129 protein-coding genes and 3 tRNA genes (1 of these 132 running past the window's edge) are annotated in these 115343 nt (G+C 36.1%); 57 read left to right on the forward strand and 75 right to left on the reverse strand.

Features of this window, described 5'->3' with window-relative positions; genetic code table 11:
* The first annotated feature begins 383 nt into the window (after nt 1–383).
* The 9 genes from ACJRPK_RS10625 to ACJRPK_RS10665 all read left to right on the forward strand — a co-directional run bounded on the left by ACJRPK_RS10625 (nt 384) and on the right by ACJRPK_RS10665 (nt 6503).
* A complete protein-coding gene (locus ACJRPK_RS10625; RefSeq protein WP_407139884.1) occupies nt 384–1214 on the forward strand; it encodes a DUF6597 domain-containing transcriptional factor in 831 nt (276 codons plus the stop codon).
* A gap of 75 nt (nt 1215–1289) precedes the next feature.
* Complete coding sequence (locus ACJRPK_RS10630) at nt 1290–1784, forward strand: VOC family protein (RefSeq protein WP_407139885.1); 495 nt, start codon at nt 1290–1292, stop codon at nt 1782–1784.
* 209 nt (nt 1785–1993) lie between these two features.
* Nucleotides 1994–2788, forward strand: a complete 795-nt coding sequence (locus ACJRPK_RS10635; protein WP_407139886.1) for a cation transporter — start codon at nt 1994–1996, stop codon at nt 2786–2788.
* Nucleotides 2789–2800: 12 nt separating this feature from the next.
* Nucleotides 2801–3925, forward strand: a complete 1125-nt coding sequence (locus ACJRPK_RS10640) for a serine hydrolase domain-containing protein (RefSeq protein ID WP_407139887.1) — start codon at nt 2801–2803, stop codon at nt 3923–3925.
* A gap of 89 nt (nt 3926–4014) precedes the next feature.
* Nucleotides 4015–4515, forward strand: coding sequence for a thioredoxin family protein (locus ACJRPK_RS10645; RefSeq protein ID WP_407139888.1), 501 nt, complete (start codon nt 4015–4017; stop codon nt 4513–4515).
* Nucleotides 4516–4873: 358 nt separating this feature from the next.
* Nucleotides 4874–5398 carry a hypothetical protein gene (locus ACJRPK_RS10650; protein ID WP_407139889.1) on the forward strand — a complete coding sequence of 175 codons (525 nt, stop codon included), beginning with the start codon at nt 4874–4876 and terminating at the stop codon, nt 5396–5398.
* Between the two features lie 195 nt (nt 5399–5593).
* Nucleotides 5594–6016: an SRPBCC domain-containing protein gene (locus tag ACJRPK_RS10655; RefSeq protein ID WP_407139890.1), complete on the forward strand. Its 423-nt coding sequence runs from the start codon at nt 5594–5596 to the stop codon at nt 6014–6016.
* The gene (locus ACJRPK_RS10660) at nt 6003–6209 is read left to right on the forward strand and encodes a DUF2200 family protein (protein WP_407139891.1); all 207 of its coding nucleotides are present in this window, start codon (nt 6003–6005) and stop codon (nt 6207–6209) included. Before ACJRPK_RS10655 ends, ACJRPK_RS10660 begins: the two co-directional genes overlap by 14 nt.
* Before the next feature lie 57 nt (nt 6210–6266).
* A complete protein-coding gene (locus ACJRPK_RS10665; protein WP_407139892.1) occupies nt 6267–6503 on the forward strand; it encodes a DUF1059 domain-containing protein in 237 nt (78 codons plus the stop codon).
* An 86-nt stretch (nt 6504–6589) separates the two neighbouring features.
* On the opposite strand, the gene pfkA is transcribed toward ACJRPK_RS10665, so the two are convergent.
* Nucleotides 6590–7576 carry a 6-phosphofructokinase gene (gene pfkA / locus ACJRPK_RS10670; protein ID WP_407139893.1) on the reverse strand — a complete coding sequence of 329 codons (987 nt, stop codon included), beginning with the start codon at nt 7574–7576 and terminating at the stop codon, nt 6590–6592.
* Between the two features lie 14 nt (nt 7577–7590).
* Nucleotides 7591–12018, reverse strand: coding sequence for a translocation/assembly module TamB domain-containing protein (locus ACJRPK_RS10675; protein WP_407139894.1), 4428 nt, complete (start codon nt 12016–12018; stop codon nt 7591–7593).
* An 81-nt stretch (nt 12019–12099) separates the two neighbouring features.
* Between ACJRPK_RS10675 and tsaD the strand changes: the two genes are divergently transcribed.
* From tsaD to ACJRPK_RS10705, 6 genes are all read left to right on the forward strand, one after another.
* Complete coding sequence (tsaD, locus tag ACJRPK_RS10680) at nt 12100–13122, forward strand: tRNA (adenosine(37)-N6)-threonylcarbamoyltransferase complex transferase subunit TsaD (RefSeq protein WP_407139895.1); 1023 nt, start codon at nt 12100–12102, stop codon at nt 13120–13122.
* Between the two features lie 15 nt (nt 13123–13137).
* On the forward strand, nt 13138–13842 hold the full coding sequence (locus ACJRPK_RS10685) for a 16S rRNA (uracil(1498)-N(3))-methyltransferase (RefSeq protein ID WP_407139896.1): 705 nt from the start codon (nt 13138–13140) through the stop codon (nt 13840–13842).
* 156 nt (nt 13843–13998) lie between these two features.
* Nucleotides 13999–14637, forward strand: coding sequence for a DUF4159 domain-containing protein (locus ACJRPK_RS10690; protein WP_407139897.1), 639 nt, complete (start codon nt 13999–14001; stop codon nt 14635–14637).
* On the forward strand, nt 14637–15152 hold the full coding sequence (locus tag ACJRPK_RS10695) for a TrmH family RNA methyltransferase (RefSeq protein WP_407139898.1): 516 nt from the start codon (nt 14637–14639) through the stop codon (nt 15150–15152). Before ACJRPK_RS10690 ends, ACJRPK_RS10695 begins: the two co-directional genes overlap by 1 nt.
* Nucleotides 15145–16254, forward strand: coding sequence for an AI-2E family transporter (locus tag ACJRPK_RS10700; protein WP_407139899.1), 1110 nt, complete (start codon nt 15145–15147; stop codon nt 16252–16254). The genes ACJRPK_RS10695 and ACJRPK_RS10700 overlap by 8 nt, the downstream gene beginning before the upstream one ends.
* The gene (locus tag ACJRPK_RS10705; RefSeq protein WP_407139900.1) at nt 16255–17448 is read left to right on the forward strand and encodes a THUMP-like domain-containing protein; all 1194 of its coding nucleotides are present in this window, start codon (nt 16255–16257) and stop codon (nt 17446–17448) included. It abuts the gene before it with no gap.
* A gap of 36 nt (nt 17449–17484) precedes the next feature.
* Here ACJRPK_RS10705 and ACJRPK_RS10710 read toward each other — a convergent pair whose 3' ends face one another.
* Both ACJRPK_RS10710 and ACJRPK_RS10715 read right to left on the reverse strand, forming a co-directional pair.
* Nucleotides 17485–17964: a hypothetical protein gene (locus tag ACJRPK_RS10710; RefSeq protein WP_407139901.1), complete on the reverse strand. Its 480-nt coding sequence runs from the start codon at nt 17962–17964 to the stop codon at nt 17485–17487.
* Between the two features lie 75 nt (nt 17965–18039).
* Complete coding sequence (locus ACJRPK_RS10715) at nt 18040–18369, reverse strand: YtxH domain-containing protein (RefSeq protein WP_407139902.1); 330 nt, start codon at nt 18367–18369, stop codon at nt 18040–18042.
* Between the two features lie 971 nt (nt 18370–19340).
* On the opposite strand from ACJRPK_RS10715, the gene ACJRPK_RS10720 reads away from it, so the two are divergent.
* From ACJRPK_RS10720 to ACJRPK_RS10735, 4 genes are all read left to right on the forward strand, one after another.
* The gene (locus ACJRPK_RS10720; protein WP_407139903.1) at nt 19341–19985 is read left to right on the forward strand and encodes a hypothetical protein; all 645 of its coding nucleotides are present in this window, start codon (nt 19341–19343) and stop codon (nt 19983–19985) included.
* Between the two features lie 78 nt (nt 19986–20063).
* Nucleotides 20064–20450 (forward strand): hypothetical protein, encoded by a 387-nt coding sequence (locus ACJRPK_RS10725; RefSeq protein WP_407139904.1) that lies wholly within the window; start codon nt 20064–20066, stop codon nt 20448–20450.
* Nucleotides 20451–20486: 36 nt separating this feature from the next.
* The gene (locus tag ACJRPK_RS10730) at nt 20487–21347 is read left to right on the forward strand and encodes a hypothetical protein (RefSeq protein ID WP_407139905.1); all 861 of its coding nucleotides are present in this window, start codon (nt 20487–20489) and stop codon (nt 21345–21347) included.
* 192 nt (nt 21348–21539) lie between these two features.
* Entirely contained in the window at nt 21540–22481 is a 942-nt protein-coding gene (locus tag ACJRPK_RS10735; RefSeq protein ID WP_407139906.1) for a tRNA dihydrouridine synthase, read from the forward strand.
* Nucleotides 22482–22485: 4 nt separating this feature from the next.
* On the opposite strand, the gene ACJRPK_RS10740 is transcribed toward ACJRPK_RS10735, so the two are convergent.
* From ACJRPK_RS10740 to hutH, 23 genes are all read right to left on the reverse strand, one after another.
* The gene (locus ACJRPK_RS10740; protein WP_407139907.1) at nt 22486–22962 is read right to left on the reverse strand and encodes a hypothetical protein; all 477 of its coding nucleotides are present in this window, start codon (nt 22960–22962) and stop codon (nt 22486–22488) included.
* A gap of 2 nt (nt 22963–22964) precedes the next feature.
* Nucleotides 22965–23330, reverse strand: a complete 366-nt coding sequence (locus ACJRPK_RS10745; protein WP_407139908.1) for a 3-hydroxyacyl-ACP dehydratase — start codon at nt 23328–23330, stop codon at nt 22965–22967.
* Between the two features lie 2 nt (nt 23331–23332).
* Nucleotides 23333–23953 (reverse strand): hypothetical protein, encoded by a 621-nt coding sequence (locus ACJRPK_RS10750; RefSeq protein ID WP_407139909.1) that lies wholly within the window; start codon nt 23951–23953, stop codon nt 23333–23335.
* Complete coding sequence (locus ACJRPK_RS10755) at nt 23934–24560, reverse strand: outer membrane lipoprotein carrier protein LolA (protein ID WP_407139910.1); 627 nt, start codon at nt 24558–24560, stop codon at nt 23934–23936. The genes ACJRPK_RS10750 and ACJRPK_RS10755 overlap by 20 nt, the downstream gene beginning before the upstream one ends.
* Complete coding sequence (locus ACJRPK_RS10760) at nt 24553–25320, reverse strand: polysaccharide deacetylase family protein (protein ID WP_407139911.1); 768 nt, start codon at nt 25318–25320, stop codon at nt 24553–24555. The genes ACJRPK_RS10755 and ACJRPK_RS10760 overlap by 8 nt, the downstream gene beginning before the upstream one ends.
* A complete protein-coding gene (locus ACJRPK_RS10765; protein ID WP_407139912.1) occupies nt 25320–26387 on the reverse strand; it encodes a beta-ketoacyl synthase N-terminal-like domain-containing protein in 1068 nt (355 codons plus the stop codon). Before ACJRPK_RS10765 ends, ACJRPK_RS10760 begins: the two co-directional genes overlap by 1 nt.
* Entirely contained in the window at nt 26387–27580 is a 1194-nt protein-coding gene (locus tag ACJRPK_RS10770) for a beta-ketoacyl-[acyl-carrier-protein] synthase family protein (RefSeq protein WP_407139913.1), read from the reverse strand. Before ACJRPK_RS10770 ends, ACJRPK_RS10765 begins: the two co-directional genes overlap by 1 nt.
* 1 nt (nt 27581) lies before the next feature.
* Complete coding sequence (locus ACJRPK_RS10775) at nt 27582–27839, reverse strand: phosphopantetheine-binding protein (protein ID WP_148782337.1); 258 nt, start codon at nt 27837–27839, stop codon at nt 27582–27584.
* Nucleotides 27840–27841: 2 nt separating this feature from the next.
* A complete protein-coding gene (locus ACJRPK_RS10780; protein ID WP_407139914.1) occupies nt 27842–28456 on the reverse strand; it encodes a 3-oxoacyl-ACP synthase in 615 nt (204 codons plus the stop codon).
* Nucleotides 28453–29595 (reverse strand): beta-ketoacyl-[acyl-carrier-protein] synthase family protein, encoded by a 1143-nt coding sequence (locus ACJRPK_RS10785; RefSeq protein WP_407139915.1) that lies wholly within the window; start codon nt 29593–29595, stop codon nt 28453–28455. The genes ACJRPK_RS10780 and ACJRPK_RS10785 overlap by 4 nt, the downstream gene beginning before the upstream one ends.
* 31 nt (nt 29596–29626) lie before the next feature.
* Nucleotides 29627–30076: an acyl-CoA thioesterase gene (locus ACJRPK_RS10790; RefSeq protein ID WP_407139916.1), complete on the reverse strand. Its 450-nt coding sequence runs from the start codon at nt 30074–30076 to the stop codon at nt 29627–29629.
* Nucleotides 30054–31343 carry an ABC transporter permease gene (locus ACJRPK_RS10795; RefSeq protein ID WP_407139917.1) on the reverse strand — a complete coding sequence of 430 codons (1290 nt, stop codon included), beginning with the start codon at nt 31341–31343 and terminating at the stop codon, nt 30054–30056. The genes ACJRPK_RS10790 and ACJRPK_RS10795 overlap by 23 nt, the downstream gene beginning before the upstream one ends.
* Nucleotides 31336–32091 carry an ABC transporter ATP-binding protein gene (locus ACJRPK_RS10800; protein WP_407139918.1) on the reverse strand — a complete coding sequence of 252 codons (756 nt, stop codon included), beginning with the start codon at nt 32089–32091 and terminating at the stop codon, nt 31336–31338. The genes ACJRPK_RS10795 and ACJRPK_RS10800 overlap by 8 nt, the downstream gene beginning before the upstream one ends.
* Nucleotide 32092: 1 nt before the next feature.
* Nucleotides 32093–33097: a BtrH N-terminal domain-containing protein gene (locus tag ACJRPK_RS10805; RefSeq protein ID WP_407139919.1), complete on the reverse strand. Its 1005-nt coding sequence runs from the start codon at nt 33095–33097 to the stop codon at nt 32093–32095.
* Entirely contained in the window at nt 33094–33495 is a 402-nt protein-coding gene (locus tag ACJRPK_RS10810) for a hypothetical protein (RefSeq protein WP_407139920.1), read from the reverse strand. The genes ACJRPK_RS10805 and ACJRPK_RS10810 overlap by 4 nt, the downstream gene beginning before the upstream one ends.
* Nucleotides 33496–33504: 9 nt before the next feature.
* Nucleotides 33505–33954 (reverse strand): hypothetical protein, encoded by a 450-nt coding sequence (locus ACJRPK_RS10815; protein WP_407139921.1) that lies wholly within the window; start codon nt 33952–33954, stop codon nt 33505–33507.
* A gap of 8 nt (nt 33955–33962) precedes the next feature.
* Nucleotides 33963–35096, reverse strand: coding sequence for a beta-ketoacyl-ACP synthase III (locus tag ACJRPK_RS10820; protein ID WP_407139922.1), 1134 nt, complete (start codon nt 35094–35096; stop codon nt 33963–33965).
* A gap of 10 nt (nt 35097–35106) precedes the next feature.
* Nucleotides 35107–36030 carry a flavodoxin gene (locus ACJRPK_RS10825; protein ID WP_407139923.1) on the reverse strand — a complete coding sequence of 308 codons (924 nt, stop codon included), beginning with the start codon at nt 36028–36030 and terminating at the stop codon, nt 35107–35109.
* Nucleotides 36031–36924, reverse strand: a complete 894-nt coding sequence (locus ACJRPK_RS10830; RefSeq protein ID WP_407139924.1) for a lipid A biosynthesis acyltransferase — start codon at nt 36922–36924, stop codon at nt 36031–36033. It abuts the gene before it with no gap.
* A 2-nt stretch (nt 36925–36926) separates the two neighbouring features.
* Nucleotides 36927–37172: a phosphopantetheine-binding protein gene (locus ACJRPK_RS10835; RefSeq protein WP_407140253.1), complete on the reverse strand. Its 246-nt coding sequence runs from the start codon at nt 37170–37172 to the stop codon at nt 36927–36929.
* 24 nt (nt 37173–37196) lie between these two features.
* Nucleotides 37197–38414: a beta-ketoacyl-[acyl-carrier-protein] synthase family protein gene (locus ACJRPK_RS10840; protein WP_407139925.1), complete on the reverse strand. Its 1218-nt coding sequence runs from the start codon at nt 38412–38414 to the stop codon at nt 37197–37199.
* Between the two features lie 3 nt (nt 38415–38417).
* A complete protein-coding gene (gene fabG, locus ACJRPK_RS10845; protein ID WP_407139926.1) occupies nt 38418–39149 on the reverse strand; it encodes a 3-oxoacyl-ACP reductase FabG in 732 nt (243 codons plus the stop codon).
* Between the two features lie 177 nt (nt 39150–39326).
* Entirely contained in the window at nt 39327–40856 is a 1530-nt protein-coding gene (gene hutH / locus ACJRPK_RS10850; RefSeq protein ID WP_407139927.1) for a histidine ammonia-lyase, read from the reverse strand.
* Nucleotides 40857–40956: 100 nt separating this feature from the next.
* Between hutH and ACJRPK_RS10855 the strand changes: the two genes are divergently transcribed.
* Nucleotides 40957–42198, forward strand: coding sequence for an NAD(P)/FAD-dependent oxidoreductase (locus tag ACJRPK_RS10855; RefSeq protein ID WP_407139928.1), 1242 nt, complete (start codon nt 40957–40959; stop codon nt 42196–42198).
* A gap of 107 nt (nt 42199–42305) precedes the next feature.
* Here the strand turns inward: ACJRPK_RS10855 and ACJRPK_RS10860 are convergent, their stop codons facing one another.
* Nucleotides 42306–43787 (reverse strand): hypothetical protein, encoded by a 1482-nt coding sequence (locus tag ACJRPK_RS10860; RefSeq protein ID WP_407139929.1) that lies wholly within the window; start codon nt 43785–43787, stop codon nt 42306–42308.
* A gap of 405 nt (nt 43788–44192) precedes the next feature.
* Here ACJRPK_RS10860 and ACJRPK_RS10865 point away from each other — a divergent pair.
* The 3 genes from ACJRPK_RS10865 to ACJRPK_RS10875 all read left to right on the forward strand — a co-directional run bounded on the left by ACJRPK_RS10865 (nt 44193) and on the right by ACJRPK_RS10875 (nt 44467).
* Nucleotides 44193–44276 (forward strand) — tRNA-Ser (locus tag ACJRPK_RS10865).
* Nucleotides 44277–44301: 25 nt separating this feature from the next.
* Nucleotides 44302–44376, forward strand: a tRNA-Pro gene (locus ACJRPK_RS10870).
* Nucleotides 44377–44393: 17 nt separating this feature from the next.
* Nucleotides 44394–44467 (forward strand) — tRNA-Arg (locus ACJRPK_RS10875).
* A gap of 143 nt (nt 44468–44610) precedes the next feature.
* On the opposite strand, the gene ACJRPK_RS10880 is transcribed toward ACJRPK_RS10875, so the two are convergent.
* The 3 genes from ACJRPK_RS10880 to ACJRPK_RS10890 form a co-directional block, all read right to left on the reverse strand.
* Nucleotides 44611–45192: a fasciclin domain-containing protein gene (locus tag ACJRPK_RS10880; protein WP_407139930.1), complete on the reverse strand. Its 582-nt coding sequence runs from the start codon at nt 45190–45192 to the stop codon at nt 44611–44613.
* A 223-nt stretch (nt 45193–45415) separates the two neighbouring features.
* A complete protein-coding gene (locus ACJRPK_RS10885) occupies nt 45416–45847 on the reverse strand; it encodes a hypothetical protein (protein ID WP_407139931.1) in 432 nt (143 codons plus the stop codon).
* A 90-nt stretch (nt 45848–45937) separates the two neighbouring features.
* Nucleotides 45938–46159, reverse strand: coding sequence for a hypothetical protein (locus ACJRPK_RS10890; RefSeq protein WP_148782355.1), 222 nt, complete (start codon nt 46157–46159; stop codon nt 45938–45940).
* A gap of 315 nt (nt 46160–46474) precedes the next feature.
* Here ACJRPK_RS10890 and ACJRPK_RS10895 point away from each other — a divergent pair, with 315 nt between their 5' ends.
* Nucleotides 46475–46648, forward strand: coding sequence for a hypothetical protein (locus ACJRPK_RS10895; RefSeq protein ID WP_407139932.1), 174 nt, complete (start codon nt 46475–46477; stop codon nt 46646–46648).
* 3 nt (nt 46649–46651) lie between these two features.
* Here the strand turns inward: ACJRPK_RS10895 and ACJRPK_RS10900 are convergent, their stop codons facing one another.
* Nucleotides 46652–46900 carry a hypothetical protein gene (locus ACJRPK_RS10900; RefSeq protein WP_407139933.1) on the reverse strand — a complete coding sequence of 83 codons (249 nt, stop codon included), beginning with the start codon at nt 46898–46900 and terminating at the stop codon, nt 46652–46654.
* Between the two features lie 2 nt (nt 46901–46902).
* Entirely contained in the window at nt 46903–47499 is a 597-nt protein-coding gene (locus ACJRPK_RS10905; protein ID WP_407139934.1) for a hypothetical protein, read from the reverse strand.
* An 885-nt stretch (nt 47500–48384) separates the two neighbouring features.
* Here ACJRPK_RS10905 and ACJRPK_RS10910 point away from each other — a divergent pair.
* The 6 genes from ACJRPK_RS10910 to ACJRPK_RS10935 all read left to right on the forward strand — a co-directional run bounded on the left by ACJRPK_RS10910 (nt 48385) and on the right by ACJRPK_RS10935 (nt 53893).
* Nucleotides 48385–49224, forward strand: a complete 840-nt coding sequence (locus ACJRPK_RS10910) for a universal stress protein (protein ID WP_407139935.1) — start codon at nt 48385–48387, stop codon at nt 49222–49224.
* Nucleotides 49225–49235: 11 nt separating this feature from the next.
* Nucleotides 49236–50657: a cardiolipin synthase gene (cls, locus tag ACJRPK_RS10915; RefSeq protein ID WP_407139936.1), complete on the forward strand. Its 1422-nt coding sequence runs from the start codon at nt 49236–49238 to the stop codon at nt 50655–50657.
* Between the two features lie 187 nt (nt 50658–50844).
* Nucleotides 50845–52260 carry a rhodanese-like domain-containing protein gene (locus ACJRPK_RS10920; protein WP_407139937.1) on the forward strand — a complete coding sequence of 472 codons (1416 nt, stop codon included), beginning with the start codon at nt 50845–50847 and terminating at the stop codon, nt 52258–52260.
* Between the two features lie 5 nt (nt 52261–52265).
* Nucleotides 52266–52907: a class I SAM-dependent methyltransferase gene (locus tag ACJRPK_RS10925; protein ID WP_407139938.1), complete on the forward strand. Its 642-nt coding sequence runs from the start codon at nt 52266–52268 to the stop codon at nt 52905–52907.
* Between the two features lie 10 nt (nt 52908–52917).
* Nucleotides 52918–53475, forward strand: coding sequence for a YeeE/YedE family protein (locus tag ACJRPK_RS10930; protein WP_407139939.1), 558 nt, complete (start codon nt 52918–52920; stop codon nt 53473–53475).
* A 4-nt stretch (nt 53476–53479) separates the two neighbouring features.
* Nucleotides 53480–53893, forward strand: coding sequence for a DUF6691 family protein (locus ACJRPK_RS10935; RefSeq protein WP_407139940.1), 414 nt, complete (start codon nt 53480–53482; stop codon nt 53891–53893).
* A gap of 3 nt (nt 53894–53896) precedes the next feature.
* Here ACJRPK_RS10935 and ACJRPK_RS10940 read toward each other — a convergent pair whose 3' ends face one another.
* From ACJRPK_RS10940 to ACJRPK_RS11005, 14 genes are all read right to left on the reverse strand, one after another.
* A complete protein-coding gene (locus tag ACJRPK_RS10940) occupies nt 53897–54904 on the reverse strand; it encodes a 2-hydroxyacid dehydrogenase (RefSeq protein WP_407139941.1) in 1008 nt (335 codons plus the stop codon).
* Between the two features lie 35 nt (nt 54905–54939).
* The gene (locus ACJRPK_RS10945) at nt 54940–55620 is read right to left on the reverse strand and encodes a hypothetical protein (RefSeq protein WP_407139942.1); all 681 of its coding nucleotides are present in this window, start codon (nt 55618–55620) and stop codon (nt 54940–54942) included.
* Nucleotides 55613–56137: a hypothetical protein gene (locus ACJRPK_RS10950; RefSeq protein ID WP_407139943.1), complete on the reverse strand. Its 525-nt coding sequence runs from the start codon at nt 56135–56137 to the stop codon at nt 55613–55615. Before ACJRPK_RS10950 ends, ACJRPK_RS10945 begins: the two co-directional genes overlap by 8 nt.
* 31 nt (nt 56138–56168) lie before the next feature.
* A complete protein-coding gene (locus tag ACJRPK_RS10955) occupies nt 56169–56612 on the reverse strand; it encodes a hypothetical protein (protein WP_407139944.1) in 444 nt (147 codons plus the stop codon).
* Nucleotides 56613–56723: 111 nt separating this feature from the next.
* Nucleotides 56724–57167 carry an Hsp20/alpha crystallin family protein gene (locus ACJRPK_RS10960; protein ID WP_148782368.1) on the reverse strand — a complete coding sequence of 148 codons (444 nt, stop codon included), beginning with the start codon at nt 57165–57167 and terminating at the stop codon, nt 56724–56726.
* Between the two features lie 110 nt (nt 57168–57277).
* Nucleotides 57278–57682 (reverse strand): hypothetical protein, encoded by a 405-nt coding sequence (locus tag ACJRPK_RS10965; RefSeq protein ID WP_407139945.1) that lies wholly within the window; start codon nt 57680–57682, stop codon nt 57278–57280.
* Between the two features lie 144 nt (nt 57683–57826).
* Nucleotides 57827–59191 carry an MBL fold metallo-hydrolase RNA specificity domain-containing protein gene (locus ACJRPK_RS10970; RefSeq protein WP_407139946.1) on the reverse strand — a complete coding sequence of 455 codons (1365 nt, stop codon included), beginning with the start codon at nt 59189–59191 and terminating at the stop codon, nt 57827–57829.
* Nucleotides 59188–60042 carry an ATP cone domain-containing protein gene (locus ACJRPK_RS10975; protein ID WP_407139947.1) on the reverse strand — a complete coding sequence of 285 codons (855 nt, stop codon included), beginning with the start codon at nt 60040–60042 and terminating at the stop codon, nt 59188–59190. Before ACJRPK_RS10975 ends, ACJRPK_RS10970 begins: the two co-directional genes overlap by 4 nt.
* A 25-nt stretch (nt 60043–60067) precedes the next feature.
* On the reverse strand, nt 60068–60466 hold the full coding sequence (locus ACJRPK_RS10980; RefSeq protein ID WP_407139948.1) for a hypothetical protein: 399 nt from the start codon (nt 60464–60466) through the stop codon (nt 60068–60070).
* Nucleotides 60467–60491: 25 nt separating this feature from the next.
* Nucleotides 60492–61343, reverse strand: a complete 852-nt coding sequence (locus tag ACJRPK_RS10985) for a universal stress protein (protein WP_407139949.1) — start codon at nt 61341–61343, stop codon at nt 60492–60494.
* A gap of 108 nt (nt 61344–61451) precedes the next feature.
* Nucleotides 61452–62300, reverse strand: coding sequence for a universal stress protein (locus tag ACJRPK_RS10990; protein WP_407139950.1), 849 nt, complete (start codon nt 62298–62300; stop codon nt 61452–61454).
* Nucleotides 62301–62368: 68 nt separating this feature from the next.
* Complete coding sequence (locus ACJRPK_RS10995; protein ID WP_407139951.1) at nt 62369–63226, reverse strand: universal stress protein; 858 nt, start codon at nt 63224–63226, stop codon at nt 62369–62371.
* Nucleotides 63227–63231: 5 nt separating this feature from the next.
* Nucleotides 63232–64089: a universal stress protein gene (locus ACJRPK_RS11000; RefSeq protein WP_407139952.1), complete on the reverse strand. Its 858-nt coding sequence runs from the start codon at nt 64087–64089 to the stop codon at nt 63232–63234.
* Between the two features lie 24 nt (nt 64090–64113).
* Complete coding sequence (locus tag ACJRPK_RS11005; RefSeq protein WP_407139953.1) at nt 64114–64959, reverse strand: universal stress protein; 846 nt, start codon at nt 64957–64959, stop codon at nt 64114–64116.
* A gap of 172 nt (nt 64960–65131) precedes the next feature.
* Here ACJRPK_RS11005 and ACJRPK_RS11010 point away from each other — a divergent pair, with 172 nt between their 5' ends.
* The 9 genes from ACJRPK_RS11010 to ACJRPK_RS11050 all read left to right on the forward strand — a co-directional run bounded on the left by ACJRPK_RS11010 (nt 65132) and on the right by ACJRPK_RS11050 (nt 74405).
* On the forward strand, nt 65132–65356 hold the full coding sequence (locus ACJRPK_RS11010) for a hypothetical protein (RefSeq protein WP_407139954.1): 225 nt from the start codon (nt 65132–65134) through the stop codon (nt 65354–65356).
* Nucleotides 65357–65430: 74 nt separating this feature from the next.
* Nucleotides 65431–67869: a heavy metal translocating P-type ATPase gene (locus tag ACJRPK_RS11015; RefSeq protein WP_407139955.1), complete on the forward strand. Its 2439-nt coding sequence runs from the start codon at nt 65431–65433 to the stop codon at nt 67867–67869.
* Nucleotides 67870–67927: 58 nt separating this feature from the next.
* On the forward strand, nt 67928–68116 hold the full coding sequence (gene ccoS, locus ACJRPK_RS11020; protein ID WP_148782380.1) for a cbb3-type cytochrome oxidase assembly protein CcoS: 189 nt from the start codon (nt 67928–67930) through the stop codon (nt 68114–68116).
* Nucleotides 68117–68120: 4 nt separating this feature from the next.
* Complete coding sequence (gene ccoN, locus ACJRPK_RS11025; RefSeq protein WP_407139956.1) at nt 68121–70325, forward strand: cytochrome-c oxidase, cbb3-type subunit I; 2205 nt, start codon at nt 68121–68123, stop codon at nt 70323–70325.
* Between the two features lie 2 nt (nt 70326–70327).
* The gene (locus ACJRPK_RS11030) at nt 70328–70513 is read left to right on the forward strand and encodes a CcoQ/FixQ family Cbb3-type cytochrome c oxidase assembly chaperone (RefSeq protein ID WP_407139957.1); all 186 of its coding nucleotides are present in this window, start codon (nt 70328–70330) and stop codon (nt 70511–70513) included.
* A complete protein-coding gene (locus tag ACJRPK_RS11035; RefSeq protein WP_407139958.1) occupies nt 70510–71397 on the forward strand; it encodes a cbb3-type cytochrome c oxidase N-terminal domain-containing protein in 888 nt (295 codons plus the stop codon). The genes ACJRPK_RS11030 and ACJRPK_RS11035 overlap by 4 nt, the downstream gene beginning before the upstream one ends.
* Before the next feature lie 202 nt (nt 71398–71599).
* A complete protein-coding gene (gene ccoG, locus ACJRPK_RS11040; protein ID WP_407139959.1) occupies nt 71600–73024 on the forward strand; it encodes a cytochrome c oxidase accessory protein CcoG in 1425 nt (474 codons plus the stop codon).
* Between the two features lie 229 nt (nt 73025–73253).
* Complete coding sequence (locus ACJRPK_RS11045) at nt 73254–73700, forward strand: FixH family protein (RefSeq protein ID WP_407139960.1); 447 nt, start codon at nt 73254–73256, stop codon at nt 73698–73700.
* A 3-nt stretch (nt 73701–73703) separates the two neighbouring features.
* Nucleotides 73704–74405: a sulfite exporter TauE/SafE family protein gene (locus ACJRPK_RS11050; RefSeq protein WP_407139961.1), complete on the forward strand. Its 702-nt coding sequence runs from the start codon at nt 73704–73706 to the stop codon at nt 74403–74405.
* Between the two features lie 399 nt (nt 74406–74804).
* Here the strand turns inward: ACJRPK_RS11050 and ACJRPK_RS11055 are convergent, their stop codons facing one another.
* Entirely contained in the window at nt 74805–75287 is a 483-nt protein-coding gene (locus ACJRPK_RS11055) for a hypothetical protein (RefSeq protein ID WP_407139962.1), read from the reverse strand.
* Nucleotides 75288–75448: 161 nt separating this feature from the next.
* Nucleotides 75449–75907, reverse strand: coding sequence for a hypothetical protein (locus ACJRPK_RS11060; RefSeq protein WP_407139963.1), 459 nt, complete (start codon nt 75905–75907; stop codon nt 75449–75451).
* A 354-nt stretch (nt 75908–76261) separates the two neighbouring features.
* Between ACJRPK_RS11060 and ACJRPK_RS11065 the strand changes: the two genes are divergently transcribed.
* Nucleotides 76262–76639, forward strand: coding sequence for a hypothetical protein (locus ACJRPK_RS11065; RefSeq protein ID WP_407139964.1), 378 nt, complete (start codon nt 76262–76264; stop codon nt 76637–76639).
* 341 nt (nt 76640–76980) lie between these two features.
* On the opposite strand, the gene ACJRPK_RS11070 is transcribed toward ACJRPK_RS11065, so the two are convergent.
* The 10 genes from ACJRPK_RS11070 to ACJRPK_RS11115 form a co-directional block, all read right to left on the reverse strand.
* On the reverse strand, nt 76981–78249 hold the full coding sequence (locus ACJRPK_RS11070) for a pentapeptide repeat-containing protein (RefSeq protein WP_407139965.1): 1269 nt from the start codon (nt 78247–78249) through the stop codon (nt 76981–76983).
* Nucleotides 78250–78488: 239 nt separating this feature from the next.
* Nucleotides 78489–78803 (reverse strand): type II toxin-antitoxin system RelE/ParE family toxin, encoded by a 315-nt coding sequence (locus ACJRPK_RS11075; RefSeq protein ID WP_407139966.1) that lies wholly within the window; start codon nt 78801–78803, stop codon nt 78489–78491.
* Nucleotides 78803–79036 (reverse strand): hypothetical protein, encoded by a 234-nt coding sequence (locus ACJRPK_RS11080; protein WP_407139967.1) that lies wholly within the window; start codon nt 79034–79036, stop codon nt 78803–78805. Before ACJRPK_RS11080 ends, ACJRPK_RS11075 begins: the two co-directional genes overlap by 1 nt.
* A gap of 109 nt (nt 79037–79145) precedes the next feature.
* Nucleotides 79146–79376 (reverse strand): hypothetical protein, encoded by a 231-nt coding sequence (locus ACJRPK_RS11085; protein WP_407139968.1) that lies wholly within the window; start codon nt 79374–79376, stop codon nt 79146–79148.
* 99 nt (nt 79377–79475) lie between these two features.
* Nucleotides 79476–79724, reverse strand: a complete 249-nt coding sequence (locus ACJRPK_RS11090; protein WP_407139969.1) for a hypothetical protein — start codon at nt 79722–79724, stop codon at nt 79476–79478.
* Nucleotides 79724–79969, reverse strand: coding sequence for a hypothetical protein (locus ACJRPK_RS11095; protein WP_407139970.1), 246 nt, complete (start codon nt 79967–79969; stop codon nt 79724–79726). Before ACJRPK_RS11095 ends, ACJRPK_RS11090 begins: the two co-directional genes overlap by 1 nt.
* 88 nt (nt 79970–80057) lie before the next feature.
* Entirely contained in the window at nt 80058–81422 is a 1365-nt protein-coding gene (gene hemN / locus ACJRPK_RS11100) for an oxygen-independent coproporphyrinogen III oxidase (RefSeq protein ID WP_407139971.1), read from the reverse strand.
* Nucleotides 81423–81475: 53 nt separating this feature from the next.
* Nucleotides 81476–82327, reverse strand: a complete 852-nt coding sequence (locus ACJRPK_RS11105; protein WP_407139972.1) for a universal stress protein — start codon at nt 82325–82327, stop codon at nt 81476–81478.
* Nucleotides 82328–82411: 84 nt separating this feature from the next.
* Nucleotides 82412–83467: a response regulator gene (locus ACJRPK_RS11110; RefSeq protein WP_407139973.1), complete on the reverse strand. Its 1056-nt coding sequence runs from the start codon at nt 83465–83467 to the stop codon at nt 82412–82414.
* Nucleotides 83468–83477: 10 nt separating this feature from the next.
* Entirely contained in the window at nt 83478–84713 is a 1236-nt protein-coding gene (locus ACJRPK_RS11115; RefSeq protein WP_407139974.1) for an ATP-binding protein, read from the reverse strand.
* A gap of 106 nt (nt 84714–84819) precedes the next feature.
* Between ACJRPK_RS11115 and ACJRPK_RS11120 the strand changes: the two genes are divergently transcribed.
* From ACJRPK_RS11120 to deoD, 5 genes are all read left to right on the forward strand, one after another.
* Entirely contained in the window at nt 84820–85215 is a 396-nt protein-coding gene (locus ACJRPK_RS11120; RefSeq protein WP_407139975.1) for a hypothetical protein, read from the forward strand.
* A gap of 70 nt (nt 85216–85285) precedes the next feature.
* Nucleotides 85286–86167 (forward strand): RsiV family protein, encoded by an 882-nt coding sequence (locus tag ACJRPK_RS11125; protein WP_407139976.1) that lies wholly within the window; start codon nt 85286–85288, stop codon nt 86165–86167.
* Nucleotides 86168–86245: 78 nt separating this feature from the next.
* Nucleotides 86246–86545, forward strand: coding sequence for a thioredoxin (gene trxA / locus ACJRPK_RS11130; protein ID WP_148782400.1), 300 nt, complete (start codon nt 86246–86248; stop codon nt 86543–86545).
* A gap of 5 nt (nt 86546–86550) precedes the next feature.
* The gene (gene deoC, locus ACJRPK_RS11135; RefSeq protein WP_407139977.1) at nt 86551–87201 is read left to right on the forward strand and encodes a deoxyribose-phosphate aldolase; all 651 of its coding nucleotides are present in this window, start codon (nt 86551–86553) and stop codon (nt 87199–87201) included.
* A 3-nt stretch (nt 87202–87204) separates the two neighbouring features.
* A complete protein-coding gene (gene deoD / locus ACJRPK_RS11140; RefSeq protein WP_407139978.1) occupies nt 87205–87903 on the forward strand; it encodes a purine-nucleoside phosphorylase in 699 nt (232 codons plus the stop codon).
* Between the two features lie 55 nt (nt 87904–87958).
* On the opposite strand, the gene ACJRPK_RS11145 is transcribed toward deoD, so the two are convergent.
* Nucleotides 87959–88795 (reverse strand): universal stress protein, encoded by an 837-nt coding sequence (locus tag ACJRPK_RS11145; RefSeq protein ID WP_407139979.1) that lies wholly within the window; start codon nt 88793–88795, stop codon nt 87959–87961.
* Between the two features lie 163 nt (nt 88796–88958).
* On the opposite strand from ACJRPK_RS11145, the gene ACJRPK_RS11150 reads away from it, so the two are divergent.
* The 4 genes from ACJRPK_RS11150 (at nt 88959) to ACJRPK_RS11165 (ending at nt 92946) form a co-directional block, all read left to right on the forward strand.
* Nucleotides 88959–89624 (forward strand): peroxiredoxin, encoded by a 666-nt coding sequence (locus ACJRPK_RS11150; RefSeq protein WP_407139980.1) that lies wholly within the window; start codon nt 88959–88961, stop codon nt 89622–89624.
* Nucleotides 89625–89912: 288 nt separating this feature from the next.
* Nucleotides 89913–90998, forward strand: a complete 1086-nt coding sequence (locus ACJRPK_RS11155; protein WP_407139981.1) for an efflux RND transporter periplasmic adaptor subunit — start codon at nt 89913–89915, stop codon at nt 90996–90998.
* Nucleotide 90999: 1 nt separating this feature from the next.
* Nucleotides 91000–92259: an ABC transporter permease gene (locus ACJRPK_RS11160; RefSeq protein WP_407139982.1), complete on the forward strand. Its 1260-nt coding sequence runs from the start codon at nt 91000–91002 to the stop codon at nt 92257–92259.
* A gap of 9 nt (nt 92260–92268) precedes the next feature.
* Complete coding sequence (locus ACJRPK_RS11165) at nt 92269–92946, forward strand: ABC transporter ATP-binding protein (RefSeq protein ID WP_407139983.1); 678 nt, start codon at nt 92269–92271, stop codon at nt 92944–92946.
* Between the two features lie 3 nt (nt 92947–92949).
* Here ACJRPK_RS11165 and ACJRPK_RS11170 read toward each other — a convergent pair whose 3' ends face one another.
* Genes ACJRPK_RS11170 through ACJRPK_RS11185 form a run of 4 tightly spaced genes read right to left on the reverse strand, consistent with a single transcriptional unit; the run spans nt 92950 to nt 96008 of the window.
* Nucleotides 92950–93438, reverse strand: coding sequence for a hypothetical protein (locus tag ACJRPK_RS11170; RefSeq protein WP_407139984.1), 489 nt, complete (start codon nt 93436–93438; stop codon nt 92950–92952).
* A gap of 49 nt (nt 93439–93487) precedes the next feature.
* Nucleotides 93488–94471 carry an MlaD family protein gene (locus ACJRPK_RS11175; RefSeq protein WP_407139985.1) on the reverse strand — a complete coding sequence of 328 codons (984 nt, stop codon included), beginning with the start codon at nt 94469–94471 and terminating at the stop codon, nt 93488–93490.
* Nucleotides 94472–94479: 8 nt separating this feature from the next.
* The gene (locus ACJRPK_RS11180) at nt 94480–95229 is read right to left on the reverse strand and encodes an ABC transporter ATP-binding protein (protein ID WP_407139986.1); all 750 of its coding nucleotides are present in this window, start codon (nt 95227–95229) and stop codon (nt 94480–94482) included.
* A complete protein-coding gene (locus tag ACJRPK_RS11185) occupies nt 95226–96008 on the reverse strand; it encodes an MlaE family ABC transporter permease (protein ID WP_407139987.1) in 783 nt (260 codons plus the stop codon). Before ACJRPK_RS11185 ends, ACJRPK_RS11180 begins: the two co-directional genes overlap by 4 nt.
* A gap of 239 nt (nt 96009–96247) precedes the next feature.
* Between ACJRPK_RS11185 and ACJRPK_RS11190 the strand changes: the two genes are divergently transcribed.
* The gene (locus tag ACJRPK_RS11190; protein ID WP_407139988.1) at nt 96248–96850 is read left to right on the forward strand and encodes a hypothetical protein; all 603 of its coding nucleotides are present in this window, start codon (nt 96248–96250) and stop codon (nt 96848–96850) included.
* A gap of 70 nt (nt 96851–96920) precedes the next feature.
* Here ACJRPK_RS11190 and ccsA read toward each other — a convergent pair whose 3' ends face one another.
* On the reverse strand, nt 96921–100079 hold the full coding sequence (gene ccsA, locus ACJRPK_RS11195; protein ID WP_407139989.1) for a cytochrome c biogenesis protein CcsA: 3159 nt from the start codon (nt 100077–100079) through the stop codon (nt 96921–96923).
* Nucleotides 100080–100217: 138 nt separating this feature from the next.
* Here ccsA and ACJRPK_RS11200 point away from each other — a divergent pair, with 138 nt between their 5' ends.
* From ACJRPK_RS11200 to nhaC, 4 genes are all read left to right on the forward strand, one after another.
* Nucleotides 100218–100982: a Rossmann-like and DUF2520 domain-containing protein gene (locus ACJRPK_RS11200; protein ID WP_407139990.1), complete on the forward strand. Its 765-nt coding sequence runs from the start codon at nt 100218–100220 to the stop codon at nt 100980–100982.
* Nucleotides 100966–101493, forward strand: coding sequence for an HAD family hydrolase (locus tag ACJRPK_RS11205; protein ID WP_148782415.1), 528 nt, complete (start codon nt 100966–100968; stop codon nt 101491–101493). The genes ACJRPK_RS11200 and ACJRPK_RS11205 overlap by 17 nt, the downstream gene beginning before the upstream one ends.
* A 30-nt stretch (nt 101494–101523) precedes the next feature.
* Nucleotides 101524–102105, forward strand: a complete 582-nt coding sequence (locus ACJRPK_RS11210) for a non-canonical purine NTP diphosphatase (RefSeq protein ID WP_407139991.1) — start codon at nt 101524–101526, stop codon at nt 102103–102105.
* Between the two features lie 358 nt (nt 102106–102463).
* A complete protein-coding gene (gene nhaC, locus ACJRPK_RS11215; protein WP_407139992.1) occupies nt 102464–103951 on the forward strand; it encodes a Na+/H+ antiporter NhaC in 1488 nt (495 codons plus the stop codon).
* A gap of 71 nt (nt 103952–104022) precedes the next feature.
* On the opposite strand, the gene ACJRPK_RS11220 is transcribed toward nhaC, so the two are convergent.
* Entirely contained in the window at nt 104023–104412 is a 390-nt protein-coding gene (locus tag ACJRPK_RS11220; protein ID WP_407140255.1) for an acyl-CoA thioesterase, read from the reverse strand.
* 88 nt (nt 104413–104500) lie between these two features.
* On the opposite strand from ACJRPK_RS11220, the gene ACJRPK_RS11225 reads away from it, so the two are divergent.
* Both ACJRPK_RS11225 and ACJRPK_RS11230 read left to right on the forward strand, forming a co-directional pair.
* Complete coding sequence (locus ACJRPK_RS11225; protein WP_407139993.1) at nt 104501–105142, forward strand: NAD(P)H-dependent oxidoreductase; 642 nt, start codon at nt 104501–104503, stop codon at nt 105140–105142.
* Nucleotides 105143–105269: 127 nt separating this feature from the next.
* Nucleotides 105270–106460 carry a DegT/DnrJ/EryC1/StrS family aminotransferase gene (locus ACJRPK_RS11230; protein WP_407139994.1) on the forward strand — a complete coding sequence of 397 codons (1191 nt, stop codon included), beginning with the start codon at nt 105270–105272 and terminating at the stop codon, nt 106458–106460.
* A gap of 79 nt (nt 106461–106539) precedes the next feature.
* On the opposite strand, the gene ribB is transcribed toward ACJRPK_RS11230, so the two are convergent.
* The 9 genes from ribB to ACJRPK_RS11275 form a co-directional block, all read right to left on the reverse strand.
* On the reverse strand, nt 106540–107691 hold the full coding sequence (gene ribB, locus ACJRPK_RS11235) for a 3,4-dihydroxy-2-butanone-4-phosphate synthase (RefSeq protein ID WP_407139995.1): 1152 nt from the start codon (nt 107689–107691) through the stop codon (nt 106540–106542).
* Between the two features lie 46 nt (nt 107692–107737).
* Nucleotides 107738–109177 carry an LptF/LptG family permease gene (locus tag ACJRPK_RS11240; protein WP_407139996.1) on the reverse strand — a complete coding sequence of 480 codons (1440 nt, stop codon included), beginning with the start codon at nt 109175–109177 and terminating at the stop codon, nt 107738–107740.
* 9 nt (nt 109178–109186) lie between these two features.
* Entirely contained in the window at nt 109187–109822 is a 636-nt protein-coding gene (locus ACJRPK_RS11245; protein ID WP_407139997.1) for a LolA family protein, read from the reverse strand.
* A 32-nt stretch (nt 109823–109854) separates the two neighbouring features.
* A complete protein-coding gene (locus tag ACJRPK_RS11250) occupies nt 109855–112320 on the reverse strand; it encodes a DNA translocase FtsK 4TM domain-containing protein (RefSeq protein WP_407139998.1) in 2466 nt (821 codons plus the stop codon).
* Between the two features lie 67 nt (nt 112321–112387).
* A complete protein-coding gene (locus ACJRPK_RS11255; protein ID WP_407139999.1) occupies nt 112388–112756 on the reverse strand; it encodes a diacylglycerol kinase in 369 nt (122 codons plus the stop codon).
* Nucleotides 112757–112763: 7 nt separating this feature from the next.
* Nucleotides 112764–113264, reverse strand: coding sequence for a thiol peroxidase (gene tpx, locus ACJRPK_RS11260; protein ID WP_407140000.1), 501 nt, complete (start codon nt 113262–113264; stop codon nt 112764–112766).
* Between the two features lie 107 nt (nt 113265–113371).
* Nucleotides 113372–113629 carry a DUF6952 family protein gene (locus ACJRPK_RS11265; RefSeq protein ID WP_148782426.1) on the reverse strand — a complete coding sequence of 86 codons (258 nt, stop codon included), beginning with the start codon at nt 113627–113629 and terminating at the stop codon, nt 113372–113374.
* The gene (locus ACJRPK_RS11270; protein ID WP_407140001.1) at nt 113610–113924 is read right to left on the reverse strand and encodes a thioredoxin family protein; all 315 of its coding nucleotides are present in this window, start codon (nt 113922–113924) and stop codon (nt 113610–113612) included. Before ACJRPK_RS11270 ends, ACJRPK_RS11265 begins: the two co-directional genes overlap by 20 nt.
* 62 nt (nt 113925–113986) lie before the next feature.
* The gene (locus tag ACJRPK_RS11275) at nt 113987–114625 is read right to left on the reverse strand and encodes a peroxiredoxin (RefSeq protein WP_407140002.1); all 639 of its coding nucleotides are present in this window, start codon (nt 114623–114625) and stop codon (nt 113987–113989) included.
* Between the two features lie 265 nt (nt 114626–114890).
* Here ACJRPK_RS11275 and ACJRPK_RS11280 point away from each other — a divergent pair, with 265 nt between their 5' ends.
* A protein-coding gene (locus ACJRPK_RS11280; protein WP_407140003.1) for a response regulator crosses the window boundary here: on the forward strand, nt 114891–115343 show its start. The gene runs 1782 nt beyond the window's last position; 453 of the gene's 2235 nt are visible here — the first part of the coding sequence; it begins with the start codon at nt 114891–114893; the stop codon falls past the right edge of the window.

Consider the following 115343-nt stretch of genomic DNA (forward strand, 5'->3'; position numbering starts at 1 on the left):
AACACCTGAATCGCTTAGCTTTGAATCAAAATGGATTATCCAAAAATAAAAACTAACCACAACAACTAAGCATTTATACAGTCGGTACGACCGAGCAAGAATGTGGTGTTGACTAAATCGGGTCAATAAATGTTATTATGGGAGGTTGCGAAGTGTTTCTATAGATCTTAAGCATATATCTTGATTCATATCTCCCTTCTTAAATTTTTACCTTCTGCCTAGTCACTTTTGCTTGCTATTGGCTTATGTATAATAAATTATGTAGTTTAGACCACGTTAAACCCGCTACCTACCCTGCTTAGTTACCTAAGGATAGTGAATAGTAAAAGAACTGTATAGTTACTTTATGTGATTATATATCATTGTTTGCAAACATTTAGAAAATGATCGAACAAGAAATGGACTATCAAACATACAATCCACATACTGACTTAAAATCACTTATCAGTTGCTATTGGACTTTGAAAGTACCAATGCAAACCGAACCACAAAAACAACGAATTGTACCAGATGGCTGTATTGAAGTGGCGTTTATTCTTGGAGACGACATAAGGAGGTACACTTCAGATAATGAATTTATACTACAACCTCGTGCAATGGTGCTCGGACAAACAATTGAACCTTTTTTCATTGAACCAACAGGGTTTGTGAATACATTTGCTGTCCGATTTTATCCTTATGGATTTGCAAACTTTGTTTCTGAACCAATCAAAAACTTGGTAAATAAAGAAACGCCAATACAACAACTTTTTGGAATGCAGACCGCAGATGATTTAGAACAAAAAATGATCAAAGCGGTAAACACCGAACAACGGATAAGGATTATCGAAAAATTTCTTTTAGACAGACTTAATGACGAAAAAACTATTAATTCAATTGTAAAAGACACTGTTGACTCCCTTTTATCTACCAATGGTAGTGCTTCAATAGCTTCAATTTTTAAAGATAAACCTTCAAAACGGAGACAACTTGAAAGAAACTTCAGAAAGCAAATTGGTGTTAGCCCTAAACAATTGGGAAAGGTAATTCGACTCCAAACCGCTTTAAAAATGTTGCTTGACCCAAAGTCAGAAAACTTAACAGATATTGCTTATAAAAGTGACTACTTTGACCAAGCACACTTCATAAAGGATTTTAGAGAATTTACAGGAATAAATCCTAAAGAGTTTATCGCTAACGAAGGCTTGGCCCTTTCTGCTCTTTTTTACAAATAACTCATAGTGTCGCATTTTTACAATTTCAAGCAACTTTCTACTGCTAAATTTGTTCTGTAAACAACACGTCAAAAAATGAAAGATATTATACCTATTACAATTATTGCCTTGACCTTGGGCATTGTATCCTGTAAAAATAAAGAGACTTCTGCTTCCCAACCAAACCCAACCAAAGAGACAAAAATCAAAAATGATACGAATATGAACAGTTTTATATCAATAGTTGAGATTCCGGCAACGGACATTTCACGAGCCATTAATTTTTATAAAGAAATTTTAGGTATAGAAATTGAAAAATTGAGTTTCCCAGAAATGGAAATGGGCTTATTCCCATACCAAGACCAAATGGTAACAGGAGTTATTATGAAAGGAGAAGGTTACGAACCTTCTGCCAGCGGAGTTACCATTTATCTCAATGGCGGAGATAACCTGCAAACTATTCTTGATAAAGTAGAAAAGAATGGTGGAAAAATCATTATTCCAAAATCACCTCATGCAGATGAGATTGGATTTTTTGCTATTTTCCACGATTCAGAGGGAAATAAAATCGGACTTCATTCGCCAAATTGAAAAAAGAGCAAACACACAACAATGTGTCTAAAGTCAGAGCAAATAGGTGCTGAGTTGAAAGGTCATTTTCTTTTTGTAAAGGCGTCAGATTTTAATAAATTAAACAAGATATATAAATATGCTGATAGATTTATTGATTCAAGTGTGTTCACCCTTGTTACAATTTATACATTTGGTGTTGTGGTTACTATCTGAAAACGTAAAACTAAATGAATAAAACAATATTTGAGATTAGTAAAATGGATTGTCCTTCAGAGGAAAATCTTATCCGAATGAAATTGGACGGAATTTCAAGTATTGCGAATTTGGACTTTGATATTCCAAACCGAAAACTAACTGTTTTTCACAGGGGAGAATCTGACCAAATCGAAAAGTCAGTTATCGAACTGAAATTAGGTGGAAAGAAAATCTCGACTGAGCAGACTGACACAACCGAATTTAAAGAAAGTACAAACCAAAAAAAGCTACTCTGGTCTGTTCTCGCTATCAATTTTGCCTTTTTCCTAATTGAAATGACAACAGGAATAATCTCAAAATCAATGGGACTTGTTGCGGATAGTTTGGATATGCTTGCTGACAGTTTTGTTTATGGAATTAGTTTGTTTGCTGTTGGCGGAACTTTAATTAAGAAGAAGCGGATTGCTAAACTTGCCGGATATTTTCAAATAACATTAGCGGTTATCGGATTTGGGGAAGTTTTAAGGAGATTTTTTGGAGATGAGAAACTCCCCGATTTTTCAACCATGATTATTGTGTCGATTTTTGCACTTATCGCAAATGGAATTTGTCTATATATTTTACAAAAGTCGAAGAGCAAAGAAGAAGCTCACATGAAAGCAAGCGTGATCTTCACTTCGAATGACGTGATTATTAATTTAGGAGTAATAATCGCAGGAATTTTGGTAAATTGGTTGCACTCGAATAAACCTGATTTAATCATCGGAACAATCGTTTTTGTGTTGGTAGTTCAAGGAGCGTTCAGGATTTTAAAATTAAGTAAATAAAAAAGCAAATAATTGAAACAAAAATATATAGCTCTATTCTTTCTCTCCTTTTTAATCTTTTATTCATGTTTGGCGCAGACTAAAAAGGATAGCATCAAATTCAAAATAGATACACTGTTAGAATCTGAAATTGAACCATCAGGACCTGGTGGTTCAATACTTTTAAAAAAAGGTAATGAGATAATGTATCTAAAAAACTACGGACTGGCTAATCTCGAAACAAAAGAAAAAATAACAGAAAATACTCCTTTTAATACAGGTTCTATTTCCAAAACCTTTGTTTCTAATGGAATTCTAATTTTAAAAGAAAGAGGGTTACTCTCTTTAGAAGATAGTCTTTCAATGTATTTTAATGACTTTAGCAATAAAGAAATAGCGAATAAAGTCCAAATAAAACATTTATTGTCTCACACGTCGGGACTCCCGGATAATAGGAAAATTAAAGAAAATGTTGAATTTTATTTGACAGCAAAGGATAGTGGAAATTTCGCGTCATTAAAGTTAGCGGAAACTCTTGAATTTCAATCAGGTGAAAAATATAAATATTCTAATCCAGCATTTAATGGCTTAGCTTTAATAATAGAGAAAATTACAAAAGATAAATGGCAAAAGTTTATTATCAAAAATATTCTAGAACCATCTAATATGACACATAGTAAAATTACAGATGGTGATTATCCTCAACAAGGTGTTGCCCATGCTTACAAATTTAAAAATGGACGTTATGTAGAGGATGATTATGGAGAAGTTCCAACATTCGCAGCATCTGGAAACAGCGGAATTTGGAGTTCGGTAATTGATCTGGCAAATTATGAGCATTCGATAAAAGAAAATAAGTTTTTAAGTAAGGAGCTTTTAAATAAATCAAGAACTATTTATAGACCTAAAAATTGGAAAGACTCAATTAATCCGAGAATTGGATATAGTTGGTTCATAACACCTAAGACCAAATCTAGATATAAAATGGATATGATTTATCATACCGGAGAGGTTGGTGGGTTCAATTCATTCTATTTTTATTTTCCTAGTACAGATGTTTTGTTCGTTGGGTTATTTAATAAACCTTTGAAAAATTACGCTAAATTAATCAATGAAACTTTAGATACTTGTAATGACCTAAATTGGTTTGATGAATAATTTGATTTTAATCTCAAATTAAATCTAAAAAGTGTAAACGATGTCCCTTTAACTTGTGCAAACAGTGTCCTTTAACGAAAATTAAAAAAATGATTGAAACGCTTATTAAATACCAAAATGACTCTGAAAGAAACTTTCAGGAAAAGAAAAATTTTTTAACCATTATAAACTATGCTTTTGCCCTTATAATTTTCTTTTTTTCAACCATAGTTTCAGCATTTACTTTTCCTTTAAGATTTTTATATAAAAAAATATTTTTGAAAAAAAATGAATCTGAAATCATACATCTTAATGATAAAAATATAACCTCAGTTTTGAAAAATGAGGAATTAGTATTAATCGATTTTTGGGCTGAATGGTGTGGTCCTTGCCTAATGATGAATTCTACCTTAGAAAAATTCGCGAATGAATCAAAAAATATACAAATCGCTAAAGTCAATGCGGACCTAAATAGAAAATTGATAAATAGATTCCAAATTAAAGGTTTGCCTCAATTCATTCTATTAAAAAATGGAAAAGAAATTAAAAGATATGCTGGTGCAATGACGGTTTTTGATTTGAATAAATTTTGCTATGAAACTGACTCATAAAATACGTCCAACAACTAACCACTCCTACGCTCGTCACTGCCGAGCGTACATACGATGTTGACTCATCCGGACCAATATTTGTTTGTATGGAGATTGCTACCAGTTTCTATAGATCTTTTTCATGCATCTTGATTCTGGTCTCCTTACTTGAACTTTTACCTTCTGGCTAGTCCCTCATGCCTGATATTGGCTTATCTCAAATAAAATCTGTAGCTTAGGCTCAATTATAACCCACTTCCTACCTTACTTAGTTACGAAAGAATAGTGAATAGTGAATAGTAAAAGAACTGTATAGTTGCCGTAGGTAATTATATATTATTGTTGTGGTGCATTTGAGAAAAACATCAAGAATTTATAAATGGCAGGATTAGGCTTTATTTTTATTGTATTACCGATTTCAATAATTCTGTCACTATTGTGGTTTTATACTAAAAAAAACTTTTTCGGAGTTGCGCTTATTGGAATGTGGGGCGGAATGATATTATTGTGGATTTTGTCCGCTGTGCTTCATCCATTTTACACGAAAAAAGTACTTGAGAAATCGGATTTTCATGGGGAATACGTAATCGACCGAAATTATTTTTCTGGAAGACAAGCGGATTGGCAATACAATAATTTCCGATTTGAAATAAAAGAAAATGACTCAATATATTTTTATGTCACGGATGGAAAAATTATTAACGAAACTTATAAAGGAAAAATATCGACTCTTGCACCATATAAATCTGCAAGACTTGTAATTGAAATGGAAAAACCAACTCATCATATATTGGCAACTAATCCAACAATTTATCGTGAAGTTTGGGACTTTTTTATGGTGTTTAATTCACCAAAATTTCATAATATGTATTTCCGAAAAGGAGAATGGAAAGAAATTGAATAGAATAAAACGAAAATAAAAACGACACCACAACAACTTATACTATCCACTGCTAGTAGTTGCGTACTTACGAAAAGTCCAGCCTACCGAAAGCAATCGCACGGATTTTCTATTTGGTTTGTTTTGGCTAATTTAGTGGTAGATCAGCGTAACTAATCTTATACAACAACGTTGTATACATTGATTATTAATTGTACGATGAAAACAATTATATGGAAATTAAATCTAAAATCTAGTCCTAAAACAGTCTTTGATTTACTAAATAAGGCTGAAGGAAGATCAAAATTTTGGTCTGAAAAAGCTTCGGAGACAAACGGGTTCATACATTTTATCTTTCCAAATGGTCTAACATATAATAGTCAGATAATAAAAGTGATCCCGGATAGAGAGTTCCATTTAGACTACTTTGGTAGCTTAGTTAAGTTTCAGTTAGATCCTTCTGAAGAAGGTGGCACTAACCTTACCTTAATCAGTGAGAATGTAACTGAAAGTGACTTTTCAGAAGTTAACGCAGGGTGGGTTTCTGTACTTATGAATCTCAAAGCCGTAGTGGACTTCCAATGTGATTTGAGAAATCATGACTCGAAAAAAACATGGGATCAAGGTTATGCAGATAATTGATACTAAAGCTACATTCAATTCATTTTTTAAATCCGCTACCCTACCTCGCTATATTATCTGTGTTATTTGTGGCTATCGAGTTGAAACCATTGAAAAGGCCTTAACTCAACAGCTGCAGTATTTGAATAAGCTCTTGGATGAATTGGCCAAAGGTCGAAAAATGGAACAGATTTTACGAATTGCATCCAACTAAATAAAATAATGGGTAAAAGTTATTATCTTAATAATCAAAATTATTAAACCGATACTTATGAAAACAATGACGTGTAAACAATTAGGAGGTGCATGTGACCAAAAATTTCAAGCTGCTACCTTTGAGGAGATGGCTGCATTGAGTAAAGCACATGGTATGGCCATGTGGCAGAAAAATGATCAGGCTCATATACGTGCTATGAACGAAATGCAAAGATTAATGAAATCACCCGAAGCAATGAATCACTGGATGGAGAATAAAAGAAAAATTTTTGAAGCGCTTGAAAACGATTAATACATCTTAAGCTTTGTAACTCTTCAACTAACAACTACGTAATAATCTTTTAGTATGTATTATGATAGTTTAAATGTCTACTAGCATCAGGTAGATAAAATATCTGAGATTCTAAGTAACTCCTTGTTAATACTATGATCCTCTCGTAAGCCTTTATCAAAATCGGTCGTGGTTATAACGTTGTTTAGTAAGCCTACCATCACATTTTTTTCACCGTCCAATAGCAATTCAACTGCACGAACGCACAAGCGACTTGCCAAGGTTCGGTCAAAGCAAGAAGGAGAACCTCCACGTTGCATATGTCCCAACACGGTTACACGAACGTCATAATTGGGTAAGTTTTCGGTAACATAATCTGCTAACTCATAAACGTTTTTTCCTATCCTATCGCCTTCACTTACTACTACAATACTGGATGATTTTCCCGAACGTCGGCTTCGTTTTAAGGATTCCAGCAAGCGCTCTAACCCTAAATCTTCTTCTGGGATTAGAATTTCTTCGGCACCCGCTCCTACTCCGCTGTTTAAGGCTATAAATCCTGCGTCGCGTCCCATGACTTCCACAAAGAATAGCCGATCATGAGAACTGGCAGTATCTCTGATTTTATCAATAGCTTCAACCACTGTATTAAGCGCAGTATCATAACCAATTGTAAAGTTTGTACCTGCAATATCATTATCAATAGTACCCGGAACTCCAATAATCGGAATATTATATTCTTCATTAAAGATCTTCCCGCCTTTGAATGTACCATCTCCTCCAATTAAGACCATTGCATCTACCCCAATTTCCTTAAGGTTTTCTGCAGCTTTTTGGCGACCTTCTTTGGTCCTAAAAGCTTCTGATCGGGCCGATTTCAGAATGGTTCCACCTCGGCTTATGATGTTACGTACAGAACGCGCGGTCATCACCGTATAATCTCCTTCGATCATTCCTTGATACCCTCGATAAAAACCAATACACCGCACATCATAATACGCACAAGCTCTCGCTACAGCACGAATAGCTGCGTTCATTCCCGGAGAGTCGCCTCCGGATGTCATTACGCCAATGGTTTTAATCGGTTTTGCCATAAATTGCTAATCTTTTAGTTGGTAGTTTTTTTAGTAGTAAAATTAATATACTTCGGACGTTTTTCAACGGCTACGCTATCTTTTTTTACTAAAGATTCTTTTTCTTCCCGGGTAGCAAAAATCTTCTTCCACAATTCATTAAAGTTATCAAAATCTACCGAATAAGAAAGTCCCACCCCTTGTGTGTAACCGTTATTTTCTCCAATATATTGAATATCGTTTTCACGATTAAAAATTTTGCCTCGCAGGGTCCCTTGTTCATTAAACAAATACTCAACTTCTACGTTACCTACAACCACCGATTCACTCACGCCGCCTACGGGAACACCCACCTGTCCGTTAATCAAAATACGGTTGTTTATCCTGGTGGATAGGGTAACTCCAAATTGATCTGAGGTTTCTTCGTCCAAGACACGGTCTCCCTGAGTATAATTAAGACCAACCTGAAACTTATCATCTTCACCGGAAAAAATTCCATTAACTAAACTGGAAGCACGTTCAACCAAATTTCCGGTTATTGCATTCTGTCCCAACGTAAAGTCATTATAAAACTGTCCTTGTGTAACTAAGGATAAGGCTTGTAATTCTCTTGCCGACTCACTCTCCAAACGATACTCTAATTCGCTTTTGACAATAGAATTTAAGAACGGGAATTCAATATTAAAATCCAGATCCGGTTGTACCAGTTCCCCTTTCAGATCCACCACTACTTCTACCGGAATCTTTTTATTAAAGGTTGCATTTTCTAACAAAACTGCCGGATTAGCTTCTGTTCTGTAGACAGCACTTAGGTTTAACACTGCCCGTGTCGGGCTGCCATCCCAGTTAATACTTCCCCCGGATCGTACATTAAATACCTTCTCTACAAAAGCTCCGTATCTAAAGTTGTACACCCCTTCATAGGCATAAAAATCCCCCCACATGTTGAATTTTCCATTGGTATTGATTTCTATCAAAAGGGTTCCGGCACCTCTTCCTTTTAACGAACTGCCTGTATTTTTATCGATTACGATTTCAACTTCTGCATTACGATTAACATCGAGATCAAAGTTCAGTTCGAGCCCCTTTACCTCTTCTATAATAATCTCTTCTCCTGCCAATCTTGCTTTTTTCTCTTCCGGACTTAAAAAATGGATATAACTACTCTCTCCCAGAGATTCTGATTCGTTCAACGGAATTTTGAAAACTGTTCCCTTCTCGGTAGTTGCATTAACATCAATTACCAATTCGTCACTGGGACCGTGAATTTTTGCGTCTCCACTGATAAAAGCGGTCCCATAATACAATGAAAATTCATCCTCTTCGGTATCGAGCACTAATAGTCGATCTGCGTCCAGTTCTAATCCCAAATACCATTTTGAAAATCTCTTATGACGAATAAAACCACCCAGCGTACCTTTAGAATTATATTTGGTATCGGTTATAGCGATATCTTCAAAAATAAAGTTTTGCTTATTGAGCGAAATACGTGCATTATCCTCCAGCGCCAGATCTACGTTTAAATACGGAATGCGCAATCCGGCATTATTTAACACCAAATTTCCATTGATATTAGGATTCACGTAATCTCCTGTTACCGATGCACCGCCCGAAGCTGTACCTCTTAAATCATCCAGTACAATTCCGCCCAAGGCACTAAAGCCAGACATATCAAGACCATTAAGTCCAATGTCCAAATTGATATTAGAGCTATCTTCACCAACATCAATCCCCCCAATAGCTGAAAACGTTTTCACACCCGTACTATCAGTCAACTTGGTATTGATACTATATTGGGTCAAAGATTCATTACCTGCAACATTGAGTTTAAGTTCACCTAACTTGGAAGCGTTTATCTGAAAATCATCAATACTTATGGTTGAACTTGGGAAATAAACCCCTTCTTCCTGAAAGATTCTTAAATTTCCATCAACCACGCCCTTGAACCTCAAGCTGTCAAGACTTGGTGTTATTTTATATAGATCTACATCACTGAATACAGCTTTGATATCTTTGAAATCGCTTCCTTTTGTAACACCACTTACCTCAATTTTCTCATTTTTGTGAGTAAGGGAAATAGGTCGAATCCGCACGGTTTCAAATCGATTATCAAAGATGATCTTATTATCAGATTTACTTTTGTTGTGATTGGCGTACCAAGTATACCCTTTAAAAGTAAAGTCCGACTTTCTAAGTCCGATTACTGATTTATTGTCCTCATTAATCGTGTGATAAAACTCTAAATTAAAAGTGTCCTCGTTATTGGTACCACCCTTAAATTCTGAACGCATAAACAATGTATCCTTAAGAGTCACGTTAATTAAACTAAACTCTGAAGCATCATAAAAATTAGAGTCAATACTATCAATGGCTACATAGGTGTTGAAAATCGGATTCTTATTATCTACCTGTATATCTACTTTTTCAAAAAGATTATCAAATGCCTTGATCGAGGGTGATTTAAACGTCAGTTTAAACTCTGAGTCGTTGCTTTCTACCCGCCCTTTGATAAACGTATTAGGTGCAAACTGAATTTCGGGTAGAAAAACATCCACAATTTTATTGTAGATATTAAAGTTGAATTCCATAAACTCATCATCGGTAATGGCTACAGGTTCAAAATTGGTATATAAGCTGGCAATGGAGTTTCTGAATAAATCATATACATTCTCAAACCTGAACTTACCACGTACACTCCCCTGAATGATATCCGGACTGTTTATGCTGATCGTACGTACATTATCGGTGTCAAAACTGGATACTACTTCAAAATCTTCAAAATAATAATCAGATTTTTGATTTTTGTATAAGGTTTCCTGAAAGCTGATGGTTCCAACCACATCATTAATACCCGAACCTTTCATATCCATGATAACATCTCCCTTAAAGATGGATAAGCTATCACGAGTAAATAAATTAAGTGTATTGAGATCTATATACTCAACATTGGCAACAAAATCGTAGTTGTTTATGGTTTTATCCATATCTACAACTCCGTTAAAAATCAACTGAATATTTGGATCATCAATGACTAAACGTCCATCAAAGACAGGATCCTTTAATCCACCTACTACCGAGATGTTATTATATGTATAGCCATTAAATTCTAAAGCGCTTATATCTCCTTCAATTTTGGTATCCAGATTCGCCAAAGTAAATCCGTTCCCATCCACATCAATATTAAATGCCGCTTTGCCCAACGATTCTTTTCCTAATAACTGTCCGAGATTAAAACTTTCGGAAATGATATTTCCATTATACGTTGCGTTTTTGGCATTTTCCAGCTCTCCTAACAATACAAAAGCATAGATTTTACCTAACTGCGAGTAAAAATCCATGTCCAAATCCACTGCATTAGGGGTAACCATGATGTTTCCCGTTCCACGAATACTACCAAACTGATAGAGTTGTTTGGGTAACGAAGAGCCTAGAATGTTTGGCAAGAGGTTGACTAAATCGTAATAATTGGTCGTCAGGTTATCAAACTTACCATTGAGTTTAAAGTTCTTGGGGTCCGAGACCGCATTTTGTATATGCAAATCTCCGCGAATAATGGTTCGGTCGAGTCCAAGAATATTCGCATCAATTAATTTAAAATCATTTAATGTCCCCCGTAAAACGGTATTGTCAAATGTGATAGTATGGTCTTTCCCAAATTCCTTATAAAAAGGAATAAGATCGTTTGTAGACATATCAGCTTCGGTAAAAGCAGCTGTGATATCTACTTTATTTTCAAAATCGGAAAAATTCTCTTTAGTATAGGATAACGCAATCTCTCCCATTATTTTAGAATCCTGAGTTTCCAGATTAAAATCTCTGAATAACATCTGCGTTTCCGTCAATGAGAACTTTGTTTGCAGATTACTTACATCCAAGCCTCTGGCTTCTTTTAAAGATAAGGTATTTGTGGTGATATAAAAATCCGGTCCGTCTACCTTCAGATCCTCTGCATCGATAAAGATATTTGTAAAATCCAGTACTTCGGGATTAGATATATTTTCATTCACATAACTAAACGCTCCGTTTTCAACAGTAACATCTTCTGCCGTCAGAACAAAACTCGAACGTTCCCGTTTCTTTTCGGTATTAAATTTTCTTACAAAAATCATGAGATTATCACTGGACTCACCCTCGTAGATTTTCATATTAAAATCCAGACTGTCAATTGCTACAGCTCCCAATTCAGGCTGCCCCTTTGTAATTTCCTTTAGATTGAGAATAGAGCCTTCAATAGCTTTAGCATAGATAAGTGTATCCTTGTGATGATCTTTTATAAAAACTTCCTGCAAATCAAGGTTACCTGAATAGGTCAAACCAATTCTGCCAATACTTAGATCGACATCGTATGTTTCATTGAGATAATTCGTGAGTTTTTTACCAAAGAAAGTTTGTATTCCGGGAATCGAAAACAGAATCACCAGAATAGCAAAAATGGCAATTAGAACGGTAAGCGTTCTAATCAATATCTTCCCGAATTTTTTGATACGTATTATTGTTTTAACTTTGCTGACAATATTAACAATTTCTATGCCCTTTTCCTCATAATGAGTTCACAAAATATATACATCCTGGCAATTGAGTCATCTTGTGATGATACCTCTGCGGCTGTACTATGCAACGATAAAGTATTGTCAAATGTTGTGGCAACACAAAAAATTCATGAACAATATGGTGGTGTAGTTCCAGAACTTGCATCACGTGCGCACCAGCAACACATTGTACCTGTGATAGATCAGGCAATTAAGCAAGCAGGAATTACCAAAAAAGATCTGCATGCTATTGCGTTTACTAAAGGTCCGGGTCTTATGGGTTCCTTATTGGTGGGAACCTCTTTTGCCAAGTCCCTGGCGCTCGCTTTAAATATTCCGTTAATCGCGGTCAACCACATGCAAGCCCATATTTTAGCTCATTTTATCAAAGAAGACGGGTATAAAACACCACAATTTCCGTTTTTGGCGATGACCATCAGTGGCGGACATACACAAATTATAGAAGTCCGGGATTATTTTGATATGAAAGTAATCGGCGAAACGATTGATGATGCCGTGGGCGAAGCTTTTGATAAAAGTGCCAAGATTCTCGGTTTTCCCTATCCGGGAGGTCCTTTAATTGATAAGTATGCTAAACTCGGAAATCCAAAGGCATTTCCCTTTACCAAACCTAAGGTTGACGAACTCAATTTTAGTTTTAGCGGACTTAAAACAGGGGTTCTCTATTTTATTCAAAAGAAAGTAAAAGAAGATCCAGATTTTATTACAACCAATCGTGATGATATCTGTGCTTCCATTCAATATACTATTGTTAACATCCTGACTGATAAGCTGAAAAAAGCAGTCAAGCAGACGGGCATTACTCAAATTGCTATTGGGGGTGGCGTATCTGCCAACTCCGGTATTCGAGAAGCTTTACAAAAAGCCGAACAACATTGGGGATGGACTACATTCGTGCCAAAATTTGAATATACCACCGATAATGCAGCGATGATTGGTATTGTAGGGTATTTAAAATATCTCAACAAGGATTTTACCGATATGAGTGTGGTTGCCAAAGCCCGAATGAAATTTTAAAACAATCCTGAGACCATGCAATTATTTTACAGCACAGATCTTACAGAACAGGCTTCGACCTATTCATTTTCGAAGGAAGAAAGTAAACATATACATAAAGTCCTCCGTAAATCTGAAGGGGATCGTTTGCATGTTACAAACGGTAAAGGCTTGTTATGCAAAGGAAGCATCACATTTGCCAATGCGCAACGTTGTGATATCTTAATTGAGGAAACCCACCTCACTCCGCCCAAACCTTACCGGTTGCACATGGTGGTGGCTCCTGTAAAAATGAATGATCGCTTTGAATGGTTTCTGGAGAAAGCTACAGAGATTGGCGTTGACGAAATTACGCCGATTCTTTGTGATCATAGCGAACGTAAAGTTATTAAACCTGAGCGCTATGAAAAAATTCTGCAAAGCGCTATGAAACAATCACAGCAAACCTTTCTTCCTAAATTAAATAAGTTGATTCCGTTTTCTGAGTTTCTTAAGCAAGAGCAAAAAGGTATCTTATGTCTTGCACATTGTGAAGATGGTCAAAAGCAAAACTTAAAAACCTTAGTTGATCCTGAACAGGAGGTTACCATACTGATCGGACCCGAAGGTGACTTTTCGCCTGACGAAATCCAAAAGGCACTGGATCATAAATTTCAACCGATAACACTTGGAGCAACACGCTTGCGAACAGAAACGGCCGCTATAGCAGCTGTTCACAGTGTTGCGTTTATTAATTCGTAAGGAATTAAACATGTAGTTTTAAAAATTTTTCATGGAATTCAGACATATTTTTATCTGTATCATTTATAAAATATCGCTTCGTTAATAGTATCTAAACGTTAGCTTCCCTGATTAAATTTTTAGTACTTTTAACATCTAATTAGAGTTTGTAAGTGTATGAAAATTCTTTGTAGTCTCTTATTCATAGTTAGCATCGCCATACAGGCACAGGAAATTGCAGTACTACATTATAAAGGGGGTGGGGATTGGTACAGTAACCCTACTGCACTCCCCAACTTAATTACCTTTTGCAACAACACTATCGGTACAGTCATTGACACAAAACCTGAGGTGGTAACACCGGATAGCTCTGATCTTTATAATTATCCTTATATACACATGACTGGCCATGGCAATGTCTATTTTAGTGAATCGGAAGCTCAAAATCTACGTGCGTACCTTATGAGTGGTGGTTTTTTACATATTGATGATAATTATGGTATGGAACCGTTTATAAGAAAAGAACTGATAAAGGTATTTCCTGATAAAGAATTAGTAAACTTGTCTCCCTCACATCCTATCTTTTCGACTGCTTTTCCGTTTAAAGACGGATTGCCTAAAATTCATGAACATGACGGTAGAGCTCCGCAAGCGTTGGCAATTATGGAGAATAACCGTGTTGTTTTACTATTTACTTTTGAAAGTGATCTTGGTGACGGATGGGAAAGTCCTGAAGTACATAATGACCCGGAAGACGTTCGCCTAAAAGCCTTGCAAATGGGAGCGAATATTATTAAATACGCATTTAACTACTAATGGCCCAACAATTACATCATACCTCTGATGCTTTTCAGAAAAGAGCGCATCCTATCGTTTTAATCTGTGATCATATAGGTTCTCCCGCTAATATTGGGAGTCTTTTTAGAATTGCTGACAGTTTTGGTGTCTCTCATATTTATTTTATTGGAGAACATATCGCTATAGAGAGTAAACGTATGGAACGTACCGCCAGAGCAACACATAAAATAGTTTCGTATGATGTGCTTCCTGATGCTACCTCCCTGGTATCTGAATTGAAGGATAAAGGATATGCAGTAGTAGCGTTAGAGATTACCGATACCAGTACACCAATCCATAACTATAAAATAAATCAGGATCAACCCATTGCGTTGATTCTGGGAGAAGAAAATACGGGCGTATCTCAACAGTTATTAGCGCAGGCTGATACGTCGGTGCATATTAATATGTATGGCAATAATAGTAGCATGAATGTAGCAATGGCTACAGGCATCGCTTTATATGAATTAACAACACAACTTAACCATGTCTAGCTCACCAAACCGTATTCATTCGAAAGCCATTACCCTTGGGATACTCAAAGCTGTAGGGGTACTTGTAGCAGTTGCTGCCGTACTTTGGTTTTTATACAAAATTCAGTCTGTATTGGTGTATATAGCTTTTGCAGCAGTCATCTCCCTTATGGGTCGACCATTAGTAGTCTTTTTTAAACGTCGATTGCATTTTAGAAATACCATTGCAGTCATCTGTACCCTGTTTATAATTACCATTCTCTTTCTAAGTATATTCACGCTGTTTATTCCAATAGTGATCGAACAGGCTCAATTGATAGGTGAAATAAATATTGAAAATGTAGGTGATGACCTGGATCAGCTTAACAATCAAATTAGTGAATTCTTCGGGATTAATCGTCTTAGTTTTGTCGAATTAGTAAAGCGATCAGACCTGGTTAACTTTATAAACTTCAGGTCAATACCAGATATGGTCAACTCTTTTCTTAACATCTTTGGTTCTGTGATGTTGGGCATCTTTTCTATCCTCTTTATCTCTTTCTTTTTCCTAAAAGACAGTCAGATTCTGGAAGGTAGTTTGCTTGCCTTTGCACAACCGGGTGACGAGGGAAAATTTAGAACCGCCTTTAACAAGATTAAAGACCTGTTATCAAGATATTTTGTTGGCCTTCTCTTACAGATCACCATCATATTTGTACTTTATACCATCTTACTTTTAGTCTTTGGTATCAACAATGCCATCGCCATAGCATTAATTGCGGCTATCTTTAATATTATTCCCTATATCGGACCCTTAGTCGGCGGAGTGTTTATTATTGTACTGGCAACAACCAGTAATTTGGGAATGGATTTTTCTACAGTAATCTTCCCAAAACTTGTCTATATCGTCATTGGCTATATGATCGTTCAATTGGTGGATAATTTCTTTAATCAACCTATAATTTTCGGAAACAGTGTAAAGTCGCATCCATTAGAGATCTTTTTGGTCATTATTATCGGTGGTTTACTTTTTGGAATTGGAGGCATGATCGTAGCGATACCTGCTTATACTTCGTTAAAAGTAATTGCAAAAGAATTTTGGTCAGAATATAAGATCGTTGCTAAACTCACAAAAGATTTGTAAGTGAATACCAAGCTATTGCTCCCAGAAGTACAGGATTTTATTTTTAAAACCTCTAACGAGTCCGTAGATCTTACCAAACTGATCTTGGCAGGAAGTCCGTTTGAAGGTATTACCATACAAGAACTGGCGCAACAAATTGCGGGTCGACAAAAAGCTTTACAAAAACTAAACTCCTGGGCCTCGTGTCGCGATATTATTTATCCGCCTACCCTTAATCTGGAACAAACATCGTCTGATACCACTGCAACTTATAAAAGTGCATTGGTAAGTGGAGACTCATTGATCGATCTTACGGGAGGTTGGGGTGTTGACGCGTTTGCTTTTAGCCAACAAATACATCAGGTGCTTCATTGTGAGCTTAATCCAACGCTCAGTGAACTTGCCACTCACAATTTTGAGATTCGTAAGGCAAACAATATTGAAACAAAATGCGGAGATGGATTAGCGGTGCTTAAAACAAGCGAAAAGCTCGATTGGATCTACGTAGATCCCTCACGACGATCAGATACAAAGGGAAAAGTTTTCTTTTTACAAGATTGTCTGCCGGATGTTACTGTGCATCAGGAGCTTTTTTTTGAAAAAGCAGATAATATCCTTATTAAAACCTCTCCGCTACTAGATCTGCAACACGGTATCGAAACTTTAAAGCATGTAGTTAAGATTCACGTCGTGGCTGTAAACAATGAGGTAAAAGAATTACTTTGGGTACTAAAGAAGGATCACACAGGGTCTGTCAAAATCACGACTGCTAACATCCATAAACAAGGAACTGATATATTCACGTTCAAATACGGGAGCCGTACCTTACAGCAAGTATCGTATGGATTACCTTCAGACTATTTGTATGAACCAAATGCCGCAATTTTAAAAAGTGGTGGTTTTGCTAACGTAGGAGAAACATATGAGCTTGATAAATTGCATTCCAATAGTCATCTGTATACATCCCACACCCGCGTTACCTTCCCCGGAAGGCTTTTTAAAATCATAGAGGTCATACCGTTTTCAAAAAAAGAAGTAAAGCGACTGGGCATCACCAAGGCTAATATAACGATCCGTAATTTTCCTGATACCGTTGCTACTCTGCGTAAACGGCTTAAGATAAAGGACGGCGGAGAGGATTATTTGTTTTTTACCACAGATCTTAATGAGAGAAAAATTGTAATCCATGCAAAAAAAAATAGCGACGCGATCTAAGACCACGCCACTACTTTCACTAAATATATCTAACTATTAAAATGAGCTTACTGCTTTTTCAACTTTAAAAAAGTCTTCATCTTCTTTCTCAATCATGTAATCCTTATCCTCTACAGAGTAATTAAACTCTCTACCTTTAACTCGGATCAAGAAACCATCTTTAGCAGGAAAGATATTAAAGTCCTTGTCTGCTTCCTTAATGTACGATAGCTCAATTACATTATCAAATGCATCGTTATTATCATCATTAATTGAGATTACCTTAGTCACCATTTCTGGGGTTTCTACACGATCCTGATTTACTTTATCCTTATCATTTTCGTCCAGTTTCACCGGGCTCATCTCTTTATTTTTGATCTTTACGACATAGGGCATCTTTTTATCCCCTTTATCGATCTCGTACGTCTTTTCGATCGTTTCTTTTGTTAGCTCTATACTTTGATCCTGTGCACTTGCTATCGAAATTAGATTCAATGTAAAGGCAAAGGCCATCATTTTTAATGCTGTAATATTCATAAGTATGTGGTATTTAAATTAATAATTGGTATGCTTCTTCACTAATTCCAGTAAAGGATGGTTAGTCCTCAGTAATTAGTTAGAAGATATAACTTCGTTACGTTTCTTCAACGTTTCTAATTTCTTTTCGAGAGAAGTAATTACGTCATCAGCTTTTACGCTCATGTTACTTACCAGTCCATCTAATTCATTTTCAAACTCAGCCTTTTTAGAGGTAAATCGTGAGTTGATTTCTGTTGAAAAAGCGTTGGCTTTGTCCATGATATCACCTTTAGCATCTACAGCTTTTTTCTGTATTTTGGTTCTGGTGTTTTTACCCTTGTCCGGAGCAAATAAAATTCCGATTGCGGTACCTACTGCTGCTGCTGCTAATACTCCAAAAATAGTGTTGTTTCTGTCTGACATGTTTTTTTATTTTAAGTTAATAGTCTACTTTATTAATTGAGTTGCTTTTTGATCGGTATATCATGTATTTCCAGCAATTCAACAGTGTAAAGATACTATCAAACAGCCTTGGTATAATGGAGTTTAACGCTGTTTAACCCTTATTAATACTAGTTAACAGAAGTAAATGTTAAAATGGAAACGGAGTGTTAAAGGCTTTAAGTATTGTTTTGCTTTCGCGAAAGAAAATGCGGTTGTTATTCCGATTTTGAGACCATACTATTCATGTGTATTTATTCTGAAATTAATTAAATAATCAGTACATACTTATATAGTAGTTATAACAAATTAGAAAATTTAGAACACATTTATCCTTCAAAGGAAGCTATAAAGTCTCCCTTTGAAGGGAGATTTAGAGGGATGTGATGTGCATCTATGGTTTTGATCTTATAAGCACTATCAGTAACGCTTTATATTCTAGAAAACTATTGTCTCTAACACGTTATTTACTGGGTCATCCTAATATCCAAAATACTTTAAAGCAGAAAAGACCATACCTGTAGCAACAATCACTTCAAGTCTAACAATTAAGACTTAGAGGGAAGCAAAGACGCCTTAACCTGAAACAATGTCATCTTTTATCAAAGCAATTGAGACTTCAACCGCAACAATAACGTCTTCACCTGTAACAATGTCATCTTTGGGGATAACAATTCCATCTTAAAGTGTAGCAATAGCATCTTTATCTATAGCAAGGCGATCTTGAAGCACAACAATTTAGTTTATTCTCCGACTTATCTATATTCTAAACTGAAAAAAGCTGCAAATTTGCCTGTTTACTATAGATCAACACGAAAGTGTTTTATTTTTTAACATAAAATTTTACTTTTTTGTAAATAATTGCTACTTTGCTCTCGCTTAACGAGCAAACACCCACCCCACTTAGTTACGTTGTACGTACACTGTATTGTAACCAATTTATTTACATATATATGACTAAACAACAGATCAACAAGTTGGACATGTACCAGGCGGTACAAACTTATCTGGACACTAACACCAAAAAATGGAGTGGAATTCCTAAACTGTTGGAATTTAAGAATGAATTAGATCAACTCCTTATTCACTTACAAGAGGACAGTAAAAATCAGGAAGGGGCTAAACTCTATCTGGGCAGTAACAAAATTGCACAAAAACGTATCGTTGCCGAAAAAGCAGATATTTTAAATGACATTCTTGAAGCCTACGCTGCGATTGAAGAAAAGAAGGGACTGGAACAAAAAGCTGGCAAATCATTTACTGAATTATTCCGTTTGCGCAATCAGGACTTTATTCTGGTCATTAATGAAACGATAAGCTTGTTAGAAGAACATCTTAAAGCCTTAGCAGTATATGGTGTGACTGCAGAACAAATTACAGATCTAAAAACAAGTTTTGACGGGTTTTTGGAGTTACACGGTCAGCCGAGACAATATCGTATTGAGAGTAAGCAAGCGACCATGAGCTTGTCAGAGTTATTTGATCAGCTAACAGAATTGCTAACGAATAAGTTAGACAAAATCTTAAAGAGTTATAAACGTACGGACAGTAACTTTTATAATGGTTACGAAGCTGCGAGAATAATCGTAAACGTATAATTGAATCAAAGCCGAATCCTAACCCGATTCGGCTTTTTTTATTAAAAAAACCAATCACACTTTCTAAATTACCACAGCATGCAAACACTCACTAAAATTATCATCCTAGTCATTAAAGCAACACTGGCACTTTTCTTATTGGCTTGTAATACTACAGAAGATCAACTAACCAATGATTGGAAAGTACGCAAAATGGAACGAATGGTTTCTGTAACGGCAGATACACAAGCTCCTATTGAGATTGAAGTACACAAAAAAGCTGCATACAAGCTGGAGTCTACTAAAATGGCAAAGATTATCACGCAAACAGGTTCAAAGATTACCGGTTCATGGCAAGTAGAGGATTCAATTCTAACCATTAAAACCAAAGAGGAACGTAAACGCCTTACCATCGACACCCTTGCCGCTGATACGCTTATCTTAACCTCAGATCGATTTAAGTTTTATCTGGGGCTTGATGAGTAGAAATATTAATATTTTAGCAAAAACTATTTAAACTGTATGAAAAAAATCATATTTGCCATACTTTTTGTTCCAACTCTGGTCTTAGGACAAGATTTTTTATTGGAATTTGACAGGTATAATTCGGTTTATACTTTTAAATGGGAAGGTTATGAAGTTCCCAACGAGAATGATGTTAAACTTAAATTCATTGAATTTATTGATTCAAACCAGATTCTTAAAGAAGAAAAGCAGGCTTTGAAGATGATAGGTATACAACTGAAACATGAGATTCGAGCTGTTGACTTAAATAATGATAAACTCGCTGATGTAATTTATCAAGGTCCGACTATGGGCGAAGGTTTAGTTCTTTATATATTCTTTCAAACTGAATCTGGATTTCAGAAGGTATTTACTTCACAACAAGGCATTGTGAAGGTAGACTGGAACGCAGAGTATCTTGATAAATTATATATTAGAAATTGGGGATGTTGTGCTGATCCTAACTTAACTAATTTAGTGTATCAAGTTTCCTATTCAGAAAATATTCCAACCTTTAAGTTAATCTGGGAATCAATAGAAATACGATCGTTTATAACAAAACCTAAACATACTTTTACTTCTAAAAAATTTGAAGTTATTAATGAAAAATACAAGCTTCGAGCTAACCCATGGATTGACGATAAAACAGCTAACGATTTTTTGGGAATTACGGGAAACACAATTGGTGTTCTCAAAAAAGGATATAGAGGAACTGCATATGCGTCTCACACAGACAACACTGGCAGAATTTGGTGGTATGTCTCAATTGATAATGATTATAAGCTTGAAAATGCTTATATCAATTATGACCATCATGGATCCAAACCACATCTGGTCGGCTGGCTTAGTAGTAGATTTGTTAAAGAAATTAAGGACTGAACTGAATAACTTATAAATGAGAGGTAAGTCAAAACTTTGAAACGCTAGAAATTAACTTTAGTGACAACAGTCACTCTGATGATTATGACGCAGATTTTGATTGATGCTTTTGAAATCCAAATGAAATAACGCCTTCTTTAAGCACCCCAATTATTAAACACTTTACACTATATTTGCCGCTTATTAAAATACATGGCTACTACCCTACTTTCTTCCCCATTACAAGGTTTTACTGATTTTAGATTTCGTAATGCGTTTCAACAATATTTTGGCGGTATTGATACTTTTTATGCACCGTACATTCGGCTTAATGGTAAATTAGTTATCAAGTCCTCGTATCAGCGTGATCTGCAACCTGAAAACAATACAACACTCGAAGTGATACCGCAGGTAATGACCAACGATGCCGATGAGTTCTTATTCGTCATCAAATACATACAGGAACTGGGGTATAAAGAACTTAATTGGAATTTGGGTTGTCCGTATCCCATGGTAACCAAACGTGGTATGGGGTCAGGTTTGATCTGTGAACCTCAAAAAATAAATCATATCCTGGAGCGTGCACATAATGAAACCGATGTCGTGATTTCTATGAAAATGCGCATGGGATATGAGCATAGTGAAGAGATACTGGACACCTTTCCCATTCTCGATAACTATCCGCTTAAAAACATTGCGATTCATGCTCGAATCGGTAAACAGTTATATAAAGGTGGTGTGGATCTGGATGCTTTTGCACGCTGTATAGATGCTACAAAGCATACCTTATATTATAATGGTGATATTACTTCTGTGACGGGTTTTAAGGCTATGCAAGAACGTTTTCCTATGATTGATCACTGGATGATTGGTCGCGGACTTATTGCAGATCCGTTTTTACCACAAATGATTAAGAACAATACTACAGAGTATCCCAAGGATCGATTCAAAATTTTTAAAGCTTTTCACGATACCATCTATCAAGAATATGATGCCGCTTTATCAGGACCTACTCCAATTAAAATGAAAATGCAGGGTTTTTGGGAATATTTTGCGCAAGCTTTTCCTAATCCACAGAAAACTTTTAAGAAGATAAAGAAGGCAGGAAATCCACGGGCCTATCAAAGTGCAGTGGCAGAGATCTTAAAAGAGTAAGTTATTATTTTGAAAAGGCACCGGAGTTTTTAATAAATCCATTGAGTAACTTCTTAAGAGCAGGATCGGTAACAGTCGATATATTTTTTTGAATATATGCTTTATCTTCCTCTATATTTCTACGATATCCCACTATTCTAGGCACATTGGATTGAACACTCAAGCGTATCATACGAAGCTCTATATTCGCAGGGGCCTCGCTAATCGCAGTTTCGATTAACTTTTTTCCTTCCTTAAAATAGCTTAGCTTGTCTTTGATACTCCCCGCAACAGATGCTTTTAGGGTAAGTGCGGCCCCGTGATACCCTCTATACACAGGTTTTGAAGAAGGCATAGTTTCTTGGGTTAGCTTATAAAATTCTTCGATTGTTTCTTCGTTAGCACTGATCTCACGATAGGCTTCTCTGATGACATTGAGTTCTTCGGTTGTATTAAATGAAGCAACCACGCAAAACAAACTTATAAGAATTTTAATACCCATCGCTATAGTCTTTCAAAAACAACCACCACTTTTAAAGCGATCGTCTCATTATACATAATTGTACTTTTAACTTTAATTTCCTCTTCTGTGTCGGTAAAGGTATTCGCAATCACTAAGTCCGGATGCTTATCAGGATTTATGACCGCCATAAACTTTACGTTTGAAGCTTTTTTCATAAACAAGGGCACACCGACACGCTCTTCTGTTAGTTCCTTAATAATCTGAAGCATACATACGCCCGGAGTTACCGGATTGTTGGGGAAATGACCTTTAAACAGTTCACTGTCCGCATTAAGATGAACCTTAGCTGTTTGAACAGTATCTTCTATTGTAATCTCTTGAGTGGTATATAAATCTGCTATAAGCATGCTTAGTTTTTAATAAGTTCCAGCGCCATTGCCAAGGCAATATCGTGATGATTAATTGTTATTGCAGTCGCTTTGTTAGTATCAACAGCATCAAAGTTAATGGTGATTTGCTTCCCTAACATTCCGCTGCGAATAATATGCGATAACTGTTCGGCATCACCTGTGTAAAAATAAAAATTCTTTTGGCTTCTTCCTGCAGTTTTGAGAACTTTATAAGTGACACCTTGATAGGCTTTCTTAATTTCAGCTTTCGGTTGTATCAAGGTAGTAAAATCTCTTAGCAAGGTATTAATAATAAACTTCTTATCCATTGCTTCGATAACCGTATGAACCTTATTTTCTTTCGGACTTAATTCAAAATCAAAAAAAGTAGTTCCAAACTGCGAAGTACATACCACGCGATGTGCGTCTTCCCCTATTCTTTTGATAATTAGCAACCCGCTCATTTCGTTAGAATACACCTCGATATTAATTTTGTATACATAATCGTATTCTAGATCCGTAAAATAAGGATTAACCGTTGGTTGTTGTACTACTGCAAGTGATTTATAGGTATCCTTGGGTACCACAGACTTACACTGCACAAAAACGAATGCGAGAAGACTAATGACTAAAAACCGCATCGGGAATAGGTGTGTTAACAGACTGGTTTGTAAATGTAATGGCTGTATAATCTCCGGAAGGCTCTATTAACTTCACTGCAGATACCAACAAGGTACTTGCATCAAAGGTAAGTTCAATTTGCTTAAATAAAGATCCTAAGGCCTTATCAAGCGGTACAAGGTCTACGCGATACGCTGTATCAATTTTGTAGAACTTCATATCGAACTCTTCTTTATTAAGCATATCACCACTTACACTTCTTGAAACTAAGGCGTTAAGTTTGTTAAAAACCTTACTTGATGATAGATTTACATCACTCTTCTTGCCTTCGTCATTAATATACAGTGTATTCTCTTTGAAAATAACGCTGTACACATACGGATTATCATACGACCACTTAATAATATCGGGTGCCGTAAAGTACAAAGTACCATCACTCGCTATCGGATTTGATAAAAACGCAATATGTTTTGACTGTACAAAAGAATTAACCAACGAAGTCGTGGTTTTGGCTGACTGATGCACCTGCTTTTTGAAGTTTAGAATCTCATCATGTGTTAGCTCATTTTCCTGTGCAATAGCGGTTACAGAGAGTAAGAGTAGTAAAGCAGTTAATACATTACGCATAAGCGGGAATTTCGAATAGTTCATCAATAGTAACCGGTGTAAGATTGTTAGATTGTACAACTAGCAATAACTGTTCCAATACAGTTACTGTTATTTCTTTTGTATCGTGTAATAAAATAACATCTCCGGAAGTCAGGTTTTTAGTAATTCGTTTAAGGATAAGTTGCGCTGACGGAATCGTAGTGTCAAACGATCTTTTATTCCATCCAATAACCTGATGCTTTGTCTCCTTTATGGCTCTCGCGATATTAGGGTTGGTTACGCCGTAAGGAGGTCTAAAAAGTAATGGGCGCTTTCCTGTATATTTTTCAATAGAGTAATCTGCTGTTTTAATCTCTTCGGTAAAACGATTTGTACCATACAAATCAATCCACTGCGCATGTGTTTGGGTATGATTGGCAATGACATGTCCGTCTTCAATAATCTTTTGTGCAATATCCGGATGCTTTTCTACCTGCTGACCAATACAAAAAAAAGTAGCCTTGACATTAAATTTGCGAAGCACTTCGAGAATAGCCAGCGTATTGATATCGGGACCGTCATCAAAAGTAATCGCTATGGTACCTGTTTTATTTGTTTTAGCAGCGCTTAGCGCTTTTAAGAAGTATCCCGAACGAATAGTAATCACACCGTAGCCGGTGATTAAGAACCAAGAAAATGCTATAATAAGGAGTACCCACCAGGAAATCTTATTATAAAATAAACCGATCAAGGTGGTAATCGCCAGAACAGAAAATAAAATATTTACAAATAACCGCATTAGCATTGCTGTAACAACGCAAAGCTATGATTTTTACCTCGATATTGATTATACAAGAGTATAGTTTTAAAAGAGGTTGTTTCTTTTTTGTTCATTTTAACTATCTCCGGCAGCTGTTGCTTGTCAAAAATCTTGCATCCTAACCAGTAGGCAAAGGCAGAAGCAGTATGGTGTTCACCAATAAGATGTTTATATCCTATTTGCTGTACATCAGCTAAGATTCCTTGCTGCAGCTTATGATAATATAAATCAAAATCTCCGTCTCCGTTAGCACCTAAAATGACAGCATCCAGATCTGATATCTCAACCGAGTTTCGCTGCATAAATTCTTTGAGTTCGACCTCGACTTCTTCAGGAGTCGCTTGATTAAAGATAGTAACATCCAGAATTTCAGCAATATTTTTATCGGAACTGTCATTAGTTACCGTCATAAAGGTAGCACCTTCACTGGTGACTGTTCCCGAACTGGTAGAAGAAAGTAAATCAATAACGGCTAAGGGTTCTGATTTAATATGACCATCCAGCGTATGCAAACGCGAAGAATTTTTGGCAATTTCATCAATTCCACCAACCAAAATATGTTGGTTCTCTTTTTCTAAGAGTTTTAGTTTGGCATCCATCAAAGCAACTTCAAAAGAAGCCGCCGCTTGTACATAGGTTACATTATAGGCTTTGCAGTTAAGTCCCAAAGCTATTTGTCCTCCCACTGTATTATGGGTAGACTGTATAAATAAAGTAGGCGTAAGAAACTGTTCGTCGTTATGTAAGATATTTTCAAGAAACTTTTCAGAGTCCTGTTTGCATCCCATACCGGTTCCGGTAATAATAGCATCCGGCATTTCAATACCCGCTTGGTCCAGTGCCATTTGAGAAGCCGTAACCCCCATCTTAACTGATTTGGACATACGACGCATAGCGGCAGGTTTGATGTATTTTTTATAATCAGGATCTATCGCTCTGAATATAAGCTCTGTGTGCTCCACAACTTCATCAAAGAAAGCATCGCCATCTGTAGTATGTTGCGCAGAAATCCCTGCAATACCATTGATAAAACATTTACCGCTCATTATTTTCTAAAAATTAAGGTGGAACAGTTGCCTCCAAAGCCAAAGGAATTGGAAAGTACCGTTTTAACAGCTTGAGAGCTAAGTTTTGTCTGAGGTGTAATCGGGCACGCCTCCATTTTAGTTTCAAAATTCAAATTCGGAAAAATAACTTCTTCCTGCATGGATAGGATTGAAAAGACAGCTTCAACTGAACCCGCAGCAGCCAAGGTGTGACCAGTGTAGGCTTTAGTAGAACTAAAAACAGGTACTTGATCCCCAAAAATACGTGTAAGTGCAATACCCTCGGATAAATCATTGTTTGGTGTAGCGGTACCATGCGCGTTTACATAATCAATCTGACTATGATCCAATTGTGCTACCTCGAGCGCCTCTTTCATCGCAAGATAGGCACCTTCGCCATTAGACGAGGAAGCTGTTTGATGAAAGGCATCATTTGTGTTGGCCCATCCATTTACTCTCGCCAATACTTTTTTATTTTCCTGAGCAACCATCTGATCGCTTTCTAATACTAAATATGCTGCAGCCTCGCCTAGGTTTAATCCCTTACGATGTTCATCAAATGGTGTACACACATCATCAGATAAGATCATCAGCGTACCAAAACCGTTTATTGTGAACTTTGATAAAGCATCGGTTCCCCCAACAATCACGCGATCCAGTTGCCCTGCTTCAATCATTCTGGCGCCCAGCATAATAGCATTGGCAGCCGAAGAACAAGCGGTGCTTATGGTAGAAACATACCCTCGGATACCTAAATACTTAGAAATAGATTGGGTAGTAAAACCTGCATGTTGGGCTTCAATATAGCGATGATTCGTATCAGTGTTGGTATAGTCCAAATAATGCTTTTCGGTAGTATCCATACCCCCAACACTCGTTCCTGATATAAAACCGGTTCTTGAGGTAATGGCATCTGTGATACCAGCATTGTGAATCGCCTCCTTTGCCGCGATCGCTCCCAGCATGGCTGTTCGAGAAAAACTATTTATCGTATCCAGCCCTAACATATTAATAAGCTCATCATTGGTCTTTTTAATTTCACCAACCATAATCTCATCCCGTTTTCTGGTATCGACATGTTCTATTCTAGAAATACCGCCGATCTCTGAACGTAAGGCGTGCAAATTCTCTTCAACGGTGTCACCGATTGAAGAAATAATACCCATACCTGTGATGGCTACGCCATTTTTCATATTATTTGGTACGGTTGTTTTCAATATACGCTGCCATTACACCAATAGATTCAAAAATAGCTTTTCCTTCTTTTGGATCTTTTAATTTAATACCATAATCCTTTTCTAGCAATACAATAAGTTCAAGAGCATCAATTGAATCTAGTCCCAGTCCGTCACCAAACAGCGGATCATTATCATCAATATCACTTACTTCGATATCCTCTAAACTTAGTTGTTCTATTATTTTCTCTTTTAATTCTAATTGTAAATCTGCCATGTTTAGGTATGATAAAGTTTATTTAATTGTTCTTCGGTTAAAATGGTATTCCCTTTTCGGGAAATGATTGCCAAAAATACGTCATATTTATTACTATCCAAATTCACCCATCCGCAAATTACATTGCTCGCTTTATTAGTATCTAAAAGCAATCGGGAATAGTCGGTTAAGAGCTTTGCATCAAATTGCTCTGAAACAAAAAACGCATTTTCCCCTTTAAATTGGTGCCGTATACTAATCTCTCCCAACACGATATTGGGTAACGTATATACAAATACTGCAGGCGAAGGAAAATAATCTTCTTTATCCTTAATACTTTCTTGATGAATTCTATCGGTAGATAAACTTGATGAGCGATTGGATAACACCAAAGCAGTCCTATCGTCCAACTCATTTCCTTTTTGTAACAAAGCTTCGGTGGCCAAAAAACCTAGTTTGCATAAGGTATCCATTTTATAAAACTTAGGGTATTTGATTCCTAAACTTTTATAGATTGCTTTAGTAAATTCTTTTACAGTTCCTTGCGCCTCATGAACGTACAATACTTTATTATCTACAATAACCTTATTGTCTTTTATGCTACAAAAAGAAGTTATCTTATAATCTTCAACCATCATATAGAAACTTTTTTAAGTACTAGGGCTACATTACATCCGCCAAAACCAGAGGCTGTTTTTAGAACATGCTTCATAGCTATTGCTTTGTTTTTCTTGATCACATCGATGGGATAAGAAACCCCAAGTTCATCAAATCCCAACGAACAAACTACTTCATTGGCCAGAAGATGATGTTTTGCTATAATAGTTTCCAATAATGCTGATGCTCCCAACGTATGACCATAATATCCTTTAAGACTATTTACCGGGATATCTTCTAATCCCGAACGACTAAAAGCTATGGATTCCATCTCATCGTTAAAGGGAGTGGCGGTACCATGCGCAGAAATGTAATCAATGTCGGTTGCAGACACTTTTGCTTCATCAAGCGCACGTTGTATACTTAAATACAAGCCTTCTCCTGTTCTGGATGGGCCTGATATATGATTAGCGTCGTTTGCTGAGGCTTCTCCCACTACTTCTACAACCTCACTAATATTTGTGTTCTTGATTGAACCACTAATCCAAGTAGCTGCAGCTGCTTCTCCCAAACTAATACCGGTTCTATTTTTGCTAAAAGGCTTGCAGGGTTTTGGGCTTACGGCCTGAAAAGAGAAAAAACCGGATAAGGTAAATTCTGATAATAAATCTCCCCCAACCACAATAACATCCTCATAATGTCCCGCCTGAATCATCCTTTTGGCAATTGCAATAGCTAAACCACCGGAAATACAGGCATTGGAGATAATCGTTGGCGAATTGCCTAACTTATAAAATTGCTGTATTGCAGATGCAAGGGTATCAAGGTACGCACGATCTGTATTATTTTCTTTTAACTGATCAATATTTCCTTTAGTTGTTGAAATCAGAACTCCGCATCGTGTAATATCCAATTGCGGATTCTTATCGAGCAAACGTTGCATGGCGAGCAACATCATTTTTTCAAGCTTAGTATATGAAGCGATCTTAGAAAGAGCGTCCCATGCATTAGTTAAGCGTTTTTCATTAATCAGACCTCCATAAAAGCTATCAGTATGAATCGACGTATCCTTTACTTCTACTATTCCGGTTGTATTATTTTTTAGATTTTGTAAATTTTCCTCTACAGAAAACCCCAAAGGAGAAATAATACTATCATCAACTATATATACCGACTTCATCTAATCTTCTTTTATACTTTTCTCAAGTTGCTTAGTCAACCAATCCAACTTTACGTTTCCATTCCATAAAAAAATCAGGAATTGTTAGCGACATATTTCCGTCCATGTCCAAAAAAACTTGAGTAGTTTCTCCACTACACACTAGCTCTTCCCGTTGATTGTAAACGTTGTATTTAAAAATCATTTTGGCCGCAGGACTATCCACAAAAATGGTCTCGATCGTTGCAACATCACCGTACGTAAGCGGTAATTTATGATCACAATTAAAATTCACAATCGGTGTTACAAAATTATTCGATTTTACATCCAAATATGATATGTTTTCATTGCGACCAAAAGCTTCTCTTCCCTCTTCAAAATACGTTACATAAATCCCATGCCAAACGATATTTAAGGGATCACAATCATTAAAACGAACACGAACCTGGTGCCTGTTTTTAAGGTTTGTAACACGTTCTTTAGATCGATTTTTTCTTTTCATAATAAAATATAGCAATTGCGATAGTACTAATAAAAAAACCAATTAACAAACCTAGCTCGGGTAGAATCTCAAAAAAGCCTCCTTTTCGCAGGAAACAATCATAAAACGCTTCAAGGCCCCAATTCATGGGAGATATTTTTGCTATCACTTGCATAGCATCGGGCATAGCAAAAACAGGAACCCATACTCCTCCTATTGCCGCCAAGATGACGACTAAAACTGCTCCAAAAGGTGCCGCTTGTTCATGACTATTAAATAGTGTGCCAAGAAGAATTCCTAATCCGATAGCCGCCAAACCAGCTGCAAATGCAACGAGATAAAGTAATCCTAGATTTGAACCTACCTGTAACTCAGGTAATCCCATTTGTGGAAAAACAACTATCCCTAAAATTAAGATGAGCGTAAATTGTAAAAGACTAACTAAAAGATATACCGCTGCCTTACCTCCAATAATCGTATGGTAGGCTACCGGAGTTGTACGTAGGCGTACAAAGGTACCCTGCCCTTTTTCATGCACCAAGTTTAGTGATATCGGCAGAATCATAAAGAAGATAGCAAATAATGTCCAAGCAGGAATATTATGCTGTACAGAATTAGGTAATTCTATCGCGCCCTTCAAAGACGGATTAATTTGTTCGTAGGCAACAAAACTCTCTCGCTTAAAAGATCCTATGCTTTGGGTAGTACCCAAAGCCTCTTCAAACGCTTTATAAATAGTTTTGGTTTCAATGGTGGCTATCAGCTTATCAATCGAAAACATTACAGAGCTGCGAAAGGTTTCTTGTGTGATGGGATCAAAATAAATACGGACTGTTTTTTTTGAAAGCTTTTGAGGAACTTCAATAGTATCCGCTGTTAATTCTTCACCCTGCAGTTCTGCCAGAATCTTATCGATATTATCTTTGATCTGTACATTCAGGTCTGTACTTAAGCCTTCGGGAATCACAATAGCCAGTTGATAGTCTCCTGAAGCAACTAATGCTTCTGCCTTTGCTTCTGACAATGCTTCTTGATTATAACTAGTAATCGGATTGAGAAAGGGTAAACTATCAAAACGCCTATTGATTTCTGTAGAAAGTTCACCTTTATCATGATCAACTAGTAGAATATCCATCGTACTTCCGGAAACGGACTTAAAGGTAGCATCCTGAATTAACGTGATGGTGATAACCAGTACAATAGGCATCAGAAACAAAATAATTAACCCTCCAGGATCCCTTAGTAATAAAAGTGTTTCCTTATATATGGAAGCGATCAGTTTACGCATAATCTCTAAGTTCTTTTCCTGTTAAGGTTATAAAAACGTCTTCCAGATTTCTAGCATCCTTCGTAGAGTTTATCAACTTTTCAGGAGTGTCATCTGCTATGACACGACCCATGTCTATAATACCTACCCGAGTACATAATTCTTGTGCTTCTCTCAAGTGATGAGAGGTGTAAATTATCGTAGTGCCCTCAGCATTCAGAATTCTCAACTGTTCTGTGATTGCTTTTTTTGACTGAACATCTACTCCAACGGTGGGCTCATCCAAGAAAAGTAATTGCGGATTATGAAGGATACCGGCAATAAGATTGATTCGTCTTTTCATTCCGCCAGAAAAAGTTTTGATTTTTTTATTAGCAAAAGACAGTAAGCCCATTGTCTCAAGGAGAGATCCAATTCGTGATTGTAGTTCAGCTTTTGAGAGTCCGTACATACTCCCAAAATATTGTAAATTCTCTTTTGCAGTAAGCGATGGATACAAGGCATATTCTTGTGGTACGACCCCAATTAAATTTTTTACCTCCTGTAAGTTTTCATTTAGTGGATCTCCATTTATATAGACCGTTCCCGAAGAAGGATGTAATAAACCGCATAAAATTGATATCAAGGTAGTTTTACCGGCGCCGTTAGGTCCTAACAATCCAAAAACTTCATTTTTGTAAATCTTGAGATTGACAGTGTCTAATGATTTGAAATCTGCACCACGATATTGTTTTGAAATACCCTCTATATGTACTATCGGATCCGGCATATTATAGCGTACTAACAGCTTTTTTTAATTCCTGATAGAAGGCCTTTTCCTTTAAAGCAATAGTTTCAAGCTTATCTGCAACCTTGTTATAGGCATCAGTCTCTTTGCTTCTATTTTTATATAATCTGGAAGCATCAATAGCAAAATCTCTCCATAAGTCCCCAATAGCTGTCATTTCTCGGGACAGTTCGTTAAGTCTTGGCAGTGCCAATATTTGTGAAGCTTCTTGTAAAAAAGCCGCATAAATAAATCGAAAACCGCCGCCACCGGTGCCAATTTCCTCTTGCATTCGTACCAATTGACCTAAGTAATGATTGGTTTTTTTGACTCCTATTTTGTCAGGCCAAGTTCTTATTTTTTTGGAAACGTAAAGTATCCCCTTAACACCAACCACAGGAACCGGTGCTAACATATGTTTGCAAGTTTGCTTGATACCTTTGACAATTGCCTTTTCCAACTTGAACTCCTTAGGAAGTGCAGTTGGGTAGTAAATATGTCCTTTAGGAGCAAAGGCACCTTTTGCGAATCGTACTTTCTCTAATTCCTTTACTGTAAGCGTAGTTACTTCGGGCATTACGGGATCACTAATCAAATAAGTGCCCTCTTCTTTACCATAAACCACTAAGTTATGTGCGTTGAAGTGAAAGCGATATTCATCAGGAAAATAGGTGAGATTATAAACGCCTACCTGTAACCCTACCGGATTGTTTTGCGCCAGTTCCCGATCAAGAACCTGCTGCGCTTTACTTTTAGATTTGAATTTAATACGTTTTATTTTAAACCCAAGACGTTTACTAACTCTTGAAAAAATAAAACCTGGTACAGGCCTAAAACTAAATGCCGGTGCAAAGTTTACTTTTATAAACGGTAAGTAGATGAAAAAAGCGCCCGATCCAATGCCGAATATCATTGGCTCACTTAATTCTAATCCATTATGATGCAATAAATTAGACACCACTCCATTCTCACAATGTGCAGATTGATTATGCTGAAAATCTATTTTCAAACTTTTGGGTTTTTTAATTCTGATACAGAAATATCAAAAACTTCTGCATATTTCTTTAACGTACGTTTTTTTAGTCGGGCAAATACTTTAGGCCGTAAATGTCTTTTGACTTTGAATTTCCAAAACCCAACATAACTAGCCAAAATGGTAACATCCATTCTGTGCAGCTCCATAAAATAGGCGATTGGACTTGCGGTTCCAGCCAAAAGAGCCTCTTTGGTTTCCTTAAGTCGTTCTTCGATAAGCTCCAAGGATTCGTTTAACACCTTATTCTTAGTTTCCCAACCGGAACTGAGTGTTTTGTCATAATTTCCTTGGTCATCAACCGCATACACCACTTCTTTAATATTTACTTTGGACAAGCAACTTTCGTCTTGTGGGACCTCATTCTTTTTCATACGTACGATTTATTGATCAACAATAATAGTTTTCATTTCTGATGAAGCTAATAAAACCTCATTTTTGTCACGTACTTCAATAGTAACCAGTGTAACTTGCATAATCTCCGCTACTATCGTTACTGTAGTTATAATTTCATCTCCTATTTTAGGAAGTTTAAAAATAGTCGCATGTTTTATTGATCCTATAAAACCTGTTTTGGGCTTTTCGTTTTTACCTTTATTCAAGAAACCTCGATACCCACGATGCAACGCTATGGACTGTGCCATATTTTCGACCAAGCCGCCTTCTGTAAAATGTGATCCATTACAGAGAATATTATCTGAAGTTATGGTGAAGCCTGATACCACGCTATCTTCACTATAATCTAACATTTTGTCAATCATAACAAAGGGATCCTTTTGAGGAATTAATTTTTTGATTAACTCTCGATCGGCACTATGGGATGTATTGGTCATATTTTTCATTAGCAAACAGTCAGTAAACTATAAAAATACGAAAAACGGCCGCTTTCAGGCACTGCAACAAGCAAACGATCTCCTTTCTTTAACTTTCCGGAAGTAACCAGCGCATCAATAATCAAATAAATTGAAGCAGAACCGATGTTACCCACATCTGCTAAGTTCGTGAACCATTTTTCATTCGGAATGTTGATACCTGCATTCTGCATTGCTTCTTGTAGCTTATCTCCAAAGTAGAACGAAGAAATATGCGGAAGAAAATAATCTATAGTTGAAACATCAACCTGTTTTTTTTCTAATACATCTTTAAGACTTTCAACCCCTTTTTTTGAAACGAATTCATCAAGAATTTTCACATCTTGTTTTAATGAAAATATAGATTCATTAAGCCAGCTCTCAGGCTCATATTCACTCCAGGGCTTGAGTGATCCGTCTTCCATTTTATCTCCACCGGCATACATACACGCTTCTAATTCATTTGCATACGAATATGCGTGCATCCATTCAATTCGCAACGGAAATTCACCCTTAGGCTCATTTTCTAATAAAAAAGCACCAGCACCATCTGAAAGCATCCATCTTAGAAAGTCTTTCTTAAAACCCACTACCGGTTGCTCTTCAAGGCTTTTTAAATTCTCAACTTCTTTATCAAATTTATGTCCTTGCATCCAAGTAGATACGCGCTCTGACCCGGTACAAATCGCATTGTTCTTATCATCAGCTTTAATAGCCAAATACCCATATTTAAGCGCGCTCATACCCGAACAACACACTCCTGATGCCGTGTTTAATTCAATATTTTCTGCATCCATCAAACCGTGCACCATTGAAGCGTGGGCTGGCAATAAATTATCCGGAGTCGATGTACCACAGGATAACAATTCAATTGAATTGGGAGCTACTGTTTCGTCAAGTAGATTTTGAATCGCAGCAACCGTGATATCGGCATTATTATGTGTACTGTTCCCTTCTTCATCTAAGGCATAGTAGCGAGTCACAATTCCATTATTGCGCAACACAATTCTTCTAGCCCGTGATGTCTGTCCGTCAACATAACCTAACTTAGATTCCATCTCATCATTAGTCACAGGTTTATTGGGTAAAAAATGTGCTGTTTTGGTAATATAAACTTCTTTCATAAATGTATTCCTATCTTAACCTTACCGATTGATAGTATTTTTTATCTCTTTTTATTTTTCCGTAAAGCGGTAAATAAGTCAACAAAAATATAATAAAAACGATAGGTACTACTATCCAAATGGCAAATAACAAGTAATAATTAAAAACTTTCAGCAAACGAGCTCTGCGGATTTCTGATTTTTGTCCGGCATTATAAATAATCTTCGACCATTTATCAAAAACTCTATTTCCTCCTTGATCCGATCGAATTAAAAAAGGTTTGACCACTACACCCCCAACACTTACGATATCTTCTTGCAAAGTGGCGAACTCTGCTTTCTCTATGTATTTTTTTAAAATTTCTCCAAATTTATCAGCGGATTTGATATCTTTCTCAGAGACTCCAGGTTTTGGGAAAATGCCCAGATATTTTGTTTTCTTTCCTCCCATCATCCAGTGTACAATAGTAATGACACTGATATGATTTACATGTCTATCTACAAAAGCTATGTTGCCGACCAACTTAGCATTTATTTTAAACAAAAGCTTTTTTATTTTTTCCTGAGCTAAGATCCACATATTACGGGACCCATTGACAGTAACTACCGGGGTGTTTTCGAGAAGTACTCTGGCTTCTTCGCTTTTTAGGAAAGAATTTATGGGAATAGATGGAGATAGATACCAAACAGTGTATCCAAGAATTATTAAATCAAATTTTGTATCTTTTATATGCTGAGGAAGTGGTTTATTAGGTTTGGTTTTTTGTAAAAAGGTTTCTGGAAATACCTGAAAAAAATCTTCTTTTTTCCATGGAAACTTATAGGGTTGCTCAGGTTCAATTGCATGAAAAACCACGTTCATGTCTGCGCTCTCAACTAATGGTTTTGCCAAGTTAGATAAGATTTCTCTGAGCTGACCACTTTGACTATAATAAAGTACTAATATGTTTTTCATTTACTTGTTGGATATATCATCCCAATAGTCATAATAATTAAACCATTGGAGTGGATATTTTTGAAGCATTACCTCAAGATTTCTTAAATATTCTTTTAGAACGTGCCTGGGGCGAATGGGTGTTTCTTTAAAAACTGGAGTTCTGGCGTATAAGTTGTAATTCTTACCCCTTCCTTTCATTATATACATAAAAAGAATTGGTATTTTCTTTCTAGCTGCCAACTTAAAGGGTCCTGAAGGAAATTTAGCCGACTTCCCTAATAACTCTTCTTCCAAATACTGAACACCTTCTACATAGCGATCTGAAGCAAAAATGATCACTTCATTATTTGATAATGCATCATTCATTTCAAAGATATGTGACATATCAGGTTTAATCACAATAAAATTCATCTCTGTATCCTGAGAGACCGCCCCTACATATTGTTTTATTTGCTCATTTTCCTGATCAGTAACTATCAAATTAATTGTAGTTTCATTCAAGTCAAACTCATCAAAAAAATAACGCGCTATATTAAAACTGCCTATATGGGCACTGAAAATAATTCCTCCATTGCCCTCCTTAAGTAATTGCTCCATCCTTTCTTTACCATCATAATTAAAAGAGAATTTATCTTTTAACCCAAATGAAATAGCCGTACGATCAATTAAGGTTTGACCAAAAACAAAGTAATTTTTATAGATACTAACAATAGACTTAAAGAATGTATAGTTAAGCCTTTGTCTAAAATAATAATAACTGGTGCGGGTTGACGTGTAAGAGAAAAGCACGTAATAAGCAGCTACGAATATAAGAACGGAATACGCAGCCTTAAGACCAAAATTCTTGATTAATGCAATAAAAATTTTATACCCTAAGGGCGTTCCCTTCGCTTTACCCTGCCATTGCGCCATAATTAAGCATTCACTTTTCTCTCTATAAGTTTGTAAAAGTCCTGAAAACTCTCTATACCTACGAAATCTTCACCAACTAATTTTACTCCGAACGTTGCTTCGATTGCAACCACCAAATCTACATAATCAAGACTATCCAGATCCAATGTTTCTTTCAGATTTGCTTCTGGAGAAATTTCATCAGATTCTACCTCGAATTCTTCTATCAAAAATTCATCTACTTTCTCAACAATAATACTTGTTTCCATCATCCTTAGTAATTTTTTCCTATCCTAAACTTTTTTTATAACAATTGCCGAATTTGTTCCCCCAAATCCAAATGAATTCGACAAAAATACATTTATTTCTTTATCTAACGTTTTGTTTGTAAGATTTAACTTAGCAGAATCCTCGTCGGGATGTTCCAAATTTATGTTAGGTGCTATAAAAGAATTGTTCATCATTATTAAAGAATAAACAATTTCACTGGCACCTGCCATCCAACATTCATGCCCTGTCATTGACTTAGTAGAACTCACATAAGGTTTTGACTTACCAAACACTTCATCAATTGCCTTTGCCTCATTAGCGTCACCAATGGGTGTTGACGTAGCATGCGCATTCACATAATCTACCGCTGCCGGATCCATTGCTGCTTGCTCAACAGCTCTCTTCATAGCTCTGGCCGGACCTTCTTGGTTAGGCGTCGAAATATGATCTCCATTTGAAGAAAAACCATAGCCTACAATCTCTCCTAAAATAGTTGCTCCCCGAGCTATTGCACTCTCATAACTTTCTAAAAAAAGTGAAGCACCACCGCCGCTTGGAACTAAACCGTCACGCTTAGTATCAAATGGACGAGATGCTTGTTGAGGCTGCTCTTCATTAACCGAAAAAACACCTAAGCCATCAAAACTACCAAAGGCATATTCATTTATTTCTTGTGCGCCCCCACAAATGACATAATCCTGAAGTCCTTGTTTAATCAAAAGATACCCCATTCCTACCGAATGTGATCCACTGGCACAGGCCGCGCTAATTGTGAAGTTTATACCTTTCAGTTTAAATACGGTAGACAAATTCATGGTCACCGTAGAATTCATCGATTTAAAAACACCTCCTGATCCGACCAGGGTCGTATCTTTTTTAACTCGTATTTTGTCTATCGCTTCCATCACAGACTCCGCCGTACTGTCATTTCCAAACAAAATACCAATTTCTTTAGTGTCCAAAAATTCCTGGTCAACACCTGCTTGATCAAAAGCTTGTTTTGTGGCTATATAAGCATATTCTGACTCAGACCCAAAACTTATTCGTTGTCGTCTACTTAGCTCTTTCTTTAGATCCGGTTTTGGCACAGTACCCGTTAAAGCTGAACGGTATCCAAAATCCTTACGTGCCTGATCATAGACAATTCCGGATTTCCCTTTATACAGAGACTCCTTTACTTCGTCGACATTTTTACCAATGCACGAATAAATCCCCATACCTGTGATTACAACTCTGCGCATACCTTAAGAATAGATTCCACCATTTATATTTACTATTTCGCCTGTGATATATGACGCTTTTTTTGAAGCTAAAAAAGACACTAAATCCGCCACTTCTTCTGCTTCTCCAAAACGATTTGCAGGTATCATACGTTTTAAATCTTTCTCATCCATCTCGGCGGTCATATCCGTTTTAATAAAACCCGGAGCTACTGCATTCACAGTAATTTTACGTTTTGCAACTTCTTGAGCCAATGCTTTTGTTGCGCCTACTAATGCGCCTTTTGCAGCAGAATAATTGGTCTGTCCGGGTGTGCCCTTTACTCCTGAAACAGATACAACATTGATTATTCGTCCATATCTATTGCTAAGCATCTTTTGAATTAAGTGATTCGTTACGTTATAAAAACCATTAAGACTAATATCCACAACTTGATGCCAATCTTCAGGTTTCATCCACATAAACAAACCGTCCCGTGTAATTCCGGCATTGTTAATTAATACTTCTATTAACGCATCGGGATGTTCTGACATCCAAGTATCAATCGCTGTATGTACCGCTTGTTGATCCGAAACATCAAACTTAAGCAGGTCACAAGTTCCTCCGGCATCCTCTATGGCCGCTTTTGTCGCATTTGCAGCTGCATCATTTGATTGATAATTCAATACTATCGGATACTCTAAATCGATAGCCAATTTAAGAGCTATTTCTCGTCCAATACCCCTGGATCCACCCGTTACTAAAGCATGTTTCATTCTCGAATATTATATTTTTTCAAAATAAGTTACAAATGTACTTATTGAGAAATTGAATTTAAGATTTAATTAACAACCGCCAAAAGAAAATGGAAATTTAACACGTCATAACTTCTTAATCGGTGTTAGCCTAATTTTTGCTAAAACGTTACCTTATTCTTTTTATGGAAGCTAAAATTATATCGCAGGATTATTTTTCAAATAGTCCTTTACATTTTGTACAAAAGGATACGTAATATAATCTTTTGTAAAAGGAGGCACAATCTCTTTTATATCCTTTACCAATTTCTGAGTTTTTGACGACAATTTAGAACCAAAGTCTAAAAATTCTAAAGCTTGCACTATAGTCATGACCTCGATAGCTAACACCTCATAGGTGTTTTCTATAACAGTTTTCGTCACATTGGCCGCATTAGTCCCCATGCTCACGATATCTTGATTATCGTTATTGTTTGGGATACTGTGCACATACATTGAGTTTGACAGCATTTGATTCTCAGCCGTTGTTGAAACAGCTGTAAATTGCACACCCTGCATACCAAAATTGAAACCAAGTTTCCCCAAATTTACAAATGGAGGTAAAATATCGTTAAGCTTAGAGTTCAACAGGTAGTTTAGCTGTCTTTCTGCCAGCATAGACATTTTGGTGGTAACCAATTTTAGTTTATCCATCTCCAACGAAACATAATCTCCGTGAAAATTTCCCCCATGGTATACATGTTTTGTCTTTACATCTATAATTGGGTTGTCATTTGCTGAGTTTAATTCTTCAATAAGAATTCGACCTACATGTTTTATCGTATCACTAACGGGACCTAATATCTGCGGTACACAACGTAGGGAATAGTATTCCTGTACTTTTTCTTTGAAGTATAAGTCTTCAGTTTGCCCTGAATACAAATGTTCTGTGCGATCACGAGTCAATTTGCTATCTGCAAGATGCGCACGCATTTTTTCAGCCACCTCTTGCTGTCCGATATGTAGTTTGCTATGATTAAGCTCTACTGATAAATGATCATCGTAAGCTTCAACTATTTCATTAATCGCCGAAGAACAACAGATCGACCAATCCAATAATTTTTGCGCATTGATCACATTGACAATTCCTATCCCGGTCATAGCAGAAGTTCCATTCATTAGAGCAAGTCCCTCTCTAACTTTGATTTGAATCGTGTCAATCCCCAATTCTTTAAAAACATCTTGGGTCTCACGTCTTTCTTCTTTATAAAAAACCTCTCCCTCACCGATTAAGACGAGTGCTAAGTGTGCTAATTGAACCAGATCACCACTAGCTCCAACACCACCATGTTCAAAAATTAATGGTGTAATATCATGATTAATAAGGTCTTGTAATCTCTCCACAACCGAATGATGTACTCCCGACTTACCTAAAGACAACGTATTAAGTCTAGCCAACATCAGCGCTTTAACGTAAGCCGGTTCCATAGCTTTACCCGTTCCGGAAGAGTGACTACGTATTAAATTAAATTGAAGTTCGATTCTATCTTTATCATCAATTTTATATTGCGCCATTGGCCCAAAACCTGTATTCACTCCGTAAATAACTTTATTTTCAGAAAAAGACAACAGAAATTCATGACTTTCCTTTACTCTATTGAGGACAGCGTCGTGTATCGTTACATTTTCGTTTTCAAAGATGACCTTTATAAAGTCATCAATTTCTAATCTCTTACTTGGTTCTAACATCGTTATTTGGTAATTTTTTTCGATAAAACGTAGAAATTTGGAGATTACTCTCTATTTTTACGATGCCAAATGTAATGTATTTAATGTAGCTGAAAAAATCATGAAAAAAGAAATTGTCGATGTTCTTGTAATTGGTGCCGGTCCCTCAGGAAGCGTTAGCGCAGCTTATCTTCAAAAAAACAACATCAATGTCAAGGTGGTCGAAAAATGTAAGTTCCCGAGATATCAGGTTGGAGAAAGTTTAATTCCGCGTTGTATGGATAATTTTGAAGAAGCAGGATTGCTGGATTGTCTGACAAAACAAGGATATCAAAAAAAATACGGAGCACGTTTTATAAAAGATGGAGCTCATGGAACATTTGATTTCAGCAAAAAACATGGGGAAGGTTGGGACTGGACATGGCAAGTACCCCGTGATCATTTTGACAAAACACTTACAGATGAATTAACCGCTCAAGGTGTGCCGATAGCTTTTGAAACTGAAGTGAAAGATGTCAAGTTTCATGATGAGTACTCAGTAACTCGTGTACAACATGCCGATGGAACTGAGACTGAAATTACAGCAAAATATATCATTGACTCCAGTGGGTTCGGACGCGTAATTGCCAGACAATTAGGTCTCGAAGCTACTCCAAAAATCGCAGAACACGGTTCAATTTTTACTCAGGTAAAGGATGTAAATCGTCCTGAAGGATCAGAAGGAACATTGATAACTTTTGAGATTATTGAGACAGAAGTATGGTTCTGGTATATTCCATTTTCTAACGGAAATACAAGTATTGGTTTTGTAGGTCCCATGGAATGGATGAATAAATTTAAAGGTTCAAATAGTGATGTTTTATCACAAATGATGGAAACATCGATATATTATAAAGAACAATTTAAGGATGTACCTTACTTATTTGAACCATACAAAGTGGCGAACATAGCTAAAAATGTTACCAAACTATATGGCAAAGGCTTCGTATTAACAGGAAATAGTGCAGAGTTTTTGGATCCCGTGTTTTCATCTGGGGTTTCTTTTGCTACAGAATCGGGATTAAAGGCGGCAAAATTAGTAATTAAGGAACTAAACAACGAAGCGGTAGACTGGGAAGAAGATTTTGTTACCTATATGAAAAAAGGCGTGGATGTCTTCTCTACCTATGTTAAGGAGTGGTATAGCGGTAACTTACAAAAAATCATTTTTCACAAAAATAGTAACGAAGTCATTAAAGCACAAATTTGCGCAGTATTAGCAGGTTACGTATGGGATGAAACTAATCCTTTTGTCAAAAAGCACAGTCGACTAATCCGTAATGTAGCTAAGTTGATAGAGATGGAAGAAAAAATGACAGATTAATAGTATTGATCACTATTTAGAATCTTCTAATTACAAACTAAAAAACGGGGGCTTAAAAAAAGCCCCCGTTTTTGGTTTGTATAGTTTAGACATTACTAAACTTATCCTTACTTTTTAGTATCAGCTCGCTCAACTTTTACCAACAGATTACTCTTTTTACCATCAAACACTTCAATAATAAGATCTCTGTTAGCTAATAATGGAGCTTTGCTAAGCAACATGCTTTCTAGTCTGGAGTTTCGTATATCGCTTCCGGTTAAGATCGGTTCTTTGATCACCTCACCTGTAGCGTCATCAATTACATACGAGGTCAAGTACAGGAATTCCTTTTTATCATCGTAGTATTTCTGCGGAAATTCATCAAAAGACCTTTTAAGGTTGGTAAAATCATCTACAAAAAACAAATAATACTTTCCGTTAGTCTTGAAGTTTTTATATGACATACTAGCTTTACCTCTGATCCCTATTTGATACTTTGGCAGTTTGTGCATCCAAACCATCTGCGAGGAAGCAGAAACTTTGAATGTTAGAATATCTCTGTAATAGTATCTGTAGGTAGTTCTCGAACCAGACGAACTAGAGGTAGTTTGTGAAGTTACATACCGTTGTTCTCCTAAAACAACAAAACTACCATCAGGATTAAAAATGACATCATTTACTTTAATATTTTCAAAATCCTTTTTATCATCACCTTTTTGAGTTCCTTCATTAACACGAGTTTCTCGCTGTGCAGCTAATTCTACCAGTTTTTCATTTGGAAAATCAGCCTTTATTGTATTTTCAAAGATTCCATCTTCGGACAAGCGTCCTGAAAACACGCCTTTAATCTCATCCTGTGAACTTGTATTACTGTAAAATCCGGACACACGTACCAAACCAGTAATATCTTTGGTAATCACAGCGTCCTGTACTAAATTGGTTCCTAAATCGATTTTACTTTTAGTAAACTCCTTATCCTCTTCTCCAATCTTAAATACTTCTGTTCGAAAATTGCTTTTCAATTTATCTTTATCAGAAGACGACGAGATAAAAATTGAAGCGGTCATATAAAAGTTACCGTCATCATCAATAGCAAAATCTTCGTTAAGCATATGCTCTGACGGATACGGTAATGTGATTTTACGTTTCCATAAAAGTGACAAATCAGCATTATAGATGGCAACCCCAATCTTGTCAGCTTTTTCACCACCGGTTTCTACTCTGAATAAAACAAGCACCTTGCTGCCATCAAATGATTTCTTAAATACAAATTTATTGATTCTTCCGCCTGCATCAAATCCATAGGTACTTACAAAACCAAAATCTCGATCAATATTTTCCTTGTCCGTGACTAATTGTATCGGCTTCTGCGCTGCCACTCCGGTGACAGAGATTTGTTGTGCATAGGCTCTATCCTTAATAGTATAAAAAACTACTGCCTTACCGTCCAGTTCCATAACGGATTGAAAATCGCCTTTATCTTCAATAATCTGACGCTTCTTGACATCTTCTTTTAGGTCTTGTAAGGAAAAACGCTGAATAGTCATATCCTTTCTTCCTTTTTTTATGGCGACCATACGCTGACCGGAAGCCACAAAATAAGTTCCCATGTTTTTTATTCGCTTATACTTTTCACCCATGCTGAAATTAAAATCTTCAGACAATATGGGTTTTTGCGAAAACATACAGCTTGTCACAAAAAAGACTAGTAAGCAGAAAAATTTAGGTTTTAGATAATATTGAATGGTATTCATAGTTAGGCATCTTAGGTTAAGGTTGTACAAATATAAAATACTTATTGAATATGATGAAGTATGCCGAACTTTAAATCAATTAGTAATAGTGTGATTGATATTATTTTTTTATCTTGAATAAAACTGATTTTCAATTATTTAAAATAAAATTAAAATAAACACAAAAATAATGCAGTAAAAGGCTTGCATCATACTCTCATAAAAACTACATTTGCATCCGCATTTGAAACAGTAATGCGACGTTCTTTACAAACAATTATTGGAGAGGTGCCAGAGTGGTAATGGAGCAGATTGCTAATCTGTCAACGCGTAAGTGTTGCCAGGGTTCGAATCCCTGTCTCTCCGCAATAATTTTTGATTATTTCAGTTTCGGGGTGTAGCGTAGCCCGGTTATCGCGCCGCGTTTGGGACGCGGAGGTCGCAGGTTCGAATCCTGCCACCCCGACTTTTACAAGTAGTTACGGGCTCGTAGCTCAGCTGGATAGAGCACCTCCCTTCTAAGGAGGCGGTCATAGGTTCGAATCCTATCGGGCTCACAAAAAGTCTTACTAGAAATAGTAAGACTTTTTTGTTTTTATATACCTTTTTAGAGTTTTTAATTCCACACTAAGATTCTGTTAAACAAAAAAACACCTGATAGACAGGTGTTTTGTATAAGAAGAAATAATTGATTTTATTCTTATGGCATCACTACAGTGTCGATGGCATGTATCACTCCGTTAGAAGCTTCAACATCTGTCATCACCACTTTTGACGTGGTTTCTTTTGAATCGGTAAGAATCACGCTTCCATCCTTTATTGTAGCTGTTAACTGACCTCCTTGCACAGTATTTACCATATAAGATCCGTTGTTATCATTAATAGCTTTTATAAGGTCTGCTGCACTGATTTTACCCGAAACTACATGATAAGTTAGTATCTGAGATAATTTATCTTTATTTTCTGCCTTTAAAAGACCGTCAACTGTTCCTTCAGGTAATTGATCAAAAGCTGAGTTTAGCGGAGCGAAAACGGTAAAAGGTCCGTCTCCGTTAAGAGTATCTACCAAGTCAGCCGCTTTTACTGCTGCAACTAAAGTTGTAAACTTATCATTAGATGCTGCTACAGAAACTATTGTTGATTTCTCTTGCGAGGGAGTTGTTGTATCCTCTTTTACAACTTCTGTTTCAACCTTTTCGGTTTCTTCCTGCTTCGTGTTATTAGCACAGGCCAATGTAAAAAGCAAAGTACTTAAAGTAATTGTTGTCAATAATTTTTTCATAATCTTTTTTTTATAAAGATAAATTAAATGATCCATCACAAAAAGCTAATATTGTTTAAACTTTAGTTAAATTTATTAAACAACAATAAAACCATATCAATTCCTGTCCCTAATCCAGCTTTAATATAAGACATTAATTAAACGTGTCAAAATGACAGTTTAAGAAATGTTTTATCAAAGAATGTGGCATTTTTGTCAATCGCACCTCTTATTAAGCCCTTGTTTAAATACTATCAACATGCGGATGTTGTATGTCGTATTCAATTTTTTTGGATATCAAATTCTTAAAGAAGTCCATACTCTCAGCAAGTTTATCGTCCTTGGTTAGGTTCACAAAACGACCTTGTGCGTGAATACTTATCACCTGTCTATCATATAAATAAAATTGATAATATGGGACTGCCCAAACACACTGATCGGTATTAGACTTAAGCGTCATGACTATACCTTTAGTTCTAAGTTCAATGCTAGCCGTAACCTTTAGCTTATGTTGACCAAGAAGCGTACCTATCTTAGGACTAAGCTGTTCGACAACAAAAGAGGGTGATTGTATTAACTTTGATTTAATCCTTTTAAACAGATTAAAACGGGCGCCAGCTTTATCGTTAATCATTTTTCTCTCTTTGGTCGTAAGAAGTTTGGCTGATATTAACATTTTTATAAAAAGTTTTAGTGCCTCAACTAAAAGAGTTGGGCACTACGTATTAAAGACCTTAAAGATCTTAGATTAGAAAACAATACGTATCTAAACTGTGCTGGATCCTTTAAGGCGTTTCTCAATCTTTTTTTTCTTGGCGGTCAAGAGTTTCATTAAATCCATAATCTCGGGATCCTTATTTTCCTTGTACACATCATTGAGACTCAAAATTAACTCTTTGGCCTCTCTGGAAGCTGACACTCTATCACTTGTAGACATATTGCTCATACTTCGACTTTCGAATTCTAAAGCTTTTTCTATTAAACTCACACAAAAATTTTTAATAAACATACAAAATCGTTCACTTAAAACAACTAAAGTTTAAACAAAATTAACATTGTTCACTCATATTTCAATACAACATCGGTAGTAATTCTACCGAAAAGCTAAACTTCAATTGCTGAACAATTGATAATGGTCAACAATAATGCCATAACGAACTAAAAGATTCATTTATTGATTTTAACATTAAAAAATAATTTTGATCTAAGACAAAACACTACTCTAATTCACAAATACTTTTCACAAACAATTTTACTTATGAAGAAGAATAAATTACTATTTTAGCTTAAAACCACTAGATATATGAACACTGATAAAACAAAAACCGAGTCATTAGCAAACGAATGCATCCAGCATTGGGATGCACTGATGGAACATGAAAGATTCAAAGCCTTTTATTATATGAAGATGACGCAAACCCTCAACATGGATATTGATGAAATTTTTGAAAAAGCTTTAAAGTCTAAAGATAAATAAAAATTAACCCGCTTGCAAAAAGTTATTTTTAACCATCCGAGCGTTATATCGGGTGAGTAGCATATTTTTTACTGTATCGAGATCAATGCTTAACTTTTGAAGCTGATCTATCTTTTTCTTTAAGCATCCTTCCTGTAATTTGATTTCATCCTCTAAACGGGTGTCAATGTCATGCTCCAACGCTTTTAGAACATCTTCATCTAAGTACTTGCTTTTATCTTTGAGTTTGCTTTTGGCTATTTTCTTTTTCATCCTCAATCCATTGAATCAATTATTTTAACAGTCTCTATTGTATACTCTTTGGCATCCTCTTCCTTGATGTATTTTCCTTTTATGGTAATTGCTATATGGCGCGTTAGCTTCTTAATGTTGCGTATAAGAACTTTATTTTCATTATGAATTAAGTTCAACACCTTGACTACGAATATTATGAAAACAAAAACCACGATGCAGAAACCAAAAGCGTACACATGAAGCAATGCATCATCCAGCTGATACGCTTCCGGATTAAAAATCCAATACATTTGGATAAAATTTATATATATAGGAGCAAAATAAGAAAACTTATATGGACTTAACATTACACCTATGCACAGAATGATGGGAGATAGGGTCTGGGATACTAGCCAAACTAGAGTTTGCTCATCTGCAAAACCGTAAATTTCGGTTAAATTAAAAGTGGCAATTTTATCAGTGAATAATATCGCACCAGATAAAATCACCACTATTGAAGCAATAATTTTTTTCAGAATTGTATCTTTCTTAAGATTTATCTTTATCTCTGGGTCGTACAATCTTATCTCTATTGATTTGATGGATTTCATACTGATCAATTTCTGAAGTTTCTTCATGCAATTCTGATTTTTCACAAGAGACAAATAAAGCTCCTACTGCTAATACTGTAACTAATTTTTTCATGATATTTATTTTTAAGATTAGTCTTAAAAATATCAAGCAATCATGAAAGTTTGTCTTAATTTAACATAAAAACAAACATATCACAAATATATAACAGCTAGCCCCTTAAATGCATACGGGAAACCCGCAAAGTTTTTACCGTTATCTACTCTATAAATAATTACACCATCAAAGCCATAGCAAACGAGATTGGTTTTAAAACCTCTACTGCCTTCTCCAACGCTTTTTTAAAAAATATCGGAATCTATCCGTCTGAGTATATTAAAAATTTGAAGTAACCGTTTTTACTGTTCTTTTTCGCTGAAAAAGAAGTTCGTTTTCAAGGAAAACGTAGAACGTTTGTTTTTATCCAGTGTTTTTCGCTTCTATATTTGTCCAACATATTTAAATGATCACTTGCAATAGTTAACCGTTCAAGAAGTATGTTAAACCTTTAACCTAATTAACCAATACTATATAGTAATACACTTTATGTAGCTGCTAACTATAAGAAACCAATAAACGTATTACGCAGCGTATCTTAAAACCTAAAAAATTAATCTTTGAGTTTGTGTTAGATTAGAATTGTGTGAGCTGGAAACAACTCCGCAACTAAATTAAAGAATGTATTTTTCTTTAATTTTCAAAATAGATGTCCCTGACTCTTTGGGGTAGAGTTTCAGGGACACTATTTTAAACAATCACTTCTTACCTATAATTTTCTTCTTAAAATGCTGCTCATTTAAACTAACTCAATCGCCATTCTTTTCTTTAATTCATGATATTAATCATTGTATGCATACATAGTCTCAAATATATTTGAACTATAAAACCGTACTATGAAAAATATTCTGTTGCTTACTGACTTTTCTGAAAATTCTGAAACTGCAATACAGTATGCGCTGCAGTTCTTTAAAGGTGAACCGTGTCATTTCTCTCTTTTGCATGTCCATAAATCTTCCGGTTATACCACCGATGACCTTATGGTAACCTCTGCGACTGAAAGTGTTCATACTTCGATGATCAGCGAGATAAAACAAAAATTAAACACCTATAAGCTCACTTTAAAAAAACAATATGCAACGGAAACCTATTCCTTTGAAGTTTTAGTTGATTACGATTCCTTTACCGCTGCAGTTCGACAAGCGGTGAACTCCAAAGACATATCGCTCATTGTTATGGGAACAAACGGTGCTACTAATGCCAGAGAGGTTCTCTTTGGCAGTAACACAGTAAAAGTGATACGTTCTGTATCATGCTCGGTTTTGGCAATCCCACAACAAACTGCATTCAAAAAACCAGCAAATGTCCTGTACGCTTTGGACTATTTTGAGCATTTTGATCAATTAAGTATTACGCCCCTACTGGATCTCTTAGAAAAATTCAAGAGTTTCCTGAAAATCCTGAAAATAAAGGAAGATGAAACAGTTACTGAAGCAGAAAAAAAAGATATTCTGACAATGAAAGAAAAATTCAGTAATATAAGGCATACATTTCATACCATGGTTAATATCCCCACAGCTCTGGCAATAGCAAGTTTTGTACAGATTATGAATATTGATTTAACCGCTGTTGTATTACATGAGGAAAGTTTGCTTGATCGATTTTTTAAGGGTTCTGAAACTTCAAAGATCAGTTATGGATCCAAAATACCACTTTTAGTACTTAAGCAACGATAAAATAGCACGATATGGTGTACACGCTCCTTATTATTGTTTACTTTATTATTGCGAGCCTAATTGTATTACAACTTATTTTAAACGGCCTAAGACCGGCAAAAACTTTAGCATGGATGCTTGCCATTTTTACGATTCCGGTAGGTGGCATCTTGTTGTATTACATTTTAGGTAGAAACCGAAGAAAAAATAAGCTTATACATTATAAACACTCGGACAAGATTAAAGCATTTGTCGAAGAGTCCATTCAACATTGTCAACCTGTTTCCTTATACGAATACGAGGAACACAAAAAACTGATCCAGCTGATCATCAATACCACCTCTTTTTTGCCGATAACCGGTAACACTTTCAGGTATCTGAAAAATGGAAAAATAACATTTGAGGCTATTTTTAAGGCATTGAGAGATGCAAAATCCTTTATTCATATCCAATACTACATTTTTGAAGACGGTGAACTTGCGGATATTTTTATTGACATTTTTAAAGAAAAGATTAAAGAAGGTGTACAAATACGCATCCTATATGATGCTATCGGTAGTAGATCTCTGAGCAAGAAATACATCAAACAGTTAAAGAATATCGGAGTAGAAGTATATAGTTTTCTACCGGTGCGCTTTGGTCGTTTACTTGCATCCATTAATTATCGTAATCATAGAAAAATAATTGTGGTAGACAACAATGTAGCCTTTACAGGAGGTATTAATCTATCTGATAAGTATATAAAAAATGTTTCTCATTTGGGTATTTGGCATGACATTCATCTTGAATTAAAAGGTCCTATTGTCAATACTATGCACGCGATTTTTGCTACAGATTGGTCCTTCGTTTCAGAAAACGAAGATATCCTACATTCCTCCTACTTTTCGCCCACGCGGCCTGTAGGCAATGCTACGGGGCAAATTGTCTACAGCGGTCCAGATGCTGATCAAAGTGCTACACAACACTTATATTTTTCTATAATTAATGAGGCTTCCTCCTATTTATATATCGCTAATCCATATATAATTCCCGGAGAAGCAATACTTGACGCTTTAAAAGTCGCCGCTTTAAGCGGTGTGGATGTCAGGTTATTACTGTCTGATAAATCGGATAGCCGACTAGTTCGTTGGTGTGTTCGCTCCTACTTTGAAGAACTAATGATCGCCAAAGTAAAAATTTACTTGTATCCTGATCACTTTTTGCATAGCAAAACCATAGTTGCCGATGACACGGTTGCTTCTATAGGCACTACTAATATGGATATACGAAGTTTTGAACAAAATTACGAAGTGAATGCATTAATATATGATGACGATTTTGCTGTAAGTCTAAAAAACGACTTTTTACAGGATTGTAAGAAAAGTACTTTAATTGATTATTTTGAATTTAAAAATAGACCGAATCAAGAAAAAATGTTGGAAGGAATTGCTAAGATCTTTAGTCCAGTATTGTAAATTTAAGTATCGTATACGTTCATCTTCCTTGATATAATTTCTTACTCATAAAATCCACTTTTTATGTTTTGTAACAAAAGTTACTGTGTATGCCCAAAGGATATACTATTTTTGACCCAAGAATTAAGAATAATAATCAAAGTATGTAAACCAAAATTTGGTACTAGGTACTTAAAAATATATAGTTATGAAAATCGAACAAATTTATACCGGATGTTTATCACAAGGAGCTTATTATATTGAGAGTAATGGCGAAGTAGCTATTATCGATCCCTTGCGTGAAGTGAAACCGTACATAGTTAAAGCCGAAAATGATAATGCTACAATAAAATATATATTCGAGACCCATTTTCATGCGGACTTTGTAAGTGGTCATGTAACGCTGGCTAAAGAAACCGGAGCTGACATCATTTATGGTCCAAACGCAAATCCGTCGTTTGAAGCAATAATTGCACAAGATGGTCAGGAGTTTAAACTTGGAAATATCACGATTACAGCAATTCATACCCCAGGTCATACGATGGAAAGCACTACATATTTGCTTCGCGATGAAAAAGGAAAAGATCATGCAATCTTTAGTGGGGATACCTTGTTTCTTGGAGATGTTGGTAGACCGGATTTAGCGCAAAAAGCTGCGCATTTGACTCAGGAGCAACTTGCTGAAACACTTTTTGACAGTTTACGTGATAAAATTATGCCACTTGCCGATGATGTAATCGTCTATCCTGCACATGGTGCCGGATCTGCGTGTGGTAAAAATATGATGAAAGAAACCGTAGATACGCTGGGCAATCAAAAACAAATGAACTATGCACTGCGTGCAGACATGACAAAAGAAGAATTCGTAAAAGAAGTTACTGATGGCTTACTGCCGCCTCCACAATATTTCCCTTTGAATGTTAAGATGAACAAAGAAGGTTATACCGATATCGATCAGGTTATCAAAAGAGGAACAACCGCTCTTGATCCGGAAGCTTTTGAAGCAATGGCTAATGAAACCGGGGCGATTGTCTTGGATGTCCGTCACCAGAACGATTATGTACAAGGACACATTCCTCGTTCTATTTTTATAGGTATTGACGGAGGTTTTGCTCCGTGGGTTGGAGCGCTAATTGCTGATGTGGAACAACCCATATTATTGGTAGCTCCAGAAGGTAGAGTTGAAGAAACAATTACACGACTTTCTCGTGTAGGGTTTGATAACACTTTAGGGTATCTTGAAGGTGGTTTTGAAACTTGGAAAAAAGCCGGAAAAGATTTTGACACCATATCTTCTATATCAGCTGAAGAATTTAAAACGATTCAACAAAAAGAAGAAATACCTGTTTTTGATGTTCGTAAGGACGGAGAGTTTACGGCGGAGCATGTTGACAAAGCAGTACATACGCCTCTTGACTTTATTAATGAGCATTTAGGTGAATTTCCTGAGAACAAAAACTTTTATGTTCATTGTGCCGGAGGGTACCGATCTGTAATTGCAGCTTCTATTTTAAAAAGCCGCGGAATCCATAATTTAATTGATGTTGCCGGAGGTTTCAAAGCTATTAAAGAAGCGGGTGTAGAAACGACCGACTATGTGTGTCCGTCCACTTTAAAATCCTAATTCATATGAAACCCATATTGAATTTTGACAGAGAAAAACATTGGGAACATATTTATGATACCAAAGCACTCAATGAAGTGAGTTGGTATCAGGAGACTCCCGATACAAGCTTGAAGTTAATAACCAATGCTAACCTCCCAAAGTCGGTTAAAATATTAGACGTAGGTGGCGGTGATAGCTTACTTGTTGATCATTTGTTGCGCTTAGGTTACCAAAACATCACTGTACTTGACATTTCGCAAAAAGCAATTGACCGGGCGAAGGAACGATTGGGTGTTTTGGCGTCAAAAGTAACCTGGATTGTTGAAGACATTACAATATTTAAAACTTCACAACAGTATGATCTTTGGCATGATCGGGCAGTATTTCATTTTTTAACCAGTGAACATGATGTGCAAGCATACAAAAGTGCACTCAATCATATCTTGACGGAAGATGGCAAAGCAATCATTGGAACTTTTTCTGAATCCGGCCCTGCCAAATGTAGTGGTATTGAAATCAAGCAGTATTCTGATACTAGTTTAAAAAACACTTTTTCGCCTGATCTCCTGGCCACTTCGTGTGCATTCTTTGATCATAACACTCCATTTAACACCAAACAAAATTTCGTTTTCTGTAGTTTTAAGAAATCAACTAACAATTTATAAATACTAACTTATGAATGCTATTTTTCAACCCTGGCCATGGTATGTTTCTGGTCCCCTCATTGCCTTAGTTATGATCGTTTTATTATTGATCGGTAAGAACTTTGGGATGTCATCAAATTTACGAACCATGTGTACCCTATGTGGTGCAGATAAGGCTGCTGACTTCTTTAAGTTTGACTGGAAAGCGCAGCGATGGAATCTTATTGTGGTTGTAGGTGTAATTATTGGCGGTTTTATCGGCGCAAATCTTTTGTCAGAGACCACAGCAGTTGCTATTAATCCGGATGTAATAACAGATCTTAATCAAAAAGGATTTACTAGTGCAGGCAAAGCATATTTACCCGACATGCTCTATTCGACAACAGTCTTTTCTGATATTAAAAATTTATCCCTTTTAATTTTAGGTGGTTTTTTGGTTGGTTTTGGAGCGCGATACGCCGGAGGATGTACTTCGGGTCACGCAATTTCAGGATTAAGTAATTTACAGTTACCTTCGCTTATTGCTGTGATAGGCTTTTTTATTGGTGGCATTTTTATGATTCACGTTATTTTCCCATTTTTATTTTAAGCATATGAGATCTATTTTATATTTAATTATCGGTATTTTTTTCGGAATTGTCCTATTCAAATCAGAGGCTGCCTCTTGGTTTAGAATCTATGAAATGTTTCAGTTTAAATCTTTTCATATGTATGGCATCATTGGTTCAGCCTTAGTAATTGGCGTTATTGCCATTCAGATTATCAAACGCTATAAAGTGAAGTCTGTGTACGGAGAAACCATCACAATTCCTCCAAAGGCAAAAAGCTTTAGTCGCTATATGTTTGGAGGAGTGTTGTTTGGTTTGGGATGGGCACTAGCCGGAGCATGTCCCGGTCCTATTTTTGTATTAGCGGGTGCAGGATATTTACCTATTTTAGTGGTCCTACTTGCATCTATATTTGGCACATTCATATATGGAGTTCTTAAAGATAAACTTCCCCATTAATGATTATACTTTTTCTTTAATTGATGTTAGTTCATAGGGTAAAGATTGCTCAGTTTCCCAAAATGTGAATGCATTAATGGTTGTACTAGCAATATTTATTAATGCCTCATCGGTAGCAAAAGCCTGGTGAGGCGTTAATAACACCTTGGGATGTGCTATCATCTTCTTCAACATTGTATCTTTTGGAGGATGGAGCGAATGATTATAAAAAAAGATGCCGTGTTCATGTTCATAAACATCTGATCCATACCATCCGATTTGCTTTTTATCCAATGCATCTATAACATCAGCTGTATTGACCACTGCTCCTCTGGCAATATTAATTAACATCACATTTTTCTTCATCAGTGCAATACATGAAGCATCAATTAAATGATGCGTATCCGATGTCAACGGGACACTAATTATGATAATATCACTCTCACTACATAAAGTATCCAGATCTGTATATGAAACTCCGTATTGTTTTGACAGTTCTTTATTTTCAACTATATCATTTGCAATCACTTTGCAACCAAATCCTGTTAAAATTTTAACGAGCACCTCCCCTATTCTTCCGACACCCAAAATGCCCACCTTTTTTTGAAACAAATCAAATCCCACCAAATTACTCAAGGAAAAGTTATATTTCTCAATATTTTCATTGGCAATTATTAATTTTCGATTCAGTGCTAATAACAATGCCATAGCATGTTCTGCAATAGCATTTGGTGAATAATCCGGGGCATGACTGATGCATATTCCCAACTTTGTAGCAGCTTTAATATTGACATTATCATAGCCCGCTGATCGTAATGCGATATATTTTACACCAAAATCTTTTAATAACTCCAATACCTTAGCAGAACCATCATCGGCAGAAAAGATCGAAATACCATCAAAACCAATCGCCATCATGGCCGTATCGGCTGCAAGTCTTTCCGGAATATAATGTAAGGTATGATGGTCATTGTTTGCTTTTTCAAGATAAGGTATCTCAAAATCCTTGGCACTGTAAATTAAGATTTTCATAGTATATTTTTTTGGCTAATGCGTACATCTATTGCTCATTCATCAATAAAGAAAAGGTCATCGGTTTCATCTGTCTCTGCACGCATCAATACGTTTTGTTCTTTGAGGGCCCAAATCAGGACTTTTATGTAATCATTTACTGCTTTTTCTATGCGTTGCGGCTCTGTAATATCAATTGAACCTTTCCATATGGTTTCTCGTTCTCGATCAGGGCAAACACAATACAGCGTGGACTCTGCATGATAGATTTTGTACTCATCATAATACTTTTCATTATGATAAATGTTTTGATTGTTATAATAGTCATCTTTGAAACTATCAAACATACGATCCATATTTTTATAGGCTTGGGCCAAGGTAACCTTCTCCTCTACGCCCACGACTTTTGAAATTAATATAGCATCAAACCCTTGATCAGTCAGATTAGATTCTAAAGTAAGTAGTTCTTTTTCTGTTTTGGGATCTTCTGTATAATTGGTTTCAAAAACCTTGTAACTTGCCAACGCTTTTACACCGTTCTTTTCCAGTTGATTAACTAATTTTTTTTCAAAGTTTTTTCTGCTTTTTTCATCTCTTGTCATCCCTACAACTAAGACTTTTTGAGCTTCAAAGGTGTCGATATCCGGATGCTTCCAATTCTCAATAAGTTCACTGGAATTACAGCCTGAGAAGAGGATACCGAAAAGTAATATCAAAAAATGTTTAAAATTAATCATGTGTGCTAGGGTTGTTATGGACATTTAATAATGAATCTAATCGATTTGTTATTTTCTTAGCGTATAAGGGTGTATGTTCTATTATAGACTCTCCCGAAATCATATCAACCTCTTTTAGATTGAAATTGTAACTTCCAATGGTGGAGAGAATTATTAACTTATTTAATTGATCTGGGTGTTTTGCTATAAACTTTTTTACATTTTTAGGTGGGCTAGCATATTCCCATGAATTAATAATGATGAGCGCATCCCATTTATCAATTTTCACTGTAAAAAGGGTATACGCATCAATAATCTTAAAGTAAATAGGTTTATCTCGATAATGTGTAATTATATGCTGAACCAATGAGTCTTTAAATGCACTACCTTGAGAGGCTATTAAAACTTTAGTTGGCAACGCTCTAGAATTTACCTCAAACGGAATGATCGTATCCATAGAATACGTGTAATCGTACCATATCCAAAAAGCAACGGACAAAAGGGAAAGCAAAATTCCTATTTTTATAAGGTTTCTCAAAAATTTAGCTGCTTTATTAGCGTTAGTAAAACTATTTTAGTAATCGTTTTTGTTTAGTATGTTTCATAATTGTCTTGATCAAATCAAAAACTTGCCGCTTTACATCTTTATACTCATTCAAATATTCTGTAACCTCAAGGTATAACAACCTATTCTCTTCTTTGTATTCTTTCTCTTCCTCCAACTGATCTATACCATCCATCAAAATGGTTAGTTTGTTATGATGATTGATAATCTTTTTGAGCATGGGTTCAATTGCTTTGCGCTTATCAGACAATCCATTAATGACAGTTTTACTCTTCTGAAAATTTTTATCTGATAACATCTGCAGCGAGAAACTCTCCAATAATTCATCCAAAAAATGTTGTTCATCTTTAATAAATTTCAACTCAGAGATCCAGGTAAGGGCAATTTCATGCATTTCTTCAGGACTGCGCCATTCAATATATTTTGGATTTATGGTTTTACTTTTCATCTGTATATCTTTTAGTTTATTTGAAGGTCGAAATCACGAGATCAATTAAAATATAGAAGTGATTCAAACTTTTAGCATTCACAAAAAGCTTAAATCACTTCCATCATCGTATCACCCAATTTGTATTATTTTTTTAGGCAATTCTTTAGCTTCCTCCTTTTTAGGTAATTTGAATTTTAAAATACCATTTTTATAAGTCGCCTTAACATCCTTTTTTTGATCAATGGTGTTAGGTAATTGAAGTTTTCTATCAAACTCCCGATAATTAAATTCTCTACGGGTATAGGTCTCATCTTCTTCTACTTCTTCTTTTTTAGACTTGGCGCACACATGGAGCATATCATCTTCCATAGTCACCTCAATATCTTCTTTGGAGTACCCCGGAACCGCAAGTTCAATCTCAAAATCGTCCTTATGCTCTTTTACATTCATCGCTGGAAGATCTCTATCTTTTACAAAGAAATCATCAGAGAAAAATTCATTGGTATCTAACCAATTGGATACGTTATCGTTGATCCAGGGAAATCGTTTTTTACTGAAATTAATTAAAGACATAATGTTAAGTTTTAGATGTTATTATTTGTGTTTATTTTGATATGAAAGTACCGTTTAACTCACTCAGATAAAATGACAAAAATCATGTTATCTATATTTTAACAACAAAATTATTGTTTCAAAATATTAGCTGTCACTTTGTAAATTTCATTTTTTTGTTGGTTAAACATCTTACAGAAGTCGTTATAGATACGTTTCATTTTTTTATGATTCTTATTGTAATAGTGATCACATGATATGGTATCACATTCGATTAAACCTCCCAACTGATTTTCATGCTGATGCAATTTTTCGTACAACATAGAAGATGCTTCTTCAATGTCTTTGAGTTTAGTGCTGAACTTTTCTAATATCTCATACAAATTGGGTGTATTTTGTTCAAAAGCTTTAGAAACTAGCAGCTTTTTGAGAAAATACAGTTCATCACCCAATGTTTGAAGATTTGATTTCCAATTCATTACTTCTAAATGAAAGGATTTAACTTCTTTATTTTCCATCTCCATCTCTGTTCTCATAGCCCTTACGTATTAAGTTAACACTCTAAAAGGATCAAAATCACGCTACATCCTATCCTTAAAGCAGCTTGTAACGAAAGTAATTGAGCGACCACACATTAACTATGACAAAAATCAGGAGAAAGCACAAACTGCCACAAATTATCACAGGCTTACTACCTCATTAGGTCTTGGAATTTTTACCCGCCAATTGTAAACATCGTTGATTTTAACACGCAAGCTGTCTAAGGCTGTTGCTTCCCCATGTATTAAAAAAACCTGTTCAGGTATGTTTTTAATTTCATTGGTCCAGTCCAATAGCTCCGATTGATCCGCATGCGCTGATAAACTTTCATCATGAAAAATTCTGGCTTTTACAGCTATATACTTCCCAAATATTTTGATTTCGTGTGCGCCTTCTTGTAATTGTCTTCCGCGAGTACCCTCTGCTTGATACCCCACCAAAAGCACTGAAGTATTTGGATTATCAATAAGTTGTTTTAAATAGGTTAAAACTCTACCCCCGGTAACCATACCGCTTCCGGCAATTACAATTTTTGGTGCAGGGTTATCGATAACTTCCCAAGTCTCTCTGTAAGAAGTTACGATATTAATATGTTCGAAGATATTACGCAGCTCCGGTAACGATATTTTATGCCATTCCGCAAAGCGTTCAAATACAGAAATAACCGAGTTGCCCATCGGACTATCTACATATATGGGTATATTAGGAATCTTATTCCTTTTATAAAGCGTCCATAAAATGTACATCAGTGTTTGCAATCGTTCTACTGCAAATGAAGGAATTATTAAAGTTCCGCCATTCTGGATAGTTTCCTTAATTAGGTATATTAATTTTTCTTCTATATTCTCTTCTGGGTGACATTTATTACCGTAAGTACTTTCTAAAAATAAATAATCCGCCCATTGAGGTTTCTTAGGGTTTCTGAGTAGTTTATCGTTTTTACGCCCTACATCTCCAGAAAAAACCAAGACTTTTCCATTAATTTCAAGCTCGATAAAGGTTGCACCAAGTATATGACCGTTATAATTGAATCTATATCTGATATCCGTTGAAAGATCATACCACTCCCCTTCTTTCTTATTTTTAAAACGTTGAATGGTTTGCTCTGCTTGCTTTATAGTGTAAAAGGGTAGCGCTTCTTCATGTATTGAATACCCCTCTTTATTAGCCTTTTCTGCTTCTTCTTCGTGAATCTTTGCACTATCTTTTAATATGATTTCGGTTATAGCCAAGGTTGGCGAGGTTCCTATGATGTCGCCGGTGAATCCTTGTTTTACTAATATTGGCAGATAGCCTGTATGATCTAAATGTCCGTGGGTAAGTAATACTATATCAATTTGTGAAACATCTATCGGTAGTGGATTCCAGTTCAAACTTCTCAACTTCTTTATCCCCTGAAACATTCCACAATCTATAAGTATATTTTGTTGCGGAGTTTCAATATAAAATTTTGAACCCGTTACCGTCTCCGCTGCCCCTAAAAAATGAACTTTTATTGCTGTCATATTGTATTTTCAAGATTACAAAGCATGTCGATCTCACTCATGATTTTATTTTTACGAGTATCTGATATTCCCAAATGGTCTAAATAAAACGCATCTTTGGTGAGTTGTCTTAATAACACGACATCTCGACTGAGTAAAAATTGTTTCTCTCTATTACTAAGCAAGGTGGATGTCGTAATGGGATATAATCCCAGACGATCAATACGATCTTTGAGTGCTTCATTCTTGGGATAATCCCAACTAAGTAATTGTAAATCGACACAACTCCCATATTGTATAGCATCTGCAGTGAATCTGGTGTTAGTCACTACCCATCCTTTGGTGAACTGTGGGAAATAGGATTTGGTAATTTCATTCTTTTTGAGGATATCTTTATAGCGCGAGTGAATGTAGAGAGGAACTTTTACGTTACAATTACGCCCTTCTTCACTATGATATTTACATTCGATTAACAGATGCTGCTGCTCCTTTTTTGCAATAACATCTACTTCGTGCGAAACGCAGTACCCCTGTATGATCTTGCCTACCTCAACAGTATACCCAGAAAATTTCAAAATGGCTGCTACAAAACGTTCAAATGGGAAACCCGTGGGACCCAATTCATAAATAGCCTTTTTCAACTTATACTTGGAGGCATAGACCGATTTTTGCTGTTTCAACATGGCAAAAGCTCTATTATAAATTTCTTTGGTAGTAATCCCTTCATAAAGTTCATCACGAACAGTATCCAAAATTTGCTGGATAATAACATCATTTGCTCCACTGCGCTGCAAGGACCTTCTAAGTTTTGTAAAAGAAAATTTTGTCCGTTCACCCGAAGATTTTATTACATCAATCTCTTGTGTCATCATATGTGCTTTACTATAAAGATTAAAGCTAATTTTTGTAATACTCTCTAACCCAGGCCATCATTTGATTTTCTGTCATACTATCGGCTCTTTGCACTTCTCGAAGCTTTTTGACGATCATTGGATGGTTTTCACTTAACTCTTTTCTAAGTTTTTCTCCTGTTTCTGCCGGACCAAAAATTACGATGCTATTTGCTTCATCAAGAAAAGGAATGATTTTCTTGAAATAAGCCTTTGTTTGATGCTTCTCTCTTTCCAAATATTTGCTGTCTTGCACTACATCCTGAGGCCCTCCTTTAAACCGAGTGCCGGATCCTCCATGAATATGGAAATCTTCGATCTCAGAAAATACTGTTTCAATCGTGTCTTTTTCTAAATCAACAATTTTTGATTTTTCTTTATCTATCCAAATACCTACATTTTTCATCAGTGTGTTTTTTAAAATTTTGTTTTTAGTTTCTCAAATCGTGCAATGCCAATACCGGAACTTTAGAATGATAACCCAAATCTTTTACCATAGGTCTGGACAAAATACTTCCAAAAAAAGTGTGCTTTTTATTGATAAAGGTAATCATGTCGCTCTGTCTACTCTCGACAAAGCAACTTAAAGCGCTCTTAATATCTATGTTGTGCAAGGTGTGAAAAGAGTATTCTAACCCATCAAAGTATTCTTCGAGCAATTGCTTATTGTTTTCCTGCTCGGGAGTGAGCTTTTCTTTATCCGTTACATGCAAAACGCGGATGGATGAGTTGTTATACTTAGCAATGTCTATTAAGAAATCCAACTCTCTGCGCTTCACGTGAGTTTTTAAACTGGAAGGAAATACAATTTCTTTTGGTTCCTTAAAGGAAACTTCTTTAGGTATTGCCAGCACGGGACAGTTTCTTATTTTTTCCATAACCAATACCGTATTGCTACCATAAATCACGTTACTCGCATTGGTAGCGCCCTGAGTACCCATCACGATCATTTCAATATCTTTCATCTCCACAGTATCCCGTATGGCTTCCAGTAAGGTATTAAACTGAGAAATGGGAATGTACTCATGGTTGGGATTTTCCTCTCTCATCCCTAATCGCTCGAGAATTTTAGCCAATCCCTTGTCTGACTTTTCTTTTAATTCCTCATAAATTCTTTCGCCGGGTTCTGGCACCATCATACTGTCTAAAGCATAGCCAGTTGCATTAAAGGTATTAAGAATATAAAATTCACATTGCTGATTTTTATACAGTTCAATTGCATATTTAATAGCGTTCCACGAGTTCATGGAAAAATCTGTTGGTAATAAAATTTTCTTTTTCATCTGTAGGAGATTAATGGTTGTGATTTTTGATTAGTTATGAAGATATACTTTAGATATATCGTACTCAATAAAAGTAGTCCCTCAACCCTAATATAACTATGATATTTATCAGCTTAGACCGGGAATAACCATAAAAGGTATTTCTACATGAAGTCCGATCTTTCGAATAACGGATTCGCGAGTCATTCGCTCAATAAAGCTATGCTTATAATTGACCATAAAGAGCATACGAATGTTATATTCTCTTATATAATTACTGATACTCTCTGATTTTTCTTTCTGTTTTTCCAACCAATGTACACTCACTTCTACATCTCCCAAATGCTCCAGGAGCTTATCATAATTGTACTGTTGGATTTCATCCAACTTCCCTGTTTCTCTAATATGTAAAATATGTAATTCTGCTTTAAACATTTCCAATAATCTGGTTATTGGTGCAATCTCATCTTTACCATAAAAGCGACGTAGATCGGTTGAAAAGGCTATATCTTTGGGATTAGTAAAAACATACTCACTGGGAATCATTAATGTAGGACACAGCGTATTGCCTTGAACGACTCGTATGGTATTACTTCCCAAAAGATACTCCTTAGCACGTGTTGCCCCTTGGGTTCCCATTACCACAAGATCTATTTTCTTACGTTTGATTGTATTTTGTACAGTTTCAACTAATTTTTTTGAAATAGAAAGTGTTTCAAAACTATGGTTATAATCCTCACAATCCCGAGTGATCGCATGTAGTGTTTCTGCCAAACCATCTTTGGATGCACAACTTAGTTTGGTATACAACAAGTTTCCCTTTGTGGTATCTATTCTACTTGTAAGTATTGGTGTATCAACCTCAAAAGTATTTAAAAGATAAAATTTACACTCTTGATCCTTAAAAAGTCGTGTAGCATATAATAAAGCATTGTAAGCATTTTGTGAGAAATCAGTAGGAACTAAAATGGTTTTCATAATAATTATATATTAAATCTAATACATATAAAATTACTACGATCGAATGAACAGAACTATGACATAGATCAGGTATCTGAAGGAATTACCAGAAAAGGAATCTTGGTATTAAATGTTATTTTCTTTATCACTGCTTCTCTCATTAATTCTTCCAGAAAGCTGTGTTTATAATTAATCATTGCTAACATCTCAACATCCTCTTCATCAATAAAGCTCGCAATACCTTTGGCAACGCCAGAAAAATTGGGAACCACATAAAAATCATACTCCAGATTCTTAAAGTAATTATCCAATGCACCAGAATTGTAGTTTTGCACGTGAGACAAGGAAGGCGCGTCATATATGTGTAACATACAGACCTTAGCACCAAACTGTTTTGCAATTTTCTTAATTGGTTTTATTTCTGCTTTATAATAAATCCTCTCAAAATCGGTAGCAAATACAATAGAACGGATGGGTGAAAAATTCACTTCATCAGGAATTACTAAAATTGGACACCTATCAACATTTTTAATGAGACTATGTGTATTGCTTCCCAAAAATAATGCTCTGGCTCCAGTTGCTCCTTTGGTACCAATGCATATTAGCTCATACGTTTGTGTATTTACCATATCCCTAATAACCTCAACAAAATCCCCTTTTCTTGAATGAGTATTGAACACGTGTGTAGAATCCGGATACGAGTTGGATATATCATCTAAGATACTGTTTAAACCCGCTTCCGACTCTTTTTTTATCAAATCCTGGAAAAATCCAATCCGTTGTGAACTTAAGGTGGTAGCTAATTGTGAAGGATGTACATCATAGACATGAACAATATCAAATTGACACGAGCTGCCTTTATACAATTGCATCGCGTACACAATAGTGTTCCATGCATTATCAGAAAAATCTGTTGGAATCAATATTCTTTTATCAGTTTGCATAAGCTCTAGGATGATTGTAATCGCTTTTCTGACGGAATCACTAAAAACGGAATATTTGTATGGTAAGCGATTTGATTAATTACCGGTTTAAAAAGCAAGTTTTCAAAGAAGGAATGACGGTTATGGATCATGATCAACAGATTAATCTTTATTTTTTTCTGAAAATCTTCAACAGCTTCCATAACATCCATACCGTCTGCAATGTGAAATACATGAGCATTTGTTTTAAAATAGTCGTCGAGATATGCTTTCACTTCTTCTTGATGCGCATCTAACTTAACCCCGTAATACGCATTCAAAATATTCAATCGGGATCCGTGATCTTCACAAATATCTTTGATTAGCGGTAAAAATTCATTGGTAGTATGTAAATTAAAGTCCGTAGGAAATAGTATATCTACGGGTTTTTCATATTCAAAATTATCAGGAACTGCTAACACAGGGCATTTAGCTTTCTTAATTGTATACATTGTATGCGTACCTATAAAAACTTCCTTCGCACCGGTAGCTCCCTTAGTACCCATAATGATAAGATCTATAGCATATTTATCTATCATCTCCTTAATCTCACCTATCAACGTATTAAATGCAGAACATCGCACAAATGTAAAGTTTGAAGTATCAAATTCTTCTTTTATCTTATCTTCTGTTCGCTCGATATCCCGTTTAGAATTCATCATAGCCACATCCTCCATTCCGTATAAGGTTGGATTTTCTATCAAATAGCCTGTGTGGTAGGATACCGGTGTAAATGTATTTAGTAAATAAAAAGTAACTTCTTCCTTCTTCAACAACTGCATTGCATAACGAATGGCGTTCATCGCATTGTCAGAAAAATCAGTGGGTAATAAAACATTTTTCATAAATTTAGATTTAAAATTACGTAGTTATCTGCTTAGATTCTGCATGACGAAAAAAGGAACTTTTAAATGCAATCCGATTTTATCTATCGTTGATTGATATAATATACTTTCCAGATACGAATGTCTTGAGTTAATCATAACAAGCATTTGAGCTCCGTAATCATCAACACTCGTATTAATCGCGGCGGTTAAATCATCAAAATCCTGTATATGAATTTTTACATCAGTATCCTTTAGTGTGTCCATCAAAAATGCTTTATTATCTTCCTGACGTATAGAGAGTTTTTCAAATTTTGAGACATATAAACAATGGATAACAGAGCGATAACTTTTACCTAAACATTGTAGAACCTTCAACTCTCTACGCTTATAAGGCAACCTGAAATCAGTAGGAAATAGAATGGTTTTAGGCCGGATATAGTTATATCCTGAAGGTATGGCCAGTACCGGACATTTTACATACTTTAGAACTTGAAGCGTATGACTGCCAAAGGTAATTTTACGGTCATCGGTTTTACCGCGAGTTCCCATGATAACCACATCAATATTTTGTTCGTCTACCAACTCATTCGTCTCGTCTACCAAGTTGCCAAATCTGGACATGGTCTTATAGGTATGTCTCGGATTGGGAGATATTTCAGCGAGTTTTTTAAGTAATGCAGCTAGCGCGTTTTCAGATGTTTGAAGCACCGAGGCCTTATAGTCATCTAATAGTTCACGTGAGATTACACTGTTATTATCATACACCTCATCTGCATAAGCATGCATAATAAAAAATTCACATCGTTCATACTTAAAAAGTTCTACAGCATAGTGTAAGGCGTTCAATGCGTTATCAGAGAAGTCAGTGGGAACTATAATTTTTTTCATCAGGTAGATTTTAAAACGACGTTGGATACAAATCTAAGGGTATCAGTACTGCTTAACTATGACTTTTATCAGCTTCGCAAATACAATCAGTAACCGCTTACTTTTATCATAACTTTATAAATAAACCCTGCTGAAATCCTTAACTTTAAAAAGAACATGAAAGTTTAAAGACATGCGTACCATTACAAAGGTTATGATATCATTAGCTACCCTGCTGCTTATACTCGTAGTAATACTATCGGCCTATAATACTCCATTTTTTTGGGTATATATTACGGTCTGCTGCGGACAACTATTTTTTATCTGTATGGTTTATTATATTCTAACAGATAAACGTACGTCCACCAAGACATTTGATGATTGGTATGAGGATCACACAATAAATGATATAGAATAGATAGTTACTTTTTACTGATATATATCATATTATACTATTCGATTTCCTTGGATTTTTGCATATAAATGTTCTTTATGAGCGATTCCTTATGCTATCATTGCGGAGATTCTTGTGATACTACGCCTATTCAATTTGACGAAAAAACCTTCTGCTGCTCCGGTTGTAAAACCGTCTACGAGATATTTACTGATAATAACCTTACCTGTTACTATGATTTAGAACAGAGCCCAGGTAGTACACCTGTTGACATTAAAGGGAAGTACGATTACTTAGATTCTAACGAAATTATTCATAAACTTTTAGACTTCACCGATGATACTACTCAGGTAGTAACGCTGTATATCCCGAAGATTCATTGTAGCTCATGCATCTGGATCCTCGAAAATTTACATAAGCTAAAAAGTGAGATTAAAAATTCTCAAATCGATTTTCCTAAAAAAACGGTTAGAATCACCTACAACGCAGTTAATTTTTCACTTAAAGAGGTGGTTTTACTACTGAGTTCTATTGGATACGAACCCTATATTAGTCTTGACGATCATGCGACAACAAAAGAAAATATAGATCGCAGTTTGTATTATAAGTTGGGTGTTGCGGGTTTTGCTTTTGGCAATGTGATGTTCTTGTCTTTTCCCGAGTATTTTGAAGTATCCGAATTTTGGTTAGATCAATACAAGTACATTTTTAGATATCTCATGCTGGCATTTTCGATACCGGTAGTTTTTTATGCCGGTCAGGAGTATTTAGTTTCAGCATACAAAGGCATACGTGCAGGTGTGCTCAATATTGACATTCCGATTGTACTGGGAATTATAGTACTCTTTGCTCGTAGCACTGTCGAGATACTTATGGATTGGGGAGCCGGTTTTTTTGATAGTCTGACCGGGCTCGTCTTCTTTTTAGTACTCGGCAAATTTTTTCAGCAGAAAACCTATTCTTTTCTGTCGTTTGAAAGGGATTATAAATCCTACTTTCCTATTGCAGTTACCAGAATTACTTCCGACAGGTATAAGAGAGAAGAAACTATTCAAATCTATGATATTAAAAAAGGCAATCGATTGCTTATTCGTAACCATGAACTTATTCCGGTAGATAGCATTTTAATTGAAGGGGATGGTCTAATCGATTATAGCTTTGTCACAGGAGAAAGTAAGTTAGTTCATAAAGAATCAGGAGACTCCTTATTTGCCGGAGGCCGTCAAAGTTCAGGAGCTTTACAAATTGAAGCCTTAGAATCCGTAGAACAGAGTTATCTGACGCAACTATGGAGCAACGATGTATTTAATCAAGATAAAGACTTGCGGTATACTAATATCACCGACACCGTTAGTAAATATTTTACAATCACAATACTTATGATTGCTTGTATAGCTACTGCTTATTGGATATATGCAGATGCCAGGCAGGCAGCACAAGTATGTACCGCCATTCTAATAATCGCATGTCCGTGTGCACTAGCGCTAGCCAGACCTTTTGCACTTGGCAACATGCTTCGCATTTTCGGAAAGCAAGGTTTTTTCCTCAAAAACAGTACGGTAATAGAACGCTTATCTCAGCTGGATACGCTTGTTTTTGATAAAACCGGGACCATGACTACTAACACCGGAGATGCCGTATACTATACCGGTATAGATTTGAGCAGCGATCAATGTATCGTACTCAATTCAGCACTTAGAGCCTCCAATCATCCTTTGAGTAGGTCACTATATGCTGCTTTGAACGCTAATGAAGTTGTTTCCTTAGACGCTTATAAAGAATATCCCGGTGCAGGTATTGAGGCCATCTATAAAGATATAATCCTACGTATTGGATCGGCTTCTTTTACAGGTATACAAACCTTTGATTCGCATCTGGATACGACAGTACATATCGCTATTGATCAGGACTACAAAGGACACTACACTTTTCACAATACCTATAGACAAGGCTTGTCTGCCCTTTTCTCAAAATTAAATGAAACGCATCGCTTATTTATACTGTCAGGGGATAATGCCGGCGAAGCTTCTTACTTAAAACGCTTGCTGCCTACAGGTATACAGACATACTTTGATCAAAGGCCAAAAGATAAACTTGACTTTATTCAAAAACAGCAACAGGATGGTAAAAAAGTAGGGATGATTGGCGACGGACTCAATGATGCCGGAGCCTTGGCTCAAAGTGATGTTGGTATTGCTATATCCGAAGATATCGCCGTGTTCTCCCCCGCTTGTGACGCCATTATGGATGCTGCTCAATTTGATAAAATTGATTATTTCACCTCCTTATCCAAAAAAACGATTACCATAATCAAGAGTAGCATTATACTCTCTTTTCTTTACAATATCGTAGGCTTATACTTTGCCGTTACCGGTCAATTATCACCGCTTATCGCAGCTATATTGATGCCTCTTAGCTCTATATCTGTCTTAGTCTATGTGACGCTACTCACCAATTGGGTGGCAAAGAAAAGAATCAAGATACAACCAGTCGCTCCACTCGAAAATCACAAAAAGTCATTTTCATTCAATAGCTGATAAATGTCATTAATTAAGAAAACTTTCACAAGTATTTTTGAACCCTAAACAAAAAAGTATGGGAGTTATTTATGTCTTACTTACGATTAGTATTCTTGTAGCGATTGTGTTTTTTATAGCGTTTATCATATCCATCAAAAACGGCCAATATGATGACACCTATACCCCCTCGGTACGAATGTTATTTGATGACGAATTAATTAAAACTCCCGTTGAACCCTCAACTTCCAATAAAAAACAATCCTGATACTATGGAAATGGAAAAATTCTACTACGATAATCAAATCGTAAAAAAATTCTTGTACGCTACAATGCTTTGGGGTATTGTAGGTATGTCAGTCGGGCTACTTCTGGCATTTATGTTTTTATTCCCCAATCTGACCGATGGCATCTCATGGCTTAGCTTTGGTCGCTTACGTCCGTTACATACCAATGCTGTTATTTTTGCTTTTGTGGGTAATGCGATTTTTGCAGGAGTCTACTACTCTGCGCAACGCTTGCTCAAAACCCGTATGTTTAGTGACGCACTAAGTAACATTAATTTCTGGGGCTGGCAATTGATTATTGTGGGAGCCGCTATTACGCTTCCTCTCGGATACACCACCTCAAAGGAATATGCAGAACTCGAATGGCCTTTCGATATTGCTATTGCAGTAATTTGGGTAGCTTTTGGCTGGAATCTTATCGGTACCATCTTAAGACGTAGACAACGGCACATGTACGTGGCTATATGGTTTTATCTCGCCACTTTTGTTACCGTAGCCGTACTTCACATATTTAATAGCTTAGAACTGCCCGTAAGTGCCTTAAAAAGCTATTCAGTATATGCCGGTGTACAAGATGCACTGGTACAATGGTGGTATGGTCATAATGCTGTAGCCTTTTTTCTTACTACGCCTTTCTTAGGCTTGATGTACTATTTCATTCCTAAAGCTGCAAACAGGCCTATTTATTCTTACCGCTTATCCATCGTACATTTCTGGTCACTAATTTTTATCTATATCTGGGCGGGCCCACACCATTTACTATATTCTTCGCTGCCTGATTGGGCGCAAAATCTGGGGGTTGCCTTTTCTATCATGCTAATCGCTCCCTCTTGGGGCGGTATGATCAATGGATTGTTGACGCTGCGTGGTGCGTGGGATAAAGTGCGAACAGATCCTGTGCTCAAATTTATGGTGGTAGCTATCACCGGGTATGGTATGGCCACCTTTGAAGGGCCTATGTTATCGCTTAAAAATGTAAATGCTATTGCTCATTTTAGTGACTGGGTCATCGCACACGTACATGTAGGAGCACTTGCCTGGAATGGCTTCTTGACCTTTGGGATGGTGTATTGGTTAGTACCGAGAATGACAAAAACAAAACTATGGTCTGTCGGACTCGCTAATGTGCATTTTTGGATTGGTACACTGGGAATAATCATGTACGCCTTACCGATGTATGTTGCAGGTTTTGTGCAAGCGTCCATGTGGAAACAATTTAATCCTGATGGAACCTTAACCTACGGTAACTTTCTGGAAACTGTTAATGAAATCATTCCCATGTATTGGATGCGCGCCATTGGCGGAAGTCTCTTTATCCTGGGTGCATTTGTCATGTTATACAACATACTTATGACGATACGTAGTGGTAGTAAAGTTACAGATGAATTGGCTGAAGCTGCTCCGCTACAACGTGTTACCAAACATAGAACCGTTGGCGAAGGCTATCATACCTGGCTGGAGCGTCGACCGGTAAAGCTTACCATATTTGCTACCATCGCAATTCTTATTGGGGGTGCTGTACAGATAGTGCCTACCCTTCTTGTGGAGTCTAATATTCCAACCATCTCAAGTGTCAAACCTTATACGCCCTTAGAGCTTGAAGGAAGGGATATTTATATCAGAGAAAGTTGTGTTTCTTGTCACTCGCAGATGATTCGACCTTTCCGTAGTGAAGTAGAACGCTATGGGGAATATTCAAAAGCGGGAGAATATGTATATGATCATCCTTTTTTATGGGGAAGTAAACGTACCGGTCCGGATCTCTTCCGCGTAGGCGGAAAGTATTCTGATAACTGGCACCTTAATCACTTCTATGATCCGCAAAGCACCTCTTCCGGATCGATTATGCCAAGCTATAAATGGTTAATTACCGATGCATTGGATCGTAACAATACAGAAACTAAGATGAAAGCTATGGTAACTCTGGGCGTTCCTTACACCATCGAAGAGATTAATCGTGCACAACAATGGATGGATGAACAGGCAACGCAGATAGAGAAAAATCTGTACAGTGATCCTGATTTTGCTAAAGCTTACGACGCAGACAAAAAGTTTGCCCAGGAGAATGGTGAAGAGTTTGTCGAGATGCGCAATCGAGAAGTCGTGGCGCTCATTGCTTATATCCAACGCTTGGGTACGGATATAAAAGTAAAAAATAAAGAAACGATTGTTGAATCTAACGCTAACTAATCATGCTAAAATTTATAAAAGGACATATGGAAAGTATCGACGGTATCGAGATCTATCCAATGATCTCACTACTCATCTTTTTTATATTCTTTACAGTACTTTTTTGGTGGATATTCACTGCAAAAAAAGCTTATATCAAAGAAGTAAGTAACCTGCCATTAGAAACTAAAAATCAAGATATTACATGAGAACAATATCATCCTATCTCAGAGTACTGGCATTTGTCTGCATCACGTATATTTTAATTCTGTTGACTCAAGACAGCGCCGTAGAAAACTCGTTAGTCATGCAGCCGGTTTTTTGGGTGGTTATGAGTATCGTATTGCTAATCGCTGTAGCTATTGAGATTTGTGTGGCTGCTTTACAAAGTATCCTTTTCAGATCGCTTAAACCGGAAGCACAAGAACGGTATTTAACAACCGAAAGCGAACGTAAAGCAAAACAATTTGTCTGGGTAAAACGAACCTATCTCAAATTGGTAGATAGTACACCTGTTGACGAAGAGGAAGAAATAATCCTGGACCATAATTATGATGGTATCAAGGAGCTTGACAATAATCTACCTCCATGGTGGGTCTATGGTTTCTATGCTTCCATCTTGTTTGCTATTGTATATATGGTTCGTTTTCATGTCTTTGATGATTATACTCAAGCCGAGGAATACGAAACTGAAGTTGCCGAAGCCAAAGTTGCTATCGCGGAGTATAAAAAAACTGCCAAAAATTTTGTGGATGTAAATTCGGTAGTCATACTGACTGATCCCGCTGATTTAAAAGCTGGTAAGGCTGTATTCGAAAGCAATTGCGTGGCTTGCCATAAAGCTGATGGCGGCGGTGGTATCGGACCCAATCTAACGGATGCGTATTGGATTCTAGGAGGTGGAATCAAAAATGTTTTCAATACCATATCTGAAGGTGGACGCGATGGTAAAGGTATGGTCGCCTGGAAACAAATTCTTAAACCGGCCGAAATGGCGCAGGTCTCCAGTTACGTGCTTTCACTTAATGGTACTACGCCGGCAGAACCCAAAGAGCCTCAGGGTGAACTTTGGACAGAAGAGGTTGGGAAGTAGTGTTGAGTAGTGAGTAGTGAGTAGTGAGTAGTGAGTAGTGAGTAGTGAGTAGTGAAGTTGAAAAAGAGAAGAGAGAAAAGAAAAGAGAAGAGAAACAAGAGAAGAGAAACAAGAGAAGAGAAACAAGAGCAAAAACAAAGAACTAGTGGCTAGTGGCTAAGAACTAGTGGCTAGTGCCTAGAAAACTATAAAAACAAAAACATTGGATACACCAACAAATGAAAAATTCAGAGATAGCATAGGTACCGTGACCGACGAGGGTAAACGTGCTTGGGTATATCCAAAAAAACCGAGTGGTAAGTTTTATACGTATCGTAAATGGGTAAGCTATGTATTGCTGATCTTTCTTTTGTCTGCTCCTTTTATCAAAATCAATGGTAATCAGCTCTTTCTCTTCAACGTGCTTGAGCGACGCTTTAATATTTTTGGTGCACCCTTCTGGCCACAGGATTTTCATTTATTCGTTATTTCCATGCTTATCGGGGTTGTATTTGTCACCTTGTTTACGGTTGGATTTGGTCGTATTTTTTGTGGATGGATTTGTCCGCAGACCATCTTTATGGAAATGGTTTTTCGGCGTATTGAGTATTGGATTGACGGCGATCGTGGTGCGCAAATTCGGTTAGATAAGCAACCATGGAATGCAGAGAAAATTAAAAAACGTCTGCTCAAATGGTTTATATTTTTTGTTATCTCATTTCTCATCGCTAACGTATTTCTGGCCTATCTCATCGGTAGTGACCAACTCATACAATACATCTTTATTGACGGACCATTTGCGCATGTGAGTACGCTGATTTCACTCATCATCTTCACCTTAGTTTTTTACTTTGTCTTTGCATGGTTTCGCGAACAAGTATGTATCATAGCCTGCCCCTACGGACGCTTACAAGGGGTGCTGTTGGATTCTAAATCAATTGTGGTGGCCTATGATTACAAACGTGGAGAAAAAGAAGCAGGTAGAGCTAAATTTAAGAAAAATGAAGATCGTCCTGCTACAGGCAAGGGGGATTGTATAGATTGTTTTCAATGTGTGCACGTATGCCCTACCGGTATAGACATTCGCAATGGTACCCAACTAGAGTGTGTGAATTGTACTGCCTGTATTGATGCGTGTGATCATATGATGGAAAAAGTGAATCTGCCAAAAGGCCTTATTCGTTACGCAAGTGAAGAGAACATTGCCAAAAAAGCTAAGTTTACGTTTACTCCGCGGTTAAAGGGATATACTGTTGTATTAGTAATTCTTACCGGAATCTTAAGTGGTATGTTATTTCTGCGCAATGATGTAGAAGCAAATATCTTAAGGCTTCCTGGGCAACTCTACGAGCGTAAGGGACAACATATTATCAGCAATGTATATACGTTCAAATTAATAAACAAAACAACAGAAGCTATCCCAGATGTACATTTTAAATTATTATCACATCAAGGTACTATCGAAGTCGTAACTCATAAAAATTTTATAGTTCCCAAACAGGGACTTGCAGAGGGTACTTTGTTTATAGAAATTAACAGTGCTGCGCTTAGCGGCGATAAAGATAACCTTCGCATCGGCGTCTATAGCTCAGATACATTGATAGAAACCACCACCACCGCGTTTCTCGGTCCGCGTAGTTATCGGTGAAAAGAGTAGTGAGTAATTAGTAGTGAGTAGTGAGTAGTGAGATTTGAAAAAGAGAAAAGAACAGAGAGAAAAGAAGAGAGAAAAACCTAACAACTCGTGGCTAGTGGCTTCTAACTAGTGACTAAAAAATGAGAAAAGAAAAGAGAGAAAAGAACAGAGAGAAAAACTAATAACTCGTGGCTAGTGGCTTCTAACTAGTGGCTGGAAAAAGTGTCTAAAAAAAATAACTATGAAAATTAACTGGGGAACCGCAATTGTACTTGCATTTATAGGGTTTATATCCTTTATTTTATTCTTTGTGATTCGGATGAATACGAATACGGCGTACCAACATGATTTGGTTACCGAAGAGTATTATAAAAAAGAACTGGCGTTTCAAGAAGAGATTACTGCTCAGGAAAAAGGCAACGCTCTTACTACCAACATTACTATCGCCAAAACAGCAGAGGGTATAGTTATCAACTTTCCCGCGGATATTCAATTCAAAGAAATTACGGGGATCATTACGCTATACCGTCCTTCCAATAAGAAGCTGGATTTTGAGATCCCTATAAAACTAGTCAGCCCCACCCTACTGATCCCTAATTCAGAATTGATCGAGGGTCGGTGGAATGTGGATGTCAACTGGACGTATCAGGAGACAAACTACTTATTCAAACAACAAATCACTTTGTAAGTCATGTACCTTTCGGCAATCATATTGGGTCTGTTGGGTAGTTTCCATTGCATTGGGATGTGTGGCCCCATTGCTTTTATACTGCCGTTACAGCATCACCAACCTGTTAAAAAATTCTTTCAGCTATCCCTGTATCATGTGGGTCGGCTGTTGGCATACGGAATTTTAGGGTTGTTTTTTGGTGCCATTGGCGAACGCTTATATCTTTTCGGCTTACAACAAAAATTATCCATAGTGATAGGATTGTTAATGATCGTAGTGATAATGCTGCCAACCAAAACCTTTGCCAAATACAACCTTTCAAAACCTATACATCGTCTCCTATCTAAGCTAAAAACCGCCCTGGGCAAGGAATTAAAAAAGAAAACTCCAGATACGTTTTTGACCATTGGTTTTTTAAATGGTTTTCTGCCCTGCGGACTTGTATACATGGCGGTCTTTGGCGCGATGGCGGGTGGCTCCTTACTGGAAGGAAGTGTATATATGATGCTGTTTGGTGTAGGTACTATCCCGTTAATGACGATTGCGGTCTACGCGGGAAGTATACTGAACGTAAAACTACGTGCACGTTTGCAAAAAATGATTCCGGTGCTGGTTATTATCATCGGACTCCTTTTTATCGTGAGAGGCTTAGGTTTGGGCATTCCGTATCTATCGCCCAAAACTCCTGTAGCCCAAGTAACTGCCGACATGGAGTGTCATTAATCTCTTTTAGCAAATATTCTTTATAGCCAATACGCCTGCTATTATTTATTAATGTTGCCCCCCTCTTGGTAAGGGGGTACCCCCTATCATCTACCCCCTTGACCCCTCACCGAAGTAATTCGATGAATGCTTTTAATAACTATTACCCCTCTCCACATAGACTATTTGGCCTTCATTAAAGGTTTTATGGGGTTCATTATGGCCTTAAAGCCCATTTGATGACCCTTTTTTGGGTTCGTACCAGGGGTTACAGGCCTTAACACAAGGCTTCGAAGTACTTAAAGCAATGCTCGAGATAGTTTGGGAACACCTATAAGGGTGTTATAGAGAGGTTATAAGCACAAAAAACCGCATCACTGCGGTTCTTTCTCTTAACGTAAGGATATATGGATACAATTTTTATTCCGATTGATCGGTATCCTCGTTTGAATGCTTTCTGTTAAAGAGTTTTTTCATATCCTCGTACACCGTTTTTGCTCCGGGTTCATTTTCTTTAGATAGATAACGCACCATACGATAAAAACTCAAGGCATTGTTGTAATTATCATGATCCAATAGTGTTTTGGTATCTATGAGTTGTTGCGTAAGATTTTCCATCAAATGTACACGATCCTCGATCTGCTTGCGTACTGCATAATCACGATCAAACTCCTCTTTATCTATGAAGTTGGGCACCCACTCCGGGTTTTGCTCCATATAGTTTTTTACTTTGTCAACGATTAATTTGTTTTGATTCGCAATACGACCATATTGCTGTCTTTGATCCGCAGATATATTCACGGTTTTTCCTTTAAGGATCATTTTAAAAGCGTTTAAATGTGTGTCGAGATCTTTTAATTCTTTGTCAGAGAAGCTGACACTAATTAGATTTTCTAAAGCCATTGTTAGGTTTTTTGGTTATACTTACCAAAGCTACTACCTATAAATGGATTTTTATCAGGGGAAAAATACCCTTTTTTTATGCGCATGAATTTCTTCTGAAAAACAAAAAAAAACCGCATCACTGCGGCTTTTTCTGAAAACTAAGGGTAAAAGGAAAATTTTTAATCTGCAACAATCATGTTTTCATCCATGATCGCGGTGCCAAATAATTTCTTTATGTCTTGATATACGGTATGAGCTCCCGGTTCATTTTTGGTTGCATAGTAGCGAACCATTCTGTAAAAACTCAAAGCGTTGTTATAATTATCATGATCCAATAAGGTTTTGGTATCGACTAACTGTTGTGTTAAGCCTTGCAATAAAGTGATACGTGCCTCGATGTGTTTGCCTACCAAATAATCACGATCAAATTCTTCTTTATCAATAAAGTTAGGTACCCACTTAGGATTCTTCCCCATATAGGCGATAACTTGATCGACTATCTGCTTATTACGATCAGCAATGGCGCTATAATGTATTCTTTGCTCTGACGATAGAGCAAAGGTTTTTGCTCTTATAATGTTTTCGATTCCTTGTATATGCGCGTCCAGTTCGTTTAACTCTTTATCCGAAAAATTCACAAGAATTGATTTTAGAAAATGATTAGTAGTCCGTTTTATAGGTTGAACCAAAGCTATGATCTTTATTCGAATGTAGTAAGGGGATAAAACCCCTTTTTGAGAGGGTTACTTTCGCCTCTCCTCAGACATATAAATACAGTGTTGCGTTGCCTGAGGGTAAATCCTTAAGAATACGTAATTATACGTTTTATGATATTTGGGTACTTACGCTCTTTTATCAACACCTTAATAACCTGATCTTTAAACTATAAAATTAGAATTGATTGTGGGTTGAAAGGAGGATAGCTTTTAGCATATAAGTACTAAAGAACCTCATAATAGCCTGAATTTGTTTAACAATTAAAGATAGAAAAAATGAAAGAGCAAGATTTTAAGAATCCGGAGGAAGCGATGAAAGCGTTGGCTAGTGGCGAAGTGGAAACAGCTGGAGCAGCATCACAAGCAACCGTGGGACTAGGTCCAAATCAAAAAGGTTGGTTTACCTTATATTGGGAAACCACTGCAGTGGGCAAGTACGATTGGATTGGGTTATACGAAAACGTAAAAAAAACGGACGCTGAGTATATAACAGGTAACAACTGGCAGTGGGCCAGCAAAGGGAATGAATATGTGGCCAATACGGCTTGTCAACCAGGGTATGAAGCGCGATACCTTATTTGGGATACCAATACTGAAAAATATAAAGCCATCGCTAAAACAGGCGCCTATCCAAAAAAGATTAGTTCTAAGTGAATGAGAAATTTATTTTTGTATAAGCCTATATCGTTTAAGATGATATAGGTTTGTTTGGTTTGTTTTTTAAAACGAAAAAGTAAACGTAGTACATCGTATACCCTTTATCGATTTAATTCACCGATGATTCAATGATTATATATTCTTTTTTGTTGCGGGATCACGTCTGGAATTGAAAACCATAGCGATCATGATCAGATTTTTGGCTTCAACTACGGTATGAAAACTTTACATTTACGTCTGCGAACGAATCTAAATCTTATTGTTTATTATTCATCGCGAATTTTCGATTTTTCCCTAAAGCCTGCATTATGTTTAAGTTTTGTTAACTACTTGCTTGTTTATTTTAAAACTTTCGATTGAAGTGATTCAAATTTTTCTTCAATTTCATCAATATCTTTTTGAGTTAGTATTCCTTCTATACATTTAGTCAAAGTCGTATTGATAAAATTAATTCCACACATATCTGGCTCAATTCCAATACTAATAGGTAAATCTTTAAAAAATGGACTACGGAACCCCCTCTCAGTTCTACAACCTTTAAAATTTGATTTGGAAATGATAAAGTCATGCATTTTAACAGAAACAAATTGAGTTGCTCTAAAATCATTGGACATAAATAATTCAATATCAATGAAATCAACATTATGTAAGCATGATGCAGAAAATATAGTTGAAATAATTTTACATTTAATGAAAGATGTATCCGTTATTTTAACTCCGATAAAGTTCCAATCAATTACTTCTATATTTTCAAACTTAACTTTTTCTATATTTCCCTCAATGAAAGATGCTGTTGAATAGTCTTTATAGACATTAAAATCACAGTCATTTATTTTTGTGTCGTAGAAAATTGTTCGATTCAATTTTGAATCTGTAAAATTCACATTTTCAATATTAGATAGAAAAAATATTGTTCCTTCAAGAATTGTATTACTCAAATTTGAATTGTAAAAACTTGACAATCTAGAATTTGAAAGGTTAGCAGATTCTAAATTTGCATTTATGAAATTTATTCCTATTAAGTTTGAATTTTTAAGATTCGCTTTAAAACCTAAATATGGGTTATCTATACTTTTTGAGAATAGAAAGTCAACAATCGTCTGTAGTATTGAAGTTTTTTTATTAGTATTAATATTCGAGTTTGTTCTAATATAACTGCAAAGAATATTGAAAACAATTTCAGAATATTCGTTTTTGTTTTCTCTTGCTATTTGATGGAGTTCTGCAATTCCTCCAAATATTATTGGTTCTTTTTCACTTCCTAAATGTTCGACTGCATTTTTGAATCGCTCATCAGTTTGTGATTTTCTTGAAAGTTCTATTTGCTTACTTTGAATTTCTATAGCTTCTCCTTGCTTTTCCACGCCTTGTTCAATCGCTTTTGCTCTTCTCAACGAAATGTAAAGTCCATAAAGAATACCTAACGCACCTAATACACTTAAAACAATTTTAAATAATTCCCCATTTCTATTACTGTTTACAGGAAATAACCAACGAGCAAAATCGGTATAACTATTAATGATTTGATTATGGAAAACAAAAATTAAGATTAAACTAACAATTGTAAAAAGGATTCTAAAAATATTATTTTTCAAGTGTTTTTTCATATTCTTTTGTTGCCACTCCTTTGGTTTGGAAATTTCGCTATTTGTTGATGTCGAATTACACCAAGGATAGAGGTCAATTTTTGTATAATGATATTTATATTCAGATAACTGTTCAATTTCAAATTAGAAATTTTCATCAATCAAATTTATAATTTCTCTACCTTTCATTTTAAATCTCCAATTTTCCTATATCTCCATAGTTTTTTTCAAAAAAATTATCGCTAACACTAATATAAATATTATATATCCCCTTTAGAAATAGGATCACGTCTGGAATTATAAACCGTAGCGATCTTGATGAGATCTTTGGTTTCATCTACGGTATAAATAATTTTATATTGATTGGCAGTAAGTGATCGGTAGGTAATCTTATCACGTTGTAAAGACTCTTCTACACTTCCTAAAAAAGGTTCTTCAATAAGAAGGTTTACTTCGCCTATGATAGTATGTATAACCTTTTTTGCGGCTTTAAGACTGGAGCGCTTAATATGCTGCTCGTATACTTGTTCTAACTGATTCTCAGCCAAGGTAGACCATATAATTTTATTTATCATTACTTAAATTTTGAAATTAATGCTGCCATGGGCACGTGTTTACCATTTTGAAAGTCATGCGCTGCTTGATCAATCATCTCCTGCAAGGTAGTAAGGGACATGGGTACCAAGGTCTCTTCGATAGCAAAGGCGTTTTCGTTCTTGAGTACGGTCTCAAGTCGGGTAATAATCTCTTCGTCCTGTAGTTTTAAAAACTCCTGAACGAAGGTAATTTTTCTTGATGGCAAATCCATATATATTTGGTTTTACTCAAAAGTACAAAATTAACCTTCACCATAATCAGGAAAAAATAAGTCACTCCTTTTACCATAACAAATTATGGATCGTATTGTGATATGTTTATCAAACGGTCATAGAGAACAGTTGTGTCTTAGGTTGATGGGCTTGCAACCGTAAGTCAAAAGCCATACAAATATTACGTACATAGGGTTTTCCTTTTTCTAAGATCGTAATCCCTTCGGTATCTAATGTTAATAAGCCATCATGTTGTAAGGGTGACAAGCGTTGTAAAACTTCGTCTAAATTTTTTATTTTCAAGGTGCCTTCGTTCCATCGTGTTTGCATACGACACATAAGATCAAAAATATGCTGACAAAAAAAGTGAATGAATTGTTTGTACGGTTGGCTTTTCTACTTGTGGTAACCATCTTATATACGGTTGTCTAAACGCCGTTAATGTTTTGCTAAAAAACGTTTTAGTTCATACAATGAAAAGCCAGTTATGCCTCCTATTATCGCACCTATAAAACTATAAATACATATCACAAACCAACCCCTATTGGAAATATAATTCCAAAAAGGTCTAAAGCAATTTTCACAATAACCAGCAGTTTCCTCGTAAGAAATAAATTCTTCCATTAGAGGAAAAAAAATAGCCACTAATAAGCCAATTAAACTAAAAATAATAATAATTTTCTTCATTATTCTTTTAAAACTTCATTTGGAAAATAGTTTTTGCTTTCATCTCTATGCTCTAATAAAATATGCATTCTTTTATTTTTTCTCCATAGCCTGATAATTTTGTCTGAAATTTTTAACCAATCTGAATTGGTTGTTTTATCATCATCTATGGAAGCTTGTTTGGCTTCTGCAGTTGTAGAGTAGATGTCTTCTTTTTCATTCAATTTGATGGTAGTGTTGGTTATTATATATTTGGTTTTACTCAAAAGTACAAAATTAACCTTCACCATAATCAGGAAAAAATAAGTCACTCCTTTTACCGTAAAAAATGCGGATCGTATTGTGATATGTTTATCAAACTGTCATAGAGAACAGTGGTGTCTTGGGTTGATGGGCTTGCAACCGTAAGTCAAAAGCCATACAAATATTACGTACAAAGGGTTTTCCTTTTTCTAAGATCGTAATCCCTTCGGTATCTAATGTCAATAAGCCATCATGTTGTAAGGGTGACAGGCGTTGCAAGACTTCGTCTAAATTTTTTATTTTCAAGGTGTCTTCGTTCCATCGTGTTTGCATACGACACATAAGATCTAGAATATGCTGACGTACACTCTCATCGACCTCGGTCAAAAGATGTCCTCTGTAAATCGGTAGAATACCTTCTTCCACCAAATGTTTGTATTCTTCTATTCCTTTTACATTTTGCGCAAATCCATACCAGCTGTCACTAATGGCTGAAACCCCGAGGCCAACCATCAATTGTGTTTTGGACGCGGTATATCCCATAAAATTACGGTGCAAGCTCTTGTTTTCCATAGATTGATACAGTGCATCTGTGGTGAGTGCAAAATGATCCATGCCTACCTCAACATATCCAACACTTGCCAGAAGTGCTTTACCAAGTTCATATTGTGCGCGTTTATCTGCCGGTGCCGGCAAATCACTGTCATTAAATCCTCGTTGCCCGTTCCCCTTTTGCCATGGCACATGCGCATAACTATAAAAAGCCAAACGGTCGGGCATGAGTTCCTTGCTTTTCAAAATTGTATGGCGAACATCCTCCTGCGTCTGAAAAGGTAAGCCAAAAATAATGTCATGTCCTACCGAGCTATAACCTATTTCTCTGGCCAGCTGTGTTACCTGCTGTACTTGCTCAAACGTTTGTGTACGATGAATCGCATTTTGTACTTTTTCATTATAATCTTGCACCCCAAAGCTTACACGGCGAAAACCAAGATCGTATAAGGTCTGCAAATGTAATTTAGTGGTATTGCCAGGGTGTCCTTCAAAACTGAACTCAAAATCCTCAGCTAAGGTTGCAGTTCTTAAAATACCTTTGATCAGATACTCCAAATTTTCTGGCGAAAAAAAAGTAGGTGTACCACCTCCTAAATGCAGTTCTTTTATGTTGGGAGTAGTCACAAATAATTTGAGATATAGATCCCATTCTTTAAGCAACGTATTTATATAAGGTAATTCTACGTCGTGACGTTTTGTTATCCGTTTATTACAGCCGCAAAATGTACACAAGGACTCACAATACGGCAGGTGGATATACACGCTCAATCCTTCACTCCTATTTGATTCGATATAGGACTGACGAACAGTATTTTTATACTCGCCCAATGAGAATGTTTCGTTATCCCAATAAGGAACTGTTGGATAACTGGTATAACGAGGTCCGGGTATATTATATTTATTAACTAAAGATTGACACATAGAATAAGTTTTACTTTACAATTAGAAATGAAATGGTTGTATTGGGGTTGATGTCACTCATGCAGGACTAAAAACGGAATATCGGTATGGTAGCTGATTTCTTCAACTAAAGGATGAAATAATATACGCTGAAAGAAATTAAGATTCTTAGCAACCATCGTAATCATATCAATATCTCTGCTCTCAACAAAGCATTGCACAGCATGTTCAATACTGGAATTGGATAAAAAATGAAAACTATGCGGAATGGTATCTCCCAGATATTGATCCAAAAAATTCTTATTACTGAGTTGATTTTCTGATAATTCCTCTTCTTTCTTAGCTACATGTACTACGCGCAAAGTGGCGTTCTTGTCCACTAACAATTGGGTCAGCGTATCTAGAATTCGTGATTTATAGTTTATGTTATAATCTGTGGGAAAGGCTACCTCTTTAGGACGTCGATAAGTAGCATTCTCAGGAATTACCAGCACGGGACATTTTACTTTGGTAATGACATCTCCTGTATTGCTGCCAATAGCGCGCTGTAATGCATTGGTGGCTCCCTTGGTCCCCATAACAATAAAGTCAATTTGCTTAGTTATGATGGTTTTACGTATCCCATCGACAAAGAAGATGTATTCTAACAGGGGTTCAAAAGTATGTTTTGTGTTAAGCGGAAGTTTTTCTATACGTTTTACAAGTGATTTTAGCTGATTTTTTGCATCACTTGTCAGGTTGTCAGTAAGTAGCGCTTCATGTTCGTTCTCTACTTGAAACATAGCATCATCGATAACAACATCCTCTGCTGATGCTATGTGCAATATATAAAATGTGCACTGTGTTTTTTTAAAAAAAGCAACCGCATACTGAATGGCATTCCATGAGTTTTCAGAAAAATCGGTTGGTATTAGTATTTTTTTCATGGAGTATACTTTGATTATTTACAAAAGTATAGTCCTCAATGAATGAAAAATATGATAAAAATCAGATTGCTCCAAAAAGTAGCCTTAGTCTACCATTTTTAAAGCCTGAAGGTCCAAAATTTTAATATTACGTCCCTCTATCGCAATGAGTCCGTCTTTTTTAAATCCCGATAAAGTTCTGATTAGACTTTCGGTTGCAATACCTGCAACACTCGCAAGGTCATTGCGAGAAATCTTTATATCATCTTCAGGTTTTTTATTAAGTACCGCTGCAAATTGTAGGATGGTTTTGGCCGTCTTCTTACGCACTGAACTATAAGCCATCTGCAACAGCTGATTTTTGACTTCGCTTAAGTTATCGGTAAGTAATTCCATTAATTCCAAAGAAACCGTGGTACTTTTTTCCAAAATTTCTTTTAGTTCTTTCTTAGTTACCATAGCTAACTCAACATCCTCTACTGCAGTTGCTGTTTCCTTATAACTAATAGTTTCTAAAAACGTAGTAAAACCTAAAAAATCATCGGCCTTATACAAAGCTGTGATCAAGTCTTTACCATTTTCATCCATGGTGTGAGTTTTGACCACCCCTTTAAGTAGCAGAAAAATATTATTTGAGTGTTCGCCTTTTTTATATACCGTATCGCCTTTCGCTACTGAGAGTAATTGACCATTATCGTCAAAAAAGTTCTTTAGTTCATTAAGATTTCTTAAACTATCCTGAGCATCAGTGTCGTTTTGCTCTTCTTCCTGATCCCTGTCCTGATTAAGCAATACTGATTTTGCAAGCCTACTTTCTATAGCACTTAGCAAATCTTCTTCATCAAATGGCTTCGTTAAGTAATCATCAGCTCCCAAGTCCATGCCCTTTCTTATTTCTTTGTGTTCAGTCTTTGCTGATAAAAAAATAAAAGGAATATTTCTTGTCTTATCATCCTTCGATAAAGATTCCAACACTCCATAGCCATCAATCTCTGGCATCATAATATCACATACCACAATATCAGGAAACACTTCTTTTGCTTTTTGTATTCCAATTGTACCATTTGGTGCTGTTATGACCTTATAATTGGATAACTCAAGAAGTTCTGCGGTATTTTCTCGTAAAGCGGCATCATCCTCGATAAGCAAAATAGTTTTCATAATGAATTCGTTAATGTGTTTCTGTAGTACTTATGGGTAAACTGATTTCAAATGTAGTTCCGACACCTTCGGTACTGGTAAAGGTAATGGATCCTCCTAAATTCTCAAGATGACTCTTCACTATATTGAGTCCGATACCGGTTCCTTGATCCAATAAAGCATTCTCTGCTCTAAAATAGCGTTTAAAAATAAATTTCTGTTCCTTTTTAGGGATTCCGATACCCTCATCTTGTATGGTAAACTTAAAATATTCCTTCTGTTTTTCCACTTTCAGATCGATGGTTGTATGCTCTCCAGAATATTTTACTGCGTTATGGACTAGGTTAGACAAAATGAGCTCCAATATTTTTTCATCAAAATGTATGGTAAACTCATCCGCATTTTGTGGATATACAATTTTTTGTCCGTCCTTAAGAAGCATATTCGCATTATAAATAACTTCGTTGATCACCTTACTCAGAGGAAAGGAAGTAAATTTATAGGATACTTTACCCGTCTCCAAGCGTTCTATAGATAAGAAATCATTGAGAATGTTATCCAGATACTTTACTTTGCTTTTAATAGTATCCAAATGTTTCTCACGCTTATCCTGCTGCTGTTCCTTGGTATATTTACCGGCTAAGGTTGCCGAGGTTAAAATTCCGCTCAATGGCGTTTTAAATTCGTGAGAAACCAGTGACAAAAACTTTGTTTTTAATTCATTGAGCTCACGTTCTTTCTTTAGCGATTCTGTAATCTTTTCTTCGGCTTCTTTTCTTAGCTTTACTTCTTCTTGTAATGCAGAAATCGTGGTATTGAGATCCTTGGTGCGGGCAACAACCTTTTGTTCTAAGTTTTTATTAAGTTCTTGTATCTCTTGCTCCTGTTTTTTACGATTGGTAATATCAATAACAAGTGCCATCACATAATTATTTCCATAAATTGTAAATGGATTGAGGCCTGCCTCAACGGCAAACATGGATCCATCCTTGCGCACGCCATGTAAATCCCGCCCGTGACCCATCTGACGCTTTTCTGAATGCTCTACAAAACGTTCAAAATGTCCCTTGTGCGCATGATGATACTCAAGGGGTATTAGAATATTAAGGGACTTTCCAATTAATTCATCTTTTAAGTATCCGAAAAGCTGCTCTGCTGATCCATTGGTAGCAACGATGGTTTGCTGCTCATTCACCACAATAATCCCTTCGGACACTGCTTCAGACAGAATGGTAAATACATTGTTGCTTTTTTCAAATACTTTCATAAACCAAAAATAGGGATTTACTATAACTATAGGAAGTGATATATATCATAAAACAAATGATTGAATTAGCATATTTTTAATTTTTAAATTAATAAAAATAAATACAATGAGCACAACGAGTATAACGATCTATCAAAATTTAGGAAAATTGTTCTATGCTATTGCCGCCATTGATCGTGTAATTCGCGCTAAAGAATATGCAAAGCTAAAGGAGTTGGTTAAAAAGGATTGGGTGGCTGTGGATCAATTAACGGATGAGTTTAAAACGGATGCTGCATTTCAAATAGAAATTGTTTTTGATTGGCTTGAGAATGAAGACAAAGATCCTAATGAATGTTATGATGATTTTGAATCGTATTACAAGGAAAACACCCCACATTTTGATGCCTCTATAAAGAAACTAATATGGAAAACAGCTAATGAAATTGCCAATGCATTTTCCGGAAGAAATAAAGCTGAGGTTATACTGCTTACAAAATTGAAACTATTACTTGCATCATAATCGTTTTATGATATGCGTCATATTTTATACGTCATAATACAACTACGTTTGTCCCTAAAAACTGATACTTATGAAATTTCAACCACTACTATTACTCCTTTCACTACTGTTTGCATCCTGCAAAAATGAAAATCAAAAAGAGTTGATTAAAGCAGACAACCAGGTTACAACTACAGAAGTTATGAAGGATACTTTTGAGAATCAACATTTTTTTTCTGAAGACAAATTATCACCCGATTATAATAAATCGCAACGGTTTAAAAGAGAAAAGCTTTTAGCTCTTGAGGATAAAAAAGAAGCATTAAAAGATCTTGTGAGCACAAAAACATTTAGTAAAGAAACCGATGACTATATTTTAAACTATCGATACCCTTATCTAAATGAAGGAATGAATGCTTCGCATAAAACATTTAATAATTATATTAAAGAAACCTATCTAAACATCGCCGCTACCGAAAACGAAATTTTAGAAGATAAAGCACTTTTGTGCGATACGCTCAATATCAAAAGATTTATGGATAAGCGCACAATTGATTACAAACTATTTTCGGCAAAAGACAATCTGGTGAGTGTGGTGCTTTATAAAGAAAATTATTATTCGGGCACCGTACATTCAGTTTATAGCTTTGATTGCTTAAATTATAATACAAATACTTCAGAGTTTATGACATTCAACGATATCTTTATTCCAAATGCCGAATCAGAAGTACTTACTATTATCAACCATACTATTACTCAAGGATTAGCATCGGGTGAGCTTTATTATGAGTGTTGGGAACTTTCTCCCGGAGATTTCCAGGTATATAAAAACAATTTTGTTATAAATGACGCGCTGATTACTTTCTATTTTGATGATTGTGTGGTGTGTCCTTCCTATACGGGTACATATAGTATTGAAATTCCCACAGCTCGTTTTAAAACACTCCTCAAAAAAGATAATATTTTGTTATAACTCTGTTGTCTATTTTCTAAATCTGACCTGACAAAACATGATTTTGTGTATCTTTCTGCTACTTTAAAACAATATATGATGAAAAGTAACTTTAATAAACTTATAGACTCCCCTACACCCGTTCTTATTGACTTTTTTGCAGATTGGTGTGGTCCGTGTAAAATGTTGGGACCCATTTTAAAAGAAGTAAAAGAAGATCTCGGAGATGAAGTTAAAATAATTAAAATCGATGTAGATGCCAATCAAAACCTTGCTTCTCAATATCAAGTGAGAGGCGTTCCTACCATGTTATTATTTAAAGACGGAAAACAAGTTTGGCGACAATCGGGAGTTCTGCAGAAAAATGATATTATACAGGTCATTAATTCACATAAATAACAATTTTGAATATCAATCAATACATTGACCATACCCTACTGAAACCGCAAGCGGTAGCTGATGATATTAACACTTTATGTGAGGAAGCCATAACCCATAATTTTTATGCGGTTTGTTTAAATGGATGTTTTGTAACGCAAGCAGTCAAACTACTTCAAGATACCGCTGTTAAAGTAGCGGCCGTCATTGGATTTCCTCTTGGAGCAATGGCAACTAAAGCTAAAGTTTTTGAAGCAACACAAGCGATAGCAGATGGTGCTGACGAAATTGATATGGTTCTTAACATAGGCTGGCTCAAAGCTGGTGATCATGACGCTGTCGAAAGAGAAATAAAAGAGATCAAAACAGCTATTGGCGAAAAGGTCTTAAAAGTAATTATTGAAACCTGTTTCCTGAACGTTACTGAAAAAAAAGTAGCCTGTCAATTATGTGTCAATGCCGGTGCGGACTTTGTAAAGACTTCAACTGGTTTTGGTACCGGCGGAGCAACCATGGATGACATAGAATTGATGAAAGAAGAGGTTGGAAGTTTGGTTAAGATAAAAGCCTCTGGCGGAATTAAAGATTATGCCACTGCAAAAGCCTATATCGACCTCGGAGTTACCAGAATCGGAACCTCATCGGGCGTTGCCATTATGTTAGCAAGTAAATCATAACGTATGAGTATCCATATAAACGCCCAACCGGGAGATGTTGCCGAAACCATATTGCTACCGGGAGACCCGATGCGGGCCAAATGGATTGCTGAAACTTTTCTTGAGAAGGTTGTATGTTATAATGAAGTTCGTGGAATGCTAGGCTATACCGGTTATTACCAAGGCAAGCGTGTTTCGGTACAAGGAACAGGTATGGGTATTCCGTCTGCGCTTATTTATGCTCACGAATTAATCACCGACTATAAAGTAAAAAACCTGATTCGTGTTGGCTCTGCAGGCTCTTATCAAAAAGATCTAAACCCACGTGATATCGTAATCGCTATGTCTGCATCATCCACGTCGGGCATTAATAACGCACGATTTATCAATTCGGATTATGCACCCACTGCCAATTTTGAGTTGTTGATGAAAGCGGTAGACTATTGTCAGAAGAACACTATTGCTTTCAAAGCCGGTAACGTCCTCTCATCTGATGAGTTTTACGAAGACAATAAAGATTCCTACAAAAAATGGGCAGATTTTGGTGTTTTATGTGTAGAAATGGAAACTGCAGGACTCTATACCATCGCAGCTAAACACAACATAAATGCCTTATCCATTTTGACCATTTCGGATTCCCTGGTTACAGGAGAAGAATTATCAGCAAAGGATCGGGAAACCGGTTTTAGTACTATGGTAAGAATTGCACTAAGTACGCTATAAAAAAAGGAGAAAATCTATGATAGATTTTCTCCTTCTCATTGTATATTTTCCTCTTTTATATTTTAAATGTGAGCACCGGTAATTCTGAATGGTTGGCGATACGTTCTGTAATGCTTCCGCTAAAGAAATGGGCTATTCCGCGTCTGCCGTGTGTGGGTAATGCTATGATATCTGCTCCGATTTTATCGCTATACTTGAAAAGTGCACTTTCAACAGAATAATCGTTCAAATAGACTACCTTATCCATAACACTCAAATCTCCGGACTCAGCTTTGAATAAAAACTCACTTACATGCTCTTCTATTTGTGAAGTACTCTTAAAAGTTTCGTCCGGCAGGTTCACGTATACCAAACGAACATTTGAACCAAGTAGCTTAAAAAGTTTCATAGCTTTATGATACACGCCAATATTCTCCATTTTAAAATCACATGCAAATACTACTTCTTTTACATTGAAGTCTTTGGCTTTATGTTTAATAACCAAAACAGGGACATCAGAGGTTCGCACAACTTTTTCGGTATTCGAGCCCACAAAAACTTCTTCAAGACCACTTGAACCATGAGAACCCATGACGATTAGATCAACATCGTTTTCGTTTACCACGGTATTGATTTCGCTAAAAATCTTATAATTCTGCACCATTTCGCTCACTTTTATACCTTTTAAATAAGGCTTATCCAAAAAAGTATTAAATCGCTTTTCGGCGAGTCGCATATAAAACTGTGCTTCCGTAGCTTCTTGAGCTTCATCCTTGGTAAGAATAGCTTCAGACAATCCCATCATATGTAAAACTATGATTTCAGAATTGTTTTGTTTAGCTAATGTAGCAGCAACCTCTAATGCGTACTCCGAGTATTTTGAAAAATCAACAGGGACAAGTAATTTCTTCATAATGTTTAAAATTTATACTCAAAAGTACTATCTGATGAGGTTTTGAACTATGATAAATATCATAAGAGCATCGGGTTAAATTTCAAAGCATTATACATGATAATTCTCATTTTTTTGCTCGTTGTTCCTAACTACTTTTAAAATCTCAATTAAAAATATACAAATGGAAACAATCACACAAGAGGTACACAGTATGCCAAGAATAGGAGATGATGCACCGGACTTCGAAGCTACAACGACGCATGGAAATATGAAATTCTCTGAATTTGCTGATTCCAAATGGGTTATTTTATTTTCTCATCCAGCCGATTTTACTCCCGTTTGCACCACAGAACTTAGTGGTTTTGCGCAGCGCAAAAATGATTTTGAAGCATTAAAAACTAAACTAATAGGATTAAGTATTGACAGTATACACTCCCACTTAGCCTGGGTAAACAATGTGCATGAAAAGACGGATGTTTATCTCGATTTTCCAATCATTGCTGACATTGATATGAAAGTTGCCAAGTTATATGGTATGTTACAACCTAACGAAAGTGAAACTGCTGCTGTACGCGCAGTATTTTTTATTGATCCCTATCAGAAAATACGACTTATAATGTATTATCCGCTGAACGTTGGTCGCAATATGGATGAAATTTTAAGAGCGTTGGAAGCATTGCAGGTTTCGGATGAACATAAGGTTGCATTACCGCTTAACTGGAAAAAAGGCGATAAGGTAATTGTGCCTCCACCTAAAACCTTACAACAAATGGAGCATAGAATTAAAGATACCTCCTGTGAGAAAATTGATTTCTATTTAGCCAAAAAAGATTTAAAACTAGAGTAATGAGAATGCTGAAATAACTACGCATTTTGGATGCAAATGGATGCGTTGGTATGCCTTCCGGTTTAGTGGTCATGGGAGTAAGATAAAATTGTGCTTGCAGTATTGGTTATACCAAAAAGTTTACTCCGGACTCTAAATTGAAACGATTTTTTATTAAAAATTCTTCCAAAGAGCACTGGAGACTCTGGATTATACGAAAATACATCCTTCTCTTCTTGTACTGGAATAAAATGCTAAAAGGCAAGGAAGTATAACGCATCCTTGTCAAATTAAATAATAATAAAGAACATGAACAGAACCTTCAGTATATTCTTCCTCTTGCTGAATCTTCACCTATCGTGTGCTCATAAAAAGGAGGCTATATTTCCGTCTAGAGGTCTCATTACAGAATCAGTATATTCATCGGTAACTGTACAACCAGACAGTCTCTATCAGGCGTATGCTACTGTTCAGGGAATACTAGACGCGAATTTGGTTGAGGAAGGTGATCTGGTATCCAAAAATGAAGCTATACTAAAAATAACCAACACCGCACCAAGGCTCAATGCCGAGAACGCAGCCTTAACATATCAATTGGCTAAAGAAAATTATCAGGGAAACGCACAGTTACTTAAAACACTAAAAAATGAAATAGAAGCTGCAACCTTAAAGGTAAATAACGATTCTATCAATTATTACAGACAAAAAAGCTTATGGAATCAAAATATTGGTTCCAAAATTGAATATGATACAAAATATTTAACCTATCAACTCTCATCCAATACCCTTAAACAATTAAAAACAAAATATCAGCAAACCAAAAATGAACTGAGTACACAGGTTAAACAATCCAAAAATTTGTATAAGAATGCCACTGTTTTACTAAAGGATCATACCATAGTAAGTAAAATTGACGGTAAAATCTATGCCATATATAAAAACCCGGGAGAACTCGTGAATACAATGGAACCGCTTGCCGCAATCGGCAACGCAACGGTATTTGTTCTCGAAATGCTGGTTGACGAAGTTGATATCGTTAAAATTAAAAAAGACCAGAACGTCCTTGTTACTCTAGATGCGTATAATCAAAAGGTATTTGAGGCCAGCGTACATAAAATCTACCCTAAAAAAGATCAACGAAATCAAACCTTTACGGTGGAAGCATATTTTAAAAACCCTCCTGAAATATTATATCCGGGATTGGCAGGAGAGGCAAATATTATTATCGCTTCCAAAGATAATAGTCTCTTTATTCCTAAAGAATATCTTATAGAAAACCAGCGAGTCAGCACTGATAGTGGAGAAATTAAGATAGTAAAAGGAATAGAAAATATGGAATATGTCGAAATAGTATCAGGACTGGAAGAAACTACGCAAATCTATAAACCAGATTAAAATGAACTGGACGGTAATCCTACATATAGCAAAGACTCATCTGCTGACTAAAATTAAACAAACGGCCACCGCTGCTTTGGGGGTAACCTTTGGTATAGGTGCGTATATCACCTTGGTATGTTTTATGACAGGACTCAATAGCATGCTTGATGATCTAATTCTCAACCAAACTCCGCATATTCATATTTTCAACGAAATTGAACCTTCAAAAAAACAACCCATTGATCTGTACACTAAGATTGAGAGTTCTTTGAATATGGTGCACTCTATTAAACCAAAACAAAGCCAAAAAAAAATTCATAATGCACTCCCCTTATTAACATATCTTAATAACGACGCAAAAGTTAGAGGTGCCACTCCTCAAATAAAAACTCAGATTTTTTACATAGCAGGGTCTATAGAATTAGGAGGTAATTTGACGGGCATTGAAGTTTTGGAAGAAGCTCGTCTGTTCAATTTTGACGATTATATAATTAATGGAACTACCCTGGATTTGCAAAATACAGACAATGGTATTCTATTAGGAGCGGGCATCGCAGATAAAATGTCTTTGGATATTGGGGATCGAGTCTTGGTGAGTACAATAAAAGGCGATATTTTTCCATTAAAAATTGTTGGAATGTTTCAAAGTGGTATCGCTGATATAGACAACATACAGAGTTTTGTGAAATTAAAAACGATACAGCGTATTTTGGGGGAAGCCGAAAATTATATTACTGATATCAATGTAAAACTTTATGACCTTGCAGAAGCTATACCCATGGCACAACGTATTGAAGCTCAATTTAATCTGAAAGCCATTGATATAACCACCGCAAATGCTCAATTTGAAACGGGTACAACGATACGAAATTTAATCACCTATGCAGTTTCGATCACTTTATTAATTGTTGCCGGTTTTGGTATTTATAATATTTTAAATATGTTGATTTATGAGAAGATGAATGACATTGCGATTCTTAAAGCTACAGGTTTTTCTGGTAAAGATGTCCAAATGATATTTATGAGTCAGGCTATCATCATCGGACTTGTCGGAGGTTTTTTTGGGCTCCTGATCGGGTATGTGCTATCCTCAATAATTGATCGGATTCCATTTAATACCGAAGCGCTTCCTACCGTTACTACCTATCCTATCAACCATAACATCTGGTTTTATGTGATCGGGATTACTTTTGCCATGTTTTCGACTTTTCTAGCCGGATACCTTCCCTCCCAAAAAGCAAAAAAAATAGATCCCGTTCAAATTATCAGAGGTCAATAACTTACTCCCATGAATACAGTCTTAGAAGCAAAAAATATCAATAAATATTTCGAAAAGCCTGTATCTTTTCATGTGTTGAAGGATATCAATTTTAAAATAAAAGAAGGTGAGTTCGCTTCGATAATGGGTAAATCAGGCTGTGGCAAGTCTACATTGCTCTATATTTTATCTACTATGGATACAGACTATCAAGGTCAACTGTTTCTGAATAATGAATTAATCACGGGACAAAAACGAGATATCCTTTCGCGCATTAGAAATAAACATATTGGCTTTGTCTTTCAGTTTCATTACTTACTTTCAGAATTTTCAGTATTAGAAAATGTGATGCTGCCTGCCAAAAAACTTGGAGAAAAATCGCTCCCGGAGATTAAAGCATATGCTATGGAAAAGTTAAGAATTTTAGATATCCATACGTTGGCTGACAAAAAAGCTTCAAGAATATCCGGAGGAGAAAAACAACGGGTAGCGATTGCACGTGCTCTAATAAATGATCCTGCTATCATTATGGGTGACGAGCCCACGGGGAATCTGGATAGTCATAATTCTGAAAATGTGTTCAATATCTTCAGACAGCTTTGTGATGACCAAGGCTTATCATTATTGGTGGTTACACACGACAAAGATTTTGCCGATAAGACAGATCGCATTATTGAGATGGAGGATGGGAGAATCATTCATAGTTAAAACTCAAAAGCCAATACGATTCTTGAGTGAAGGCACTTCCCATTGAATCATTTCTTTCAAAAATTCATCTACCTTTTCAACAATAAGTTTTTCTGAAATATCGGTAGGTTTAAAAACACCAAGTTCTTGAATATTACTTTCCTGACTTGAACTTTCGACTAGAGGAAACATAATAAATATATATACATCTCCATTATGCATTTGTGAAAAGACCAATGCGCTACCTCCAATAAATTGATATGCCGGAATTTGATTGGTACAGTCAATCAGTTCTGGCGGAAAAGCATAAAAATTAATATTTACTGCTTCGTTATTGCCAATCCAACTAAGTTCTTGTACCTCCCATCCTATCGGATATTGATTTTCAATAGTCTTTAGAACGCTGTGAATTAGCTTTTTTGTTGTTTGTTTCCACACAGTCTTCTTTTCTACAACCGTACGTATCGATTCTTTATAATCGTTTACGCGTTCTTCCAGATGTTCGATTTTCATAATAATCGTAGTATTTATAAATAATAATCAATAAGAATATAGATCTCTATTATTCTTTTTTTTCTTTTAACCGCTCTTGCTTTTTAAAATAACCTCTCAAAAGAAAATTATGCTGCAAAGCTTCCATGCTTTGATTAAATTTATAGGTTCCTTCCTTGATATAGAATAATGTTGAATCAATAGACTGAACTGCTGAAGCATCGTTTGTTAGGTAATTAAGTACACCATCCGCGTCTTTTAGCTGCTCAAAATAATTAGTAAGATCTGTACTCATTTGCTTTATCTTCATACTGGATTCGTCCAAATTAGCTAACAAATTTTTGATTTGCTTACCTGATACTGTATCAAATGCAATCGTGTTTAATACTGAGTTGTTGCTTTGGATCGTCTTGAATGCAGCATTGGTTTCTCTTAAAACCTGAGATGCCTGAGCACTAGCTAATTTGAGATTATTCATAGTTTTTTTGAGATCTTTAGCAACTAAGGAGTCGTTGATAAGCATACCCAAGGTTCCTTTACCATTCAATATCTTAGTGGTTAACTTCAATAAATCGGCTGTAAGAAGGGCTGCATTTTCATTTGTAACATTCAGTGTAGTTAGCATATCATCTGCACCTATTCTACTATAGGTACGTATGGTATCGCCGCTTTTTACTATTGTTCCATCTCCTGATTGCGGAATAATATTGATGAGCATATTACCCACCAACCCATCAGATCCAATCGTAGCAATTGCGTTTTGTTTGATGTGCTGGCTCAAATCTTCTTGGATTGACATTCCTACGACAATTCTGGAGTCATTAATCATTAAAATTTTATTGACAACTCCTACATTAATGCCGGCATGTCGCACATTATTACCTAGTTGCAACCCATTTAAGTTTTTAAACTCCGCGTACAATTTGATAGTATTACTAAATAGATTTTGACGTTTTCCTATAAAATACAACGCTGATACCAGAATAAGGGTGCCTAAAACAACAAAAACACCAAGTCTAAAATTTTGAGAAATACTTTTTTTTATACCACTCATATCAATGATTATTTAAAAAATGCTTTGACCAAAGGATCTGTAGACTGCACCAATTGTTTGTAAGTACCCTCGATATAGTTTACGCCGTTGATCAATAAAATTATCTTGTTAGAAATTACACGTGCACAATCCACATCATGGGTAATAATCAACGATGAAGTATTGTATTTTTTCTGAATGGTTCTCATGAGCTCTATAATTTCTTTGGCAGTTATCGGGTCCAGTCCTGTAGTAGGTTCGTCATAAAGAATAATCTTTGGTTTTAATATCAAGGCTCTGGCGAGTGCCACTCTGCGTTTCATTCCACCAGAAAGTTCAGCAGGCATTAAATCAATTGCTTCCGATAAGCCCACATTCTCCAGCGCTTCTTTAACTAAATTTATGTTTGATTCTATTATTCCCAATCGCTCCTTATGTCGTCTCAAAGGAAACTCCAAATTCTCTCGAACCGTCATAGAATCGTACAAGGCACTACCTTGAAACAAAAAACCTATCTCTGTTCTCAATATATCTAATTCTTGAGGTCTCATCATGGTTATATCTTTACCTCGGATAGTTATTGTACCACTATCTGCTTGCATCAAACCAACCAGGCACTTAATCATTACTGATTTACCTGATCCCGATTTTCCCATGACTACCAAGTTCTCACCCTCATACAATTTCAAGTTGAAACCATTCAATACCCTATTGTTACCAAAGCTTTTAACCAGACTATCTATTTGTAAAACCGGATCTGTATTTATTTCGTCTTTCATATTTCAAAAAATATATCGGTCACAAAAACAGCGATAAAATCTATTATGAATAAGAGCATAGAACTATAAACAACTGCCGCGTTTGAGGCTTCGCCTACCCCAACGGTTCCTTTTTTGCAAAAATATCCTTTATAACACCCCACAAGACCAATGGCAAAGCCGAAAAAAAATGTTTTGATTGTCGCTGGTATAAGGTCGTTAAAGTGTAAAGCATTAAAAACTTTACCAAAGTATAATTGATAGGATACTGCACCTTTTAGGTTCTCGACTATGGCTGAACCTATCAAAGCAATCGCATCTCCAAAAATTACTAGAATAGGTAACATTAGCGTAGCTGCCGTTATTCTGGTAATCACTAAATATTTGAATGGATTAGTCCCCGAAACCTCCATCGCATCAATCTGTTCTGTTACCCTCATGGAACCCAGTTCTGCTCCAATTCCGGAACCTATTCTACCTGCACAAATTAATGCAGTAATCACAGGACCTATCTCTCGCACTATCGATATACTTACCATAGATGGCATCCAGGACTCTGCTCCGAATTGCATCAATGTCGGACGAGACTGTAAGGTAAATACCAGCCCCAGTATAAACCCTGTCACTCCAACCAATAGCAATGATTTATTTCCAATTTGATAGCATTGTCTTAATAGCTCTTTAAACTCGAAAGGCGGTGAAAAAACTTCTTTGAAATAACGGTGCGCAAAGAAAGAAAGTTCTCCTATTTCGATAAAAAAGTTTCTAAAACGAACTAATACCTCTTGCGAATATGCCATGATCTCTTGAGTTCCTTAAATGTCTACACTACCCAGTCTTTTATCGTTCTACCATACTAAAAGCATCTAAAACTAAAGATAAGCACGTTGATGAACTATGATAAAAATCATCAGTTGCTTGGTTGATCTATCATCTGGACACCGAAATCTTGAAATAATAGAAAAGAGAAAATCCATCTCGCAAGTTGATATTTAAAAAATATAAATATCTTTAGCTTAACAATCTAAACTTTTGATTTATGAAAAAATTAGTTATTCTAGTCTTAGTACTCACAACCACAATTGCTTCTGCTCAAAAAAGAAAGGACAAAGAAGGAAGTATTAAAAACCTGAAAGGTATTACAGCTTATAATTTGGTTTTCGATTATGAAAATCTGAAAGTTGATAAATTTGATACCGAAGAAGAGTTTCTTGAAGATAAAATGGGTAAGCGAGAAGAGAAAGAGGCCGGTAAAGGAGAAGAATTTAAGAAAAATTGGTTTGCCGATCGTGAAAATCGCTATGAGCCAAAATTCATTGAATCTTTTAACAAACGATTTGATGCGGATGAGATGAAGGCTGACAAAAACTTAGCTGAAGCAACGCACACCATGAAAATTAAAACGACTTGGATTTACCCCGGCTACAATGTTGGTGTAATGCGTCAGCCAGCAAAATTAAATGCTACCATAAGCGTATATGCGAATGACAATCCTAATAAAATTTTATATAAAACTGATTATATAAAAGCACTTGGTAACGGAGCTATGGGATACGATTTTAATTCGGGGTATAGGATCTCTGAGAGCTATGCAAAGCTAGCCAAAACTTTAGCTTATCACATTAAGAAGAAAGCTAAATAAGAAGTAAGATAAAATTAAAAAGTCGGTTGCATTAAGGTACAACCGACTTTTTTATAAGAACTTTTTTTGATTATATTTTCTTTGAATGTAGACGGTATCGCCAAAAGGAAACGCCACCAAGGATTACTAAAAACAAAATAGAATAATATACTGAGCTTGGAGTAATAACCTTATCACCACTAGCATACGAATGCAACCCTTTTAGATAAAAGTTAACTCCAAAATAGGTCATCAAAATACTATAAACTGCCAATATAGAGGCAAAATTGTACCACCACTTACTTCGCAATCCGGGAACCAGTCGCATGTGAATAACAAAAGCATATACCATAATACTAATTAGTGCCCATGTTTCTTTAGGATCCCATCCCCAGTAACGACCCCAACTCTCATTAGCCCACATCCCTCCTAAGAAATTACCAATAGTAAGCATTACTAGACCAATGGTTAAAGCCATTTCATTAATAATAGTGATTTCTCTAATATTAAGATCCATTTTCTTTTTATTCGACTTGGTTGTCAAAATCATTAATATCAGTGCAAGTATTCCCAAAATTGCTCCAACAAAAAATGGTCCATAGCTCGCTACAATTATAGAGACATGGATAAGTACCCAATATGAATCCAAAACAGGCTGCAAATTAGCTATTGCCGGATCTGTCCAGTTTTCATGCGCAAAAAATAATATGATCGCCGCTACAAAGGTAGTTGCCGCAATAGTTAGATTACTTTTTCTTCCAAAAGCTAAACCTAATGCCAACGTAGCCCATGCCACATAGATCATTGACTCATATGCATCACTCCAGGGAGCGTGACCCGATACATACCATCGCATAATTAGACCTGCTGTATGCAACAAGAAAAGCAATATAGTAAGCCCTATGACTCCGTAAATTATACCGCGTATTGCCTTTTTATCCTTAAAAATTCTTACAACTACAAAAACCATCAATAACAAACCAACGACTCCATAATATTTATATAAGGAACGAAAAATATCATATTTATTAAGTGCAATTTCAGTTTTGATTTTATTCTCGGAAGGAAGGATATCGGCTCCAAATTTTTGCTGAAAGCTTTTGATACTTTCTACATATTGATCGGGTTTACTATAATCTCCCGTGGCGCGTGCCTCTTGCAACGACTGACGATAAATTGCAAGTATTTGACGGGTATAGACAGAATCCATACCTTTAAATCCTGCCTCATTAAGCTCTGGTACAGAAACCCATTTTTTGTTCTCATCGTTCGGAATCGGAAAAACCCGCAGAATTCCGCCACCCAGGGCTTGATTCAATAAGTAGAATTTTTCATGTGTTTTTAAGAAATCCTTATCAAAACTTGAAGGTGTATTTGTAGTACTGGCAGCTTCCAAATATGGATCTAATTTATACGAACCATCCGGCTCAAATAAATCTATCAGTGAAATTCTACGTTCTGTTTTAGGTACACCTAAGATTCTACGAATACTGTCATTTTCTTTCTTGATTTCAATAATAGGCACGCTATACCAAATAAATGGATTTTCAAGCATCGAAACAAACACCTGATCGGCATTCAGCCCCTCATACGTATCATCTTTACTCAATTTTCTAAGTAATTCAGAAGAAAAGGTGTTTACAGGTTTCATGCGTCCGCGCTCATCCTGAATTACTATGCTTCCAAATTTTGCTGCATGTTCTTTAGGAACCAGGTTAGCTTTGATAACAGAATCCAACTCAGCTTTGCTTGGTAACGTTTGCAACGGACCCGCTACATGCCCGGATTCTGTTTGAGCAAAAGAAAAACCAGTACATAATAGGGCCAATAAAACGGTCAACCTTTTCTTTTTATTTTTCACCTTAGAAAGCATCACATCCAAATCTTTAAAACGGGAACCTTTCGTAAATAAAATTAACATCATTCCAAGATATAAAAGCATATACCCTGCATAGGTAATATAGGTTCCCCAGAAATCATGATTAACTGAAAGAATAGTTCCTTTTTCATCAGGATCAAAAGACGCCTGAAAAAAGCGGTACCCTTTGTGGTCCAAAATATGATTCATATAAATGTCATAGGGAGTTGAGCTGTTACCTTCAACAATTTCTACTTTACTCTTGTACGATTTATAAACTTTTTCAGTTCCAGGATATTTTTCTGCAATAAAATCATTGAGTTTCAATGCGAAAGGTAATTCTAGACGTTTTGAACCATAACTAAAATACATCTCAAGACCGCCCAAAGAAATTTTTTCCATATCATTTGCATAGCCCTTACCCCCTAACAACTTAACTTCTCTGGTCTCACCATTTGTTGTGACGGCAATTGTAAGTGCATCTTGTTGTCCTTTCTCTTTCACTTCGATAGGTACAATGTCATACACACCCTTAATTACGGGATCCGGAATCACGAACTGCATTCCGGCAGTTTGATATAAGGAACGTAACATCAACGGTTGCTTTTCACCTTTAGTCAAAGTTCCTTGTAATTGATCTGCCATACGCATGTAAGTTCCATCAAATGGAGAATCAATAAAATACTCATCATTCTCATAGGTGATATTAATAGCACCCTCGGTAGGTTTATTAAAAGCAATTAGTACATTATGAATGTTAGATACTTCACCGGCTTCGAGAAAATGGTCGTGCCGATTACCATCTCCGGCTTCAACAATCTTAAGATACTCAGTTCCTTCGTCTGATGGAACAAGTCCTAACTCAGCACCGTTTATAAAATTTTTGTAATCAATAATGACCTCTTGTTGATTATAGTCTGTCTCAATAGTAAAATCATTCTTGGTCGCCTCAGCTAACTCTAAATCTTCAGAAACAACCCGTCTTCTCGGTTCTCCATTAATTTCACCATCCATAAAAACGGTTAAATATGTTTTTTCTGATAAAAATGTAGACGTAGTCTCCCCTTCTCTAATTGGCATAACGCCCTCATAACTGATATATCTGGTAACAAAAGCACCTAAAAGAATCAAAATAAAGGATAAGTGAAGCAAAAGTGTTGCCCACTTTTCTCTTTTATATAGTTTATAGCGTACGATATTTCCGCAAAAGTTAATAACAAAAAAAGCCATTATAGCTTCAAACCACCAGGTATTATAGACCCAAATACGTGCAGCTGTAGTTCCATAATCATCTTCTAAGAAAGTTCCTACCCCCATAGAAACTGCAAACACTATGAACAAAAGGGCCATGATACGTGTGGAGAACAAAATACTAAGCAATCTATTTTGCATAATCTATTTTCTTTTTTAGCTCGGCAAATTTAATGATTTTAAGAAGATTTTAAGCCATGAACCTACAGTATATATTCGCTTTTAACAGAACTCGTTTTCTAAGGTGACAATTTGTTTTAACTTCCTTATTTTTGCGGAATGATACGGGTAATACTTCTTGGTTCTGGTAATGTGGCTGTTCATTTATATGAAGCCATACAAGCTATGAATACATTTACTGTAATTCAATGCTACAACAGACGCGGGATGTTGCTCCATCCTAATCAGGAACCCGGAGTTGTGACCTCTGATTTTTCAAAAATAAAAGAGGCTGATCTATATATTATCGCAGTAAGCGACACTTCTATATCAGATGTTTCGGAAAATTTACAATTTAAGAATCGCTTAGTTGTACATACCTCTGGAAGTGTAGCAATGAATGCAATTCATGACAAGCATCGCAAAGGAGTACTGTATCCGTTACAGAGTTTTAGTATTAATAAGCCTGTGGATTTTAAAACCATTCCCATGTGTTTAGAAGCGGAACAAGATGACGATTTCGACATACTTCAACAATTGGCTGAAGGTTTATCACGCCAAGTATATGCCATCACATCAGCGCAGCGTAAGACCATTCATCTAGCAGCGGTATTTGTAAATAATTTCACCAATCACTTGTACCATATTGGAAAAGAAATTTGTGATCAGCATGAGGTTCCCTTTGAAATATTACAACCTTTAATACAGGAAACATCGGCTAAGATAGTTTCGACTTCGCCACTAGAGGCACAAACCGGTCCGGCAAGACGTCATGACCAGGCTACCATACAAAAACAATTAGAAGCTTTGACAAGCCCATTGTATAAAGCGCTTTACGAAAATTTTACTAAATCTATTCAAAATACACATGGAGAAGAGTTATAAAGAATATTTACAACATATTACAACGTTTATATTTGATGTAGACGGGGTGTTAACTAATGGCAATGTCGTAGTTCACACGGATGGACAATTGTTACGAACAATGAATATCAAAGATGGATATGCCTTAAAAACAGCAGTTCAAAATGGATTTAATGTTTGCGTTATATCAGGCGGCACCAATGAAGGGGTTAGACAACGCCTAAGAGGTTTAGGAATTACGGATATATACCTTGGTGCGCACCATAAAGTGGATCAGTTGGATGAATATATGGATATCTACAATATCAAAGCCGAAAACGTGCTGTATATGGGCGATGATATTCCCGACTTACCGGTAATGGAAATGATTGGTTTACCAACTTGTCCGCAAGATGCGGTTCCAGAAATCAAGGCGATATCTAAATATGTATCCAATAAAAAAGGAGGTAAAGGATGTGTACGTGATGTAATTGAGCAGGTATTAAAAGTACAAGGCAAATGGATGAATCAATTTGATGCCAAATATGATTAATGATCAAACAAATTAATTTTACTGCTACCTATGAAAATTGTTTTTGCCACCAATAACCCAAATAAGTTAAAAGAAATTCAGTCTATTGTTCCCGATTCGGTTACTATTGTAAGTTTAAAGGATATTGGTTGTGAGGAAGATATTCCTGAAACTTCACCAACTATTGAAGAAAATGCCGTTCAAAAAGCAACCTATGTTAAAGAAAAGTATGGGTATGATTGTTTTGCCGACGATACAGGTTTAGAGATAAAATCGTTAAATAATGAACCAGGTGTATATTCTGCCCGTTATGCCGGCTCAGCTAGGGATTCAAAAGCTAATATAGCTAAGGTCCTCACTAATCTTAACGGTATATCTGATCGATCTGCGCGTTTCAAAACTGTAATTGCATTACAGCTTGGAGAAACTACACGCACCTTTACCGGTATCTGTGAAGGTTCCATTAATCAAGAGCCAACAGGCGATCAGGGCTTTGGGTATGATCCTGTTTTTATTCCTGAAGGATACACGGAAACGTTTGCCGAACTACCCGCCTCCTTAAAAAATGAAATAAGCCATCGGGCAAAAGCTATGCAGAAGCTACTTAACTTTATAGAAGAAAATTTGTCATAATTCATATTTTACTTTCTCAGCAAATAAAAAAGCCTCTGGGGCTGAGGCTTTTTCGTTCTGGGGTAACTAATAATGTAAACTTGTGGGCAAAAAAATTCAAACAAACAATTAAAAAACAACTATAATTTTTCTCTTACTTTTTCTTTGATCAAATATACTTCCGTTGTGCACAAAAGATTGAAAATGAAAAGCAATGAATTGTTTAAAATCGGATGAAAAGCAATATTAATCGGTAAAGTGTATTTAAAGTTTTTTTACATCCCATTTGCTTTAAAAAAAATATGGCTAAGCTTATAGTTTCGTTGCATACTTTTCAAGATTATCGTAACATTACGTCATAAAATTTCTAAACACATTCATGAAAAGTCAAGCTAATTCTTCTAGTGCCCCAGAAAATGATGAAATTATTGATAATAGAGAATTAAGTATTTGGGAAGCCATACTCCCAATTATCATATTAGTAGGTATGTTATTTTATAACGTAGCATTTGCCTTTGGTGATGATGCACTAAGTGGGAGTAATCAGTTTATTTTACTTCTGGGAGCAGCTGTAGCAGCTATAGTGGGATTTTTTAATAAGGTTTCCTATGGTACAATGATGGAGGAAATCGCAAAAAATATAAAGTCTACTTCTAGCGCACTTCTAATTTTGTTGATGGTAGGTTCCCTTGCCGGAACTTGGTTAATTAGCGGAATCATACCAACAATGATCTATTACGGCTTGCAAATTTTAAACCCAACTATCTTTTTGGCCGCTTGTGTGGTGATATGTGCCATAATTTCTATAGCGACCGGGAGTTCATGGACCACCTCGGCAACAGTAGGGATCGCATTGATCGGTATTGGTGATACTTTAGGAATTTCGTTAGGTATGACTGCGGGAGCTGTAATTTCCGGAGCCTATTTTGGGGATAAGATGTCTCCACTGTCTGATACCACAAATCTAGCCCCTGCCATGGCTGGTGCTGATTTGTTTACTCATATAAAATATATGATGTACACTACCATCCCGACTGTTACCATTACACTCATTGTCTTTACGATCATTGGGTTTACCATAACTACCACGGGAGCACCGGAGATCAGTGGTCAGCTTGCAGCAATTGATAATGCGTTTACTATCACTCCGTGGCTATTTTTGGTGCCGGCACTGGTTATTCTACTGATCATAAGAAAAACACCCCCATTAATAGCATTGCTTGCGGGAACACTTCTAGGAGCGGTAGCTGCTATTATTGCTCAACCCGATATTGTTATGAATATTGCCGGTAGCAAAGTATTAGATTTTAATTCGGCTTATATCGGAGTAATGAAAGCTATTACCGTTGATACCGCTGTAGAAACTTCAAGCACTCAGTTAAATGATCTTTTTGCTTCTGGCGGAATGGCAGGGATGTTGGGCACAATATGGTTGATAGTGTGCGCCATGGTTTTTGGTGGAGTCATGGATGCTATAGGAGCACTTGCCCGTATTAGTAAAGCCTTACTTAGCTTATTTGATTCTATATTTGGATTGTTTGCAAGTACTGCTTTGAGCTGTGTGGTGCTTAATGCGACTGCTTCTGATCAATATTTGGCTATTGTAGTGCCTGGCAGAATGTATGCCAAAGCATTTAAAGATAAAGGTCTTGCACCCGAGAATCTCAGTCGTACTTTAGAAGATTCGGGTACGGTAACTTCTGTATTGATTCCATATAACACTTGCGGTGCCTACCAAAGTGGTGTATTAGGCGTGCCCGTAGCAGAATACTTCGTATATGCCATCTTTAATTGGCTAAGTCCCTTTATGACCCTTTTCTTTGCGGCCTTTAGTATAAAAATTAGAAAGTTGGTTACTTCAAATTAAATTTTGATATCTACAAGGCATAATTTTCAAAAATTCAGAATAGGAAGACTTGAAAACTATGCCTCAAGCTCTTAATCCAAAATAGGAATAGGTTTTTTATCGTGGTCGATTGCTACAAACTTGAAGTGTCCAGAAACGGCGATTTCCCGATCATAAGTATACATATCTTCCTTATAAATATCAACTTTAACCAAACAACTTGTTCGTCCGACTTCGCTTACTTTTGCCACTAGCTCTATAATGGATCCTGCCGGAATTGGTTTTTCAAAATCAATTTTATCACTTGAGATAGTAACTACTTTTTTTCTGCTAAAACGGGTTGCACAAATAAAAGAAACTTCGTCCATAAGTTGCAAGGCTGTTCCACCGAATAAAGTTTCATAATGATTGGTAGTATTAGGAAAAACAGCTTTAAAAATACGAGTCTCTGAGGTTTTAATAAGTTCTGCAATAGATGACATCATGGTACGTATTGGTTTATATTATAAAGTATAATGTCAAAGGTACTTTTATCCTCTTATATTTGTACTATCTATTAAAAAAGAATGCATGAATATTATTGAGAGTCTACAATGGCGCTATGCAACTAAAAAGTTTGATCCTTCTCGACTACTTCCAAAGGAAAAAATTGATATTTTGGCACAAGCCTTTAATCTTACGGCTACCTCCTATGGTCTACAACCGCTTCGGTTAGTTATTATCCAAGATAAAAAGCTACAACAGGAATTAACCAAGCATTCATGGAATCAACATCAGGTTGCCGATGCATCACATCTACTTATTTTGTGTATTGAAAAACGTGTGGCAGAAACTTTTATAACTAAGCATTTTGAGAATGTAAAAGCCATCCGTAATACAGATGACACAATTCTGGATCCTTTTAAGCAACAATTAATAACCTCTTTTAGGGATAAGCCAAAAGAAGATATTACAAATTGGGCAGCCAAGCAAGCGTATCTCGCTATGGGAAATTTACTAACTGTATGTGCTACAGAACAAATAGATGCATGCCCCATGGAAGGCTTTATTCCTGAGAAGTACGATGAAATTTTAAATTTAAGCGAAAATGATCTTTCTTCGGTACTCGTCTTACCGGTAGGTTATCGAGCGGAAGATGACATGTTTTCTAAGCTACAAAAAGTAAGACGGGATATGGGAGAAACCGTTATCTACCACAATGCTGATAACTAAGTTTTCAGTATTCAAAAAATAATATTAATTGGCATGAATCACCTTCTTTTAGGTATTTTTGCCAATAGCAATACCGTAAACTAGATATACGGATATTATACTATAATCACTTTTAAAACAAAACTGAATGCCAGGATTTGAATTATTTGGAGCAGAAGAAAAAAAAGAGGTACAAGATGTATTAGACAATGGTGTCTTAATGCGATATGGTTTTGATGGCATGCGTAATGGACATCATAAAGCGCTGGAGCTAGAACAAGCTTTAGCTAAAAGAATGGAGTCAGATTATGCTCAAGTTGTATCAAGCGGAACCGCTGCGTTAACAGTTGCATTGGCCAGCGCGGGTGTTGGTCATGGTGACGAGGTTATTGTACCTACCTTCACATTTGTAGCTAGTTTTGAGGCTGTCTTATCCGTAGGTGCTATTCCTATCTTATGTGACATAGATGATACATTGACACTAAAACCTGAAGCAGTAGAAGCGGCAATCACTGAAAATACAAAGGTTATTATGCCTGTACATATGTGCGGTTCTATGGCTGATCTTGATGCCCTTCGAGAAATTTGTGATACACACGATCTTATATTATTAGAAGATGCTTGTCAGGCAATCGGAGGCACCTATGATAATAAGCCACTGGGAAGTATAGGAGATCTAGGATGTTTTAGTTTTGATTATGTAAAAACCATAACCTGTGGTGAAGGTGGTGGTCTCATTACAAATTCTAAAGAGTATGCTGAGCGTGCACATAAATATCAGGATCACGGACATGATCACATTGGTAATGATCGCGGAGCTGAATCGCATCCATTCTTAGGGTACAATTATCGCTTATCAGAATTAAATGCTGCTGTTGGAATCGCGCAATTAAGAAAATTAGATGAAACCTTAGCAAAACAGAAAAGAACTTATACAGTTTTACGTGACGCTTTAACCACTATTCCTGAAGTGACTTTTAGAAAAGTTCCTTTAAAAGGAGAAGAAAGCTACGCTTTTTTGAATATTTTCTTACCCACTGAAGATTTAGCCAGAAAAGCACATAAAGCCTTGGGCAGTTATGGGGTTGATGCGTGTTTCTATTGGTATGATAACAACTGGCATTATTACAAAAAATGGGAACATTTGTTGAATCCAAGTACGTTGGTCCGATTCTCTGATACGATAAACAAACGTCTCAAAGACAATAACAGAAGCTTCGAGGAGAGTGATGCCTGGATGGGACGAACAGTTTCATGCCTAATAAAGGTTGGATGGTCTCAACAGGAGGTTCAGGAAAGAGCTGGACGTATGGTATCAGCCATTCAAAGTGTTTTGTAAAGAACCAATAGATACTATAAATAAAAATGCGTGATTCTTTTAAGAGAATCACGCATTTTTTTATACTTTTTGAATATGGTTAATACGTTACATATTCCATTATTTCTAAACCGTAGCCTATCATTCCAACTCTTTTTTGTTGTACTGAGTTAGAGACCAAGCGAAGCTTGTGTACATTTAAGTCATGTAATATTTGAGCGCCGATACCAAAATCCTTACTATCCATTATAATTGCAGGAGCTTTGACCACTTCTTTACCGTTTTGCAGTTCTTTGAGACCTTTGAGACGATTAAGTAAGTTAAGCGATTGACTTTCCTGATTAATAAAAATGATAACCCCCTTGCCTTCGTTATTGATACGCTGAAACATCGCATCCAAGCGCTTATCTGCATTATTAGTCAATGTACCTAAGATATCATTATTGAACAAGGTAGAATTCACACGTGTTAATACAGGTTCATTATCAGCCCACTGCCCTTTGGTCAATGCTATATGGATTTGATTATTAGTAGTTTGCTTATATGCTCTGAGACGATATTCTCCAAAACGCGTTACTATATCAAAATCTTCTTTTTTCTCAATTAGAGAATCATGTTGCATCCTATAAGCCACCAAATCCTCGATAGAAACAAGTTTAATATCAAATTTTCTTGCTACTTCAACCAATTGTGGCAGTCTTGCCATGGTACCATCTTCATTCATAATTTCGACAATCACACCAGCAGGCTTGAGTCCTGCCAGTCTGGCAAAATCTATAGCAGCTTCTGTGTGACCTGTACGACGTAACACGCCTCCTTGTTTTGCTTTTAAAGGAAAAATATGACCTGGTCTGGCAAGTTCATGAGGTTTTGTGTTAGGATTTGTTAAAGCATTCACCGTTTTTGCACGATCGCTTGCAGAAATACCTGTTGTTACTCCTTCTCCTTTTAAATCAACTGATATTGTAAAAGCCGTTTCTAAAGGATCCGTGTTATTACCAACCATCATATTCAACTTCAGCTCTTCGCAACGTTTTTCAGTTAACGGAGCACATATAAGTCCCCTACCATGTGTTGCCATAAAATTGATCATTTCTGGTGTCACTTTTTCGGCTGCTGCCAAAAAATCCCCTTCATTCTCCCGATCTTCATCATCGACCACTATAATAACTTTACCTTGACGGATATCATCAATGGCTTCTTGTATAGTATTCAGTTTCAATTTGGGCTTACTTTCAGTAGTTTGAGACATACTTTTTATCTTATGTATTCTTGGCAAAGATACCTAAACTCTCGAATTATTTGACTTTAGTACTTCTTTTTGTAAATATTTTCTTTATCGGCTGGATAAAAATATCCATATTAAATATTTGCTGATCCGTTGTCGCTTTATAGGTTAAGAAAATACTTAACGGGAAAATTATAAAGGTAGATAACCATGATCCCACAAATGGCGGAATTCCACCTTCTTCAGCACTGTTTTTTGCAAAAACTCCAATAAAATGATAGGTAAGAAATAAGGTTACCCCTATAACAATAGGAAGTCCTAATCCTCCTTTGCGTATAATGGCTCCCAGAGGTGCTCCTACAAAAAAGAGCAACACGCAAGCAATTCCCAAGGCATATTTATCATGCAAGGACATTTCATATTTGTTTAAATATTTTCGCTTAACTTTAAGACTGTTTTCTACGCTATTCAATCTTCTCAAAACCCCGTCAACATTAGAGTGTGCCAAACTAGCGATTTGCATCTTTTCTCGGGTATTGAATAGCGAGAGAAGATTTAATGTATCTGGTGTAAATTTTTTAATACTGTCTTTTTCCAGGTTTTTACTAAGATCATCAACTCCATTACGCCTTGATACTTCGCTACGAGCTGATATCATTTCATTATCTACTTTGGTAGAAAGCGTATCAATTTCTGCTCTCAAATCTCCCACATTAAGCATATTATGCCCTTTTCTATAATTTTGAGCGTTCATGTCAACCGTTCCTAATTCTGATAGATCAATATTCAAAACGTATTCTTCAAACTGAACTTTAGCAAAAGGTAATTTTCTCTTATTCTCCCTGGAGGTAGGCTGTACTTCGTTATAATAGTTACCGTCCTTGAGAACGAGTGTAACGAGATCAGATTCGGTACTCCCTTTCAACTCCCCATCGTTTGCTTTTATTACTACAAAGTTACCCGGTTTATCATCTTTTAAATGTATAATTACATCTCTCAGATATTGATCGTTATCCCCGTATTTCTCCGCGACCTTAATATTAAAATCCCCAAGATCATTAAATTGGTTCGCCGTTATCACCATGGCGGGCTTTACCTGTACAATATTTTTACGAAGATTAATAAATTTCCTTTCGGATGCAGGAATAACTGTGTTTGAAAAGAAAAATGCACCAATACCCACCAATACAATAAAAACGGATAAGGTTCGCATCGCCCTTTTAAGTGAAATCCCAGAAGATTTCATAGCTGCGAATTCATAATTCTCAGCAAAATTCCCAAATATCATTATCGAACTCAGCAATATGGTTAGCGGTAGTACCATAGGAATTAACCGAGGAGACGCCAACATTAAAAATTTCAAAATAACACTGAGATCTAAATCTTTACCTGCTAACTCTGATATAAACAACCAGATCGTTTGCAGCAAAAGAATAAACATGATAATTAGAAAAAGCGGAAAAAACGTTTTTAAAAATGTAGTAAGAATATATCGATCTAAGATTTTCAATGGAAGTGATTAATCTAAACGGTTTATATAATAATTATCATACTTTGATTCATCAAAAACGAATAAGGTTTTTGAGAGCGGCTGATTGGTCTTAAAACTATTCACTGTAAAAGTTACATTCGTACCATTATGCTGCGTCTGAATCATTTTGTAAATATGCTTTGTTTCTTTATCTATACCAAGTAAAATTTCTTTTAATTCACTATTAGAATCTATAGGAACTAATTTAATGAATTGAATTTTACGTCCGTTGATATCCTGAACATTGTCCATATCATAACGATAACCATCTTCATAAAAAGTAAGCATTTTGGAAGGAGTAATACTACTCTCATCTTCTTCATTCTGATTAGAGATACTAATCTCTTCATCTTCAGGTACTATTAAATGCAATTTTTTACCATCATACATTTGTTTAGTCCCCATTAAATTAAGAACATACTGATTCCCTTTTATCGTTACATCCCCTCTTGTTTCCTGAGAAACATTTTCTTTAGGATTGCTCAAAGCGTACTTAAAACCAATAACAATATTGTCATAACTTTTTACCTTTTGCGACACCTGATCCAATAACGATTTAGCTTCTTGCGCTTGCATCGCATTTACTCCAACTACAAATAATAGAAATACTACTAACTTTTTCATTTTATGATTTTATTTTCGGTCGATTTTATTAATTATTCACCATCCAATAGTTGTTTTAAAGAAACCAAATCAGTCACTAGCACTTGCCTCGCTTTACTCCCTTCAAAAGGACCTACAATACCTGCAGCTTCCAATTGATCAATAATTCTACCAGCTCTGTTGTAACCCAATTTTAGTTTTCTTTGTAACAAAGAAGCAGAGCCCTGTTGTGCAGTCACAATAACCTCGGCCGCTTCATTAAACAACTTATCGCGTTCGCTAACATCTATATCAAGACCTGTGCCACTTTCCTCTCCAGAATACTCAGGTAACATGTATGCATCCGGATATGCTTTTTGACTTCCAATAAAATCTGTAATACGTTCTACTTCGGGCGTATCGACAAATGCGCATTGAATACGTATTAAATCATTACCCTGAGTGTATAACATATCCCCTCTTCCTATCAATTGATCTGCACCTCCGGTGTCCAAAATTGTTCGAGAATCTATCTTTGATGTCACCCTAAAAGCTATTCTCGCAGGAAAGTTCGCTTTGATCATTCCGGTAATTACATTCACCGACGGTCTCTGTGTCGCTATAATTAGATGTATCCCAATAGCTCTGGCTAATTGTGCCAGACGTGCTATTGGTGTTTCCACCTCTTTACCAGCGGTCATAATTAAATCAGCAAACTCATCCACAACCAACACAATATACGGCAAGAATTTATGGCCATTCTCAGGATTTAATTTACGAGCTCTGAATTTGACATTATATTCTTTAATATTACGTACCATGGCGAGCTTCAACAAATCATATCGCGCATCCATCTCAATACACAAAGAATTGAGGGTATTGATAACCTTCGTATTATCTGTGATTATAGCTTCCTCAGTATCCGGTAGTTTGGCTAAATAATGGCGTTCTATTTTATTGAACAGCGTTAGCTCCACTTTTTTAGGATCCACCAGTACAAATTTGACTTCAGCCGGATGCTTTTTATATAATAGAGATGTTAAAATAGCATTTAAACCAACCGATTTACCTTGTCCGGTGGCCCCTGCCATTAAAAGGTGTGGCATTTTAGCTAAATCTACTACAAAGGTTTCGTTGGAAATGGTTTTACCCAGAGACAATGGTAGTTCCATCTCTGCATTCTGAAACTTTGATGAAGATATAGCTGAACGCATAGATACAATCGTCGATTTCTTATTAGGCACTTCGATACCAATGGTTCCTTTACCCGGTATAGGAGCAATAATACGAATCCCAAGAGCTGCCAGCGATAAAGCTATATCATCTTCAAGATTTTTAATTTTCGAAATTCGTACTCCTGCTTCCGGTACAATTTCATACAATGTAACGGTAGGTCCAACGGTTGCTTTAATCTGAGCAATTTCAATTTTATAGTTCTTAAGGGTCTCAACGATTCGGTTTTTATTCTCTTCCAGTTCCCCCTGGTCAATTGTTATTCCACCGGCTTGACCCGTATAATCCTTTAGCAATGAAATGGATGGATATTGATAATTTCCTAATTCTAAAGTAGGATCAAACTCTCCAAAATCTTTCACAAGTTTATCACTTAGATTTTCTGAAAGTTCTTCTTCAACCACGCTTTCTACCTCCATTTCAAGATCTTCAGGATCATCGTTGGATTTGATGACCAGTTTTTGCATTGAGTCATCCGTAGAAGTGCGTTCAGAATCCTTCGTATATAAATCATTCAATACATTAGTTGTAGAAAGATCTTTACTACTTTCTATGGTAGTTGTCGTATCCTCTTCTTTATTTGTGGTTTTAGCATTTACAGGATCTTTAGCTATAGTCGTTACAACAGGAGGCTCAACACTGGTATGTTTTCCATTCTTTGTGGTACTTTGAGACGTTTTATCAGTAGCATTAGTGGCAACTGTCTGCTGTGCTTGTTGGATGGAAGCTGCAATTTTCTCGGGAGTATAGCGCAATCGTACAACCACATAGATTATAGCAAAAAAAGTGAGAATTAATACAGTACCTATAAACCCAACATAATCCCTTAGAAAATCATTTATCTCATAGCCAATAACTCCGGCGAGCAAACCACCTTCTTGTTTAATAAAGCCTAGAACTATCGAGATCCAAAGCATGACTAAGGTACCCCAGAACCAAAATCCTGCTAAGCGCTTTTTGTTAAGATCAAAAAATAAATAAACTCCGGTCAGTGAGGTGAGTACCGGTATAAATAGTGCGGCCACACCAAATCCTCTAAAAATAAAAAAGTGACTGACGGAAGCCCCAAACTTACTAAGCCAATTTTTGGCAATTGCAGATCTTTTGGAGAACTGAGCTATTTCACTTTGATCAATTTTCCAGTTAAAAAAGAAAGAAATAAAAGCAAAAAACAAAGCGATTCCCAGAAAGAACAAAAAAGAACCGATAATTACCTTTTGCTGTCTGCTTAAGGATAAGTTTCTTTTTGTTTTAGCTGTAGGATTCTTGGTTGCTTTCTTTTTAGTGGTTGTTTTCTTTTTGGCCATTATTTGGGAGTATTGTCGCAAAAGTACGAATATCTATATAGGAACGCAGAAATGCTAAAAAAATTTTCTAGTTGAAATAGGGAATATAGATCACTAATCCAATTATAAAAGCGGCGATTGCAGCAAAAAATACAGCCCCTGCAGCTATATCCTTAATAAATCCAATTTTATTATGGAAATCAGGATGAATAAAGTCTGCTATCGCTTCAATTGCAGTATTCAACGCTTCTATACTAAGTACCAGACCGATAGCGAAAATTTGTAACATCCAGTCTATCTTTGATATTTCCAGATAAAAACCCATAAACGTTACGATCAGAGCGATCAACATTTGAACCTGTATACTTGCCTCGGTCCTTACCAACAGAAATGCTCCTTTTAGGGCATAACCACCACCCCGAATACGACCGGATAAAAATTTAAAAATTCCACTCATAAGCGATTTATTTCAAAGCATTTAATGCAGCAGTATAGTCTGGTTCCTGCACAATTTCTGGCACCTGCTCTGTGTAGCGCACGGTACCTTCCTTATCCAGCACTACGATAGCACGAGAATGCAGCGCTTTTAAAGGTCCGCTGGTCATTTCTACTTTATAATCTTTACCAAACTGTCCGGTTCTAAAATCTGAAAGATTAATCACATTTTCTATTCCTTCTGCTCCACAAAACCGTTCTTGCGCAAATGGAAGATCTCTGGATATACATACCACTTTGGTATCTGTTAAAGAAGCTGCTTGTTTATTAAATTCTCGAACTGATGCAGCACAAATTCCTGTATCCACTGAAGGAAATATGTTTAAAATTAAATTAAATCCTTCAAAATCTTTTAAAGTAGTCGTCGACAAGTCTTTTTTAACTAATTCGAAGTCCGGAGCTTTGGACCCGATCTCAGGAAGTTCTCCCGCAGTTTGTAATGTATTCCCTTTTAGTGTTATTGTAGCCATGATAGTAAACTTTATTTTGAAAGGATAAAATTACTAAGATTATGTGGTATTTGAGCTAAATCAGAGGAAAAATAAAAAACCTTCCCTGGCAGGAAGGTTAAAAAGAACTATGCGTCGATAGCTCCTAAAACTCTTTTCATAAAGGAATTAAGTGCTTCTTTTTTACTGGTTCCTTCTTTAATCATTTTATCTACTTCTAGCGCTCCGTACATATTAGAGATTAGCTCTCCAATAACATCCAGTTCCTCATCTTTTAGAGAAGGAATCTCTGTGAGTGCCTCTAAGGTTTCGATGGACTCTATAATGTAATCTTCATCATTTTCTTCGATAAAGTTGGTAAGGTGTTTAATTACTGGTAACTTCATTTACTAAATCTTTTAAAACGTCAAATTTGTTAGTTTGTGCTTGATTTACGAAGCTTCCATTTTTGAAAACCGCAAACGTCGGTAAATTATCAACAGTTGCCATTTTTCTGGATTCCGGAAACTTTTCAGCATCAGCGATTACAAAAGTAGCCTCAGTCAATTCTGAAGCCAGTTTCTTAAACTTAGGCTTCATAATGCGACAGTTACCACACCATGTTGCAGAGTATTGAACAATAACTGTATCATTATCATTCACAATATTTTTTAAATTATCTTCATTCAATTCTTGAACCATAGTATTTTATTTAATTAATACCCCTACATCAAAGGATGCAGGGGATAAAAAATTGTATAATCTTAATTAGAAGCTAAATAAGAAGCAACACCATCTCTGTTTGCAGACATAGCCTCTTTTCCTTCTTCCCAGTTAGCAGGACATACTTCTCCATTCTTTTGAACGTGAGCATAGGCATCTATCAATCTCATAAATTCCTTCACATTTCGTCCCACAGGCATATGATTCACTCCTTCATGAAAAACTGTACCTTCTTCATCGATAAGATATGTTGCTCTATAAGTAACGTTATCTCCCTCTACCGTAACTAATCCGGTTTCTTCGTTATAATTTTCATTAGTAATATCTAAGATACCCAATGCATTTGCCAGATTACGATTAGAATCTGCTAAAATTGGATAGGTTACTCCCTCGATACCACCATTGTCCTTTGAAGTATTTAACCATGCAAAATGAACTTCTGGTGTATCACAAGATGCTCCGATTACAATGGTATTTCTTTTTTCAAATTCTTTAAGTGCTTCTTGGAAAGCGTGTAGTTCTGTTGGGCAAACAAAAGTGAAATCCTTTGGATACCAAAAAAGTAATACTTTCTTATTATTATTTTTTGCTTCTTCCAAAACATTTAATTTAAAAGTGTCTCCCATATCATTCATGGCATCAACATTTAAATCTGGAAATTTTTTTCCTACAATTGTCATAGTTATATTTTTTTGTTGTTGAACGTTTATTTCACTGCAAATATAACCCAAGATATCATTGTGGTTAAAAGGAGTAATTTTTATTATTTATTTGATAATAGTTTTTAGCTATCAGAATTTTAAAATTAATAAACAGTAAGAATACTTGCATCATGTTTTACCGTACCTTTTATACGGAAAAAAATAACGTTAAATTCTTGAAATTTCAGATGGTAAGCACAATTTTTGTATTTTCGTTAATTATTATAAACTTTTTAACCACTATTTGGCTACCCTTAGAAAGCATATAAGTTTATTTATTATCTTATGTTCTACTCAACTCGTTACCCCACAAGCTACTCTCAACTCTGATAGTGTTCAAAGGTATATACAAAGAGCCGAAGAACTACAAGATCAATACAAATATGAGGAGTCCTTGGAGCTTGCCAAGACTGCCCTACAAAACGCGCTTTATAACGATGATTCTCAGAGTAAAGCTCATATTTATCAGATTATTGGTAAAAATTATGAGATCAATGGTGATGATCAAAAAGCTATTCGTAACTACGTAAAGGCATTAACGTTTTCTCAAATTTCTAAAAATAAGCTATTAGAAACAGATATTTACAACAGTTTGGCATCGCTATATGTGAAGCATGAATTTACTGTCAAAAAGGGAATTCAATATTTTGATAAATCATATAAATTGGCAAGACGTGTTGAAGACACCGTCAGAATG

Source organism: Aquimarina sp. 2-A2 (genome assembly GCF_045505135.1).
Classification (GTDB): domain Bacteria; phylum Bacteroidota; class Bacteroidia; order Flavobacteriales; family Flavobacteriaceae; genus Aquimarina; species Aquimarina intermedia.

Coding starts and splice junctions, on each gene's coding strand:
- ACJRPK_RS10920 (WP_407139937.1), top strand. CDS start 50,845: ATGAAAATCGAACAAATTTATACCGGATGTTTATCACAAGGAGCTTAT.
- ACJRPK_RS11055 (WP_407139962.1), bottom strand. CDS start 75,287: ATGGCTTTAGAAAATCTAATTAGTGTCAGCTTCTCTGACAAAGAATTA.
- ACJRPK_RS10935 (WP_407139940.1), top strand. CDS start 53,480: ATGAGATCTATTTTATATTTAATTATCGGTATTTTTTTCGGAATTGTC.
- ACJRPK_RS10835 (WP_407140253.1), bottom strand. CDS start 37,172: ATGGAAACAAGTATTATTGTTGAGAAAGTAGATGAATTTTTGATAGAA.
- ACJRPK_RS10925 (WP_407139938.1), top strand. CDS start 52,266: ATGAAACCCATATTGAATTTTGACAGAGAAAAACATTGGGAACATATT.
- ACJRPK_RS10715 (WP_407139902.1), bottom strand. CDS start 18,369: ATGTCAGACAGAAACAACACTATTTTTGGAGTATTAGCAGCAGCAGCA.
- ACJRPK_RS10970 (WP_407139946.1), bottom strand. CDS start 59,191: ATGACAGCAATAAAAGTTCATTTTTTAGGGGCAGCGGAGACGGTAACG.
- ACJRPK_RS10710 (WP_407139901.1), bottom strand. CDS start 17,964: ATGAATATTACAGCATTAAAAATGATGGCCTTTGCCTTTACATTGAAT.
- ACJRPK_RS10700 (WP_407139899.1), top strand. CDS start 15,145: ATGTCTAGCTCACCAAACCGTATTCATTCGAAAGCCATTACCCTTGGG.
- ACJRPK_RS10945 (WP_407139942.1), bottom strand. CDS start 55,620: ATGATTAATTTTAAACATTTTTTGATATTACTTTTCGGTATCCTCTTC.
- ACJRPK_RS11145 (WP_407139979.1), bottom strand. CDS start 88,795: ATGAAGAAATTACTTGTCCCTGTTGATTTTTCAAAATACTCGGAGTAC.
- ACJRPK_RS10955 (WP_407139944.1), bottom strand. CDS start 56,612: ATGAAAAGTAAAACCATAAATCCAAAATATATTGAATGGCGCAGTCCT.
- ACJRPK_RS10795 (WP_407139917.1), bottom strand. CDS start 31,343: ATGCGTAAACTGATCGCTTCCATATATAAGGAAACACTTTTATTACTA.
- ACJRPK_RS10860 (WP_407139929.1), bottom strand. CDS start 43,787: ATGGGAACTTATTTTGTGGCTTCCGGTCAGCGTATGGTCGCCATAAAA.
- ACJRPK_RS10690 (WP_407139897.1), top strand. CDS start 13,999: ATGAAAATTCTTTGTAGTCTCTTATTCATAGTTAGCATCGCCATACAG.
- ACJRPK_RS11180 (WP_407139986.1), bottom strand. CDS start 95,229: ATGAAAGACGAAATAAATACAGATCCGGTTTTACAAATAGATAGTCTG.
- ccoN (WP_407139956.1), top strand. CDS start 68,121: ATGGAAATGGAAAAATTCTACTACGATAATCAAATCGTAAAAAAATTC.
- ACJRPK_RS11125 (WP_407139976.1), top strand. CDS start 85,286: ATGAAATTTCAACCACTACTATTACTCCTTTCACTACTGTTTGCATCC.
- ACJRPK_RS11170 (WP_407139984.1), bottom strand. CDS start 93,438: ATGAAAATCGAACATCTGGAAGAACGCGTAAACGATTATAAAGAATCG.
- trxA (WP_148782400.1), top strand. CDS start 86,246: ATGAAAAGTAACTTTAATAAACTTATAGACTCCCCTACACCCGTTCTT.
- nhaC (WP_407139992.1), top strand. CDS start 102,464: ATGAAAAGTCAAGCTAATTCTTCTAGTGCCCCAGAAAATGATGAAATT.
- ACJRPK_RS10855 (WP_407139928.1), top strand. CDS start 40,957: ATGAAAAAAGAAATTGTCGATGTTCTTGTAATTGGTGCCGGTCCCTCA.
- pfkA (WP_407139893.1), bottom strand. CDS start 7,576: ATGGCAAAACCGATTAAAACCATTGGCGTAATGACATCCGGAGGCGAC.
- ACJRPK_RS11105 (WP_407139972.1), bottom strand. CDS start 82,327: ATGAAAAAAATACTAATACCAACCGATTTTTCTGAAAACTCATGGAAT.
- ACJRPK_RS11090 (WP_407139969.1), bottom strand. CDS start 79,724: ATGAAGAAAATTATTATTATTTTTAGTTTAATTGGCTTATTAGTGGCT.
- ACJRPK_RS11080 (WP_407139967.1), bottom strand. CDS start 79,036: ATGGATTTGCCATCAAGAAAAATTACCTTCGTTCAGGAGTTTTTAAAA.
- hutH (WP_407139927.1), bottom strand. CDS start 40,856: ATGTTAGAACCAAGTAAGAGATTAGAAATTGATGACTTTATAAAGGTC.
- ACJRPK_RS11200 (WP_407139990.1), top strand. CDS start 100,218: ATGATACGGGTAATACTTCTTGGTTCTGGTAATGTGGCTGTTCATTTA.
- ACJRPK_RS11210 (WP_407139991.1), top strand. CDS start 101,524: ATGAAAATTGTTTTTGCCACCAATAACCCAAATAAGTTAAAAGAAATT.
- ACJRPK_RS10975 (WP_407139947.1), bottom strand. CDS start 60,042: ATGATGACACAAGAGATTGATGTAATAAAATCTTCGGGTGAACGGACA.
- ACJRPK_RS11150 (WP_407139980.1), top strand. CDS start 88,959: ATGGAAACAATCACACAAGAGGTACACAGTATGCCAAGAATAGGAGAT.
- ACJRPK_RS11220 (WP_407140255.1), bottom strand. CDS start 104,412: ATGTCATCTATTGCAGAACTTATTAAAACCTCAGAGACTCGTATTTTT.
- ACJRPK_RS10645 (WP_407139888.1), top strand. CDS start 4,015: ATGATTGAAACGCTTATTAAATACCAAAATGACTCTGAAAGAAACTTT.
- ACJRPK_RS11255 (WP_407139999.1), bottom strand. CDS start 112,756: ATGAGTGGAATTTTTAAATTTTTATCCGGTCGTATTCGGGGTGGTGGT.
- ACJRPK_RS10760 (WP_407139911.1), bottom strand. CDS start 25,320: ATGCGGTTATTTGTAAATATTTTATTTTCTGTTCTGGCGATTACCACC.
- ACJRPK_RS10810 (WP_407139920.1), bottom strand. CDS start 33,495: ATGAAAAAGAATGAGGTCCCACAAGACGAAAGTTGCTTGTCCAAAGTA.
- ACJRPK_RS10665 (WP_407139892.1), top strand. CDS start 6,267: ATGAAAACAATGACGTGTAAACAATTAGGAGGTGCATGTGACCAAAAA.
- ACJRPK_RS10780 (WP_407139914.1), bottom strand. CDS start 28,456: ATGATGGTTGAAGATTATAAGATAACTTCTTTTTGTAGCATAAAAGAC.
- ACJRPK_RS11000 (WP_407139952.1), bottom strand. CDS start 64,089: ATGAAAAATGTTTTATTACCCACTGATTTTTCTGACAATGCGATGAAC.
- ACJRPK_RS11005 (WP_407139953.1), bottom strand. CDS start 64,959: ATGAAAAAAATTATAGTTCCCACTGACTTCTCTGATAACGCATTGAAC.
- ACJRPK_RS10770 (WP_407139913.1), bottom strand. CDS start 27,580: ATGAAAAATGGCGTAGCCATCACAGGTATGGGTATTATTTCTTCAATC.
- ACJRPK_RS10990 (WP_407139950.1), bottom strand. CDS start 62,300: ATGAAAACCATTTTAGTTCCTACTGATTTCTCACAAAATGCTTACAAT.
- ACJRPK_RS11070 (WP_407139965.1), bottom strand. CDS start 78,249: ATGAAAAAACACTTGAAAAATAATATTTTTAGAATCCTTTTTACAATT.
- ACJRPK_RS11065 (WP_407139964.1), top strand. CDS start 76,262: ATGAAAGAGCAAGATTTTAAGAATCCGGAGGAAGCGATGAAAGCGTTG.
- ccoS (WP_148782380.1), top strand. CDS start 67,928: ATGGGAGTTATTTATGTCTTACTTACGATTAGTATTCTTGTAGCGATT.
- ACJRPK_RS10720 (WP_407139903.1), top strand. CDS start 19,341: ATGACTAAACAACAGATCAACAAGTTGGACATGTACCAGGCGGTACAA.
- ACJRPK_RS11155 (WP_407139981.1), top strand. CDS start 89,913: ATGAACAGAACCTTCAGTATATTCTTCCTCTTGCTGAATCTTCACCTA.
- ACJRPK_RS10900 (WP_407139933.1), bottom strand. CDS start 46,900: ATGAAAAAGAAAATAGCCAAAAGCAAACTCAAAGATAAAAGCAAGTAC.
- cls (WP_407139936.1), top strand. CDS start 49,236: ATGGTGTACACGCTCCTTATTATTGTTTACTTTATTATTGCGAGCCTA.
- fabG (WP_407139926.1), bottom strand. CDS start 39,149: ATGAAACATGCTTTAGTAACGGGTGGATCCAGGGGTATTGGACGAGAA.
- ACJRPK_RS11190 (WP_407139988.1), top strand. CDS start 96,248: ATGAAAAAATTAGTTATTCTAGTCTTAGTACTCACAACCACAATTGCT.
- ACJRPK_RS10905 (WP_407139934.1), bottom strand. CDS start 47,499: ATGAAGAAACTTCAGAAATTGATCAGTATGAAATCCATCAAATCAATA.
- ACJRPK_RS10750 (WP_407139909.1), bottom strand. CDS start 23,953: ATGCGGTTTTTAGTCATTAGTCTTCTCGCATTCGTTTTTGTGCAGTGT.
- ACJRPK_RS11050 (WP_407139961.1), top strand. CDS start 73,704: ATGTACCTTTCGGCAATCATATTGGGTCTGTTGGGTAGTTTCCATTGC.
- ACJRPK_RS10895 (WP_407139932.1), top strand. CDS start 46,475: ATGAACACTGATAAAACAAAAACCGAGTCATTAGCAAACGAATGCATC.
- ACJRPK_RS11265 (WP_148782426.1), bottom strand. CDS start 113,629: ATGAAGTTACCAGTAATTAAACACCTTACCAACTTTATCGAAGAAAAT.
- ACJRPK_RS11075 (WP_407139966.1), bottom strand. CDS start 78,803: ATGATAAATAAAATTATATGGTCTACCTTGGCTGAGAATCAGTTAGAA.
- ACJRPK_RS10695 (WP_407139898.1), top strand. CDS start 14,637: ATGGCCCAACAATTACATCATACCTCTGATGCTTTTCAGAAAAGAGCG.
- tpx (WP_407140000.1), bottom strand. CDS start 113,264: ATGGCTACAATAACACTAAAAGGGAATACATTACAAACTGCGGGAGAA.
- ACJRPK_RS10965 (WP_407139945.1), bottom strand. CDS start 57,682: ATGAGAACAGAGATGGAGATGGAAAATAAAGAAGTTAAATCCTTTCAT.
- ACJRPK_RS10660 (WP_407139891.1), top strand. CDS start 6,003: ATGCAGATAATTGATACTAAAGCTACATTCAATTCATTTTTTAAATCC.
- ACJRPK_RS11015 (WP_407139955.1), top strand. CDS start 65,431: ATGAGCGATTCCTTATGCTATCATTGCGGAGATTCTTGTGATACTACG.
- ACJRPK_RS10735 (WP_407139906.1), top strand. CDS start 21,540: ATGGCTACTACCCTACTTTCTTCCCCATTACAAGGTTTTACTGATTTT.
- ACJRPK_RS11165 (WP_407139983.1), top strand. CDS start 92,269: ATGAATACAGTCTTAGAAGCAAAAAATATCAATAAATATTTCGAAAAG.
- ACJRPK_RS11245 (WP_407139997.1), bottom strand. CDS start 109,822: ATGAAAAAGTTAGTAGTATTTCTATTATTTGTAGTTGGAGTAAATGCG.
- ACJRPK_RS11205 (WP_148782415.1), top strand. CDS start 100,966: ATGGAGAAGAGTTATAAAGAATATTTACAACATATTACAACGTTTATA.
- ACJRPK_RS11120 (WP_407139975.1), top strand. CDS start 84,820: ATGAGCACAACGAGTATAACGATCTATCAAAATTTAGGAAAATTGTTC.
- hemN (WP_407139971.1), bottom strand. CDS start 81,422: ATGTGTCAATCTTTAGTTAATAAATATAATATACCCGGACCTCGTTAT.
- ACJRPK_RS11225 (WP_407139993.1), top strand. CDS start 104,501: ATGAATATTATTGAGAGTCTACAATGGCGCTATGCAACTAAAAAGTTT.
- tsaD (WP_407139895.1), top strand. CDS start 12,100: ATGAGTTCACAAAATATATACATCCTGGCAATTGAGTCATCTTGTGAT.
- ccsA (WP_407139989.1), bottom strand. CDS start 100,079: ATGCAAAATAGATTGCTTAGTATTTTGTTCTCCACACGTATCATGGCC.
- ACJRPK_RS11030 (WP_407139957.1), top strand. CDS start 70,328: ATGCTAAAATTTATAAAAGGACATATGGAAAGTATCGACGGTATCGAG.
- ACJRPK_RS10960 (WP_148782368.1), bottom strand. CDS start 57,167: ATGTCTTTAATTAATTTCAGTAAAAAACGATTTCCCTGGATCAACGAT.
- ACJRPK_RS10655 (WP_407139890.1), top strand. CDS start 5,594: ATGAAAACAATTATATGGAAATTAAATCTAAAATCTAGTCCTAAAACA.
- ACJRPK_RS10745 (WP_407139908.1), bottom strand. CDS start 23,330: ATGCTTATAGCAGATTTATATACCACTCAAGAGATTACAATAGAAGAT.
- ACJRPK_RS10685 (WP_407139896.1), top strand. CDS start 13,138: ATGCAATTATTTTACAGCACAGATCTTACAGAACAGGCTTCGACCTAT.
- ACJRPK_RS10730 (WP_407139905.1), top strand. CDS start 20,487: ATGAAAAAAATCATATTTGCCATACTTTTTGTTCCAACTCTGGTCTTA.
- ACJRPK_RS10930 (WP_407139939.1), top strand. CDS start 52,918: ATGAATGCTATTTTTCAACCCTGGCCATGGTATGTTTCTGGTCCCCTC.
- ACJRPK_RS10815 (WP_407139921.1), bottom strand. CDS start 33,954: ATGACCAATACATCCCATAGTGCCGATCGAGAGTTAATCAAAAAATTA.
- ACJRPK_RS10830 (WP_407139924.1), bottom strand. CDS start 36,924: ATGGCGCAATGGCAGGGTAAAGCGAAGGGAACGCCCTTAGGGTATAAA.
- ACJRPK_RS11110 (WP_407139973.1), bottom strand. CDS start 83,467: ATGAAAACTATTTTGCTTATCGAGGATGATGCCGCTTTACGAGAAAAT.
- ACJRPK_RS11085 (WP_407139968.1), bottom strand. CDS start 79,376: ATGTGTCGTATGCAAACACGATGGAACGAAGGCACCTTGAAAATAAAA.
- ACJRPK_RS10800 (WP_407139918.1), bottom strand. CDS start 32,091: ATGCCGGATCCGATAGTACATATAGAGGGTATTTCAAAACAATATCGT.
- ACJRPK_RS11230 (WP_407139994.1), top strand. CDS start 105,270: ATGCCAGGATTTGAATTATTTGGAGCAGAAGAAAAAAAAGAGGTACAA.
- ACJRPK_RS10625 (WP_407139884.1), top strand. CDS start 384: ATGATCGAACAAGAAATGGACTATCAAACATACAATCCACATACTGAC.
- ACJRPK_RS10820 (WP_407139922.1), bottom strand. CDS start 35,096: ATGAAAGAAGTTTATATTACCAAAACAGCACATTTTTTACCCAATAAA.
- ACJRPK_RS11115 (WP_407139974.1), bottom strand. CDS start 84,713: ATGAAAGTATTTGAAAAAAGCAACAATGTATTTACCATTCTGTCTGAA.
- ACJRPK_RS10725 (WP_407139904.1), top strand. CDS start 20,064: ATGCAAACACTCACTAAAATTATCATCCTAGTCATTAAAGCAACACTG.
- ACJRPK_RS11175 (WP_407139985.1), bottom strand. CDS start 94,471: ATGAGTGGTATAAAAAAAAGTATTTCTCAAAATTTTAGACTTGGTGTT.
- ACJRPK_RS10995 (WP_407139951.1), bottom strand. CDS start 63,226: ATGCAAACTGATAAAAGAATATTGATTCCAACAGATTTTTCTGATAAT.
- ACJRPK_RS11270 (WP_407140001.1), bottom strand. CDS start 113,924: ATGGTTCAAGAATTGAATGAAGATAATTTAAAAAATATTGTGAATGAT.
- ACJRPK_RS10630 (WP_407139885.1), top strand. CDS start 1,290: ATGAAAGATATTATACCTATTACAATTATTGCCTTGACCTTGGGCATT.
- ACJRPK_RS10755 (WP_407139910.1), bottom strand. CDS start 24,560: ATGCGTAATGTATTAACTGCTTTACTACTCTTACTCTCTGTAACCGCT.
- ACJRPK_RS10650 (WP_407139889.1), top strand. CDS start 4,874: ATGGCAGGATTAGGCTTTATTTTTATTGTATTACCGATTTCAATAATT.
- ACJRPK_RS10825 (WP_407139923.1), bottom strand. CDS start 36,030: ATGAAAAACATATTAGTACTTTATTATAGTCAAAGTGGTCAGCTCAGA.
- ACJRPK_RS11185 (WP_407139987.1), bottom strand. CDS start 96,008: ATGGCATATTCGCAAGAGGTATTAGTTCGTTTTAGAAACTTTTTTATC.
- ACJRPK_RS10910 (WP_407139935.1), top strand. CDS start 48,385: ATGAAAAATATTCTGTTGCTTACTGACTTTTCTGAAAATTCTGAAACT.
- deoD (WP_407139978.1), top strand. CDS start 87,205: ATGAGTATCCATATAAACGCCCAACCGGGAGATGTTGCCGAAACCATA.
- ACJRPK_RS10885 (WP_407139931.1), bottom strand. CDS start 45,847: ATGTTAATATCAGCCAAACTTCTTACGACCAAAGAGAGAAAAATGATT.
- ACJRPK_RS11010 (WP_407139954.1), top strand. CDS start 65,132: ATGCGTACCATTACAAAGGTTATGATATCATTAGCTACCCTGCTGCTT.
- ACJRPK_RS10940 (WP_407139941.1), bottom strand. CDS start 54,904: ATGAAAATCTTAATTTACAGTGCCAAGGATTTTGAGATACCTTATCTT.
- ACJRPK_RS10765 (WP_407139912.1), bottom strand. CDS start 26,387: ATGAGCGGTAAATGTTTTATCAATGGTATTGCAGGGATTTCTGCGCAA.
- ACJRPK_RS11250 (WP_407139998.1), bottom strand. CDS start 112,320: ATGGCCAAAAAGAAAACAACCACTAAAAAGAAAGCAACCAAGAATCCT.
- ACJRPK_RS11035 (WP_407139958.1), top strand. CDS start 70,510: ATGAGAACAATATCATCCTATCTCAGAGTACTGGCATTTGTCTGCATC.
- ACJRPK_RS11275 (WP_407140002.1), bottom strand. CDS start 114,625: ATGACAATTGTAGGAAAAAAATTTCCAGATTTAAATGTTGATGCCATG.
- ACJRPK_RS10740 (WP_407139907.1), bottom strand. CDS start 22,962: ATGGGTATTAAAATTCTTATAAGTTTGTTTTGCGTGGTTGCTTCATTT.
- ACJRPK_RS11160 (WP_407139982.1), top strand. CDS start 91,000: ATGAACTGGACGGTAATCCTACATATAGCAAAGACTCATCTGCTGACT.
- ACJRPK_RS10790 (WP_407139916.1), bottom strand. CDS start 30,076: ATGAAAAGAAAAAATCGATCTAAAGAACGTGTTACAAACCTTAAAAAC.
- ACJRPK_RS10775 (WP_148782337.1), bottom strand. CDS start 27,839: ATGGCAGATTTACAATTAGAATTAAAAGAGAAAATAATAGAACAACTA.
- ACJRPK_RS10635 (WP_407139886.1), top strand. CDS start 1,994: ATGAATAAAACAATATTTGAGATTAGTAAAATGGATTGTCCTTCAGAG.
- ribB (WP_407139995.1), bottom strand. CDS start 107,691: ATGTCTCAAACTACTGAAAGTAAGCCCAAATTGAAACTGAATACTATA.
- ACJRPK_RS10880 (WP_407139930.1), bottom strand. CDS start 45,192: ATGAAAAAATTATTGACAACAATTACTTTAAGTACTTTGCTTTTTACA.
- ACJRPK_RS10980 (WP_407139948.1), bottom strand. CDS start 60,466: ATGAAAAATGTAGGTATTTGGATAGATAAAGAAAAATCAAAAATTGTT.
- ACJRPK_RS10785 (WP_407139915.1), bottom strand. CDS start 29,595: ATGAAGTCGGTATATATAGTTGATGATAGTATTATTTCTCCTTTGGGG.
- ACJRPK_RS11045 (WP_407139960.1), top strand. CDS start 73,254: ATGAAAATTAACTGGGGAACCGCAATTGTACTTGCATTTATAGGGTTT.
- ACJRPK_RS10985 (WP_407139949.1), bottom strand. CDS start 61,343: ATGAAAAAGAAAATTTTATTACCAACAGATTTTTCCATGAACTCGTGG.
- ACJRPK_RS10840 (WP_407139925.1), bottom strand. CDS start 38,414: ATGCGCAGAGTTGTAATCACAGGTATGGGGATTTATTCGTGCATTGGT.